Source organism: Streptomyces sp. NPDC098101, assembly GCF_044760185.1.
In the GTDB taxonomy this organism is placed as follows: domain Bacteria; phylum Actinomycetota; class Actinomycetes; order Streptomycetales; family Streptomycetaceae; genus Streptomyces.
In genome coordinates, this window is sequence record NZ_JBIWAS010000003.1 from 392855 (window position 1) to 506743 (window position 113889).

Annotated in this window: 98 protein-coding genes and 1 pseudogene (2 of these 99 only partly in view); 57 read left to right on the forward strand and 42 right to left on the reverse strand. The window is 73.3% G+C overall.

All coding sequences use genetic code 11. The features are described 5' to 3' along the window. From ACIQVI_RS14850 to groL, 4 genes are all read left to right on the forward strand, one after another. Positions 1 to 734, forward strand: the 3' portion of a protein-coding gene (locus ACIQVI_RS14850; protein WP_351969543.1) for a polysaccharide deacetylase family protein. The gene continues 196 nt to the left of window position 1, outside the view; only the last 734 of its 930 coding nucleotides appear in the window; its start codon lies off the left edge, out of view; its stop codon occupies positions 732 to 734. Next, positions 731 to 1099 (forward strand): hypothetical protein, encoded by a 369-nt coding sequence (locus ACIQVI_RS14855; protein WP_403595398.1) that lies wholly within the window; start codon positions 731 to 733, stop codon positions 1097 to 1099. The genes ACIQVI_RS14850 and ACIQVI_RS14855 overlap by 4 nt, the downstream gene beginning before the upstream one ends. 145 nt (positions 1100 to 1244) lie before the next feature. Next, positions 1245 to 1553 (forward strand): co-chaperone GroES, encoded by a 309-nt coding sequence (gene groES / locus ACIQVI_RS14860; RefSeq protein WP_015035628.1) that lies wholly within the window; start codon positions 1245 to 1247, stop codon positions 1551 to 1553. Positions 1554 to 1659: 106 nt separating this feature from the next. Then, on the forward strand, positions 1660 to 3285 hold the full coding sequence (gene groL, locus ACIQVI_RS14865; protein ID WP_351969541.1) for a chaperonin GroEL: 1626 nt from the start codon (positions 1660 to 1662) through the stop codon (positions 3283 to 3285). Positions 3286 to 3354: 69 nt separating this feature from the next. Here groL and ACIQVI_RS14870 read toward each other — a convergent pair whose 3' ends face one another. Next, positions 3355 to 4053, reverse strand: coding sequence for an ester cyclase (locus ACIQVI_RS14870; RefSeq protein WP_403595403.1), 699 nt, complete (start codon positions 4051 to 4053; stop codon positions 3355 to 3357). A 74-nt stretch (positions 4054 to 4127) separates the two neighbouring features. Here ACIQVI_RS14870 and ACIQVI_RS14875 point away from each other — a divergent pair, with 74 nt between their 5' ends. After that, on the forward strand, positions 4128 to 7511 hold the full coding sequence (locus ACIQVI_RS14875) for a hypothetical protein (protein WP_403595406.1): 3384 nt from the start codon (positions 4128 to 4130) through the stop codon (positions 7509 to 7511). Positions 7512 to 7526: 15 nt separating this feature from the next. Here ACIQVI_RS14875 and ACIQVI_RS14880 read toward each other — a convergent pair whose 3' ends face one another. The 5 genes from ACIQVI_RS14880 to ACIQVI_RS14900 form a co-directional block, all read right to left on the reverse strand. Next, the gene (locus ACIQVI_RS14880; RefSeq protein WP_403595409.1) at positions 7527 to 8540 is read right to left on the reverse strand and encodes a hydroxyacid dehydrogenase; all 1014 of its coding nucleotides are present in this window, start codon (positions 8538 to 8540) and stop codon (positions 7527 to 7529) included. Positions 8541 to 8558: 18 nt separating this feature from the next. Then, positions 8559 to 9428, reverse strand: a complete 870-nt coding sequence (locus ACIQVI_RS14885; protein WP_403595412.1) for a carbohydrate ABC transporter permease — start codon at positions 9426 to 9428, stop codon at positions 8559 to 8561. Next, positions 9425 to 10324, reverse strand: coding sequence for a sugar ABC transporter permease (locus tag ACIQVI_RS14890; RefSeq protein WP_351971748.1), 900 nt, complete (start codon positions 10322 to 10324; stop codon positions 9425 to 9427). Before ACIQVI_RS14890 ends, ACIQVI_RS14885 begins: the two co-directional genes overlap by 4 nt. Before the next feature lie 4 nt (positions 10325 to 10328). Continuing rightward, complete coding sequence (locus tag ACIQVI_RS14895; protein WP_403595415.1) at positions 10329 to 11645, reverse strand: ABC transporter substrate-binding protein; 1317 nt, start codon at positions 11643 to 11645, stop codon at positions 10329 to 10331. 124 nt (positions 11646 to 11769) lie between these two features. Beyond that, on the reverse strand, positions 11770 to 12870 hold the full coding sequence (locus ACIQVI_RS14900) for a substrate-binding domain-containing protein (RefSeq protein WP_403595418.1): 1101 nt from the start codon (positions 12868 to 12870) through the stop codon (positions 11770 to 11772). Positions 12871 to 13056: 186 nt separating this feature from the next. On the opposite strand from ACIQVI_RS14900, the gene ACIQVI_RS14905 reads away from it, so the two are divergent. Further along, positions 13057 to 14871, forward strand: a complete 1815-nt coding sequence (locus tag ACIQVI_RS14905) for a DUF2264 domain-containing protein (protein ID WP_403595421.1) — start codon at positions 13057 to 13059, stop codon at positions 14869 to 14871. Between the two features lie 18 nt (positions 14872 to 14889). Here ACIQVI_RS14905 and ACIQVI_RS14910 read toward each other — a convergent pair whose 3' ends face one another. Both ACIQVI_RS14910 and ACIQVI_RS14915 read right to left on the reverse strand, forming a co-directional pair. Beyond that, positions 14890 to 15663: an SDR family NAD(P)-dependent oxidoreductase gene (locus tag ACIQVI_RS14910; RefSeq protein ID WP_403595424.1), complete on the reverse strand. Its 774-nt coding sequence runs from the start codon at positions 15661 to 15663 to the stop codon at positions 14890 to 14892. A gap of 40 nt (positions 15664 to 15703) precedes the next feature. Next, the gene (locus tag ACIQVI_RS14915; protein WP_403595427.1) at positions 15704 to 16378 is read right to left on the reverse strand and encodes an MOSC domain-containing protein; all 675 of its coding nucleotides are present in this window, start codon (positions 16376 to 16378) and stop codon (positions 15704 to 15706) included. A gap of 80 nt (positions 16379 to 16458) precedes the next feature. Here ACIQVI_RS14915 and ACIQVI_RS14920 point away from each other — a divergent pair, with 80 nt between their 5' ends. After that, the gene (locus ACIQVI_RS14920; RefSeq protein ID WP_121831468.1) at positions 16459 to 17352 is read left to right on the forward strand and encodes a LysR family transcriptional regulator; all 894 of its coding nucleotides are present in this window, start codon (positions 16459 to 16461) and stop codon (positions 17350 to 17352) included. A gap of 192 nt (positions 17353 to 17544) precedes the next feature. Here the strand turns inward: ACIQVI_RS14920 and ACIQVI_RS14925 are convergent, their stop codons facing one another. After that, positions 17545 to 17877 (reverse strand): WhiB family transcriptional regulator, encoded by a 333-nt coding sequence (locus ACIQVI_RS14925; protein ID WP_121831469.1) that lies wholly within the window; start codon positions 17875 to 17877, stop codon positions 17545 to 17547. Positions 17878 to 18310: 433 nt separating this feature from the next. Here ACIQVI_RS14925 and ACIQVI_RS14930 point away from each other — a divergent pair, with 433 nt between their 5' ends. The 4 genes from ACIQVI_RS14930 to ACIQVI_RS14945 all read left to right on the forward strand — a co-directional run bounded on the left by ACIQVI_RS14930 (position 18311) and on the right by ACIQVI_RS14945 (position 22687). Continuing rightward, the gene (locus tag ACIQVI_RS14930; protein ID WP_003948568.1) at positions 18311 to 18922 is read left to right on the forward strand and encodes a response regulator transcription factor; all 612 of its coding nucleotides are present in this window, start codon (positions 18311 to 18313) and stop codon (positions 18920 to 18922) included. Positions 18923 to 19166: 244 nt separating this feature from the next. Continuing rightward, positions 19167 to 19769 carry a sigma-70 family RNA polymerase sigma factor gene (locus tag ACIQVI_RS14935; protein ID WP_030209129.1) on the forward strand — a complete coding sequence of 201 codons (603 nt, stop codon included), beginning with the start codon at positions 19167 to 19169 and terminating at the stop codon, positions 19767 to 19769. A 185-nt stretch (positions 19770 to 19954) separates the two neighbouring features. Then, on the forward strand, positions 19955 to 21457 hold the full coding sequence (gene guaB, locus ACIQVI_RS14940) for an IMP dehydrogenase (protein WP_161374772.1): 1503 nt from the start codon (positions 19955 to 19957) through the stop codon (positions 21455 to 21457). Positions 21458 to 21562: 105 nt separating this feature from the next. Further along, positions 21563 to 22687 carry a GuaB3 family IMP dehydrogenase-related protein gene (locus tag ACIQVI_RS14945; RefSeq protein WP_121831471.1) on the forward strand — a complete coding sequence of 375 codons (1125 nt, stop codon included), beginning with the start codon at positions 21563 to 21565 and terminating at the stop codon, positions 22685 to 22687. Between the two features lie 70 nt (positions 22688 to 22757). Here ACIQVI_RS14945 and ACIQVI_RS14950 read toward each other — a convergent pair whose 3' ends face one another. Next, positions 22758 to 23999, reverse strand: a complete 1242-nt coding sequence (locus tag ACIQVI_RS14950) for a nucleotide sugar dehydrogenase (RefSeq protein WP_403595432.1) — start codon at positions 23997 to 23999, stop codon at positions 22758 to 22760. A gap of 522 nt (positions 24000 to 24521) precedes the next feature. Between ACIQVI_RS14950 and ACIQVI_RS14955 the strand changes: the two genes are divergently transcribed. The 6 genes from ACIQVI_RS14955 to ACIQVI_RS14980 all read left to right on the forward strand — a co-directional run bounded on the left by ACIQVI_RS14955 (position 24522) and on the right by ACIQVI_RS14980 (position 38206). Then, a complete protein-coding gene (locus tag ACIQVI_RS14955) occupies positions 24522 to 26228 on the forward strand; it encodes a glycerol-3-phosphate dehydrogenase/oxidase (RefSeq protein ID WP_351970702.1) in 1707 nt (568 codons plus the stop codon). An 897-nt stretch (positions 26229 to 27125) separates the two neighbouring features. Further along, positions 27126 to 29012 carry a protein kinase gene (locus tag ACIQVI_RS14960; RefSeq protein WP_403596850.1) on the forward strand — a complete coding sequence of 629 codons (1887 nt, stop codon included), beginning with the start codon at positions 27126 to 27128 and terminating at the stop codon, positions 29010 to 29012. A 165-nt stretch (positions 29013 to 29177) separates the two neighbouring features. Next, positions 29178 to 32384: a serine/threonine protein kinase gene (locus ACIQVI_RS14965; protein ID WP_403595435.1), complete on the forward strand. Its 3207-nt coding sequence runs from the start codon at positions 29178 to 29180 to the stop codon at positions 32382 to 32384. 127 nt (positions 32385 to 32511) lie between these two features. Then, positions 32512 to 34332 (forward strand): serine/threonine-protein kinase, encoded by a 1821-nt coding sequence (locus tag ACIQVI_RS14970; protein WP_403595437.1) that lies wholly within the window; start codon positions 32512 to 32514, stop codon positions 34330 to 34332. A gap of 152 nt (positions 34333 to 34484) precedes the next feature. After that, positions 34485 to 36239, forward strand: a complete 1755-nt coding sequence (locus ACIQVI_RS14975) for a succinic semialdehyde dehydrogenase (RefSeq protein WP_403595440.1) — start codon at positions 34485 to 34487, stop codon at positions 36237 to 36239. Positions 36240 to 36322: 83 nt separating this feature from the next. Beyond that, positions 36323 to 38206, forward strand: coding sequence for a GMC oxidoreductase (locus ACIQVI_RS14980; RefSeq protein WP_403595443.1), 1884 nt, complete (start codon positions 36323 to 36325; stop codon positions 38204 to 38206). Between the two features lie 652 nt (positions 38207 to 38858). Here ACIQVI_RS14980 and ACIQVI_RS14985 read toward each other — a convergent pair. After that, positions 38859 to 39152, reverse strand: coding sequence for a chorismate mutase (locus ACIQVI_RS14985; protein ID WP_351970707.1), 294 nt, complete (start codon positions 39150 to 39152; stop codon positions 38859 to 38861). A 322-nt stretch (positions 39153 to 39474) separates the two neighbouring features. Between ACIQVI_RS14985 and guaA the strand changes: the two genes are divergently transcribed. From guaA to ACIQVI_RS15005, 4 genes are all read left to right on the forward strand, one after another. After that, entirely contained in the window at positions 39475 to 41067 is a 1593-nt protein-coding gene (guaA, locus tag ACIQVI_RS14990; RefSeq protein WP_351970708.1) for a glutamine-hydrolyzing GMP synthase, read from the forward strand. Positions 41068 to 41262: 195 nt separating this feature from the next. After that, complete coding sequence (locus ACIQVI_RS14995; protein ID WP_351970709.1) at positions 41263 to 42051, forward strand: class II aldolase/adducin family protein; 789 nt, start codon at positions 41263 to 41265, stop codon at positions 42049 to 42051. A gap of 198 nt (positions 42052 to 42249) precedes the next feature. Next, positions 42250 to 43509, forward strand: a complete 1260-nt coding sequence (locus ACIQVI_RS15000; protein ID WP_403595448.1) for a hypothetical protein — start codon at positions 42250 to 42252, stop codon at positions 43507 to 43509. A 393-nt stretch (positions 43510 to 43902) separates the two neighbouring features. After that, a complete protein-coding gene (locus tag ACIQVI_RS15005; RefSeq protein ID WP_403595451.1) occupies positions 43903 to 44325 on the forward strand; it encodes a DoxX family protein in 423 nt (140 codons plus the stop codon). On the opposite strand, the gene ACIQVI_RS15010 is transcribed toward ACIQVI_RS15005, so the two are convergent. Both ACIQVI_RS15010 and ACIQVI_RS15015 read right to left on the reverse strand, forming a co-directional pair. Then, positions 44235 to 44495 carry a hypothetical protein gene (locus ACIQVI_RS15010; RefSeq protein ID WP_121832917.1) on the reverse strand — a complete coding sequence of 87 codons (261 nt, stop codon included), beginning with the start codon at positions 44493 to 44495 and terminating at the stop codon, positions 44235 to 44237. The genes ACIQVI_RS15005 and ACIQVI_RS15010 overlap by 91 nt on opposite strands. Next, positions 44482 to 45825, reverse strand: a complete 1344-nt coding sequence (locus ACIQVI_RS15015) for a PspC domain-containing protein (protein WP_403595454.1) — start codon at positions 45823 to 45825, stop codon at positions 44482 to 44484. The genes ACIQVI_RS15010 and ACIQVI_RS15015 overlap by 14 nt, the downstream gene beginning before the upstream one ends. Positions 45826 to 45981: 156 nt before the next feature. Between ACIQVI_RS15015 and ACIQVI_RS15020 the strand changes: the two genes are divergently transcribed. Both ACIQVI_RS15020 and ACIQVI_RS15025 read left to right on the forward strand, forming a co-directional pair. Next, positions 45982 to 47244, forward strand: coding sequence for a PspC domain-containing protein (locus ACIQVI_RS15020; RefSeq protein ID WP_351970712.1), 1263 nt, complete (start codon positions 45982 to 45984; stop codon positions 47242 to 47244). Next, complete coding sequence (locus tag ACIQVI_RS15025) at positions 47241 to 47984, forward strand: response regulator transcription factor (protein WP_351970713.1); 744 nt, start codon at positions 47241 to 47243, stop codon at positions 47982 to 47984. The genes ACIQVI_RS15020 and ACIQVI_RS15025 overlap by 4 nt, the downstream gene beginning before the upstream one ends. A gap of 31 nt (positions 47985 to 48015) precedes the next feature. Here ACIQVI_RS15025 and ACIQVI_RS15030 read toward each other — a convergent pair whose 3' ends face one another. Further along, positions 48016 to 49122: an NlpC/P60 family protein gene (locus ACIQVI_RS15030; protein ID WP_403595458.1), complete on the reverse strand. Its 1107-nt coding sequence runs from the start codon at positions 49120 to 49122 to the stop codon at positions 48016 to 48018. Between the two features lie 438 nt (positions 49123 to 49560). Here ACIQVI_RS15030 and ACIQVI_RS15035 point away from each other — a divergent pair, with 438 nt between their 5' ends. Then, entirely contained in the window at positions 49561 to 49914 is a 354-nt protein-coding gene (locus tag ACIQVI_RS15035; RefSeq protein ID WP_351970715.1) for a hypothetical protein, read from the forward strand. A gap of 123 nt (positions 49915 to 50037) precedes the next feature. Beyond that, positions 50038 to 52482: a DNA helicase PcrA gene (pcrA, locus tag ACIQVI_RS15040; RefSeq protein ID WP_403595462.1), complete on the forward strand. Its 2445-nt coding sequence runs from the start codon at positions 50038 to 50040 to the stop codon at positions 52480 to 52482. Between the two features lie 71 nt (positions 52483 to 52553). On the opposite strand, the gene ACIQVI_RS15045 is transcribed toward pcrA, so the two are convergent. Next, complete coding sequence (locus tag ACIQVI_RS15045) at positions 52554 to 54116, reverse strand: M23 family metallopeptidase (RefSeq protein WP_403595465.1); 1563 nt, start codon at positions 54114 to 54116, stop codon at positions 52554 to 52556. A gap of 288 nt (positions 54117 to 54404) precedes the next feature. Then, complete coding sequence (locus ACIQVI_RS15050; protein WP_403595468.1) at positions 54405 to 55229, reverse strand: esterase/lipase family protein; 825 nt, start codon at positions 55227 to 55229, stop codon at positions 54405 to 54407. A 303-nt stretch (positions 55230 to 55532) separates the two neighbouring features. On the opposite strand from ACIQVI_RS15050, the gene ACIQVI_RS15055 reads away from it, so the two are divergent. Beyond that, positions 55533 to 55940 (forward strand): cobalamin B12-binding domain-containing protein, encoded by a 408-nt coding sequence (locus tag ACIQVI_RS15055; protein ID WP_030209190.1) that lies wholly within the window; start codon positions 55533 to 55535, stop codon positions 55938 to 55940. Between the two features lie 214 nt (positions 55941 to 56154). Here ACIQVI_RS15055 and ACIQVI_RS15060 read toward each other — a convergent pair whose 3' ends face one another. Together ACIQVI_RS15060 and ACIQVI_RS15065 are read right to left on the reverse strand one after the other, a co-directional pair. Further along, positions 56155 to 57783: a DUF5691 domain-containing protein gene (locus ACIQVI_RS15060; RefSeq protein ID WP_403595471.1), complete on the reverse strand. Its 1629-nt coding sequence runs from the start codon at positions 57781 to 57783 to the stop codon at positions 56155 to 56157. Between the two features lie 95 nt (positions 57784 to 57878). Beyond that, positions 57879 to 59396, reverse strand: a complete 1518-nt coding sequence (locus ACIQVI_RS15065) for an SWIM zinc finger family protein (protein ID WP_403595474.1) — start codon at positions 59394 to 59396, stop codon at positions 57879 to 57881. Between the two features lie 204 nt (positions 59397 to 59600). Here ACIQVI_RS15065 and ACIQVI_RS15070 point away from each other — a divergent pair, with 204 nt between their 5' ends. From ACIQVI_RS15070 to sucD, 6 genes are all read left to right on the forward strand, one after another. After that, positions 59601 to 60023 carry an MmpS family transport accessory protein gene (locus ACIQVI_RS15070; RefSeq protein WP_403595477.1) on the forward strand — a complete coding sequence of 141 codons (423 nt, stop codon included), beginning with the start codon at positions 59601 to 59603 and terminating at the stop codon, positions 60021 to 60023. Positions 60024 to 60146: 123 nt separating this feature from the next. Continuing rightward, a complete protein-coding gene (locus ACIQVI_RS15075) occupies positions 60147 to 61304 on the forward strand; it encodes an AAA family ATPase (protein ID WP_403595480.1) in 1158 nt (385 codons plus the stop codon). A 431-nt stretch (positions 61305 to 61735) separates the two neighbouring features. Then, positions 61736 to 63937, forward strand: coding sequence for a DUF5682 family protein (locus ACIQVI_RS15080; RefSeq protein ID WP_403595483.1), 2202 nt, complete (start codon positions 61736 to 61738; stop codon positions 63935 to 63937). Next, positions 63934 to 65172 (forward strand): VWA domain-containing protein, encoded by a 1239-nt coding sequence (locus ACIQVI_RS15085; RefSeq protein ID WP_403595486.1) that lies wholly within the window; start codon positions 63934 to 63936, stop codon positions 65170 to 65172. The genes ACIQVI_RS15080 and ACIQVI_RS15085 overlap by 4 nt, the downstream gene beginning before the upstream one ends. 409 nt (positions 65173 to 65581) lie before the next feature. Then, on the forward strand, positions 65582 to 66760 hold the full coding sequence (gene sucC / locus ACIQVI_RS15090; protein WP_351972157.1) for an ADP-forming succinate--CoA ligase subunit beta: 1179 nt from the start codon (positions 65582 to 65584) through the stop codon (positions 66758 to 66760). A 20-nt stretch (positions 66761 to 66780) separates the two neighbouring features. Next, positions 66781 to 67665, forward strand: coding sequence for a succinate--CoA ligase subunit alpha (gene sucD / locus ACIQVI_RS15095; RefSeq protein ID WP_121833822.1), 885 nt, complete (start codon positions 66781 to 66783; stop codon positions 67663 to 67665). Positions 67666 to 67745: 80 nt separating this feature from the next. On the opposite strand, the gene ACIQVI_RS15100 is transcribed toward sucD, so the two are convergent. Next, positions 67746 to 69044, reverse strand: a complete 1299-nt coding sequence (locus ACIQVI_RS15100) for a sigma factor-like helix-turn-helix DNA-binding protein (protein ID WP_403595490.1) — start codon at positions 69042 to 69044, stop codon at positions 67746 to 67748. A 119-nt stretch (positions 69045 to 69163) separates the two neighbouring features. Here ACIQVI_RS15100 and ACIQVI_RS15105 point away from each other — a divergent pair, with 119 nt between their 5' ends. Next, positions 69164 to 70732 (forward strand): DUF6350 family protein, encoded by a 1569-nt coding sequence (locus tag ACIQVI_RS15105; protein ID WP_403595493.1) that lies wholly within the window; start codon positions 69164 to 69166, stop codon positions 70730 to 70732. A gap of 7 nt (positions 70733 to 70739) precedes the next feature. On the opposite strand, the gene ACIQVI_RS15110 is transcribed toward ACIQVI_RS15105, so the two are convergent. Continuing rightward, positions 70740 to 71486: a hypothetical protein gene (locus tag ACIQVI_RS15110; protein ID WP_351972160.1), complete on the reverse strand. Its 747-nt coding sequence runs from the start codon at positions 71484 to 71486 to the stop codon at positions 70740 to 70742. A 275-nt stretch (positions 71487 to 71761) separates the two neighbouring features. On the opposite strand from ACIQVI_RS15110, the gene purN reads away from it, so the two are divergent. From purN to ACIQVI_RS15125, 3 genes are all read left to right on the forward strand, one after another. Further along, entirely contained in the window at positions 71762 to 72391 is a 630-nt protein-coding gene (gene purN, locus ACIQVI_RS15115) for a phosphoribosylglycinamide formyltransferase (RefSeq protein WP_365542447.1), read from the forward strand. Then, positions 72366 to 73931: a bifunctional phosphoribosylaminoimidazolecarboxamide formyltransferase/IMP cyclohydrolase gene (gene purH, locus ACIQVI_RS15120; protein WP_351974307.1), complete on the forward strand. Its 1566-nt coding sequence runs from the start codon at positions 72366 to 72368 to the stop codon at positions 73929 to 73931. Before purN ends, purH begins: the two co-directional genes overlap by 26 nt. Positions 73932 to 74046: 115 nt before the next feature. Further along, entirely contained in the window at positions 74047 to 75564 is a 1518-nt protein-coding gene (locus tag ACIQVI_RS15125) for a DUF2079 domain-containing protein (protein ID WP_403595498.1), read from the forward strand. Between the two features lie 73 nt (positions 75565 to 75637). On the opposite strand, the gene ACIQVI_RS15130 is transcribed toward ACIQVI_RS15125, so the two are convergent. Continuing rightward, complete coding sequence (locus ACIQVI_RS15130) at positions 75638 to 76288, reverse strand: RDD family protein (RefSeq protein ID WP_351970091.1); 651 nt, start codon at positions 76286 to 76288, stop codon at positions 75638 to 75640. 250 nt (positions 76289 to 76538) lie between these two features. Between ACIQVI_RS15130 and ACIQVI_RS15135 the strand changes: the two genes are divergently transcribed. From ACIQVI_RS15135 to ACIQVI_RS15165, 7 genes and pseudogenes are all read left to right on the forward strand, one after another. After that, positions 76539 to 77399: a bifunctional methylenetetrahydrofolate dehydrogenase/methenyltetrahydrofolate cyclohydrolase gene (locus ACIQVI_RS15135; protein ID WP_351970092.1), complete on the forward strand. Its 861-nt coding sequence runs from the start codon at positions 76539 to 76541 to the stop codon at positions 77397 to 77399. Between the two features lie 58 nt (positions 77400 to 77457). Next, positions 77458 to 77829 (forward strand): annotated as a pseudogene (locus ACIQVI_RS15140) (DUF3017 domain-containing protein); the annotation flags it as partial. Positions 77830 to 78113: 284 nt separating this feature from the next. Further along, a complete protein-coding gene (locus ACIQVI_RS15145; protein ID WP_403595502.1) occupies positions 78114 to 79211 on the forward strand; it encodes a DUF2690 domain-containing protein in 1098 nt (365 codons plus the stop codon). Positions 79212 to 79391: 180 nt separating this feature from the next. Beyond that, the gene (locus ACIQVI_RS15150; RefSeq protein ID WP_121832465.1) at positions 79392 to 80381 is read left to right on the forward strand and encodes a malate dehydrogenase; all 990 of its coding nucleotides are present in this window, start codon (positions 79392 to 79394) and stop codon (positions 80379 to 80381) included. A gap of 167 nt (positions 80382 to 80548) precedes the next feature. Next, a complete protein-coding gene (locus ACIQVI_RS15155; protein ID WP_403595505.1) occupies positions 80549 to 82306 on the forward strand; it encodes a hypothetical protein in 1758 nt (585 codons plus the stop codon). Then, positions 82299 to 82679, forward strand: coding sequence for a hypothetical protein (locus tag ACIQVI_RS15160; protein WP_351970095.1), 381 nt, complete (start codon positions 82299 to 82301; stop codon positions 82677 to 82679). Before ACIQVI_RS15155 ends, ACIQVI_RS15160 begins: the two co-directional genes overlap by 8 nt. Before the next feature lies 1 nt (position 82680). Further along, positions 82681 to 83661, forward strand: coding sequence for a serine/arginine repetitive matrix protein 2 (locus ACIQVI_RS15165; RefSeq protein ID WP_403595508.1), 981 nt, complete (start codon positions 82681 to 82683; stop codon positions 83659 to 83661). 10 nt (positions 83662 to 83671) lie between these two features. Here ACIQVI_RS15165 and ACIQVI_RS15170 read toward each other — a convergent pair whose 3' ends face one another. After that, entirely contained in the window at positions 83672 to 84190 is a 519-nt protein-coding gene (locus ACIQVI_RS15170) for a carboxymuconolactone decarboxylase family protein (RefSeq protein WP_403595511.1), read from the reverse strand. 89 nt (positions 84191 to 84279) lie between these two features. Then, a complete protein-coding gene (gene catA, locus ACIQVI_RS15175; RefSeq protein ID WP_403595514.1) occupies positions 84280 to 84948 on the reverse strand; it encodes a type A chloramphenicol O-acetyltransferase in 669 nt (222 codons plus the stop codon). 69 nt (positions 84949 to 85017) lie between these two features. Between catA and ACIQVI_RS15180 the strand changes: the two genes are divergently transcribed. Next, a complete protein-coding gene (locus tag ACIQVI_RS15180) occupies positions 85018 to 86424 on the forward strand; it encodes a PLP-dependent aminotransferase family protein (RefSeq protein ID WP_403595517.1) in 1407 nt (468 codons plus the stop codon). 105 nt (positions 86425 to 86529) lie between these two features. Next, entirely contained in the window at positions 86530 to 86901 is a 372-nt protein-coding gene (locus ACIQVI_RS15185) for a ClpX C4-type zinc finger protein (RefSeq protein WP_403595521.1), read from the forward strand. Positions 86902 to 86948: 47 nt separating this feature from the next. Here the strand turns inward: ACIQVI_RS15185 and ACIQVI_RS15190 are convergent, their stop codons facing one another. Genes ACIQVI_RS15190 through ACIQVI_RS15200 form a run of 3 tightly spaced genes read right to left on the reverse strand, consistent with a single transcriptional unit; the run spans position 86949 to position 87702 of the window. Continuing rightward, positions 86949 to 87206 (reverse strand): hypothetical protein, encoded by a 258-nt coding sequence (locus ACIQVI_RS15190; RefSeq protein ID WP_403595524.1) that lies wholly within the window; start codon positions 87204 to 87206, stop codon positions 86949 to 86951. Next, complete coding sequence (locus tag ACIQVI_RS15195; protein WP_403595527.1) at positions 87203 to 87475, reverse strand: hypothetical protein; 273 nt, start codon at positions 87473 to 87475, stop codon at positions 87203 to 87205. Before ACIQVI_RS15195 ends, ACIQVI_RS15190 begins: the two co-directional genes overlap by 4 nt. Then, positions 87472 to 87702, reverse strand: coding sequence for a hypothetical protein (locus tag ACIQVI_RS15200; protein WP_403595530.1), 231 nt, complete (start codon positions 87700 to 87702; stop codon positions 87472 to 87474). The genes ACIQVI_RS15195 and ACIQVI_RS15200 overlap by 4 nt, the downstream gene beginning before the upstream one ends. Positions 87703 to 87845: 143 nt before the next feature. On the opposite strand from ACIQVI_RS15200, the gene ACIQVI_RS15205 reads away from it, so the two are divergent. Continuing rightward, positions 87846 to 88952 carry a helix-turn-helix domain-containing protein gene (locus ACIQVI_RS15205; protein ID WP_403595533.1) on the forward strand — a complete coding sequence of 369 codons (1107 nt, stop codon included), beginning with the start codon at positions 87846 to 87848 and terminating at the stop codon, positions 88950 to 88952. Positions 88953 to 89193: 241 nt separating this feature from the next. Here the strand turns inward: ACIQVI_RS15205 and ACIQVI_RS15210 are convergent, their stop codons facing one another. The 4 genes from ACIQVI_RS15210 to ACIQVI_RS15225 all read right to left on the reverse strand — a co-directional run bounded on the left by ACIQVI_RS15210 (position 89194) and on the right by ACIQVI_RS15225 (position 91899). Next, on the reverse strand, positions 89194 to 89688 hold the full coding sequence (locus ACIQVI_RS15210) for an NUDIX hydrolase (RefSeq protein ID WP_403596853.1): 495 nt from the start codon (positions 89686 to 89688) through the stop codon (positions 89194 to 89196). Between the two features lie 14 nt (positions 89689 to 89702). Then, positions 89703 to 90140 (reverse strand): hypothetical protein, encoded by a 438-nt coding sequence (locus tag ACIQVI_RS15215; RefSeq protein WP_351970107.1) that lies wholly within the window; start codon positions 90138 to 90140, stop codon positions 89703 to 89705. Between the two features lie 154 nt (positions 90141 to 90294). Then, positions 90295 to 91002: a hypothetical protein gene (locus ACIQVI_RS15220; RefSeq protein ID WP_403595536.1), complete on the reverse strand. Its 708-nt coding sequence runs from the start codon at positions 91000 to 91002 to the stop codon at positions 90295 to 90297. A gap of 60 nt (positions 91003 to 91062) precedes the next feature. Continuing rightward, the gene (locus tag ACIQVI_RS15225; RefSeq protein ID WP_403595539.1) at positions 91063 to 91899 is read right to left on the reverse strand and encodes a hypothetical protein; all 837 of its coding nucleotides are present in this window, start codon (positions 91897 to 91899) and stop codon (positions 91063 to 91065) included. Between the two features lie 130 nt (positions 91900 to 92029). On the opposite strand from ACIQVI_RS15225, the gene ACIQVI_RS15230 reads away from it, so the two are divergent. Both ACIQVI_RS15230 and ACIQVI_RS15235 read left to right on the forward strand, forming a co-directional pair. After that, entirely contained in the window at positions 92030 to 92338 is a 309-nt protein-coding gene (locus ACIQVI_RS15230; protein ID WP_351970110.1) for a hypothetical protein, read from the forward strand. A 14-nt stretch (positions 92339 to 92352) separates the two neighbouring features. Continuing rightward, positions 92353 to 93537, forward strand: coding sequence for a glutathionylspermidine synthase family protein (locus tag ACIQVI_RS15235; protein ID WP_403595542.1), 1185 nt, complete (start codon positions 92353 to 92355; stop codon positions 93535 to 93537). 18 nt (positions 93538 to 93555) lie between these two features. Here ACIQVI_RS15235 and ACIQVI_RS15240 read toward each other — a convergent pair whose 3' ends face one another. After that, positions 93556 to 94251, reverse strand: coding sequence for a polysaccharide deacetylase family protein (locus ACIQVI_RS15240; protein ID WP_403595545.1), 696 nt, complete (start codon positions 94249 to 94251; stop codon positions 93556 to 93558). A 200-nt stretch (positions 94252 to 94451) separates the two neighbouring features. Beyond that, positions 94452 to 95657 carry an ornithine--oxo-acid transaminase gene (gene rocD / locus ACIQVI_RS15245; protein WP_351970113.1) on the reverse strand — a complete coding sequence of 402 codons (1206 nt, stop codon included), beginning with the start codon at positions 95655 to 95657 and terminating at the stop codon, positions 94452 to 94454. 276 nt (positions 95658 to 95933) lie between these two features. Here rocD and glyA point away from each other — a divergent pair, with 276 nt between their 5' ends. From glyA to ACIQVI_RS15260, 3 genes are all read left to right on the forward strand, one after another. After that, positions 95934 to 97292 (forward strand): serine hydroxymethyltransferase, encoded by a 1359-nt coding sequence (gene glyA, locus ACIQVI_RS15250; RefSeq protein ID WP_403595548.1) that lies wholly within the window; start codon positions 95934 to 95936, stop codon positions 97290 to 97292. A gap of 187 nt (positions 97293 to 97479) precedes the next feature. Next, positions 97480 to 98493: a tryptophan--tRNA ligase gene (gene trpS, locus ACIQVI_RS15255; RefSeq protein ID WP_403595551.1), complete on the forward strand. Its 1014-nt coding sequence runs from the start codon at positions 97480 to 97482 to the stop codon at positions 98491 to 98493. A gap of 116 nt (positions 98494 to 98609) precedes the next feature. Next, positions 98610 to 99200 (forward strand): 2'-5' RNA ligase family protein, encoded by a 591-nt coding sequence (locus ACIQVI_RS15260; RefSeq protein WP_351970124.1) that lies wholly within the window; start codon positions 98610 to 98612, stop codon positions 99198 to 99200. A 16-nt stretch (positions 99201 to 99216) separates the two neighbouring features. On the opposite strand, the gene ACIQVI_RS15265 is transcribed toward ACIQVI_RS15260, so the two are convergent. Together ACIQVI_RS15265 and ACIQVI_RS15270 are read right to left on the reverse strand one after the other, a co-directional pair. Next, positions 99217 to 99972 carry a decaprenylphospho-beta-D-erythro-pentofuranosid-2-ulose 2-reductase gene (locus ACIQVI_RS15265; RefSeq protein ID WP_403595553.1) on the reverse strand — a complete coding sequence of 252 codons (756 nt, stop codon included), beginning with the start codon at positions 99970 to 99972 and terminating at the stop codon, positions 99217 to 99219. A gap of 18 nt (positions 99973 to 99990) precedes the next feature. Further along, positions 99991 to 101376: an FAD-dependent oxidoreductase gene (locus ACIQVI_RS15270; RefSeq protein ID WP_403595556.1), complete on the reverse strand. Its 1386-nt coding sequence runs from the start codon at positions 101374 to 101376 to the stop codon at positions 99991 to 99993. Positions 101377 to 101589: 213 nt separating this feature from the next. On the opposite strand from ACIQVI_RS15270, the gene ACIQVI_RS15275 reads away from it, so the two are divergent. Then, a complete protein-coding gene (locus tag ACIQVI_RS15275; RefSeq protein WP_403595559.1) occupies positions 101590 to 102525 on the forward strand; it encodes a YihY/virulence factor BrkB family protein in 936 nt (311 codons plus the stop codon). Here ACIQVI_RS15275 and ACIQVI_RS15280 read toward each other — a convergent pair. Next, positions 102467 to 103717 carry a D-alanyl-D-alanine carboxypeptidase gene (locus tag ACIQVI_RS15280; RefSeq protein ID WP_351970119.1) on the reverse strand — a complete coding sequence of 417 codons (1251 nt, stop codon included), beginning with the start codon at positions 103715 to 103717 and terminating at the stop codon, positions 102467 to 102469. The genes ACIQVI_RS15275 and ACIQVI_RS15280 overlap by 59 nt on opposite strands. A gap of 109 nt (positions 103718 to 103826) precedes the next feature. On the opposite strand from ACIQVI_RS15280, the gene ACIQVI_RS15285 reads away from it, so the two are divergent. From ACIQVI_RS15285 to ACIQVI_RS15295, 3 genes are all read left to right on the forward strand, one after another. Then, complete coding sequence (locus ACIQVI_RS15285; protein WP_403595563.1) at positions 103827 to 104072, forward strand: SCO4848 family membrane protein; 246 nt, start codon at positions 103827 to 103829, stop codon at positions 104070 to 104072. Between the two features lie 21 nt (positions 104073 to 104093). Further along, positions 104094 to 105440 carry a metallophosphoesterase gene (locus tag ACIQVI_RS15290; protein WP_403595566.1) on the forward strand — a complete coding sequence of 449 codons (1347 nt, stop codon included), beginning with the start codon at positions 104094 to 104096 and terminating at the stop codon, positions 105438 to 105440. A gap of 194 nt (positions 105441 to 105634) precedes the next feature. Further along, positions 105635 to 107188: an ABC transporter substrate-binding protein gene (locus ACIQVI_RS15295; RefSeq protein WP_351970121.1), complete on the forward strand. Its 1554-nt coding sequence runs from the start codon at positions 105635 to 105637 to the stop codon at positions 107186 to 107188. Here the strand turns inward: ACIQVI_RS15295 and ACIQVI_RS15300 are convergent. The 3 genes from ACIQVI_RS15300 to ACIQVI_RS15310 all read right to left on the reverse strand — a co-directional run bounded on the left by ACIQVI_RS15300 (position 107185) and on the right by ACIQVI_RS15310 (position 108856). Continuing rightward, positions 107185 to 107901, reverse strand: coding sequence for a TetR/AcrR family transcriptional regulator (locus ACIQVI_RS15300; protein WP_403595569.1), 717 nt, complete (start codon positions 107899 to 107901; stop codon positions 107185 to 107187). The genes ACIQVI_RS15295 and ACIQVI_RS15300 overlap by 4 nt on opposite strands. Before the next feature lie 10 nt (positions 107902 to 107911). Then, positions 107912 to 108325 carry a DCC1-like thiol-disulfide oxidoreductase family protein gene (locus tag ACIQVI_RS15305; RefSeq protein WP_351969160.1) on the reverse strand — a complete coding sequence of 138 codons (414 nt, stop codon included), beginning with the start codon at positions 108323 to 108325 and terminating at the stop codon, positions 107912 to 107914. Between the two features lie 93 nt (positions 108326 to 108418). Next, the gene (locus tag ACIQVI_RS15310; RefSeq protein ID WP_121832346.1) at positions 108419 to 108856 is read right to left on the reverse strand and encodes a hypothetical protein; all 438 of its coding nucleotides are present in this window, start codon (positions 108854 to 108856) and stop codon (positions 108419 to 108421) included. 123 nt (positions 108857 to 108979) lie between these two features. Here ACIQVI_RS15310 and ACIQVI_RS15315 point away from each other — a divergent pair, with 123 nt between their 5' ends. Then, a complete protein-coding gene (locus tag ACIQVI_RS15315) occupies positions 108980 to 109771 on the forward strand; it encodes an alpha/beta fold hydrolase (RefSeq protein ID WP_403595574.1) in 792 nt (263 codons plus the stop codon). Here the strand turns inward: ACIQVI_RS15315 and ACIQVI_RS15320 are convergent. Continuing rightward, complete coding sequence (locus ACIQVI_RS15320; RefSeq protein ID WP_403595577.1) at positions 109768 to 110988, reverse strand: MFS transporter; 1221 nt, start codon at positions 110986 to 110988, stop codon at positions 109768 to 109770. The genes ACIQVI_RS15315 and ACIQVI_RS15320 overlap by 4 nt on opposite strands. 102 nt (positions 110989 to 111090) lie before the next feature. Here ACIQVI_RS15320 and ACIQVI_RS15325 point away from each other — a divergent pair, with 102 nt between their 5' ends. Beyond that, positions 111091 to 111636 carry a MarR family winged helix-turn-helix transcriptional regulator gene (locus tag ACIQVI_RS15325; RefSeq protein ID WP_403595580.1) on the forward strand — a complete coding sequence of 182 codons (546 nt, stop codon included), beginning with the start codon at positions 111091 to 111093 and terminating at the stop codon, positions 111634 to 111636. 18 nt (positions 111637 to 111654) lie between these two features. Here the strand turns inward: ACIQVI_RS15325 and ACIQVI_RS15330 are convergent, their stop codons facing one another. The 3 genes from ACIQVI_RS15330 to sdhA form a co-directional block, all read right to left on the reverse strand. Beyond that, positions 111655 to 112245 (reverse strand): hypothetical protein, encoded by a 591-nt coding sequence (locus tag ACIQVI_RS15330; RefSeq protein WP_351969164.1) that lies wholly within the window; start codon positions 112243 to 112245, stop codon positions 111655 to 111657. 101 nt (positions 112246 to 112346) lie between these two features. Further along, the gene (locus tag ACIQVI_RS15335; protein WP_015035718.1) at positions 112347 to 113105 is read right to left on the reverse strand and encodes a succinate dehydrogenase iron-sulfur subunit; all 759 of its coding nucleotides are present in this window, start codon (positions 113103 to 113105) and stop codon (positions 112347 to 112349) included. Next, positions 113105 to 113889 carry the final stretch of a succinate dehydrogenase flavoprotein subunit gene (sdhA, locus tag ACIQVI_RS15340; protein ID WP_121832351.1) on the reverse strand. The gene runs 970 nt beyond the window's last position, so only the last 785 of its 1755 coding nucleotides appear in the window; its start codon lies beyond the right edge, outside the window; it ends in the stop codon at positions 113105 to 113107. Before sdhA ends, ACIQVI_RS15335 begins: the two co-directional genes overlap by 1 nt.

Sequence of the window (113889 nt, forward strand, 5' to 3'; positions counted from 1 at the left end):
TCCGTCTCCAGAAGGCCGCCCGCGCGCTCGCCGCCAAGAAGTGGGGCCTGGCCAAGCCTCCGCTCGAAGCGCCCGCCCCGCCCGCCGTGAAGCCGAAGATCACCACCCGCAAGGGCTTCGAGACGAAGAGCGCGGGGATGCCGCCCGTCTTCACCACCGTGCCGACCAAGGAGAAGGTCGTCTTCCTGACGATCGACGACGGCTCGGAGAAGGACCCCGAGCTGCTGCGGATGATGGACGAGCTGAAGATCCCGTACAGCGCCTTCCTCAGCGACTACGTCGTCAGCGACGACTACGCCTACTTCGCCCGGATGCAGAAGTCGCAGAAGGGCGGGATCGCCCTCAACAACCACACCCTCAACCACCGCTACCTGCCCGGACTCTCCTACGCCCGGCAGGAGCGTGAGATCTGCGGGATGCAGGAGGTCATCGAGAAGAAGTTCGGCAAGCGGCCCAGGCTCTTCCGCCCGCCGTACGGCAACTACAACGACGACACCCTGCGGGCGGCCAAGTCCTGCGGCATCGAGGCCGTCCCGCTGTGGGCCGCCGAGGCCTTCCCCGACCGCATGGAGTGGCGCGAGTGGGACCGGGACCTGCACCCCGGCGACATCGTCCTCACCCACTTCCGGGGCAAGGAGGACTGGAAGGGCAGCATGGCCGACATGGTCCGCCGCGTGATGAACGTGATCACGGCCAAGGGGTACGCGGTCGCGAAGCTCGAGGACTACGTGTGAGGACCGGGAGGCGCGGGCGGCGCCGGGTCGCCGCCCTGGCCGTGACCGGAGCGCTGCTCGCCCTCCCGGCCCTCACCGCCTGCGCCGCCCCGGCCGGGCCGGTGGACTCGATCGAGCGGCTCGGCCGGAGGGCGGCGGAGGAGATGGGGCCCCGGCCCCCGGTGTCCCCGGTGTCCCCGGCGTCCCCGGGGGACCGGGAGCGGACCGGACGGGCCGCGGCGGAGGGAAAGCCGGTCGAACGCGCGGCCGTACGGACCGCGGACCGGGAGGGGAAGCGCTGCCTGAGGGCCCCGGAACCCCGTACAACCGCGCACCCGATCACGCCACGGAGCGATGAATTGGCACTCCGCTTGACCGAGTGCTAATCGCGGTCATAGTCTCGGCTCTGGCACTCCCCACCGGAGAGTGCCAACACAGCGACGGGCAGGTCCGGCACCCGCGACGACGGATCCACCTGGTTCGCCACCTCAGACAGTCAACCCCGTGATCTCCGAAGGGGGAGGTCGGATCGTGACGACCACCAGCTCCAAGGTTGCCATCAAGCCGCTCGAGGACCGCATCGTGGTCCAGCCGCTCGACGCCGAGCAGACCACCGCCTCTGGCCTGGTCATCCCGGACACCGCCAAGGAGAAGCCCCAGGAGGGCGTCGTCCTGGCCGTGGGCCCGGGCCGCTTCGAGAACGGCGAGCGCCTGCCGCTCGACGTCAAGACCGGCGATGTCGTGCTCTACAGCAAGTACGGCGGCACCGAGGTGAAGTACAACGGCGAGGAGTACCTCGTCCTCTCGGCCCGCGACGTGCTCGCGATCGTCGAGAAGTAAGTCATCCCGAGCCAGAGGCTTTGAGCTGCGCCCCGAGGCCCCTTCCCGGGCGCCCCGGGGCGCCGTTCGTTCCACCAGCAGATTCCGAGAGGGCTGAACCGCTCCCATGGCGAAGATCCTGAAGTTCGACGAGGACGCCCGTCGCGCCCTTGAGCGCGGCGTCAACAAGCTTGCCGACACGGTGAAGGTGACGATCGGCCCCAAGGGCCGCAACGTCGTCATCGACAAGAAGTTCGGCGCCCCCACCATCACCAACGACGGTGTCACGATCGCCCGCGAGGTCGAGATCGAGGACCCGTACGAGAACCTCGGCGCCCAGCTGGTGAAGGAGGTGGCGACCAAGACCAACGACATCGCGGGTGACGGCACCACCACCGCCACCGTGCTCGCCCAGGCCCTGGTCCGCGAGGGTCTGCGCAACGTCGCCGCCGGCGCCTCCCCGGCCGCCCTGAAGAAGGGCATCGACGCCGCCGTCAAGGCCGTGTCCGAGGAGCTCCTCGCCACCGCGCGCCCGATCGAGGACAAGTCCGACATCGCCGCCGTCGCCGCGCTCTCCGCGCAGGACCAGCAGGTCGGCGAGCTCATCGCCGAGGCGATGGACAAGGTCGGCAAGGACGGCGTCATCACCGTCGAGGAGTCCAACACCTTCGGCCTGGAGCTCGACTTCACCGAGGGCATGGCCTTCGACAAGGGCTACCTGTCCCCGTACATGGTCACCGACCAGGAGCGCATGGAGGCCGTCCTCGACGACCCCTACATCCTGATCAACCAGGGCAAGATCTCCTCGATCCAGGACCTGCTCCCGATCCTGGAGAAGGTCATCCAGGCCGGTGGCGGCAAGCCGCTCCTGATCATCGCCGAGGACGTCGAGGGCGAGGCCCTGTCGACCCTGGTCGTGAACAAGATCCGCGGCACCTTCAACGCCGTGGCCGTCAAGGCCCCCGGCTTCGGCGACCGCCGCAAGGCCATGCTCGGCGACATCGCCACCCTCACGGGTGCCACCGTCATCGCCGAGGAGGTCGGCCTCAAGCTCGACCAGGCCGGTCTGGACGTGCTCGGCACCGCCCGCCGCGTCACCATCACCAAGGACGACACCACCATCGTCGACGGTGGCGGCGACTCGTCCGAGGTGCAGGGCCGCGTCAACCAGATCAAGGCCGAGATCGAGGCCACGGACTCCGACTGGGACCGCGAGAAGCTCCAGGAGCGCCTCGCGAAGCTGGCCGGCGGCGTGTGCGTGATCAAGGTCGGCGCCGCCACCGAGGTGGAGCTGAAGGAGAAGAAGCACCGTCTGGAGGACGCCATCTCCGCGACCCGCGCCGCGGTCGAGGAGGGCATCGTCTCCGGTGGTGGCTCCGCGCTCGTCCACGCCGTCAAGGTCCTGGAGGGCAACCTCGACAAGACCGGCGACGAGGCCACGGGTGTCGCGGTCGTCCGCCGCGCCGCCGTCGAGCCGCTGCGCTGGATCGCCGAGAACGCCGGCCTCGAGGGCTACGTCATCACCTCCAAGGTGGCGGAGCTCGACAAGGGCCAGGGCTTCAACGCCGCGACCGGCGAGTACGGCGACCTGGTCAAGGCCGGCGTCATCGACCCGGTGAAGGTGACGCGCTCCGCCCTGGAGAACGCCGCCTCGATCGCCTCCCTCCTCCTCACCACCGAGACCCTCGTGGTGGAGAAGAAGGAAGAGGAGCCGGCGGACCACGGCCACGGCGGCCACGGCCACTCCCACTGAGGCCCGTAGCTGAACACCGAGGCCCGGTGCCCCCGTCGCGGGGGCACCGGGCCTCGGCGTTTCCGCCCCCTACTCCTCCACCGCGCCGAGCCGCTCCATCAGCCCGAGCATGTCGTACTGCCACCAGTCCTCGACGACCTTGCCGTCCTCCCGGAAGCGCTGGATCAGCGTGCCGGTGATCCGGACGTCGATGCCGGTGGGCTGGAGGCCCATGAAGTCGCCGGTGTGGGTGGCGTCGCAGGTCCAGCGGGTGCAGACGCGGTCGCCCTCGGCGATCTGGTCCTCGACGGCGAAGGCGAAGTCGAACCCCTGCCGCCACATCCCGATGCCGCGGCGGATCGCGTCCATGCCGAGGGAGTCCTGCACGTCGGAGGGGTCGTGGCTGTGGCACCCCTCGGCGATCACCTCGTCCAGCGGCGGAAGCTCCCCCGGCGTGCCGATCAGCTCCAGGAACCGGCGGGCGGCGTCCTTGTGCAGCTGGTCGTCCCGCACCACGTCCAGGTCCGTGAAGGTCGGCATCCCGTCACAGAGCGCGACCATCTCGTGGAAGAGCCGGTCGGTCTCGGGCAGGTGGGAGTTCCGCATCGCCTCGTCGTACGAGGGGAACTCGACGATCTCCACGAAGTGGGAGCCGTCGGACCGGTCCTTCCCGAGGAGGCTGTGGGTGGCCGTCCGCTTCCCCCTGGTCTGCTCGGCCCACTGGTCCATGAGCCGGTTCATCTCGTCGAAGCGGCTCGTCCTGCAGTCGATGATCTGCATGAAGGTCATGACGCCTCCCGGGGCGGCAGGGACGTTTCCAGTCTAGGTTCGGGAAGTCCGCGGCGCCCTGGCAGCATGGGGGCGTGGAGCGGGGGATCGACGTCGACAACGAGGCGGGCGTCGTCGTCATAGGCGACGGCAACGACGTCGTGCTCGGCGCGGGCGCGCCGGTCCGCTCGGCCTACCGGGAACAGGTCCGCCGGATCGCCCCGCCGGAACTCGTGGGACGCGAGGAGGAGTTGGCGGAGCTGGCGGAGTTCTGCCGCACGGGGACCGGATACCGCTGGTGGCGGGCGGACGCGTGGGCGGGCAAGACGGCCCTGATGGCCTCGTTCGCGCTCGCCCCGCCCCCGGGCGTGCGGATCGTGCCCTTCTTCGTCACCGCCCGGCTCGGCGCGCAGAACGACGTGGTCGCGTACGTGGACGTGGTCCTGGAGCAGCTCGCGGAACTGGCCGGCGAGGGCCTCCCCGCCCTGCTGACGGCCGCCACCCGGGAGGCCCACCTGCTGCGCCTGTACGCCTCCGCCGCCGAGGCCTGCGCGGCGCGCGGCGAGCGCCTGGTCCTGCTCGTGGACGGCCTGGACGAGGACCGGGGCGTGACGACGGGCCCGGAGGCCCGCTCGATCGCCGCCCTCCTCCCGTACGGCGTCCACGACCTCCCGGTCGTCGTCTCCGGCCGCCTCAACCCGCCCCTCCCGGCAGACGTCCCCGAGGACCACCCGCTCCGGGACCCGTCGATCGTCCGTCTCCTGTCCTCCTCCCCGAAGGCCCGTGCGATCCGGTCGGAGGCCGAACGGGAACTGAAGCACTTCGTGGCGGGCGGCGGCCTCCCGTACGAACTCCTCGGCCTGCTCACGGCGGCGGGCGGCGGCCTGACGGCGGACGACCTGGCGGAACTGACGGACGAGGTCCCCTACCGGGTCCGGGACGTGCTGCGGACGGGCCCGGGGCGGACGTTCGCGCTGCGGGGGGAGGCGTATCTGCTGGCGCACGAGGAACTGGTGGTCCAGGCGCGGGAGATGCTGGGTTCGCGCGAGCTGGGGCGGTGGCGGGCGGCGCTGTGCGACTGGGCGGAGGAGTGGCGCGCCCGGGGCTGGCCGGACGGCACCCCCGACTACCTGCTGCACGGCTGGTTCCCGATGCTGCGGGCGGCCGGCGACCCGGACGCGATGGCCGCGTGCGCCCTCGACGCCGTACGGCAGGACCGGATGCTCGCGGCGACGGGCGGCGACGGGGCGGCGCTCGGGGAGATCACGACGGCGGGCGAGGCGCTGCTGGAGCGGGGGGACCGGCCGGGACTGGTCGTCGACCTGCTGCGGCTCGCCCTGCGGCGGGCGGCGCTGCGGGACCGGAACGGGCGGGTGCCGGTGGAACTGCCTTTGGCCTGGGCGGAGTTGGGGGAGGTGGAGCGGGGAGTAGCGCTGGCGCGGGGGCTAGAACCGCCGAGTCGGGTCCGGGCGCTATGCGGAGTAGCGCGATTTTTGCACGCTGATGGTGCGCAGGGGCGAGCTCTGGCTTTGCTTGATGAGGTCGATGAACTGGCTCGCTCGATGCCCTATAGGGGTGGGAATTTCACCGCGTTCTGGGAGGTGGCGAACACCTGGCTCGAGTTGGGGGAGCCGGAGCGTGCGGAGAAGATTGCGCAGACCGTACCGGGTCGCCATTTGAGCGGTGGTTTCCTGTTGAACCTGGTGACGTTCTGGTGCAGTGAGGGGAAGTTTTCGCGTGCGCTGGATATGCTGCGCACCCGGTGGGACGAACGGGTGGGGAGCGAAGCCATCGCGATCGTCTGTAGCAGCCTTGTCGAGGCCGGGCAGGAGGCAGAGGCTCTCGCTCTGGCTCGGTCCATGAACGGATACCGGCGGACGCTTGCCCTGGTTCGGATGGCTGCCGTGACGCGTAGGAATAGCGCAGCCACGCTAGTTGACGAAGGGCTCGCTGTGTTCAGGTGGGAGGGGTTGTTTTACGAACGCGAACACGCTGCCGAACTGATCGAGTCTCTCGTTGCGGTTGGAGCTGTCGAACGTGCCGAGAGCCTGATCAGTGAGCGACGAGGTTCGCGGCATGCTGATCACATGCGCCTCGCCCTGGTTCGAAGCCTTTCGAAAAAGGGTGAGTGTGGTCGGGCCGAGACGATGGCTTACCAGATCGAGGCTGGCAACGACGGAGACCGTGCTCGCGCGGCGCTTGTCGAGGCTTGGGCTCGGATCGGCGATGTAGGGCGGGCTGGTCCCGCTCTGGCGGAGTTGACCGATCACTTTAGCCGTTTCAGCGCGCTACAGGCGGTGATAGGAGCCCTGGTGCGTGCGGAGCGTGTACAGGAAGCCGAGGCGTTGGTCTTCCGCGAGGCCGGCATTGCCGACTTGCGCAATCTCGCTCTGAAGGTCCACTTCGTTCGGTCTTTGACCAGGGCCGGACACCGCGTACGGGCTGCCACCCTTCTTGACCATGTCGAGACGACGAGTCGCTTGCCCCAGCGGAAGGAAAGCATTCCGGTCTTGGCTTCCGTGGCAGAGGCACTGGCTTTGGCCGGACATAGCCAACAAGCCTGGGACCTTACGGAAGGGTTGGAGACAGACGCGGATCAGGAGTCAAGAATTCTTGCAGTTGTGCGCGCCCTGCTGAGCGCGGGCCGCTTCGAGGAGGCTGAGCGGCAGTCACAGAAAGCGCATGCTGATCAGACGGAGTACCTGTTGGACTTGATCGGCCGGATCCGGAAGGCCCAGGGAGTCGACCAAATCTTGAAGGAGTTCGAGCGGCCGGACATAACACATGACAGCGTGCGCTGGATGGCTGGCGATGGTATGACGCGCAGTCTGTTGCCTGTTCCTGAGAATCAGGTTTCCGCATTGGAGGTGGAGCGGCGTGCGATGCGTGCCTTTTCCCTGCATGAGGAGGGCAGGAGTGGGGAAGCGCTCCGGGAGGTCACACGTGCCGTGGCTGCTACACGCGGAATCCTGGCATGTACGACGGCTCCACTTCCTGCTGTCGTAAGGGCACTGTCGACCTTGGGGCAGATGGCTGTGGCCGGAGAGCTTCTCGATGAGGCGGCCTCTTACGTGAAACGTTTGCAGGGGAGGCAGGAATGGTCTTATGTGGCTAGGGCGTTCGTTGCCGTAGGGCGATACGACGAGGCCATAGCCCTCGTACGGCCGCAGGGCAACGCTTCCACCATTACTATTGGCAGGCAGCTCGACCTTGTTACAGCGCTGGCCCGTGACGGGCAGCAAAAGCAGGCCGAGGACCTCCTCGACAGCCTCGCGCGTCTTGGGCTTGCCCGTGCCCGGGCCTACGCCGATCTCGCCCTCACCCACCCCGACCCCACCCGCGCCCGCGAGCTCACCGCCCTCGCCCTCCACACCGGCCCCTGGTACGAGGCGCTGCCCGCCGTCCTGCGGTACGAGCCCGGCGCCCTGCCGTTCGTCCTGGCCGAGGCCGATCGGCTGCACCGGGCGCTGGACGTCTGAGCGGAGGCCAGGTGGTCACGCCGACCGCGTCAGGTCGGACGCCCGTACCTCCTCCGCGAACGCCTCGCCCCGTACGTACCGCTCCACCTCCCCCACCGCCTGCTCCGCCATCCGGTGGAGTTCGTTGCCGAGGGAGCCCGCCACGTGGGGGGTGAGGAGGACGTTCGGGAGGGTCCACAGGGGGGAGGTGGGCGGGGGGAGTTCCGGGTCGGTGACGTCGAGGATCGCGTCGAGGCGGCCCGACAGGAGGTGGGGGAGGAGGGCCGGTTCGTCCACCAGGGAGCCGCGGGACGTGTTGATGAGGGTCGTCCCGTCCGGCATCGCCGCCAGCTGCGCCGCGCCGATCATGCGGTACGTGGAGGGGAGTTGCGGCGCGTGGACGGAGACGACCGTGCTGCGGGCGCAGAGTTCGTCCAGGGGCACCGACTCCACGCCCGGGACCTCGGTGTACGGGTCGTACAGCAGGACCTCGAAGTCGAGGGGGCGCAGGAGGTCGATCACCCGGCGGCCGATGCGGGAGGCGCCGACGACGCCGACCGTGCGGCGGTGGTTGCCCCAGTCGGCGGACTCCTCCAGCCAGGCGTGGTCGGTGCGCAGTTCGGCGTACCGCCGGGCCGAGCGCAGGACCCGCTTCCCGGCGAAGAGGATCGCGGCGAGCGTGTACTCGGCGACCGGCAGCGCGTTGGCGGCGGCGGCCGACGTGACCCGCAGGCCCCGCTCCCAGCAGGCGTCGGTGACGTGGTGCTTGACCGAGCCGGCCGCGTGGACGACGGCCCGCAGCCGGGGCGCCCGGTCCAGGACCTCCGCGGTGAGCGGGGTCGCGCCCCAGCAGGTGAGGAGGAGTTCGGCCTCGGCGAGGGCGGCGGCCGTCCGTGTGTCGGGGGCCGTCAGGTCGTGGGCGACCAGGTGCGGGTCGGTGCGGGTCAGGGCCGCGAGGCGGGCGCGGTGGGCCCCGGTGAACAGGCGGTCGTCGACGCCCGGGCCCATCGCGAGGAGCAGGGCGGGGCGGTTGTCAGTGGTGGGGTGCATCGTGGGTGACGGCCTTCCTCACTTGACGCTGCCGGCGGTGAGGCCGGCCTTCCAGTGGCGCTGGAGGGAGACGAACGCGATGACGAGGGGGACGACGGCGAGCAGGGAGCCGGTGACGACGAGGGGGTAGAAGTCGGGTTCGGCGTGGGCGTTGCTGTTCCACGCGTACAGGCCGAGGCTCAGCGGGTACAGCTTCTGGTCGGACAGCATCACCAGGGGGAGGAAGAAGTTGTTCCAGACGGCGGTGAACTGGAAGAGGAAGACGGTCACGAAGCCGGGCATGACCATCCGCAGACCGATCGACCAGAAGACGCGCAGCTCGCCCGCCCCGTCGATGCGGGCGGCCTCCAGGGCCTCGTCGGGGACGTAGCCGGCGCAGAAGACCCGGGAGAGGTAGACGCCGAAGGGGTTGACGAGGACGGGGATCAGGACGGCCCAGTAGGTGTTGACGATCCCGATCTCGCTGGCGAGCAGGTACATCGGCAGGGCGAGCGCGGTGGTGGGGACGAGCACGCCGAGCAGGACGACGCCGAAGAGCTTCTCCTTGCCCCGGAAGTCGTAGACGTGGAAGGCGTATCCGGCGGCGACGCTGACGAGCGAGCAGGCGAGGGCGCCGAGCCCGGCGTAGAGGAGGCTGTTCAGGTACCAGTGGAAGTAGACGCCGTCGTTGTACGCGGCGAGCCGGGAGAGGTTGCCGCCGAGGTCGAAGCCCTCGAAGGAGAAGGCGTTTCCGGCGAGGAGGCCGCCGGCGTCCTTGGTGGCGGCGGTCAGCAGCCAGACGAGCGGGAAGAGCATGTAGACGGTGGCGAGGACGAGGGCGCCGTTGACGGCCGTTCGCGACAGCCATCTGTTGGCGGGTCGGGCCCTTCCCGTACGGACGGCGCTCACGCGGTGCGCTCCTTCCGTGCGGTCCGGCGGCCGGTCAGGCGCGTCACCGCGAAGGAGAGCAGCGCGGCCGTCAGGGCGAGGAGGACGGAGGCCGCCGCGGCGAGCCCGTAGTCGTTGCGGTCGAAGGCCGCGGTGTAGGCGTACATGTTCGGCGTCCAGGTGGAGGTGACGGCGGAGCCGGTGCCCCTGCTGAGGATGAGCGGCTCGGTGAAGAGCTGGAGGGAGCCGATGACGGTGAAGAGGGCGACCATCGCGAGCGAGGCCCTGAGCAGCGGGACCTTGATGGAGAAGGCGATGCGCCAGGCTCCCGCCCCGTCGACGGTGGCCGCTTCCAGGACGGAGCGGTCGATGGCCTGGAGGGCCGCGTAGAAGATCACCATGTTGTAGCCGAGCCACTCCCACAGGGCGATGTTCACGACGGAGGGCAGGGCGCCCTCGGGGGAGAAGAAGTCGAAGCCGATCCCGCCCGCCTCCATGGCCTTCACGACCGGGCTGAGCTGGGGCGTGTAGAGGTAGACCCAGAGCAGGGCGGCGATGATGCCGGGGACGGCGTGCGGCAGGAAGAGCGCGAGCTGGAAGAAGCGGCGGGCGCGGGCGAGCGCCGAGTCGAGCAGGAGGGCGAGGCCGAGGGCCCCGGCGAGCAGCAGCGGGATGTAGAGCAGGCAGTAGCCGAGCAGGACGCCGAAGCCCTCGCGGAAGGCCCGGTCACCCAGGGCCGCCGTGTAGTTGTCGAGGCCGGTGAAGACGGTCTCGGTGCCGCCGAAGCCCAGTCCGGACTGCTTCTCGGTGAAGAGGCTGAGCCAGACCGCGTAGCCGATCGGCACCACCATCACCGCGGTGAACAGCAGGAAGAAGGGCGTCAGCAGGATCGTGGCGGCGCGGGTGCGGGCCTTCATCCGGTCAGCCCTCGACCTTCAGGCCGCGCTTGGTGAGTTCGGCGACGGTGGCGTCGTGGCCGGCCTCGACGGCGTCGGCGATGCCGGGGCCGCCGGGGGCGATCTTGCCGAAGTGGTCCTTGATGGTGGTGTTGGTGGTGCCGGTGGTGGGGCCCCAGGCCCAGTGGGGGGTGATGGAGGCGCCGGCGGTCTCGAAGAGGGCGTAGATGTCCTGGCCGCCGTAGTAGGAGGCGTCGAAGGCCTTCTTGGCGGCCGGGCGCAGGGCCGCGGCGGCGGGGAAGGCGGAGGAGGTGCCGGAGGCGATGCGGGCCTCGACGCCCTCCTCGGTGGTGGACATCCACTCGGCGAAGGCGACGGCCGCGGCCTTCCGCTCGCTGTCCTTGGTCACGGCGAAGGAGGTGCCGCCGAGCATCCCGGCGGCGGGCTTGCCGTCCCAGCTGGGGATCGGGGCGACGGCCCACTTGCCGCTCTGCTCGGGCAGGGTGCCCTTGAGGACGCCCGCGCCCCAGGAGGCGCCGAGGTAGCCGAGGGTGGTGCCGTTCTTGAGGGAGCCGACCCACTCGGGGGAGAACGAGGCGTTCTTGTGGACGAGTCCGGTGTCGAGGAGCTTCTGCCAGTAGGCGGTGACCTTGGTGGTGGCCGGGTCGGTGGTGTTCACCTTCCAGGTGTCGTCCTCGGCCTTGAACCACTGGGCGCCGGCCTGCCAGGCCATGGCCTCGAAGGTGGTCGGGTCGTCGGGGAAGAAGGTGGCGATGCGGGCCTTGGCGTCGGCCTTCCTCACCTGCGCGGCGGCCTTCTCGAACTCGGCCCAGGTGGTGGGGACCTGGACCTTGTACTTCTCGAAGAGGTCCTTGCGGTAGAAGAAGGCCTGCGGGGCGGCGTCGAAGGGGACGGCCCAGGACTTGCCGCCGAGGGTGGTGAGTTCGACGGTCTGCGGGAGCAGCTTCGCGCGGTCGGCCTCGGTGAACTCGCCGCCGATGTCCTGGAGGGCGCCGGAGCTGACGAACTCGGGGAGCGAGGCGTACTCGATGGAGACGAGGTCGGGGGCGTTGCCCGCCTTCACGGCGTTGGAGATCTTGGCGTAGCCGCCGGCGGTGCCGGAGGGGATCTCCTCGAACTTCACCTTCACGTCGGTGTGGGAGGCGTTGAAGGCGTCCACGACGTCCTTGGTGCCCTTGGCCCAGCCCCAGAAGGTGATGGTCACGGGCCCGTTCGGCTTGTTCGCGGTGTCGTCACCGCCACCGCCGCAGGCCGTGAGGACGGCGAGGGCGGTGGCGGTGCCGGCTATGACGCGGGTCGTTCTGCTCCGGAAGGGGGTCACGGCACGGCTCCTGGGGGCGGGGCGACTGGGAGGTTGTGGCCGTGATCCTGTGACCGTTCATGACCGAAGTCAAGAGCGAAAGATTGATTGATCGAAAAAAGAACAGATCGATCAGCGCGGTCCCCTACGGACGGGAGGCCGGGGCCGGGGCCCCGCACGAGGACCGCACCCGCAGCCACGGCAGCAGGCTCAGATGGCGCCGCGCCGCCGCCTCCCCGTCCTCCTCGGTGAGCCGCTCCACCAGCAGCTCCGTCGCGTGCCGCCCCACCTGCCGCTTGGGCGGGGCGACCGCCGTCAGCGGGGTGTCGGCGAGCGCCGCGACCTCGTCGTCGTACGCGATCAGGGCCAGGTCCCGCGGCACCCCGACGCCCAGCTCGGCGAGGCGCCGGGCGATCTCGATGGCGTCCACGTCGTTGTGGACCAGGGCCGCGCTCGCCAGACCCGACGCGACGGCCTCGTGCAGCGCCCGTACCGCCCGCTCGAACCCCTCCGGGTCCGCCTCCGCCGGTACGGAGTCGATGACCGGCAGCGGCTCCGTCAGGCCCAGGGTGCGCAGCGCCTCGGCGTATCCGGCGCGCACCGCGAGCGCGGTCGGGGAGTCCCGGCGGGCCACCAGCAGCGGCGTCGCGTGGCCCAGGGAGAGCAGGTGGCGCAGGGCGAGCAGGACGCCGTGGGCGTGGTCGGAGGCGACCCGGTCCAGGCCGTCGAGCGGGCTGCCGGGCTCGGCGCGCCGCTCCAGGAGCACGGCCGGCACGGGCAGTTCGGCCGGCCAGTCCCCGTACGCGGGCCGGTCCTCGGGGCCCCGCCAGCCGGGCGCGACCAGGACGCCCTCGGCGCCCGCCGCGAGCAGCCCCTCGACGCGGGCGCGGTCCTCCTCCGGGCGGTAGTCCGAGACGCGCAGCACGAGCCGCGCGCCGGCGCGGGCCGCCGCCTCGTGCGCGCCCCGGATGACCTCGGCGAAGTAGTACGTGGCGGAGGGCACGAGCAGGCCGAGGACCAGGCCCTCGCCGGGGCGTCCGGCCCCCGGGGCGCCCTGCCGCTCGGGCCAGGACACCTGGCCGTGCACCCGGTCGAGCAGGCCCCGGCCGGCCAGGAGTTCGACGTCCCGGCGGGCGGTGACGGGGGAGACCCCGAGCCGTTCGGCCAGCTCGGAGACGCGGGCGGTGCCGCGCTCGCGCACCAGGGCCAGCAGTCGGTCGTGTCGTTCGGCAGCACTCTCGCGCACGGCGCGGTTCCCCCTCGCGGTGGTGGTGGTCCTCCGAGTCTAGTTCAGAATGATCGAACGGAGGGAGTTTCGATCATTCGCTCGTGAAGTCTTGACGTTCGATCGCGTCCTGTCCAGGATTCCCGGCGACGCAGACGTCACCACCGGGCCCCGGGGCACCGCTGGAACCGTCCCAGGGAGCAGCCCATGTCCACGCCGCCCGAGAACCGCGCGCTCAGCCCGTACACCGGCTGGACCCGGGCCCACTGGGAGGGCGCCGCCGACCGGCTCCTGTTCGGCGTGCGGCCCTTCGCCTCGCCCCGGTACGGCCTCGTCGGCCTCCCCGGATTCCGCCCCAGCTGGTCGGGGCCCCGCTCCGACGCCCTGGAGGGCTGGGCCCGCACCTTCCTGCTCGCCGCCCTCCGCGTCGCGGGCGCGCGCGGCGAGGACCCCCACGGCCACCTCGACCGGTACGCCGAGGGCCTCGCCGCCGGGACCGAGGCGCCGGGCCGGGACGACGCCGAGTCCTGGCCCCTCATGGCGGACACCCGCCAGGCGGTGGTCGAGTCCGCCTCGGTCGCCCTCGGCCTCCGCCTCACCCGCCCCTGGCTCTGGGACCGCCTGGACGACCGCGTCCGCGCACGGGTCGCGGACTGGCTGCGGCCCGCCCTCGGCCCGTCCCCCGTCGACAACAACTGGTGGCTCTTCGGCCTCACCGTCGCCGGATTCCTCCGGGACGCCGGGATCGAGACCGACCGCGCCGCCGCCACGATCGACCGCTCCCTCGCCCGCGTCGAGGACTGGTACCTCGGCGACGGCTGGTACAGCGACGGCGACAACCGCGCCTTCGACCACTACAACGCCTGGGCCCTGCACTTCTACCCCGTGCTCCACGCCCACCTGTCCGGCGACCGCGCCCTCCTCGACCGCTACGGACCCCGGCTGCGCGCCCACCTCGACGACCACGTCCACCTCTTCGACGCGAACGGCGCCCCCGTCCCGTACGGGCGCTCCCTGATCTACCGCTTCGCCGCGGCCGCCGCCCCCTGGCTCGGCACCCTCACCGGCCACACCCCGCTCGCCCCCGGCGCCACCCGCCGCCTCGCCTCCGGGGCCCTGCGGTACTTCCTCGACCGGGGCGCCACCGACGGGCGCGGACTCCTCACCCCCGGCTGGCACGGCCCGTACCCGCCGTTCGTCCAGGAGTACTCGGGTCCGGGCTCCCCCTACTGGGCGTCCAAGGGCTTCCTCGGCCTCCTCCTGCCCCCGGACCACCCGGCCTGGACCGACCCCGAGGAGCCCCTGCCCGCCGAACGCGCCGACACCGTCCGGGCCTTCGCCCCCGCCGGGCTGCTCGTCCAGACCACCGTCGCCGACGGGCTCGTACGCCTCCACAACCACGGCAGCAACCACGTGCACAGCCGCGCGGGCGGCGAGGACGACCCCGGCTACGCCCGCCAGGCCTATTCGACCCGTACGGGACCCACCACCGGATCCGCCCCGGCCGACAACCACTTCGCGCTGCTCGACGCCGAAGGCCGGGCCACCACCCGGGGCCCCGCGGTCCCCGCCGGCACCGGCCCCGGCTGGGCCGCCTCCCTGCACGTCCCGCGCCCCGGCGTCCGGGTCCTCTCCGCGACCCTCGCCCACGGCGCCGCCGAACTCCGCGCCCACCTCGTCCTCGGCGCCCCGGAGGGGACACCCGTACGGCAGACCGGCTGGGCCACCACGCCCGGCGGGCCGCACGCCCGGCTCCACCCGGTCCACGGCCATCCGCCGCAGGACCCGGCGACCGTACTGCCCGCAGGGGAGACCCTTCAGGGGCCGGGCGCCCGCGTCCTCGCCCTGTACGGCACCACGCGCGGCCCGGCCGCCCTCTTCGCGTCCCTCGCCTCGCTCACCGCCGCACCCGACCCCGCCCCCGTCACCGACCTCGCGCGCGTGCGGATCGACGGGCACGCCCTCCACGTGACCTGGGAGGACGGCACCACCGCGCGCCTGGACCTCGACGCCCTGCCGTGAACGGGGGCCGGGAGGGGCCTACTTCGGGCCGTACTTGCGCCCCGCCCGGGAGGAGACCCCGCCGAGCAGACCGCGCGGCGCCAGCTTCACCACGCCCATCAGGGCCTTGTAGCGCGGGTCGGGGATCGACAGCGTCTTCCCCCGGTCCAGGTCGGACAGGGCCGCCGTCACCAGCTTGTCCGCGTCGAGCCACATCCAGCCCGGGATGTTGTCCGTGCCCATCCCGGCCCGCTCGTGGAACTCGGTCCGCACGAAGCCGGGGCAGAGCGCCATCAGACGCACCCCGGTGCCCGCCAGGTCCCGCGCCGCGCCCTGGGTGAACTGCACGACCCACGCCTTCGACGCGCCGTACGTGCCCCGGGGCACGAAGGCCGCCACCGAGGCGACGTTCACCACCCCGCCCCGGCGCCGCTCCCTCATCGAGGCGGCGGCCGCCGAGGTCAGCCGCAGCACGGCCTCGCAGTGCACCGTGAGCATCTTCAGTTCGTCGGCCATGGAGACTTCCAGGAACCGGCCCTTGTTGCCGAAACCGGCGTTGTTCACCAGCAGGTCCACCGGCCGCCTCGGGTCCGAGAGCCGCGCCTCGACGGCGGCGATCCCCTTCTCCTCGGAGAGGTCCGCCGCGAGCACCTCGGCCTCCACCCCGTGCCGGTCGTGCAGCTCGGTCGCCTGCTCCCGGAGCCGCTTCACGTCCCGGGCCACGAGCACGACGTCATGGCCGTCGGCCGCGAGTCTCCGGGCGAAGGCGGCGCCGATGCCCGCGGTGGCCCCCGTAATCAGTGCAGTCGTCATACGGGCACGGTAACGCCACGGCCGGACCGGGGAACCGGCCCTATGCCCCGGCGTACTTCTCCGTGTACTGGCGGGCGAGGTCGAGCAGGCCCGACTCCATCCACGCGGCGGCGGCCAGGGTGCCGGGCAGCAGGTCCCGTTCGACGGTCGCGGCCCGGTGGAGCAGCGCGACGGTGACGTCGTGGTCGGGCCGGTGCACGACGGTGACCGGATCGCCCGCCCGCACCTCGCCCGGCACGATCACCCGCAGCAGCGCCCCGGGGCCCGCCTCCGCGCGCGTGAACCGCTTGACCCACCCCTTCTCGCCCAGGAACCCGGCGAACGTACGGCACGGGATGCGGCCGCCGGTCACCTCCAGGACCACCTCGTCGCCGATCCGCCACCGCTCCCCGATCAGGGCGTTGTTGACGTCGACGCCCCGGGTGGTGAGGTTCTCGCCGAAGGAGCCGTTGGCGAGCTCGCGGCCCAGCTCCCGCTCCCACAGGTCCATGTCCTCACGGGCGAAGGCGTACGCGGCCCGGTCGGCGCCGCCGTGGAAGCGCAGGTCGCAGACGTCGTCCCCGGCGAGCCCGCTCGCCCCGACGCCGAGCGGCCCGGGCGCCTCGATCCGCACGGCCCCCTCGACGGGTCGCTTGTCGATGCCCGTACGGCCGGCCGGGGAGTCGGTGTAGTCCACGGCCCTGGCCCGGCCCACATTCACACTCAGCAAGGTCATGCGGGAACTTTACGGGCACCGGACTCAAAGCTTCTCAGTGATATTCGCGCTCTCTTCCAAGACTCGCTTATGCTGGTTCCATGATCGAGGCACGCCATCTCCGCGTCCTGCGCGCCGTCGCCGCCACCGGCTCCTTCTCGGCCGCCGCGCGCGAACTGGGCTGCACCCAGCCCGCCGTCAGCCAGCAGATGAAGGCGCTCGAAGCCTCCGCCGGCACGCCGCTGCTGATCCGCACGGGCCGCGAGATGCGCCTCACCCAGGCGGGCGAGGTCCTGGTGCGCCACGCCTCCGGCATCCTCGCCGGGCTCACCGCCGCCGAGGAGGAGGTCGCCGCCATCGCCGGGCTCCGCGCGGGCCGGGTCCGCCTGGTGTCCTTCCCGAGCGGCAGCTCCACCCTCGTCCCCACCGCCCTGGCCGCCCTGCGGGCCGCGCACCCCGGCACCCGGGTCTCCCTCGTCGAGGCCGAGCCGCCCCGCTCGATCGAGATGCTCCGCGAGGGCGACTGCGACATCGCCCTCGCCTTCCGCTACGGGGCCGGGCGGGCCGAGTGGGACGACCTGGTGGTCCGCCCGCTGCTCGCCGACCGGCTCGTGGGCCTGGTCCCCGAGGGGCACCGGCTCGCCGGGGCCGGTGCGGTCGGCATCGCGGAACTGGCGGACGAGTCCTGGATCGCGGGCTGCCCGCGCTGCCGCCGCCAGCTCGTGGACGTCTGCGAGGAGGCGGGCTTCACGCCCCGCATCGACTTCGCGACCGACGACTACCCGGCCGTGGTGGGCCTGGTGGGGGCGGGCCTGGGCGTGGCCGTCCTGCCGGCCCTCGCCATCGAGTCCGTACGGCCCAAGGGGGCGCGGACCGTGACCGTGGAGCCCGCCGTGGAGCGGGAGATCGTGGCCCTGACCCTGCCGGACCTCGCGCAGGTCCCGGCGGTCGCCGCCACGCTGGACGAGCTGACGCGCGCCGCCACGCGCGCGTAGGCACCTCTCCGGTGTCCTCACGCGCGTGGGCGCGGTGGGTGTCGCCGCTCTCGGCTCGTGGTGCTCGTGGGCTCGTAGTGCTCGCGATGCTTGTGGTGCTCGTGTGCTCGTGGTGTTCGGCGGGCCTCGGAACCGCTCGGGGCCGTTCTCAGTCGAAGAAACGTTCCTTCACGCGTTCCCTCGGGCGTTCCCTCACATGGACGCCGACGCGGCCGTCGGCGGCGTGGGGGCCGTCGTGATCAGACGGTTGCGGGCGCGTCCCATGAGCTCTTCGCGTTCGTCCTCGGTGAGGCCGCCCCAGACGCCGTAGGGCTCCCGCACGGCGAGTGCGTGGGCCGCGCACTCCGCGCGCACCGGGCACCTCATGCAGACCTCTTTCGCCGAGTTCTCACGCGCACTCCGTGCCGCGCCGCGCTCTCCCTCGGGGTGGAAGAACAAGGAGCTGTCGACCCCGCGGCAGGCCGCGAGCAGTTGCCAGTCCCACAGATCGGCGTTGGGTCCGGGAAGGCGGGAGAAATCTGCCATTGCGCTTGTCCCCTTGAAACCGTGTCGAACGGATAGGTCGGCGGGTGGATGGCTGATGGCCGGGGCTCCTCCGGTCCCCGACAGCTCGGGTTGTTACACCTACTGTCTAAGTAGATGTAAATATGACTCATTGCGAATCTAGGCACAGACACCGCGAAAAGGGAAGAAATCCCGCTAAATGGGGCATACCTTTTGATCTCGGGACGGAAGGGCCGCGTCGCTCTTCTCCGCGCACGGCCCCTCACGTAGAGTGCCGAAGCCTGCCGTCCGACCCGTAACTCTTTCGAGTGACCGTCGTTGAGAGTGCGGAGGCGGTTGGAGGAACAAGCGATCGGGCAGGTGTCCGAGAGCGTCAACCGCACAGGTGACGATACGTACAGCCCTGGAGGCTCAAGGTGACGCGCAACAGCTGCGAGAGCCGCGGAGGTCAGGCATGACATCCGTCCTCGTCTGCGACGACTCCCCGCTTGCCCGAGAGGCGCTCCGCCGCGCGGTCGCGACCGTGCCCGGCGTCGAGCGCGTGACCACCGCGGCCAACGGCGAGGAAGTCCTCCGCCGCTGGGGCGCGGACCGCTCGGACCTGATTCTGATGGACGTGCGGATGCCCGGCCTGGGCGGTGTGGAAACCGTCCGCCGGCTGCTCTCGGCCGATCCCGGCGCCCGCATCATCATGCTCACGGTCGCCGAGGACCTCGACGGCGTCGCGCTCGCGGTCGCCGCGGGTGCCCGTGGCTATCTGCACAAGGACGCCTCGCGCGCCGAGCTGCGGGCCACGGTCACCCAGGCGCTCGCCGACCCGACCTGGCGGCTCGCCCCGCGCCGCCTCCGCTCGGCCGAGATGGGCGCCGCGCCCACCCTCACCGCGCGCGAGATCCAGGTCCTCGAAGGCATGAGCCACGGCCGGTCCAACGCCGAGATCGGGCGCGAGCTCTTCCTCTCCGAGGACACGGTCAAGACCCACGCCCGGCGCCTCTTCAAGAAGCTGGGCGCCTCGGACCGCGCCCACGCCGTCGCGCTCGGCTTCCGCTGGGGCCTGGTCCGCTGACGTCGCAGGTCACCCGCCGCATCCCCGTCCCCGTCCGTGTCCTTCGCGGAGTGGACGGGGTGGGCTTGTGTCACTTCCCCGCCGGATGACGCATCCTTGAGATGTGGAGTTCCTCGGGGACGAGTCGATCGAGCGGGAGGGGAGGGCGCGGGAGATGAGTTCCGGCGCACCTGCTCATAACGCTTCGGTGCACAACTACGGACGCGGTGCCACGAACGCGGAAGCGTCGGGGCACCATGGAGCGATGCGCGACGACGAGACCGCAGGGTCCCCCATGCCCGCCGGGCAGGGGGAGATCGGCGCGCTCGTCCACCGTGCGGTCGACGGCGACGCGCAGGCCACGCACGACCTCCTCGCGCGCGTGCATCCGCTCGCCCTGCGGTACTGCCGCACCCGCCTCAACCGGCTGCCCGGCGACGCCCGGCACTTCGTCGAGGACCTGGCCCAGGAGGTCTGCGTCGCCGTCCTGATGGCGCTGCCGCGCTACAAGGACACGGGCAGGCCCTTCGAGGCCTTCGTCTTCGCCATCGCCGGACACAAGGTCGCCGACCTCCAGCGGGCCGCCATGCGGCACCCCGGGTCCACGGCCGTGCCCTCCGACGAGATGCCGGAGCGGCCTGACGACTCCCTCGGACCCGAGGAGCGGGCGCTGCTCAGCGACGACGCCGAGTGGGCCAAGAAGCTGCTCGCCAACCTCCCGGAGAACCAGCGCGAGCTGCTCGTCCTCCGGGTCGCCGTCGGGCTCACCGCCGAGGAGACCGGGCAGATGCTCGGCATGTCCCCCGGCGCCGTCCGGGTCGCCCAGCACCGCGCCCTCAGCCGGCTGCGCGCGCTGGCGGAGCAGTAACCCCTTCCGGCGTCCAGGTCGGGTCGGCCCCGGCCGGACCGGTAAGTCCCGACGGCTCCCGTCGTCCCTTTCGTCCACGTGTGAACGTCCAAAGCTGCTCGCTGATCTTGCTCGTGGAATGAGACACCGCTCAAGCCCGTTAGCATGGACATCCCGCACCGATCAAGGCCATTTGGGAAGGTGTCATGACTGCCAACGTCGACGGAGTGCCCGAGAAATTCGCGACACTCGGGCTGACCTACGACGACGTGCTGCTGTTGCCGGGCGCGTCCGACATGGCGCCCGACCAGATCGACACCGCCTCGTACGTCTCGAAGAACGTGCGGGTGAACATCCCGCTCCTCTCCGCCGCGATGGACAAGGTCACCGAGTCCCGCATGGCGATCGCCATGGCGCGGCAGGGCGGCGTCGGTGTCCTGCACCGCAACCTCTCCATCGCCGACCAGGCCAACCAGGTCGACCTGGTGAAGCGGTCCGAGTCCGGCATGGTCTCCGACCCGATCACGGTCCACCCGGACGCGACGCTCGGCGAGGCCGACGCGATCTGCGCCAAGTTCCGCATCAGCGGCGTCCCCGTCACCACCCCCGACGGCAAGCTCCTCGGCATCGTCACCAACCGCGACATGGCCTTCGAGACGGACCGCAGCCGCCAGGTGCGCGAGGTCATGACCCCGATGCCGCTCGTCACCGGCAAGGTCGGCATCTCCGGCGTCGACGCCATGGAGCTGCTGCGCCGCCACAAGATCGAGAAGCTGCCGCTGGTCGACGACGCGGGCGTCCTCAAGGGCCTCATCACGGTCAAGGACTTCGTCAAGGCCGAGAAGTACCCGAACGCCGCCAAGGACAAGGAGGGCCGCCTGCTCGTCGGCGCGGCCGTCGGCGTCGCCGGCGACGCGTACGAGCGCGCCCAGGCCCTGGTCGAGGCGGGCGTCGACTTCATCGTCGTCGACACCGCCCACGGCCACTCCCGGCTGGTCGGGGACATGGTCGCCAAGATCAAGTCGAACGCCTCGGTCGACGTCATCGGCGGCAACATCGCCACCCGCGACGGCGCCCAGGCGCTGATCGACGCCGGTGTCGACGGCATCAAGGTCGGCGTCGGTCCCGGCTCCATCTGCACCACCCGCGTCGTCGCCGGCATCGGCGTCCCGCAGGTCACCGCGATCTACGAGGCCTCGCTCGCCGCCAAGGCGGCCGGCGTCCCGGTCATCGGCGACGGCGGCCTCCAGTACTCCGGCGACATCGCCAAGGCGCTCGTCGCCGGCGCCGACACGGTGATGCTCGGCTCGCTGCTCGCGGGCTGCGAGGAGTCCCCGGGCGAGCTGCTCTTCATCAACGGCAAGCAGTTCAAGTCGTACCGCGGCATGGGCTCGCTCGGCGCCATGCAGTCCCGCGGCGAGCAGCGCTCCTTCTCCAAGGACCGCTACTTCCAGGAGGGCGTCGCCTCCGACGAGAAGCTGGTGCCCGAGGGCATCGAGGGCCAGGTGCCCTACCGCGGCCCGCTCTCGGCCGTCGTCCACCAGCTGGTGGGCGGCCTGCGCCAGTCGATGTTCTACGTCGGCGGCCGCACGGTGCCGGAGCTCCAGGCGAACGGCCGCTTCGTCCGGATCACCGCGGCCGGCCTCAAGGAGAGCCACCCGCACGACATCCAGATGACGGTCGAGGCGCCGAACTACAGCAGGAAGTAACGCGCACGCGGGTGAGGGGCGGTTCCGGGATGTGGCCGGAACCGCCCCTCCCACGTGTGTCGGGGATACTGGTAGGCGCAGACGTAGAGGGAAAGGCCACACATCGTGACTGAGATCGAGATCGGGCGCGGCAAGCGCGGCCGCAGGGCGTACGCGTTCGACGACATCGCCGTCGTGCCCAGCCGGCGCACCCGGGACCCGAAGGAGGTCTCGATCGCCTGGCAGATCGACGCCTACCGGTTCGAGCTGCCGTTCCTGGCCGCTCCGATGGACTCGGTCGTCTCGCCGCAGACCGCCATCCGCATCGGCGAGCTGGGCGGCCTGGGCGTCCTGAACCTCGAAGGCCTGTGGACCCGCTACGAGGACCCGCAGCCGCTCCTGGACGAGATCGCGGAGCTGGACGAGGCCACCGCGACCCGCCGCCTCCAGGAGATCTACTCCGCCCCCATCCAGGAGGAGCTGATCGGCAAGCGCATCAAGGAGGTGCGCGACGCCGGCGTCGTCACCGCCGCCGCGCTCTCCCCGCAGCGCACCGCGCAGTTCTCCAAGGCCGTCGTCGACGCCGGGGTGGACCTCTTCGTCATCCGCGGCACCACGGTCTCCGCCGAGCACGTCTCGGGCGCGGCCGAGCCGCTGAACCTGAAGCAGTTCATCTACGAGCTGGACGTCCCGGTCATCGTCGGCGGCTGCGCCACGTACACCGCGGCCCTGCACCTGATGCGCACCGGCGCGGCGGGCGTCCTGGTCGGCTTCGGCGGCGGCGCCGCGCACACCACGCGCAACGTCCTGGGCATCCAGGTCCCGATGGCGACCGCCGTCGCGGACGTGGCCGCCGCGCGCCGCGACTACATGGACGAGTCCGGCGGCCGGTACGTGCACGTCATCGCCGACGGCGGCGTGGGCTGGTCCGGCGACCTGCCGAAGGCGATCGCCTGCGGCGCCGACGCCGTGATGATCGGCTCCCCGCTGGCCCGTGCCACGGACGCGCCCGGCAAGGGCCACCACTGGGGCATGGAGGCCGTCCACGAGGACGTGCCGCGCGGCAAGCTGGTCGACCTGGGCATCGTCGGCACCACCGAGGAGATCCTCGCGGGTCCGTCGCACATCCCGGACGGCTCGATGAACTTCTTCGGCGCCCTGCGCCGCGCGATGGCCACCACGGGCTACAGCGAGCTCAAGGAGTTCCAGCGGGTCGAGGTCACGGTCGCGGACGCGCAGCACAAGCGCTGACCTTCCGTCCTTCCGCACGTACGCGAGGGGCCCCGCACCGACCGGTGCGGGGCCCCTCGCGCGCGTCCGGTCAGAGGCGGTGGGCCGCGCCCGCCGGGGTCGCGCCGCGCGTGTCGAGGAGGAGCTGGGCCTTCACCGACAGGCCCTGGAGGTCGTAGGTGCGGTGGTGCTGGAGGAGGACCGTCAGGTCGGCGTGGGCGGCGGCCTCGTAGAGGGAGTCCGCGCGGGGGACGGGCAGCTCGCGGACGCGCCAGTCGGGCACGTACGGGTCGTGGTAGCTGACGGCCGCGCCCAGGTCCATCAGACGGCGGGCGATCTCGTCGGCGGGCGAGCCCTGCCGGTCGGGCAGGTCGGGCTTGTACGTGATGCCGAGCAGCAGGATCCTGGCCCCGCGCGCCGACTTCCCGTGGTCGTTGAGGAGGGCGGCGGCGCGCCGCACCACGTACGCGGGCATCCGCTCGTTGACCTGGCCCGCGAGTTCGACGAGGCGGAGCGGGCGGTGGGCGCCGACGGTGTCGACGGGGGCGCCGTGGCCGCCGACGCCGGGTCCCGGGCGGAAGGCCTGGAAGCCGAAGGGCTTGGTCTCGGCGCAGCGGATGACGTCCCACAGGTCGACGCCGAGTTCGTGACAGAGGACCGCCATCTCGTTGACGAGGGCGATGTTGACGTGCCGGAAGTTGGTCTCCAGGAGCTTGACCGTCTCCGCCTCGCGGGGTCCACGCGCGCGTACCACCTTGTCGGTGAGGCGTCCGTAGAAGGCGGCGGCGGACTCGGTGCAGGCGGGGGTGAGGCCGCCGATGACCTTGGGGGTGCCGGCGTAGCCGTGGGTGCGGCTGCCGGGGTCGAGCCGGCCGGGCGAGTACGCGAGGTGGAAGTCGCGGCCCGCGCGCAGTCCGGAGCCCGTCTCCAGGACGTCGCGGAGCAGGCCCTCGGTGGTGCCCGGCGGGACCGGGGACTCCAGGACGACGGTGGTGTGGGGGCGCAGCCGGGCGGCGAGCGCGCGGGCGGCGTCGGTGACGGCGGTGAGGTCGAGGGCCCGGTCGGGGCCGAGGGGGGCCGGGGGGCAGAGGACGGCGGTGCGGACCCGGCCGAGTTCGGCGGGGTCGTGGGTCGGGCGGAAGCCCCCCGCGAGCATCCGGCGGATCTCCGGGACGGTGAGCGGGCCGTCGGCCGGGGAGCGGCCGGCGGCGAGTTCGGCGGCGGGCCGCGGGTCGGTGTCGTAGCCGACGGTGTCGATGCCCGCGGCGATGGCGGCCTGGGCGAGGGGGAGTCCGTGGTGGCCGAGGCCGATGACGGCGAGATCAGCGGGCATGGGGGGTGGGCCGTCCTTCCCAGTAGCCGGAGGGGGCGCGACGCGCAAGCCCGGTGGGCAGAACGGGTCGCACGCAATGTCAGACTAGGCGTAAATATGACCGACATGTCGCATTGTGGGGCTCGGGTCGCCGAGTGTTGTCCACAGGGCGTTGTCCACAGGTCGGGTGCGAGGCGGTGGCTGAAGTCGCCGCGGCGGGACAGAATCGAGCTGTGAGCCGGACCACACGGTCCCGGCTCGCTCGCGGGAGGGGTGCGTACCCGCCGGTGGCAAGGGCCTGGGCCCGCCGCCGGGAAGGACCGCACCCGCCTCGCGGAAGCGGCCCGCACCCGCTCGCGGGAAAGGTCGTGTACGGGCGCCGGGCGCGGGAAGCCGTGTGCGGGAAGGGCCTGTGCACGGAAGGCCGTGGACGGGAGGTCCTGTGCGCGGGAAGGTCGCGGACGGAAAGGACCGTGCGCGGGAAGGTCGTGGACGGGAAGGCCCGTGCGCGGGAAGGACCGGGGACGACGGGAGGCGGCAGACGTGAGGACAGCGACACTGGGACCGGCCGAGCGCACCGAGGCGCTCGTCGCCATGGCCGGGCGCGAGCTGGACGTGCTGGTCGTCGGCGCCGGAGTGGTCGGCGCGGGCACGGCCCTCGACGCCGTCACGAGAGGGCTCTCCACCGGCATCGTCGAGGCCCGCGACTGGGCCTCGGGCACCTCCAGCCGCTCCAGCAAGCTCATCCACGGCGGCCTGCGCTACCTGGAGATGCTGGACTTCGCCCTGGTGCGGGAGGCGCTCAAGGAGCGCGGACTCCTCCTGGAGCGGCTCGCCCCCCACTTGGTGAAGCCGGTCCCCTTCCTGTACCCCCTCCAGCACAAGGGCTGGGAGCGGTTCTACGCGGGCTCGGGCGTCGCCCTGTACGACGCGATGTCGCTCTCCTCCGGGCACGGCCGGGGCCTCCCCGTCCACCGGCACCTCTCCCGGCAGGGCGCCCTGCGCGTCGCCCCCTGCCTGAGGAAGGACGCCCTCGTCGGCGCCCTCCAGTACTACGACGCCCAGATGGACGACGCCCGCTTCGTCACCACCCTCGTGCGCACGGCCGCCTCCTACGGCGCGCTCGCCGCGAGCCGGGCCCGGGTCGTCGGCTTCCTGCGCGAGGGCGAGCGGGTCGTCGGCGCGCGCGTCCAGGACGTCGAGGCCGGGGCCGAGTACGAGATCCGGGCCAAGCAGGTCGTCAACGCCACCGGGGTGTGGACCGACGACACCCAGGCCCTCATCGGGGAGCGCGGCCAGTTCCACGTCCGCGCCTCCAAGGGCATCCACCTCGTCGTGCCCAAGGACCGCATCCACTCCACCACCGGCCTGATCCTGCGCACCGAGAAGTCCGTCCTCTTCGTGATCCCCTGGGGACGCCACTGGATCGTCGGCACCACCGACACCGACTGGGACCTCGACAAGGCGCACCCGGCCGCCTCCAGCGCCGACATCGACTACCTCCTGGAGCACGTGAACACCGTGCTCGCCACCCCGCTCACCCGCGACGACGTCGAGGGCGTCTACGCCGGCCTGCGCCCCCTGCTCGCCGGCGAGTCGGACGCCACCAGCAAGCTCTCGCGCGAGCACACCGTCGCCCACCCGGTCCCCGGCCTGGTCGTGGTGGCCGGCGGCAAGTACACGACGTACCGCGTGATGGCGAAGGACGCCGTCGACGAGGCGGTCCACGGCCTCGACCAGCGCGTCGCCCCCTGCGTCACCGAGGACACCCCGCTCCTCGGCGCCGAGGGCTACCGGGCCCTGTGGAACGCGCGGGCCGGGATCGCCGCCCGGCACGGGCTGCACGTCGTGCGGGTCGAGCACCTCCTCAACCGGTACGGCTCCCTGACGCAGCAGGTCCTCGACCTGATCGCCGAGGACCCGAGGCTCGGCGAACCCCTCCCGGCGGCCGACGACTACCTGCGCGCCGAGATCGTCTACGCCGCCTCCCACGAGGGCGCCCGCCACCTCGACGACGTCCTCACCCGGCGGACCCGGATCTCCATCGAGACCTTCGACCGGGGCACGCGCAGCGCCCGCGAGTGCGCGGAGCTGATGGCCCCGGTCCTCGGCTGGGACGCCCGCCAGATCGACAAGGAGGTCGAGCACTACGAGAAGCGGGTGGAGGCCGAGCGCGAGTCGCAGCGCCAGCCCGACGACCTGACGGCGGACGCCGCGCGGCTGGGGGCGCCGGACATCGTGCCCATCTGACCGCCCGGGACGCCGGTCCCCGTACGGCCGTGGACAACTGACGGGACGTCCGGTCCGGCGGGGCGTCCGGGTCGTCCGCATACCGGCGGGAACCTCGGAGGCGCCCGGCGGCGTCGTCATCCCGGAGTACGGACCCGGGGGCGTCACCGGTCCCGAGGTGAGGGACAATGGGCTCTCTTCCAGGGCGGGTTAACGCATCACGCGGGAAGCGGCAGACGCGGCGAAGACCAGGGATCGCAGAGGGGACGCATGTCGGAGGCGGAGCAGTCGCGGGACACGGCGAAGGACCCCGGGCGGGACGCCGCCGCGGGGGCCGCGACCGACAGCGACCGAGGAACGGTCCCGGCCGCGCGCGAGCCGGAGCGGGACGCGAAGGACGCGCAGGTCGGGCGGGGTGCGCAGACCCCGGAGGGCGACGCGGAACCGGAGCGGGGCAGCGCGGCCGCCGGGTCCGGTGGGCCCGCCGGACCGGTCGAGGACGCGAAGCCTGCGCCGGAGGGCGGGGCCGCTTCCGGCGCCGGGACGGCCGCGGAGGCCGGGTCCGGTGCGGGCGTCGGTGAGGTTTCGGATGCCGGGCCTGCTTCGGGCGCGGGAGCCGTTTCGGAGGCCGGGTCCGCTGCGGGCTCCGGGTCCGTTTCGGGTGGTGCGGGCGGGAAGTCCGGTTCGGGCGTCTCGGTCGTGAAGGGCGCCGGGGATCCGCGGTCTGACGGCGTGACGGGTTCCGGAGCGGCCGACGCCGCCGGTGCGGCCGGGCGGCTGCGGGGGACCGAGCCGTCGACCGGCCGGGCCGGGTTCGGCGCCGGGGACGGCGACGGCGGCAGCGGCCGGGGACCGGCCACGACCGGCACGGCGCGCGGCGGCGACAAGTTCCGCAAGGCGCCCGCCGGTGAGGGACGGCTGCTCGCGGGCCGCTACCGGCTCGGCGCGGTCCTCGGACGCGGCGGCATGGGCACCGTGTGGCGCGCCGTCGACGAGACCCTCGGCCGTACCGTCGCCGTCAAGGAGCTCCGCTTCCCCACCAGCATCGACGAGGACGAGAAGCGACGCCTCATCACCCGGACCCTGCGCGAGGCGAAGGCCATCGCCCGGATCCGCAACAACGGCGCCGTCACCGTGTACGACGTCGTCGACGAGGACGACCGCCCGTGGATCGTCATGGAGCTCATCGAGGGCAAGTCCCTCGCGGACGCCGTGCGCGAGGACGGCACGCTCACGCCCCGGCGCGCCGCCGAGGTCGGCCTCGCCATCCTCGACGTGCTGCGCTCGGCGCACCGCGAGGGCATCCTGCACCGCGACGTGAAGCCGTCCAACGTGCTGATCGCCGAGGACGGCCGGGTCGTCCTCACCGACTTCGGCATCGCCCAGGTGGAGGGCGACCCCTCGATCACCTCCACCGGAATGCTCGTCGGCGCCCCCTCGTACATCTCGCCGGAGCGCGCCCGCGGCCACAAGCCCGGCCCGGCCGCCGACATGTGGTCGCTGGGCGGCCTCATCTACGCGGCGGTCGAGGGCAGCCCGCCGTACGACAAGGGCTCCGCCATCGCCACCCTCACGGCGGTGATGACCGAGCCCGTCGACCCGCCGAAGAACGCGGGACCCGACCTGGAGAAGGTCATCTACGGCCTCCTCGCCAAGGATCCGGCGCAGCGGCTCGACGACGCCGGCGCCCGGGTCCTGCTGCGGGCCGTGCTCGACGCCCCGGAGGCGCCGCCCGCGCCTTCCCCCGAGGTCACCAGGGTCGTTCCGCTGCCGCCGCACCCCGAGCAGGCGCCGGCGGTCCCGGCGGCCGACCGGGGCACGGCCCCCGACGCGGCCGCCGACCGGGTGCGGGGCGCCCTCAAGTCCGTGCGCAACGCCGCGGCCTCCGCGAAGGCCGAGCCGAGGCCGAGGACCGCGCCGAAGCCGAGGCCCGCCCCGATCCAGGGCGGCGGCAGGCAGGCGTCGTCCCGCGCGTCGCTGACCGACGTCGTGCCGCGCCGCACCCTGGTCGTCATCGCCGCCGTCGTGGTCGTCGCCCTGCTCGGGACGATCCTGGCGGTCTCCCTCGGCGGCGGGGGAGACGAGGGCGAGCAGGGCAAGGGCAAGGAGGGCACCACGGCCTCGGCCGGCGCCTCCGCGGGCAGTGAAGGATCCGGCGGTTCGGGCGGCTCCGGCGGCAAGGGCGAGACCCCGGCCGACCCCGGCCAGCAGGGCGGCGCGCAGCCCGGCGGCGAAGGCGCCGACGGCTCGACGGGCACGGACGGCACGACGGGTTCGACCGGGACGACCGACGGCGGCACCGGCGCCACGCCGTCCGGCAAGCCCGACGGCGGCACCGGCGGCCGACTGCCCGCCGGATACGCCCTCGTCACCAGCGACCGGTTCCACTTCTCCATGGCGATGCCCTCGAACTTCAGGCTGAGCACCATCCCGGGGTACTCCCTCGGCGGGATCTTCAGCGCGGACGGCGGCTTCCCGCGCGTCCAGGTCGACTACAACAACAGCCCCAAGGACAACGCCGCGAGCGCCTGGGAGCTGGCGAAGATCGGCGTGGCCGCCACCAGCAAGGACTACAAGCACCTCGGCATACGGCCCGTCTCCTACAAGGGCTACCCGACCGTCGCCGACTGGGAGTTCGAGCGCACCCAGAAGGGCGTCCGCGTCCACGTGCTCAACCGCGGCTTCAAGGTGGACTCCAGGCGCGGCTACTCCATCATGGTCAGCTGTAAGGCGGACGAGTGGAACGGCGAGGAGTGCCGGACGCTGCGGGAGACGGCGTTCGCCACGTTCAGCCCCAAGGACTGACCGATGCCCCGTATCGTGGGGATCCGGGGGTCGTACGCAATCGAACAGAGCCGTTGACCGCACGGCCCCGGACCGGACCGACCGGACCCGGCGGACTCGCGTGATCCCGCACGATCCGGGGTAGCCGCAGGTCCACGGGGGACAGCGCGGGCGTGGGGAGGCGTCGTGGACGACTACGCGGGAAGGGTGCTCGCGGACCGCTACCGCCTGCCGCTGCCGCCGGAGGACGGGTCCGGGGACGGGCACGACCTGACGGAGACGCGGGCCTTCGACACGTACAGCGGCCAGGAGGTCCTGGTCCGTCAGGTCCCGCTGCCGGAGTTCGTCGACGCCGAGGTGGTCGACGCCGCCGGACTCGGCGGGCCCGCCGGCCCCCACGGCGGCGCGGGCCGGGCCGTCCGCCGGCCCGCCGAACCCGTCGTGCGCCGGGCGATCGAGGCGGCCCAGGCCGCCGCGCAGATCCCCGACCACCCCTTACTGGACCAGGTCTTCGACGTCTTCGCGGAGGCCGGTTCGCTGTGGATAGTCAGCGAACGCGTCGTGGCGGCCCGGCCGTTGGCCGCCCTCCTCGCCGAGCGGCCCCTCAACCCGTACCGGGCGGCCGAGATCGGCGCCGACGTCCTCACCGCCCTGCGCGCGCTCCACGCCCACGGCTGGGTGCACCGGAACATCACCTCCCGGACCGTCCTCGTCTGCGACGACGGCCGGGTGGTCCTCTCCGGCCTCGCGGTCGGCGCCGCAGAGGAGGCCCTCTGCGGCTACGCGCCGGTACCGGAACAGGACCTTCCCGACGAGTTCGCGTACCCGGCGCCGGTGCCGGAACAGTCCGCCCGGGATCCGTACGCGCCGGAGACGTACGAGCCGGAGCCGTACGCGTCGGAGACGTACGCGCCTGAGGTGTACGACCCCGACTCCTCCGAGCAGGAGACGTACGAGCCCGGGGTGTACGAGGCGGAGACGTACGAGCCGGAGGCGTACGAGCCGGAGGCGTACGAACCCGGGACGTACGAGCCGGACGCGTACGCGCCCGGGCGGTACGAGGCCGAAGGGCTCGCGCCCGCCGAGGAGTACGGGGTCGTCCCGTACGGGACCGGGGAGTACGGACCCGGAGCGTACGAGTCCCGGGAGTACGGCTCGGAGACGTACCCCCCCGAGGCCCGCAGCCCCGAGGCCCGCAGCCCCGAGACCTACCGCCCCGAGCTCCACCCCTCCGACCCCTACCGCCCCGAGGACCGGGAGTCCGAGCCGTACGCGGACGGGGTCCCGGAGACCCCCGAGCGGGCCGGGATCGACGCCGGAGCGGGTGACGGGGCGTCGGACGAGGGCTCCGGGGGCGGTTCCGCTCCGGGGACCCGGCCCGTCCCCGACGCCTACGGTGCCGACCCCTACGGGAAGTCGACGCCGGCCCCCGCCGAGGCACGGCCCCCGGCCACGCCGCCGACCGCCGACGTACGGGCCGCGCGGGCCGGGGCCATCGCCGCCTACCGGGCCGGTGCGCGGGCCGCCGCCCGGATCGGCGAGACGGGGGCGCTGTCCGATCGGCGCCCCGTGCCCCCGGAGACGCCGGGACCGCCGCCCCCGCCGACGGCACAGGCGGAGGGATCGCCCGAGCCGCAGTGGTGGGCGCGGGTGGCGGACGACGACGAGGACGACGAGGACGACGGCGACGAGCCGTACGGCGGCGGTCCCCGGAACGGCCCGCCGCCGCGCGCGATGCTGACCGGCAGCTGGAGCGACGGCCCGCACGCCGCGCGGGACGGCTCCGGGCCGATACCGGCCGGGGGCGGTTCGGGCCGGGGCCCGGTGCTGCCCGGTTCGGGGCGGCCCGCGCTGCCCGCCGGATACCGGGCGGCGGGCCCGGACCCCGAGCGCCTCCCGGTCCCGGCGGGCGTCCCGGAGCCCCGGCGGGAGGAGCCGGCGACGGCCTTGGCCGAGCCGTACCGGGGCCCGACCACGCGCCTCGCGGCGGAGCGGGCCCGGCAGACCCGGATCGCGGTCGTCGGCGCCGTCACCGAGCGCTGGGCGCCCGAACAGGCCGGTCCCGTCCACGAGAACTGGCGCCTCGCGGCGCCCATCGGCCCCGCCACCGACCTGTGGGCGCTCGGCGCGCTCCTCTACCGCGCCGTCCAGGGCCACGCCCCCTACCCGGAGGACAGCGCGGCCGAACTCGTCCAGCTGGTCTGCGCCGAGCCGCCCGCCTTCGCCGAGGAGAGCGGGCCCCTGCGCCCGGTCGTGGAGTCGCTGCTCCGTCAGGACCCGACCGAGCGGCCCGACTTCGAGGAGCTGCGCGGCTGGCTGCGCTCCCTCGTCCGCTCGGCGCCCGAGCCGGACGCCGGTGTCGGCGTCGTACCGCTGCCGTCCTTCGACGAGACGCGGCTGCCGATCGTGCGCCGGCGCGGCGAGCTGGTCCGCCGGCGGCGCAAGGGGGAGGGCGCCGGCCGCCGCCGTCACAAGCGCGGCAAGGACCCGCGCGCCGAGACCCGGCACGAGCACGTCCACGCGTCCGTCCGCGAGCCGGTCCGCGAGCACGCGCGCGTACGGGACGATTTCCGGGACGAGTCCGACGGCGGGTACCACGAGCAACTCCCGCAGCGCGCCCCGCGCGCGCCCCGGGCCCCGCGCGCCCCGCGCACCTCCTCCGGAACAGCCGGCTCTCCGCGCGCCCTGGGCTGCCTGCTCCTGGCCCTGGTCCTCCTCCTGCTCGTGGGGGCCGTCGGGTACGCCGTCCTCTTCATGTCCCGCGAGGGGGAGGAGCCCGCCGGGTCGGGCACGCCCACGGCCGGCGGCACCCCGGCCCCGACCGCGAGCGCCCCCGCCACGGGCGGCCCTTCCACCGGCGGCCCTTCCACGAGCGGTTCCCCGAAGGCCACCCGGCCGGCCACCACCCGGCCCCCGGCGACTCCGTCGGGCCCCGCACTCGCCGCCGGATACTCCCTGCGCCAGGACCCGGAGGGGTTCCGGATCGGGGTGCCGGACGGCTGGCGGCGCAGCCCGGTCAACGACGCCGGGCAAGTGCGGTACACCGGCGGCGGCTTCACGATGATCGTGGTCCCCGGCCGGGACAGCGTGCGCGACAACGGCTCCGACCCGCTGGCGTACCAGAACACCAGGGAGCGCGAGCTGGAGCCGTGGCGGGCGTCCAGCTGGTCGGGCGCGGAGCGCACGCTCCGGGTCGACATCGGCAGCACGGCGACGGCCACGGGAAGTTACTGGTGGCTGGACGGCACGGGACGTGAGGTGTTCGTCCGCAACCTCGCCCTGATCGACGGCGGCCGCTACCACGTCGTCCAGGTCATCGGCCCGTACACCGAGCGGGACAAGGTCTCCGAGATCTACGACGAGGCCACGAAGGCGTTCCGGCCGGGCCGCTGAACCCGGGCCGCCCGGCCCGTACCGCCCACCGGCCCCCGGTCACAGTGCTGTTCCTATGACCGCCCCGAGGTTTCGCGGTCCGCGCCCCCCTCCGTAACCTGGCGTCAGAAGGAACGGGCGGGGGCAAGTGGAACATTCACAGGGCACAGGGGCGGGGCTGCTGCTCGCCGGTCGCTACCGGCTGGGCGAGTCCATCGGACGCGGCGGCATGGGCAAGGTCTGGCGCGCACACGACGAGGTGCTGCACCGCGTGGTGGCGGTCAAGGAGCTGACGGCGGGCCGCTTCGTGGCCGAGGCCGACCGGCTCGTGCTGCACGCCCGTACGCAGAAGGAGGCGCGGGCGGCCGCGCGGATCACGCACCCGGGCGTGGTCACCGTCCACGACGTCCTCGAACACGACGCCCGCCCGTGGATCGTCATGCAGTACGTCGACGGGCCCTCGCTCGCCGACGCCGCCAAGGAGGCGGGCACCATCGAGCCCCGCGAGGCGGCCAGGATCGGGCTGCACGTCCTCGGCGCGCTGCGCGCCGCGCACGCGGCCGGGGTGCTGCACCGGGACGTCAAGCCGGGCAACATCCTGCTCGCGCGCGACGGACGCGTCCTCATCACCGACTTCGGGATCGCGGCGATCGAGGGGGACTCGACGATCACCCGGACCGGTGAAATCGTCGGCTCCATCGACTATCTGGCGCCCGAGCGGGTGAAGGGCGGCGATCCCGGCCCCGCCTCCGACCTCTGGTCGCTCGGGGCCACGCTCTACACGGCGGTGGAGGGCACCTCGCCGTTCCGCCGCACCTCCCCGATCAGCACCATGCAGGCCGTGGTGACCGAGGAGCCGCCGCACCCGGAGAAGGCGGGCGCGCTGGCCTCCGTCATCGTGGCCCTGCTGCGCAAGGACCCGGCGCAGCGGCCGCGCGCGGACGAGGCCGAGCGGATGCTGATCGAGGCGATGGAGGGACGCGCACCGGCGGCGGCGCAGGCGTACGTACCGACCCAGCGGGTGACCCGGGGGGACGTGGAGCCGACGGAGGGCACGGAGGGCACGGACGGCTGGAACGCACCGGGTGGCGGGGCGGGTACGGCGGACCAGACGGGTCAGGCCGATCAGGCGGGCCGGGCCGGCCAGGTGGGCCAGGCGGATCAGGCGGGCCGGTCCGCGTCGGGGGCCGCGGGCGCCGCCCCGCGCGGCTCCACCGCCCAGTGGCCCCAGCCGCCCCGGGAACTCCCGCAGCCCCGGAAGCCCCAGCCGCCCCAGGGCTCCCCGCCCACCCTGGCGTCGGGCTCCGCCCACGTCCCGTCCGGCCGGGGCCGCCGGCGCACCGTCGTCCTGGCGGCCCTGCTCGCCGGGCTCGTCGCGGGCGGCGCCGTCTTCGCCGCCATGAACTACGCGGGCGGCGACCGCGTCGCGGGCGGCACCGGGGGAACGGGCACCGTCACGGCCCCGACCGCGCCCCCCTCCGCCAAGAACGGGGCGAAGGACGGGATTCCGGAGGGCTGGCACCGCGTCGACGACCCGGAGGGCTTCAGCCTCCTCGTCCCGGACGGCTGGAAGCGCCAGACGGAGGGCGACCAGATCGACTACACCCCGGACAACGGCAACCACCGCATCCGGATCAGCATCGACCGCAGCCCCGACTTCGAGAACCCGTACGTGCACGCGCTCGACCTGGAGCGGCTCCTGACGAAGCGGATGGACTACACCCGGATCAAGCTCCTCCCGACCACCTACCGGGACCAGACCCTCTCCTGCCTGTGGGAGTTCAGCTGGACCGAGAAGAAGAACTTCCCGGGGCCCCGGCGCGCGATCGACCAGATGTACTACTCCGACGACGGCACCGAGTACGCCATCTACATGTCCTCGCCGGAGTCGAGCTGGGAGACCACCCGGGAGCAGTTCGACATAGTCCTCCGGCACTGGCGGGAATCGGGCGAGCAGGCGGGCGGGTAAAGGCCGGAAAAATCTGCGCGGGTGGCCTCCGGTGGCCGTAAGCCGCTGATCAGGGCTTATGTGCCAGTGATCGCTGGCGCGGTGTGCGCCCCTGGTGAAAACGCGTTACCGACGGGTACCCAAAGAACGTAAGGCGCCTTACGCTCGCCCTCATGACGGACTCGCAGGCCCCCGCCGCCCCTTCGGCTCCCGACGCCCCCGCCACCGGGACGGAGGCCACCGCCGCCGTGCCCGCAGCCGCGACCGGAGCCGCCGCCCCCGCAGCGCAGACCGAGACCGCGCAGACCGGGACCGCGCAGACCGGAGCCGCCGCCCCCGCCGGTGCGACCAACCCGGTCGCGCCCGCGCCCGCCGGTGCCCGGACCGCCGCCGACGTCGTGACGCCCGAGGTGGTCGCCCGGCTCGTCCGCGGCGTGGTCGGCTCCGGCCGGACCGCCAACCACACCCCCTTCACCGGGGAGAAGCTGGCGGACCTGCCCGAGTCCACCCCCGAGGACGTCGCCGAGGCCTTCGCCCGCGCCCGCGCCGCCCAGCCCGTCTGGGCCGCCACCCCGGTCCGGACCCGCGCCGCCGTGCTCCTGCGCTTCCACGACCTGGTCCTCCAGCGACAGGCCGAGGTCCTCGACCTCATCCAGCTGGAGACGGGCAAGGCGCGCCTGCACGCCCACGAGGAGGTCCTGGCGGTCGCCGTCGCCGCCCGCCACTACGGCCGCAAGGCCCCCTCGTACCTGCGTCCGCGCCACCACACCGGCGTCGTGCCGACCCTCACCAAGGTCACCGAACTGCGCCAGCCGCGCGGGGTCGTCGGTCAGATCGCCCCCTGGAACTACCCGCTCGAACTCTCCGTCGGCGACGCGCTGCCCGCCTTCGTCTCGGGCAACGCCGTCGTCATGAAGCCCGACACCGAGACCGCGCTCACCGCCCTGTGGGCCCGTGACCTGCTGATCGAGGCCGGTCTGCCCGCCGAGGTCTTCCAGGTCGTCCTCGGCGAGGGCCCGGTCGTCGGCCCCGAGGTCGTCCGGCACGCCGACTACGTCTCCTTCACCGGCTCCACCCGCACCGGCCGCGAGGTCGCGCAGGGCGCCGCCGCCCGCCTGGTCGGCGTCTCCCTCGAACTCGGCGGCAAGAACGCCATGCTCGTCCTCGCGGACGCCGACGTCGAGAAGGCCGCCGCCGGCGCCGTCCGCGCCTGCTTCTCCTCCGCCGGACAGCTCTGCATCTCCATCGAGCGCCTGTACGTGCACGAGTCCGTCGCCGACGACTTCGTCGCCCGCTTCGCCGCGCGCACCAAGGCGATGCGGCTCGGCACCTCCCTCGCGTACGGGGCCGACATGGGCTCCCTCGTCGGCGAGCGGCAGTTGGAGACCGTCAAGCAGCACGTCGAGGAGGCCGTCGCCAAGGGCGCCAAGCTGGTCGCGGGCGGCGTCGCCCGTCCCGACGTCGGCCCCCTCTTCTACGAGCCGACCATCCTCGACGGCGTCGAGGCCCCGATGGCCGTCTGCAGCGAGGAGACCTTCGGTCCGGTCGTCTCGATCTACCGCTTCACGGACGAGGACGAGGTGATCGAGCTGGCCAACGCCACCCCGTACGGCCTCAACTCCTCGGTCTGGACGAAGGACTCGCGGCGCGGCCACGCCGTCGCGGCCCGGCTGCGCACCGGCACCGTCAACATCAACGAGGGGTACGCTCCCGCCTACGGCAGCGTGCAGTCCCCGATGGGCGGCATGAAGGACTCCGGGCTCGGCCGCCGCCACGGCTCCGAGGGCATCCTCAAGTACACCGAGGCCCAGACCGTCGCCCAGCAGCGGCTGATCCCGCTCGCGCCCTCCTTCGGGATGGACGACGAGAAGTACGCGGCGTTCATGAGCCTGTCCCTGAAGGCGATGAAGGCCCTGCGCCTGCGCTGAGGCCCCGGGCCCCCGCCGTCGGCGGGGGCCCGCACCCCTTCCCCTTCCCACCCCTTTTTTCCGTACTTCGTACGAGGAGAGCCATGACCGCGGTACCCCCTACCCAAAATCAGGAGCAGGTGGAGGACGGCGCGTACGACTACGACGTCCTCGTCGTCGGCTCCGGCTTCGGCGGTTCGGTCACGGCCCTCCGCCTCACCGAGAAGGGCTACCGGGTCGGCGTCCTGGAGGCAGGGCGCCGCTTCACCCGCGAGACCCTGCCGAAGAACTCCTGGGACCTGAAGAACTTCCTGTGGGCCCCCGCCCTCGGCCTCTACGGCCTCCAGCGCATCCACCTGCTCGGCAACGTCATGGTGCTCGCGGGCGCCGGCGTGGGCGGCGGCTCCCTCAACTACGCCAACACCCTCTACGTACCGCTCAAGGCGTTCTTCGACGACCCGCAGTGGAAGGACATCACGGACTGGGAGGACGAGCTGCGGCCGTACTACGACCAGGCCAAGCGGATGCTGGGCGTCCGGCTCAACCCGACGATGACCCCCTCCGACGTGCACCTGAAGTCGGCCGCCGAGGCGATGGGCATCGGAGACACCTTCCACATGGCGCCGGTCGGCGTCTTCTTCGGGGACGGCGAGGACGCCGACGGCAAGGCGCGCGCCAAGCCGGGCGGCGAGGTCCCCGACCCGTACTTCGGCGGCGCGGGCCCCTCCCGGCGCGCCTGCGCCGAGTGCGGCGAGTGCATGACCGGCTGCCGCCACGGCGCCAAGAACACCCTCAACGAGAACTACCTCCACCTCGCCGAGAAGGCGGGCGCGACCGTCCACCCCATGACGACCGTCGTCACCGTCACCGAGGACTCGCGCGGCGGCTTCGCCGTGAAGACCCTGCCCACCGACCGGCGCAAGAAGGGCCGGGGCCGGACGTTCACCGCCCGCCGGGTCGTGATCGCGGCCGGCACGTACGGCACGCAGACCCTGCTCCACCGGATGAGGGACACCGGGCTGCTGCCCCGGATCTCCGACCGGCTCGGCGAGCTGACCCGCACCAACTCCGAGGGCCTGGTCGGCGCGCAGACCACCGACCGCCGCTACCGGAAGAAGCACGGCGCGGGGAAGGCCGACTTCACCCGGGGCGTCGCCATCACCTCCTCCGTCCACCCCGACGAGAACACCCACATCGAGCCGGTCCGGTACGGCAGGGGCTCCAACTCGATGGGCAGCCTCACCGTCCTCCAGGTGCCCTACGGCGCCCACCGGGTGCGCAACTGGGTCCTCAACATGCTCCGGCACCCCGCGCTCGCCGCCCGTTCGCTCTCCAACCGGAAGTGGTCGGAGCGGACCATCATCGGTCTGGTCATGCAGTCCCTCGACAACTCCCTGACGACCTACCGCAAGCCCGGCGGCATCGGAAAGGGCCTGCTCACGGCCCGCCAGGGGCACGGGGCGCCGAACCCGGTCCAGATCCCGGCGGCCACCCGGGTCGCCAGCCTCCTCGCCGAGGAGATCAACGGCTTCGCCGGCTCGAACGTCGGCGAGCTGATGGGCACCCCGCTCACCGCCCACTTCCTGGGCGGCTGCCCGATCGGCGCGGACGCCGCGTCCGGCGTCATCGACCCGTACCACCGGCTCTACGGCCACCCGGGGATCTCCGTCGTCGACGGGGCGGCCGTCTCCGCCAACCTCGGCGTGAACCCGTCCCTGACGATCACCGCCCAGGCGGAGCGGGCCATGTCCTTCTGGCCGAACAAGGGCGAGGAGGACACGCGCCCGGCGCAGGGCGAGCGGTACGTACGGCTCGCGGCGATCGAGCCGAAGGCCCCCGCGGTCCCGGCCGAGGCCTTCGGCGCGCTGCGGCTGCCGTTCCTGGGGATGCCGAGGATGCCGGCCCCGGACCTGTCCGAGGTCTCGCCCGAGGCCATGGCCGACTCCTCGCCCGAGGCCCCGTCGAAGGCCCCGTCGAAGCGGAAGTGACGCCGGTCCGGTCCGGGGCGGTGGCTTCCGGGCCGGAACGACAGAAAGGGCGCTGCATCCCCCTCCGAATGCAGCGCCCTTCCGGCTTTTGGTGTTGCTGCATGGTTGACCCGCCACCCCCGCGATTGGTTGTAGCGGTTGCACGAGATCTTGGTGTGACGCGCGTCACGTCATGGGGGCGGGCGTACGTGCGAGGGCCCCGTGGCGCGATTCCGGTCGCGCGACGGGGCCCTCGGGGCCGGCACCGGTGTCGGGGCAGCCGCGGTGCCGGGCTGAGCGGCGCCGGGGGGTCGCGCCGCTGGGGGAGGGGATGCGGAGTGGGGGACGGGGGACGGGGTCTTCGCGGGGAGTACGGGATGGGGCCGCGGGGGCACGGCCGGAGGAGCCGGTTGCGGTCGGCCCCGGGCGTCCCCGGGACCGACCGCCCCTTCTGGGTGACCGGACCGCTGTCCCCTGCTGCCCGGTCACGAGCGCTGGTGCGAGGTCCCACGGCACACCGGAGAGGTGCGCCACACGCCCCAGCGAAGCCACGCGTGGTTTCCTTCTGGCCCGCCCCTGGCTGGCACGGACAACCGGACCAACGAAGCCGGAGCCGGGCCGGTCACGCGCCGTACGGGTGAGAGCGGGTCCGAACTCGGGTGCGGGCACCCACTCAGACGCGTCCCCGGCACAGCTCCAGCACCGTCATCGCGATCGCCGTGCCCGGCTTGCCCAGCGCGTCCCTGTAGTGGCCGAGGACCTCCATCTCGCGGTTCAGGTTCACCCGGCGGCCGCCGGAGGAGATCCGCGCCTCCTGGATGACGGCCGAGACGGCCATCCGTTCCTGGACGAGACCGATGATCCGGTCGTCGAGGGCGTCGATGCGCTCGCGGGCGTCGCCGATCAGCGCCGCCGCCTCGTCGGTGCGGGCGCCGGTCTTCTCGGTGGTGGCGGTGTGCGTCGTCATGGTGGGGCTCCTGGGGTGTCGGATGCCCCGGGGCGGTCCGGCCCGGAAACGACAGAGCGCCCCGGGCCTTGTCGGCCCGGGGCGCCTGGGAAGTCGCTTGTCAGTTGCTCAAGCAGCACGACCATGGCAGCCGGTGGGCCGGTTGCCATAGGTAAAGACGAAGGTCGGGTGCTTGCGCATGGCGACAGTATGGACCCCGGCCCGGACCCGGGGCCAAACCGGGTTCGGATGGTGAGACGAAAAGTCCGACCGGCGCGCCGGTAGAATCGACAAATAGCACCCCTTTCGAGGGACCCTCTCCTACCGCCGGAAGGCCGCCGTAGTGTCATCAGCGACCCCCGCTGCCGCGCCCGACGTCACCAACCCGGACGTAGTCCTCGTTGTCGACTTCGGCGCCCAGTACGCCCAGCTCATCGCCCGCCGCGTCCGTGAGGCCCGGGTCTACAGCGAGATCGTCCCGTCCACCATGCCGGTGGCCGAGATGCTGGCCAAGAACCCGAAGGCGATCATCCTCTCCGGCGGCCCGTCCTCCGTGTACGCGGAGAACGCCCCCCGTCTCGACCGCGCGCTCTTCGAGGCGGGCGTCCCCGTCTTCGGCATGTGCTACGGCTTCCAGCTGATGGCGACGACCCTCGGCGGCACCGTCGACAACACCGGCGCCCGCGAGTACGGTCGCACCCCGCTGCACGTCTCCAAGGCCGGCTCCACCCTCTTCGAGGGCACCCCGGTCGAGCAGTCGGTGTGGATGTCGCACGGCGACGCCTGCTCCGCCGCCCCCGAGGGCTTCACCGTCACCGCCTCCACGGACGTCGTGCCGGTCGCCGCCTTCGAGAACGACGAGAAGAAGCTGTACGGCGTCCAGTACCACCCCGAGGTGCTGCACTCCACGCACGGCCAGCAGATCCTGGAGCACTTCCTCTACCGGGGCGCCGGCATCGAGCCGAGCTGGACCACCGGCAACGTGATCGAGGAGCAGGTCGCGGCCATCCGCGCCCAGGTCGGCGACAAGCGCGCGATCTGCGGCCTCTCCGGCGGCGTCGACTCCGCCGTGGCCGCCGCCCTCGTGCAGAAGGCCATCGGCTCGCAGCTCACCTGCGTCTACGTCGACCACGGCCTGATGCGCAAGAACGAGACCGAGCAGGTCGAGAAGGACTTCGTGGCCGCCACCGGCGTCCAGCTGAAGGTCGTCGACGCGCAGGAGCGCTTCCTCACCGCCCTCGCGGGCGTCTCCGACCCGGAGACCAAGCGGAAGATCATCGGCCGCGAGTTCATCCGCGTCTTCGAGCAGGCGCAGCTGGAGATCCTCCAGGAGGAGGGCCCCGAGGTCGCGTTCCTCGTCCAGGGCACGCTCTACCCGGACATCGTCGAGTCCGGCGGCGGCACCGGCACCGCCAACATCAAGTCCCACCACAACGTCGGCGGTCTGCCCGACGACATCGAGTTCGAGCTCGTCGAGCCGCTGCGCCAGCTCTTCAAGGACGAGGTCCGCATGGTCGGGCAGGAGCTCGGCCTGCCCGAGGAGATCGTCCAGCGCCAGCCCTTCCCCGGCCCCGGCCTCGGCATCCGCATCGTCGGCGAGGTCACCAAGGAGCGCTTGGACCTGCTGCGCGAGGCCGACGCCATCGCCCGCGAGGAGTTGACGGCCGCCGGTCTCGACCGCGACATCTGGCAGTGCCCGGTCGTGCTGCTCGCCGACGTGCGCTCCGTGGGCGTCCAGGGCGACGGCCGCACCTACGGCCACCCGATCGTGCTGCGTCCCGTCTCCTCCGAGGACGCCATGACGGCCGACTGGTCGCGCCTGCCCTACGAGGTGCTCGCCAAGATCTCGACCCGCATCACCAACGAGGTCGCCGACGTGAACCGCGTCGTCCTCGACGTCACCAGCAAGCCGCCGGGCACCATCGAGTGGGAGTGACCCCTCCCGCCCGCGCCTGAGACCGCCGCCCCGCACGACCGGGGCGGCGGTTTCGTCGTGTGGGGACGCCGGCCGGGCGGTTTCGTCACGCCGGAGCGCCCGTTCGGCGGTTTCGTCACGCCGGGGCACCGGTTCGGCGGTTTCGTCGTGTCCGGGCTCTGGTGACCCGACCGGCCGGGCACTACCTTCCGGCGCATGAGCGTGATACCGGACCCCGTCCCCCTCGACCGGCTCCACTTCGCCATGCCGCCCGTCCACGCGACGGCCGAGGAGGAACGCGTCCACCGCAAACAGCGGCTCGCGGGCGCCCTCCGGCTCTTCGGACGGTTCGGATACGAGGAGGGCGTCTCGGGCCACATCACCGCCCGCGACCCGGAGCTCCCCGACTGCTTCTGGGTGAACCCCTTCGGGGCGCCGTTCGCCGAGACGACCGCCAGCGACCTCATCCTGGTCAACGGCGACGGACAGGTCCTCCACGGCGGCCGCCACGTCAACCAGGCCGCCTTCACCGTCCACGCCCAGGTCCACCGGGCCCGGCCCGACGCCGTCGCCGTCGTCCACACCCACTCCCTCCACGGCCGGGCGCTCGCCGCCCTCGGCGAACTCCTCGACCCGCTCACCCAGGAGGCCTGCGCCTTCTACCAGGACCACGTCCTCTACGACGCCTACACCGGCGTCACCGTGGACGCGGAGGAGGGACGCCGGATCGCCGTCGCCCTCGGCGCCTCCAAGGCGATCGTGCTCCGCAACCACGGACCGCTCACCGTCGGCACCTCCGTCGACGCGGCCGCCTGGTGGTTCATCGCCCTGGAACGCTGCGCCCGCATCCAGCTGACCGCCCGCGCGGCCGGAAAGCCGGTCCTGATCGACCACCACGACGCCGTCGCCACCCGCGAACAGCTCGGCAACGACCTCGTCGCCTGGATCAACTACCAGCCCCTCTGGCGCAGGATCAGCCGAGCGGAGCCCGAACTCCTGTCGTAACACCATCGCTTCACCCTTCTGTACGTCAATCCGACGACACGGCAATCACTCCTGGGCGGGGTGCACGCGGCCTTCACGAGAACCCCCGGTACGGCACAATTCCGTGGAACCAACGGCACGTTGGCCCTCCACGGCACACCGGAACGCACCCGAACGCACCGGACGCGCGTCGTGGAGCGAGCGCGGGAAGTGAGCACCGTGGCGGTTCAAGAGGCGAGACAGCACGGCGAGCACGCGACGGCCCGCGCCGACTGCGCCCACTGCGGGCAGACCGGCCACCGGCGCGCGGTCGCCGCCTTCCTCGCCCGGCGCGACGAACTCGCCGCCGGACACGGCGTCCCCGCCGCCGTCGCCCACTCCCCGGTCGCCGCCCGCCAGTGGGTCTCCGACGAACTCGCCCAGTCCGCCCGCGCGGTCACCGCACACGGCCGGGAGGCCGGACCCGCCCGGCTCGACCGGCTCCGGCGCGGCACCCTCCGCGCCATCTGGGGCGCCGTCCTCGTCCTCCTCCTCGGCCAGGCCCTCACCGCCGTCGGAACCGGCTGGACCGCCGCCCGCACGGCCGGCCTCTGCACCGCCCTGGTCCTCGCCGCCCTCCTCAGTGCCGCCGCCCACACCCACCGGGAGCGCGGCGGCCTCCTCGCGCCCCTGACCGGCGAGGACAACCGGCTCTCCACCACCCGCGCCGTCGCCGCCGCCTGGCTCCTGCTCCTCTCCTTCTCCCTCCTCCTCCTGACCGTCCGGCTCCTCGTCCTCCGCCCACCCGCCACGGCCGACTCCACGACCGCCTTCGGCCTGTCCCGGGCCGCCGGCCTGCTCACCGCCCTGGCCCTGGTGGCGACCGTCACCGTCGTCGCCCGCCTCCTCGTCACCTCCGGGATCGCGGCGGGCCGCCTCCAGAAGGTGCCCGCCGACCGTCCCCGCGCCGCCGACCTCCTCTGCGACGACGACGGCCGCGCCTGCCTCGCCGACGTCCAGTACCTCCTGGTCTCCGGCGCCGTCCTCGCCCTCGCGGCCGCCGGACTCGCCCACGACCCCGCCCGGCTCCCCGAGGTCCCCCGGTCCCTCGTGCTCCTCCTCGCCGTCTCGGCGGCCTGGCACCTCGCCGCGAAGCGCGCCGAGGGCGTCCGCCCCACGATCCACTCCGTGGTCCGGTCCCGGGAGGCGGGCGACCTCGACGCCCCGATCCGCACGGGCGACGACATCGAGATCCGCGGCCGCGGCTTCGTCCCGCCGGGCGCGGGCGCCCCCGACCCGCTGACCCGCCTCGTCGTCCGCATCGGCCCCGTCCACGCCCACGTCCCCCTGGTCCCGGTCCCGGGCGGCTTCGCCAACCCCACCGACACCGCCCTGACCGTCCCCCTCCCGGCCGACGTGGAACCGGGCCGGGCGGAGATCTCGGTCGTGACGGCGGCGGGCGTGGAGACCAACCGGGTCACGATCGACGTCGTGGACTGACCGTCCGGCCCTCTCCCCGCGCCCCCGGGCCCCCACCCGGAGGAGAATCGTTCAGCGAGCAGCCGTACGGGGCGTGAGAGGTGACCGGCGATGACGGAACAGACGAACCGGGGCGACGACAGGGCCCCCGACGACGGCACCGACAGCACGAGGAGCGGCCCCGGTGGCTCCACAGGTCCCGGTGCTTCTGGAGGCCCCGGCGGCTACACGGGCTCCGGTGGCTCCGCGGACTCCAGTGGCTCCAGCAGCCCCGTAGGCCCCAGCAGCCCCGTAGGCCCCGGTGGCTCCGCAGGCTCTGGCGGCCCCGGGCGTCCCGTCGGCTCCGATGGTCCCGGCGGTGGCGACGGGTCCGGTGCCTGGAAGGCCCTCGCCTCCCGTTACGCCCTCCTTCCCTTGCGGATCTTCCTCGGGGTCACGTTCGTCTACGCCGGGCTCGACAAGCTCACCGACTCCGCCTTCTTCGCCGACACCGGCAGCGGATCCATCGGCGAGACGATGAGCGGCGTCCGGGACGGCTCCGCGATCCCCGCCCTCGTCGACCTCGCCCTCAAGAACCCCGCCGGCTTCGGCTACGCCATCGCCTTCGGAGAACTCGCCGTCGGCCTCGGGACCCTCTTCGGCCTCTTCGCCCGGGTGGCGGCGCTCGGCGGCGCGCTGATCTCGCTGAGCCTCTGGCTGACCGTGAGCTGGCAGGTGTCGCCGTACTACCTCGGCAACGACCTCGTCTATCTGATGGCCTGGCTGCCGCTGCTGCTCGCCGGGGCCCCGGTGCTCTCGCTGGACCGGCTCCTCGCCGAACGGCGCCGTATTCGATAGGCGACCCAGGTCACCAGGGCGGCCGTGCCCAGGCCGCCGCAGAGGACCGGGACCATCGCGTACCAGGGGGTCGTCCAGGCCCCGGTGGCGTCGCCCGCGTACAGGGCGGTCAGGGCGAGGGCGGTGAGGCCGACGAGCAGCCGGCCGGGACGGAACTCATGAAGCAGCACGGATGACCTCCACCTGTCCGAGTGCGACCTCCAGGGAGAGGTCCAGGGTGCCCGCCGGGACGGTTCCGGCCGGCGGCGCGAGCGTGTGGGTCTCCTGGCGGTCCGGCGCGATGTCGATGTCGTTGGGCGGCTGCCCCGGCAGTCGCAGATCGCCCAGCGACACCTTGGCGCGCAGCTTCACGACCGCGTCCTTCGGGACGATCACCTTGAGCTGCCCGGCGCCCACCTCCGCGCCGGTGGTGACCGTCGTGCCCGCGGGAACCGGGAGCCGCGACAGATCGAGCGTGCCGACCCCGGTACCCAGCTCGTAGCGCGGCTGCACGGCGGAGACCGACGCCGGCGCCCACGTCTCGCGGGCCCAGTCCGTGGTGATCCGGTCGGGCATCGCCGTCGCCAGGGCGAGCAGGCCCGCCGTGACCACGGTCATGAAGACCGTGCCGAACCCGGTCCGCCCCAGGAAGCTGCTGACGACGAGGCCCAGGCCGAACACCCCGAGCGCGGCGGCCAGACCGATCTGCAGGCTGGTGCCGAGCGGCTCCGTCTCCCAGGTCAGGGCCGTGCCGAGGCCGGCCGCCACCATCGCGAGCAGTTGGACGAGACCGCTGATGGAGAGCGGACTCTTCCGGACCGAGGGCGTCGGACGCCCGGGCGCCGGGTCCGGGGGACCCCACTGGCTGCCGGGCTTGGGCACCTTGCCGTTCACCCTGCCGTCCTCGTCGAGGACGCCGTGCGGTCCCCACAGATAGCCGACGGCCACCCTGCCGGTCGAGCCGTCCTTCACGATCGGGTCCTTCCACCAGGAGGTGTACTCGATCAGCGGCGGGGCCTTCGTCTCGGGCGGGGCCTCGGCGACCGCGAGCGCCGCCGCCGTGTCCGTCCTGCCCTCGGTCTCGACCGCCCCGGACCGTCTCCGCCGGGACCAGACCGCCGCCCCGCAGGCCGCGAACGCCACCAGCAGCGAGGAGCCCAGCATCGATCCGCTGCGCAGCATCGACAGGAAGACCCCGCAGCCGATCAGCGCCATCAGCAGGGCCGCGAGGGAGGAGCCGGAGACGCGGCCGGTCAGCAGCCTGCGCCCCTCGTTGTCCTCCTCGCCCGCGAGCGGGATCAGCAGCCACGCGAAGCCGTAGAAGATCAGCCCGAAGCCCCCCGTCACCGCCAGCACGCCGATCACGACGCGGAGGATCACCGGGTCGAGGTCGAAGTACCGGCCGAGACCGCCGCAGACCCCGCCCACGACCTTGCTTCCGCGCGAGCGCCGCAACGGCGTGGCGGGAGCGGCCTCCGCCGCCGGCGGGGCCTCGTGCTGCGAAGGCGTCGAACTCGTCATGCCTCCATGGTGACGGCCCGTGACGCCGTGCGGCACCGGGGACGACCCTGGCCCGACCCTGATATTCGAGGGGCCCTTCTCCCCGATGCCTTACCGGGGGAGATCTCAGGGCCGACCCTGATGTCCCGGGCGGGCCGGACGTGTGACGATCGGTGCATGTCCGTATCCGCTCGTGTCACCGAGACCGACGAACCGCCCCTGCGCAGGCTCTACCGGAGCGCCGACGGGCGGTGGCTCGGCGGTGTCGCGCGCGGTCTCGCGGGACATCTCGGACTGCCGGTCGTCTGGGTGCGCACGGCGTTCGCGGTCCTCGCCATGGCGGACGGCCTCGGTGCCGTGCTCTACGCGGTCTTCTGGATCGTCGTCCCGCTCGGCGTCGGCGGGCGGACCGCCCCGCGTCCCGTCTTCGAGACCACCCCGGACGGGCGCCGCAGGCTGCGCAAGCCCGACCGGGGCCAGGTCTTCGCCCTGGCCGCGCTCGCCGTGAGCCTCGCGGTCGTCGCCGGGAACGCCAGCTTCGACGGCCAGATGGGACGGTACGTCTGGCCCACCATCCTCACCGGCATCGGCCTGGCCGTCTTCTGGCGCCAGTCGGACAACGCCCGCCGGGCCAGCTGGACCGACCCCGGGCGCCACAGACGCGCCTTCCAGCTCGCCCGCGGTCTCGTCGGCGTCGCCCTGGTCGGCACGGGCCTCGCGGTCTTCGTGGTGGTCCGCGGCTCCGTCGCCCAGCTCGGTACGGCCCTCACCGCGGCCGTCGCCGTCCTCACCGGCATAGCACTGCTGGCCGGCCCTTGGCTGGTCCGCATGTCGCAGGACCTGACGGAGGAGCGGACCATGCGCATCCGCGCCCAGGAACGCGCCGAGGTCGCGGCCCACGTCCACGACTCCGTGCTGCACACCCTCACCCTGATCCAGCGCAACGCCGACGACCCCGGCGAGGTGCGGCGGCTCGCCCGCGCCCAGGAACGGGAGCTGCGGAACTGGCTGTACAAGCCGGAGGGCACCGGCAGGGACGAGGAGCCCGAGACCCTCGCGGAGGCGGTGAAGCGGGCCGCGGCCGAGGTCGAGGACAAGCACGGCGTCCCGCTGGAGGTGGTCGTCGTCGGCGACTGCCCCCTCGACGAAGGACTGGTCGCACAGATACAGGCCGCACGCGAGGCGATGGTCAACGCCGCCAAGTACGGTGGCGAGGGAGGGGCGGTGCAGGTGTTCGCGGAGGTGGACGGCCGCACGGTCTTCGTCTCGGTGCGGGACCGGGGGCCGGGCTTCGACCTGGACGACGTGCCCGAGGACCGGATGGGCGTACGAGAATCGATCATCGGCCGGATGCAGCGCAACGGCGGTACGGCCCGGCTGCGGTCACCCCAGGGCGGCGGCACCGAAGTGGAGCTCGAGATGGAGAGGGCGGACGGATGAGCGACGGGACCGGAGCAGGGACCGGAAGCGGGGCGGGCGCGGACGCGGGGACGGACCCGGAGGCGGCGGCGGGTGCCGGGCGCCGGGTGCGGGTGGTGCTCGTCGACGACCACCGCATGTTCCGCACCGGGGTGCAGGCCGAGATCGGCCGGACCGAGGTCACCGGCGTCGAGGTGGTCGGCGAGGCCGCCGACGTCGACCAGGCGGTCACGGTCATCACCGCGACCCGTCCCGAGGTCGTCCTGCTCGACGTGCACCTTCCGGGCGGCGGCGGGGTCGAGGTGCTGCGGCGCTGCGCGAGCCTGCTCGGCGCGCCCGAGGACCCGGTGCGCTTCCTGGCGCTCTCGGTGTCGGACGCGGCCGAGGACGTGATCGGGGTGATCCGGGGCGGTGCCCGGGGCTACGTCACCAAGACGATCACCGGCACCGACCTGGTCGACTCCATCTTCCGGGTCCAGGAGGGCGACGCGGTCTTCTCCCCCCGGCTCGCCGGCTTCGTCCTGGACGCCTTCGCCTCGACGGACGCGCCCCCGGTGGACGAGGACCTGGACCGGCTCACCCAGCGGGAGCGGGAGGTGCTGCGGCTGATCGCCCGTGGCTACGCGTACAAGGAGATCGCCAAGCAGCTCTACATCTCGGTGAAGACGGTCGAGTCGCACGTCTCGGCGGTGCTGCGGAAGCTCCAGCTCTCCAACCGCCACGAGCTGACCCGCTGGGCCACCGCCCGCCGCCTGGTCTGAACCCGCGGTGCGGCCCCGGCGGCCGGGTTCGTCAGGCCACGCGGGTCGCTCCGGCGAAGGGCATCTCGTCGATCGGGGCGATCCGGATCGGGGCGCCGGGGCGGGGGGCGTGGATCATCTGGCCGCCGCCGACGTAGAGCCCGACGTGACTGATCCCGGAGTAGAAGAAGACCAGGTCACCGGGGGCGAGCTGGGAGCGGGAGACGCGCTTTCCGGCGTTGATCTGGGTGTACGTGGTGCGGGGCAGGGAGACGCCGGCCGCGCGCCAGGCCGCCTGGGTGAGGCCCGAGCAGTCGTATCCGGAAGGGCCCGTCGCGCCCCAGATGTACGGCTTGCCGAGCTGGGCGCGGGCGAAGGAGATGGCCTGGGCGGCCCGGGAGCTCGGGGCGCTCACCGGTCCGCGTGCACTGCCCGAGGAGCGGTCGGCCCGTACGGGGGTGGAGGTGCCGGGCGTGTTCGGCCCGCCGGTCCGCGCCGGGACGGCGGAGGTGGTCCGGGCGGTGACGGCGGCCTCGTACCGGGCGCGTTCCTCCGCGGTCAGCCGGGCGAGCAGGACCCTGGCCGCCTCCAGTTTGCCGAGGACGGCCGCCTTCTGCCGCCGCAGCTCGGCCTCGTGGCCGCGCAGGGCGGTCAGGCGGTTCGCGGATTCGCCGCGCAGCTGCCCGATCGCGCCGAGTTCGCGCCGTACGGCCCGGATCGCGGTCGCCTGCCGGTCGCCGGCCTGCTCGGCGAACGCGGCCCGTGCCAGGTACTGGTCCGGGTCGGAGGTGAGGACGAGCCGCACCGTCGGGTCGAGTCCTCCGGAGCGGTACTGGGCGGCGGCCGCGGCCCCGAGGGCGTCCCGCGCGTCGTTGAGGCGCTGGGTCCTGCGGGCGGCCTCGTCGCGCAGCCGGTCGAAGGCGGCGCGGGCCTCGTCCGCCTTCTCCTTCGCTCCGTTGTACCGCTCGGTCGCGGCCCCGGCCTCCTCGTAGAGCCGGTCCACCTGGGCCCTGACCTGGGCAGCGGTGGGGCGGGGGTCCGCGTGTCCGGACCCTTCGAAGAGCGTCGTCGTCGCCGCGGAGGCGAGGGCGAGGGTGGCGGCGGTGCGGACCGCCTGACCACCGAGGAGGGACGGTGCGGTCTTTCGGTGCGATGCCACGAGGGCGGGTCACATCCTCTTCCCTGGGGGACGGGGTCCGCCGGGCCGGCGGCGGCCCGCACAGGGGGACGGACCGCCGCCGGTTTTCTCGGCGGGGGTGACCGACGACCGCCGACCTGCCGGCGGTGGTGGGGAGCCGGTCACCTGGTGGAGGACGCTAGGCCCGGGGTCACGCCCGGATGACGGGATGACCGTTATTGGCGTCAGTTGACAGATGGAGGGTCGAACTCTTTCGCCGGGTGATGGGGTGGGGCCGTTCCGGCGGCCGGACGGACGTAGGGACGCAGGGACGCACGGGTGCGCGGACGCGCGGAGCTTTCGCGAAACGCTTCCGTGGGCGGGCGTCCGGCCGGCCGAACGAAGCGTTGGGAGCGGGGCGTCGGGAGCGGGTGTACCCGCCCGCAGGGGGCCGCCGGAGGCCCGGTTAGGCTCCGCCCCATGGACGTACTCATCAATGTCTTCGTCGCCCTGCACGTCATCGGGATCGCCTCCCTCCTCGGCGGCTTCCTCACCCAGATGAAGGCGATGGGCGCCGGTACGGCCCGCTTCAGCCCCGCGATGCTGCACGGCGCGCTGACCATGCTGGTCACGGGCGTCGCGCTCGTCGGCCTCAACCAGGCCGACGACCAGACCGTGAACAACCTCAAGATCGGCATCAAGCTGGCGATCCTCGTCGTGATCCTCGGCCTCGTCTACGTCAAGCGGGACGACGAGAAGGTCGACAAGGGCCTCTTCGCCGCCGTCGGCGGCCTGACCACGGCGAACATCTTCATCGCGACCGTCTGGACCTGAGCCGCGCGCCCGGGGCCCGGCCCGGCGGCGACCCCGGTGTGACCCGTTCCGCACCCCGGCCGCACGGACCGCCCCCCAAAGACGGACCCGGATGTCAGCGCGGCGTCCTAGACTCGTGAGGCGATGAGCAGCCTCTTTGACGACAGCTTCCTGGCCGGTCTCCAGAACTCCTCGGAGGAGCCCCCGCCCCATCCCGAGGACGACGAGCAGGGCTCCCCGGCCCCGGAGGAGGTCCCGCACGACCTCTTCGGGGAGCACTTCGACGCGCCCCCGCCCCGGGACGCGCACTACCGCGACGGCGCCCCGCGCCCCGTCGTGGACCCCGCCGCGCTCCTGGAGGGGCTGAACGAGCAGCAGCGCGCCGCCGTCGTGCACACCGGCACCCCGCTGCTCATCGTCGCGGGCGCCGGCTCCGGCAAGACCCGGGTGCTCACCCACCGCATCGCCCACCTCCTGGGCACGCGCCACGTCCACCCCGGCCAGATACTGGCGATCACCTTCACCAACAAGGCCGCGGGCGAGATGAAGGAGCGCGTCGAGCAGCTCGTCGGCCCGCGCGCCAACGCCATGTGGGTCATGACCTTCCACAGCGCGTGCGTCCGGATCCTGCGTCGCGAGTCGAAGAGGCTCGGCTTCACCTCCTCCTTCTCGATCTACGACGCCGCCGACTCCAAGCGCCTGATGGCCCTGGTCTGCCGCGACCTGGACCTCGACCCGAAGAAGTTCCCGCCGAAGTCGTTCAGCGCCAAGATCTCGAACCTCAAGAACGAGCTGATCGACGAGGAGACCTTCGCCGACCAGGCGCAGGACGGCTTCGAGAAGACGCTCGCCGAGGCGTACCGGATGTACCAGGCGCGGCTGCGCGAGGCCAACGCCCTGGACTTCGACGACATCATCATGACGACGGTCCACCTGCTCCAGGCGTTCCCGGACGTCGCCGAGCACTACCGCCGCCGCTTCCGCCACGTCCTCGTCGACGAGTACCAGGACACCAACCACGCCCAGTACACCCTGGTGCGCGAGCTGGTCGGCACCGGCTACGAGGACCTCGGCCCGGCCGAGCTGTGCGTGGTGGGCGACGCCGACCAGTCGATCTACGCCTTCCGGGGCGCCACCATCCGCAACATCCTCCAGTTCGAGGAGGACTACCCGGACGCGACCACGATCCTCCTGGAGCAGAACTACCGCTCCACGCAGACGATCCTCTCGGCCGCCAACGCCGTCATCGAGCGCAACGAATCCCGCCGCCCCAAGAACCTGTGGACCAACGCGGGCGAGGGCGCGCGGATCACCGGCTACGTCGCGGACACCGAGCACGACGAGGCGCAGTTCGTCGCCGACGAGATCGACCGGCTCGCCGACGCGGGCGAGGCCAAGGCCGGGGACGTCGCCGTCTTCTACCGGACCAACGCGCAGTCCCGCGTCTTCGAGGAGATCTTCATCCGCGTCGGCCTGCCCTACAAGGTCGTCGGCGGCGTGCGCTTCTACGAGCGCAAGGAGGTCCGGGACGTCCTCGCGTACCTGCGCGTCCTCGCCAACCCCGAGGACAACGTCCCGCTGCGCCGCATCCTCAACGTCCCCAAGCGGGGCATCGGCGAGCGCGCCGAGGCGATGATCGACGCCCTCTCGCTCCGCGAGAAGATCACCTTCCCGCAGGCGCTCAAGCGGGTCGACGAGGCGTACGGCATGGCCGCGCGCTCCGCGAACGCCGTCAAGCGCTTCAACGCGCTCATGGACGAGCTGCGCACCGTCGTCGAGTCCGGCGCCGGACCCGCCGTCGTCCTGGAAGCGGTCCTGGAGCGGACCGGCTACCTGGCCGAGCTCCAGGCCTCGACCGACCCGCAGGACGAGACCCGGATCGAGAACCTCCAGGAACTCGCCGCCGTGGCCCTGGAGTTCGAGCAGGAGCGGGGAGAGGAGCCCGCGACCCTCGCCGAGTTCCTGGAGAAGGTCGCGCTCGTCGCCGACTCCGACCAGATCCCTGACGAGGACGAGGAGGGCCGGGGCGTCATCACCCTGATGACGCTGCACACCGCCAAGGGCCTCGAATTCCCCGTGGTGTTCCTGACGGGCATGGAGGACGGCGTCTTCCCGCACATGCGCGCCCTCGGCCAGGCGAAGGAGCTGGAGGAGGAGCGGCGCCTCGCGTACGTGGGCATCACGCGCGCGCGTGAGCGGCTCTACCTGACCCGCTCGGCGATGCGCAGCGCCTGGGGCCAGCCCTCGTACAACCCGGCCTCGCGCTTCCTGGAGGAGATCCCGGCCACGCACCTGGAGTGGAAGCGGACCGGTCCGATGGCGAAGCCCGCCGGGCCGACCTCGGGCATCACCTCCTCGCTCTCCTCCTCCCGCGCGCGCTCCGGCCCCTCGGGCTTCGCCACGCGGCGGGCCGGCGAGAAGCCGGTGATCTCGCTCCAGGTGGGCGACCGGGTCACGCACGACCAGTTCGGCCTCGGCACGGTCACGGCGGTGACCGGCACGGGTGCTGACGCCCAGGCGACGATCGACTTCGGCGACGACAAGCCGAAGCGGCTGCTGCTGCGGTACGCGCCGGTCGAGAAGCTGTAAGGGACGTACGCGGACACGGAAGAGGGCCCCGACCGAAAAGCCGGGGCCCTCTTCCGTGCGTAAGCGGCGGGTCAGCTCGTCGGGTCCAGGCCGTGGCTGCGCAGCCAGGCCAGCGGGTCGATCGCGTAGCCGCCGCCCGGCCTGACCTCGAAGTGGAGGTGCGGGCCGGTGGAGTTGCCGGAGTCGCCGGAGTACGCGATGACCTCGCCGGCCTTCACGGAACCGGAGCGGATCTTGGCGCTGCTGAGGTGGCAGTACCAGGTCTCGGTGCCGTCCGGGGCGGTCACGATCACCATGTTGCCGTACGCGCTGTTCAGCTGGGTGCGGACGGTGCCGTCCGTCGCGGCCATCACGGGCGTGCCGCTGAACACGGGGAAGTCGATGCCGGTGTGCACGGACATCCAGTTGACGCCCGACTGGCCGAAGCGCGCGCTGAGCCGGTGGAGCTTCACCGGCAGCGCGAACTTGGGGCGCATCGCCTCCTTGCGGATCGCCTCCTCCTCGCGCTTCTTCTTCTCGGCCGCCTGGCGGACCTTGAGGTCGATGCGCTCCTGGGTGCGGCTGACGCGGCTGCCGAAGTCGCGGGCGTCGGTGTCGAGCGCGTCGAGCTGGGTGTTGAAGGCGTTGTTGGCGACGACCGGCTTCACGGCGTCCGGGGCGGCGGCGAGCGCGGTCGTGTTGTCCTTCTTCTCGCCCCCGGTGCCGGCGCCGGGGAGCCCGCCGACGGACGCGGCGGCGATGCCGGCGACGCCCATGACGCAGGCGGAGGGGACGGCGACGGTCAGCAGCGCGGACCGCTTGGCGGGCGTACGGCGACGGCCGCGACCGCCGCCGGAGGAACGGCGTACGGGGCGGCCGGCGGGGGAGTCGGTACGGAGCTCGACGGCGGGCTCGCCGTGGGGTTCCTCGTCGGCCGCGTACAGCTCGTCGGTTCCGTGGGTCTCGTCGGCCGCGTAGGCCTCACCGGTCCCGTAGGCCTCGTCGTCCTCGTGGACCGCGTCGCCCTCGGGGGTTTCGGCGTCCTCGTAGGAGAACTCGGCCGGGTGCTCGGCGAGTTGCTCGCTCTGTGGGGTGTACTGGTGGGGGACGACCGGCTCGGGCTCCGGAGCCGCGTGGTTCCACGCGGTCGCGTCGTAGGCGCCGGTCTCGGTGTCGGTCGCGAAGGCGGGGGCGGCCCACTGGCCGGTGGCGTCGTAGGCCTCGTAGCCGTACGCGCCCTGGGCGGCGTACGCGCCGGAGTGGGCGGTCTCGTACGGGCCGGTGTGCTGGGCCTCGGTCCAGGCGGAGGCGTCCCACTGGCCGGTCGTGTCGTACTGCCCCGTGGTGTCGTACTGCGCCGCGCCGGTCTCGTAGGTCTCGTGGATCTCGTAGGAACCGGTGGTCCCGTAGGCGGGGGTCCCGACGTTCCACTGGCCGGTGGTGTCCCACTGGCCGGTCGTGTCGTACTGCCCCGTGGTCTCGTACTGCCCGGTGGTGCCGTACTGCGCGCCGGTGTCGTACGTGCCGAGGTCCCACTGGCCGCTGTGCTCGGCCTGACCACCGGGGTACGTGCCGAAGAGCGGGTCTGCGGCGAAGCTGCCAGTGGTGTGGGCGTCGTCTCCGACGTACCCGGCGTGGGGGTGCTGGTCGTTCACCAACGTCTCTCTCGCCTCGGCAGCAGGACCAGTCCGGGGAGGGCCCGACGAGGGGTGTCCCGGGGGGAAGCAGTGGCGCGACTGTACCCGGCGGTATGCGCGGCGGACAATCTTCGGAGGGGTCGACGGCCGCAGGAAACGGGCAATCGGTCGCGTTTCACCAGCTCGCGGAGAGAGCTTTGGCCTTGTGTTCGAGAAAAGTTCGAACGGGGGTGTCGCGCGGTCGGGCGACCACCGTGTTGACGGCGGTGATGTCGTGTGATCGGGCGGTCGCGGGGCGTCGCGCGGTCAGGCCACGGAGGACGCGCCCGGCTCCTCTCCCCGCCGGGCCGGGAGGCCGGGCGCGTCGGCGTCGAGCGCCTCGCGGACCCCGGCGGCCACCGTCGGGTGCACGGGCAGCGCGAGATGGCCGATGCCGCTGACCCGCACGTTGTGCACGAGCAGGTCGGGGTGGTCGAGCCGGGCCGTCTCCACCGGCACCATCACCTGGTCGAGGTCGCTCCAGAAGCTCACGAACCGGGTCCGGCAGCCGGGCGCGGGCCCGGCCAGCTCCCGCAGCACCCCGGAACCGGGCCGCATCTGCCGCACCAGCGGATGGGCGGCGGCGAGCCGGGCCACGGTCGTCCCCGCGTGCGGGGTGCCGAGCATGACCAGGGTCCGCACCCGCGCGTCACCCCCGAGGCACTGCACGTAATAACGGGCGATCAGGCCGCCGAGGCTGTGCCCGACGATGTCGACCTCGGCGTGTCCCGTACGGGCGCGGATCTCCTCCACCCGGCGGCCCAGGAGCTCGGCGGCGGCCCGCAGGTCGCAGGTGAGCGGGGAGTAGTTGAGCGACTCGATCCCGTCACGGCCGTGCCGGGCGAGGGAGCGGCGCAGCAGGACGAAGACGGAGCGGTTGTCGACGAAACCGTGCAGGAGCAGCACGGGGCGCCTGCCCCGGGCGGGTCCCTGGCCCGGCCGCCCGTCCGGCCCTCCGTCCGGGGCGTCGGACGGGGCGGGGGCGAGGCGCTCGGCCACGATCCCGGTGGGGTAGAGGACGAGATGGCCGGTGAGGATCGCGATCTCGAGGGCGGTGGCCTTCATCAGGGTGGTGACCTTGGCGAACTCCATGGCCGGCCTCCCGAACGGCATGGGGGGCCGGACGGCGTGGCCGGTGCGCCGCGCCTCCGTGCCGCACGGACGGCGGCACGGAGGCGCGGCGACCTCGTCGCGGCTCCCTTCGCGACCGGCCCCGCCTGCGGCTGGTGGGCCCAGGAGGAGGGCCCGGAAGCGGGGGACGGCGCGGAGCGAACATGTCCCACGTGTGATTTCCCCCTCGCTGCCTGCCGCGAAACAGCCGCTTGCGGGATGCTGGGGATAACGTTCGTTCACCTCCCCGGCAAAGAGGCGCGGGGGTCGCATGTGGAGGCAGTGATGGGTGTGACCGGTCCGATCCGCGTGGTGGTCGCCAAGCCGGGTCTCGACGGCCACGATCGCGGGGCCAAGGTGATCGCGCGAGCGCTCCGGGACGCCGGCATGGAGGTCATCTACACGGGGCTCCACCAGACGCCCGAGCAGATCGTCGACACCGCGATCCAGGAGGACGCCGACGCGATCGGCCTCTCGATCCTCTCGGGCGCGCACAACACGCTCTTCGTGAAGGTCCTGGAGCTCCTCAAGGACCGCGACGCGGAGGACATCAAGGTCTTCGGCGGCGGCATCATCCCGGAGGCGGACATCGCGCCGCTGAAGGAGAAGGGCGTGGCGGAGATCTTCACGCCGGGCGCGACGACGGCGTCCATCGTCGACTGGGTGAACGCGAACGTCCGCGTGGCCGCGTAGGACGCGGTCCGCGCGCCCGTGGTCCGGTCCGTCCGCGCGCCCGGGACCCGGTCCGTCCAAAAGGCCGTGGGTAGTGGCCGGTCCGCACGCCCGGACGCCTGGCGCTCAGCCCGTTTGCGTGGCCGCGCAATACCCGGTCCGTGCGCGTCGTGCCCCCTCGCTGTCCAGGGCCCTCCCCCCGCGGGAGGGCCCTTCGTCGTCTCCGTACGGATCCTCAGGCGGGCGGCGCGAGTTCGGCGCGGATCGACGCGCGCAGGCGGAGCGTGGAGACCAGGCGCTGGAAGGCCTCCGACCAGTAGCCGCCCGCGCCGGGGACGGTGTCCTCGCCCTCGTCCGGACGGGCCGTCAGGGGTTCGAGCCGCCGGGCCGCCTCCGGGGCGAGGCAGCGCTCCGCGAGGCCCATCACCCCGCTGAAGCTCCACGGGTAACCGCCCGCCTCCCGCGCGATGTCCAGCGCGTCGATCACCGCACCGCCGAGTGGTTCCGCCCACGGCACGGCGCAGACGCCGAGGAGCTGGAACGCCTCCGACAGGCCGTGGGCCGCGACGAACCGGGCGACCCACAGCGCCCGTTCCTCCGGATCCAGCATCGACAGGAGCTGGGCCCGCTCGGCGAGCGAGGAGGTGCCGGGCCCCGTCGCGGGCGGGATCGCGGGCGAACCGAGCAGCGCGCGCGACCAGGCCGCGTCCCGCTGCCGCACGGCCGCCCGGCACCAGGCCGCGTGCAGCTCGTCCCGCCACCCGTCGGCGACCGGCAGGGCCACGATCTCCTCCGGGCCGCGCCCCCCGAACCTGGCCGGCCAGCAGGACAGCGGCGCGGACTCGACGATCCTGCCCAGCCACCAGGAGCGCTCGCCCCGGCCCGCCGGGGGGACCGCCACGACGCCGTCCCGCCGCATCGCCGCGTCGCACTCGTGCGGGGCCTCCACGCCGATCGTCGGCACGTCGGCCGTCCGGTCGAAGCCGACGCAGGTCAGGGCCCGGGCCGCCATCCGTTCCGCGAGGGCGGAGGAGGGCAGGGCGGAGAGCAGTTCGGCGGCGGTGGCGCGGACGTTGCGGCTGCGGTCGCCGAGGGCCTCCTCCAGGAACTTCTCGTCCGCGTCGGAGAGTCCGGCCCGCAGCGAGTCGAGGAACATCAGCCGGTCCTCCGCGCGCTCGGCGGACCAGGTGGAGGCGAGGAGGGCGAGCCCGGCGGCCGGGTCCGCCTTTCGTACGGCGGAGAGCAGGGCGACCCGCTCGGCGAACAGGCCCTCGTCCCACAGGATCCGCACCCCCTCCGCGTCCCGGGGGGACGGGAGGGAGCCGGCCGCGCCCGCGCCCCGGAGGGCGAACCGCCACTCGGGGTTGAGCCGGGCCAGCCACAGGCCGCGCGGCCCCGCGAACCGGAGGACCGGGGCCCGCAGATCGGTGCGGGCTCGGGCCGCGTCGAGCAGGGCGGGCAGTGAGGCGGGCGGCGCCTTGTACCCGTTCCCGTCGGCGAGGGCCAGCCACTGGGGGAGCAGTTCGGTGAGGTCGGGCGCGGTTCCGCGCCGCCCGTCGGGCGAGGGCGCGGTCCGCCCGGCGAGCAGCTGGTCGAGGCGCCGCCGGGCCGCCTCGGGCAGCGGTGCGCGCGGGTCCTCGGGCGCGGGCTCCGGCGGGGGCACGGCGGGCCCGGGGCGCAGCCCCGCCCTGCGCCGTACGGTGTGCAGCGCGGCGGCGTCGAGCAGCGCGACCGCCGCGTCGCCGTCGGCCGCCGTGTGGGTGGGTCCGGTGGGCGTCCGCCGGTCCGTCCCCAGCAGCGCCGAGGTGACGAGCTCCTCCCAGAGGCGGTCGGACGCGGGCTCGGCGGTCGTGGTGGTGTCCATCGGGCTCCTCCGGGCGGTCGGGTGGAGTCGTACGAAGAGGCGTACGGGGGCGTGTGGTTACGCGATCTGCGGTCACACGGTCACGCGGTCTGCGGTCACAGAAGAGGGACCGTCTCGGTCGGGGCGTCCGGCGACCAGGCGGCGAGCGGGGTGAACCCCCGGTGCCCGCACTCCCCGAAGACGGTCACCGGAGCGCCGCCGGACAGGGCGACCAGCCGCCAGAGGCCCGGGCGGGTCTGGGCGGCGGGCGTCAGGGGCACCGCCTCGTGGCCGTCCGCGTCGGCGAGCTGCCAGCCGTACTCCGCCCGTGCCGGTACGACCCCGCTCAGCGTCACGGGCCACGCCTCCAGCCACGGGTCCCCGCCCAGCGCGCGCCCGTACGCGTCGAGGGCCTCGCCGACCGGGCCGCCCGGCGGCGGGGCCGCGGGTCCCGCGACCGGGACGAAGCGCTCGCCCGGCTCCGCCCGCAGCTGCCCGGAGCCGGTGTGCGGGGTCAGTTCGCCGTCGAGCACCGCGCCCACCGGAAGCGACAGCCGGGGCGCCCGGCCCGCCGCCCCGTACGAGAGCACGAGCGCCGTGCGCCCGCCGGTCGTCCCGTACAGCCAGACGCGCCGGGTGGTCAGCCGGGTGTCGCCCGTGTCGTACTGCGCGAGGACGAGCCAGTGGTCCCGCACCGGGGCCCCGGCGACCGGTGAGGGGAGGCCGACCCGGGTCCGTACCGTCGTCGCGAAGGGGACGGGCAGCCGGTCGGCGGCCAGCCAGGCCCGGTCGAGGAGGTGGGTCAGCGCGCACTCCTCCAGGAGCCGCACGGGCCAGCCGGGCCCCGATCCCGGTATCGCGCCCAACTCCCGTACCCGGCCCGCCAGTCCCGGCGCCTGGGCGTCGACCATGCGGGCCGCCGTCTCCTCCCACAGGCCGTATCCGGTCTGCCCGGCCGCCGCCAGGCCGCCGCGCAGCAGATCGGTGAGCCGCCGCTCCAACTCCCGTGTCCCCGAGGTGATCCGGGCCGCCCTCCGCTCGGCCCGGCGGCGAGCCGCGACGGGATCCGCCGGGCTCCTGTCGGCCGACTCCCCACCGATCGATTTCCTGCCGGTCGACTCCCCGTCCGCCGACCCTCCATCGACCGACTCCCTCTCCGCCGGGCCCCCGCCGGTCGGCCCCCCGCCGATCGACTTCCCGCCGGTCAACTCCCCATCGGCCGTCCCCCCATCAGCCGTCCCCTCGCCGGCCGTTCCCCCATCAGCCGTTCCCTCCCCGGCCCTTCCTGCCCCGGCCCGGCCCTCCGCGAGCAGCCGACCGGCCCAGTCGGGCGCGGCGGACTCCCCGATCGCGGCCCCGCCCGACGCCCGGAGCAGCAGCAGGCCCAGTACGTGCCCGCACGGGAGCGCGCGGCCGGGACAGTCGCACGCGTACACGGGCCCCGTGGTGTCGACGACCGTCCGGTACGACCTGTCGTCGCCGTCCCGGCACAGCCCCCAGACGGCGCCGTCGCCGCACCCCGTGCCCGACCACGACCCGGCCGTGCCGAGCCTGCTCCCCGCTCTGCGCGACACCTCGTCAGGAGCCAGTGCCAGCACCTGCTCGACCGTCGGACGCACCCCCATGCCCTTCATGCCCACGACGTTAGAGGGCGCCACTGACAACGCCGCCGACCTGCGACTTCGCGCGATCGCGGGAGAGTTGAGGGGGAGTCGGGGAGGGCCGGGGAGCCGGTCGCGCGGCGGCCGGGAGAGGGCCGAAGAGATTTGACTTTACTCTCCCTTTACGATTCCCTGCGCGGGATCCACGCTCGCATCCACACACCCGGGGGGACCCTAGTGAAGCGCACCACCCGCACCGTCCGCACCGCCGTCTCCGCCCTCGCCGTCACCGGGCTCGCCCTCGGCCTCGGCGCCTGTTCGGAGGCCGCCGAGAAGGCCGTCGACCAGGTCGACAAGTCCGTGAACGAGACCTATGAGGTCACGTACGAGGTCACCGGCAGCACGGTCGAGTCCGTCGGATACCACGCGGGCGGCGGCACCGCGATGGAGCCGAAGATCGAGTCGGAGGAGAAGCCCACCACCCCGTGGAAGAAGACGGTGACCCTGAAGGGGATCATGCCGCCGGCCGTCATGCCCGTCTCGCTCAACCCCTCGGACCTCACCTGCAAGATCACCTACAACGGCAAGGTCATCAAGGAGGCCAAGGCCGAGCAGGCGGTGGCGGGCGGCTGCGTCGCCGTCTCCCCGGTCGTCGGCTGACCCCCGCCCGGATCGGGGGGCGCCACCCCCTCCAACCGCCCCTGACCGGCGGTGACATCGGATTGTCAGTGGCATGGTGCACGGTGGATCGCACAGCAGGTCGAACGATCTGGAGGGGGATCCATGCCCGTGCCCGAAACCATCGCGAAGCCCGGTGGCGGTGCCGAGACGGACACCGCGCCGGGGCGGCCACAGGCCTCCACCGAGGTCCTGCGACCGCACGCCGAGCACGCCTTCGCCGCCGAACTCGCGGCGCTCGCCGCGTCCGACGACCGGCCGCGGCCCGCCCGCTGGCGCCTCTCGCCCCGGGCCGTCGCCACCTACCTCCTCGGCGGCACGCTCCCCGACGGGACCGTGATCACGCCCAAGTACGTCGGCCCGCGCCGCATCGTGGAAGTCGCCGTCACCACCCTCGCCACCGACCGGGCGCTGCTCCTCCTCGGCGTCCCCGGCACCGCCAAGACCTGGGTCTCCGAGCACTTGGCCGCCGCCGTCAGCGGCGACTCCACCCTCCTCGTCCAGGGCACCGCAGGCACCCCCGAGGAGGCCGTCCGGTACGGCTGGAACTACGCCCGGCTCCTCGCCCACGGCCCCGACCGGGACGCGCTCGTGCCGAGCCCCGTCATGCGGGCCATGTCCCTGGGCATGACGGCCCGCGTCGAGGAGCTCACCCGCATCCCGGCCGACGTGCAGGACGGCCTCATCACGATCCTGTCCGAGAAGACCCTGCCCGTCCCCGAGCTGGGGGAGGAGGTGCAGGCCGTCCCCGGCTTCAACCTCATCGCCACGGCCAACGACCGCGACCGGGGGGTCAACGAGCTCTCCGGCGCGCTGCGCCGCCGCTTCAACACGGTCGTGCTGCCGCTGCCCGCGACCGCCGAGGACGAAGTCGACATCGTCGCCCGGCGCGTCGAGCAGCTCGGACGCTCCCTGGAGCTGCCGGCCCTGCCGGACGGGGCCGCCGAGATCCGCCGGGTCGTCACCGTCTTCCGCGAACTGCGGGACGGGGTCACCGCCGACGGGCGCACGAAGGTCAAGTCCCCCTCGGGGACGCTCTCCACGGCCGAGGCCATCTCCGTCGTCACGGGCGGCCTCGCCCTCGCCGCCCACTTCGGCGACGGCGTCCTGCGCCCGGCGGACGTCGCCGCCGGCCTCCTCGGCGCCGTCGTCCGCGACCCCGCCGCCGACCGGGTCGTCTGGCAGGAGTACCTGGAGACGGTCGTCCGGGAGCGGGACGGCTGGAAGGACTTCTACCGCGCCTGCCGCGAGGTGAGCACATGACGCGGCCCGCCGCCGAGACGCCTTCCGCTGTCGCGGCCCCGGCCGAGAGTCCTTCCGTCGTCGCGGCCCCGGCCGAGAGTCCTTCCGCTGTCGCGAGCCCGGCCGAGAGTCCTTCCGTCGTCGCGAGCCCGGCCGAGAGTCCCTCCGCCGTCGCGGCCCTGCCTGCCCCTGCGGCCCTTGCCGGGACTTCGTCCGGCGCCGGGGTCTCTCCCGCTGTCGCGGTCCACGCCGAGGCTTCTCCCGTCGTCGCGGTCTCGCCCGCCCCCGGGACCCCCGCCGAGACCTCTGCGGCCGCCGGGACCCCTTCCGCCGTCGCGGCCCGGCCCGCGACCCCCGCCACGCCCCCGCCCGGCACCCGCTCCCCCCGTACGGGACCCCGTGGGCCCCTGTTGCTCGGGGTGCGGCATCACGGGCCCGGGTCCGCGCGGGGGGTGCGGGCCGTGCTGGAGGCGGAGCGGCCCGACGCGGTGCTGATCGAGGGGCCCGCCGAGGCCGACGCGCTGGTGGAGCTCGCGGGCGACCCGGACATGCGGCCGCCCGTCGCGCTGCTCGCCCACGCCGTGGACGACCCCGGACGGGCCGCGTTCTGGCCGATGGCCGAGTTCTCGCCCGAGTGGGTCGCGATCCGCTGGGCCCTGGACCGGGGCGCCGCCGTCCGGTTCGTCGACCTGCCCGCCGCGCACACCCTCGCCGCCGACCCCACCTGGGGCGACGGCGAGGGCGACGAGGAGGCCGCCGGGGACGGGGCGCGGATCGACCCCGTCGCGGAACTGGCCGGGGCCGCCGGATACGAGGACGCCGAGCGCTGGTGGGAGGACGTCGTCGAGCTGCGCGGCGACGGCGACCCCGCCGCCCCCTTCCGGGCCCTCGCCGAGGCCATGGGCGCCCTGCGCGAGGCGTACGGACACGGCGGCCACCCCCGCGACCTCGTCCGCGAGGCGCACATGCGGCTCAAACTGCGCGCGGCGCGCAAGGAGTTCGGGGACTCCGTCGCCGTCGTCTGCGGCGCCTGGCACGTCCCCGCCCTCGCCCTGCGCACCACCGTCGCCGCCGACCGGGCCCTCCTCAAGGGCCTGCCCAAGGTGAAGACCGGGACGACCTGGGTCCCCTGGACCCACCGCAGGCTCGCCCGCCGCTCCGGCTACGGCGCGGGCATCGACGCCCCCGGCTGGTACGCGCACCTCTTCACCGCCCCCGACCGGCCCGTCGAGCGCTGGATGACCCGGGTCGCCGGGCTCCTCAGGGCCGAGGACCACCCCGTCTCCTCCGCCCACGTCATCGAGGCCGTCCGGCTCGCCGAGGCCCTCGCCGCCCTGCGCGGCCGCCCGCGCCCCGGCCTCGACGAGACGACCGACGCCGTCCGCGCCGTCCTCTGCGAGGGCTCCGACGTACCGCTCGACCTCGTCCGGGACCGTCTCGTCGTCGGGGACGTCCTCGGGGAGGTGCCCGAGGGCGCCCCCGCCGTCCCCCTCCAGCGCGACCTGACCCGGCACCAGCGCACCCTGCGCCTCAAGCCCGAGGCGGAGGAGCGCGAACTCGCGCTCGACCTGCGCAAGGAGACGGACGGCGATCGCAGCCGCCTGCTGCACCGGCTGCGGCTCCTCGGCGTCCCCTGGGGCGAGCCGGCCGCCGGCCGGACCGGCACCGGCACCTTCCGCGAGACCTGGCGGCTGCGCTGGGAGCCCGAGCTGCACGTCCGGGTCGCCGAGGCCGGCGTCTGGGGCACCACCGTCGAGGCCGCCGCCACCGCCCGGGCCGAGGCCCGCGCCCGGGACGCCACCGCCCTCGCCGACGTCACCGCCCTCGCCGAGGACTGCCTCCTCGCCGGGCTCGCCGACGCGCTCCCCGCCGTCATGCGGGCCCTCGCGGACCGGGCCGCGCTCGACACCGACGTCACCCACCTCGCCCGGGCCCTCCCGGCCCTCGCCCGCTCCCTGCGCTACGGCGACGTCCGGGGCACCGACACCGCCGCCCTCGGCGAGGTCGCCGCCGGACTCGCCGAGCGGATCCGCGTCGGCCTGCCGCCCGCCTGCGCCGGACTCGACCCCGACGCCGCCGCCTCCCTGCGCGAGCGGATCGACGAGGTCCACCGGGCCCTCGGCCTGCTGCCCGGCGCCGAGGGGATCCGCGAGCGCTGGACCGGCGCCCTGCACCGGATCGCCGGGCACGACCGGGTGCCCGGCCTCCTCCGGGGCCGGGCCGCCCGGCTCCTCCTCGACGAGGGGCGGATCCCCGACGACGGGGCCGCCCTCCTCATGGGCCGCGCCCTCTCGCCCGGCGCCCCGCCGCCCGACGCCGCCGCCTGGATCGAGGGCTTCGCCGGCGCCGCCTCCGGCGGCGGGCTGCTCCTCGTCCACGACGAGCGCCTCCGCGGCCTCGTCGACGCCTGGCTCACCTCCGTACCGGCCGGGGCGTTCACCGACGTGCTGCCCCTGCTGCGCCGCACCTTCTCCGCGTACGAGCCGGGCGTGCGCCGCACCCTCGGCGAGCTGGCCGCCCGGGGGCCGGGCGCGGGCGGCCCCGGCGCCTCCGCGCCCGGCGCGCCCGGCTTCGACCCCGTCCCCGACCGGGAGCGCGCGGACGCCGTCCTCCCCCTCCTCCACCTCGTCCTCGGCACGGAGGCCCCCGCATGAACCCCACGACGCCCGCGCCTCCCACGAACCCCACGACGCCCGCGCTCCCCGACCCCGCCGACGAGCGGCTGCGCCGCTGGCGGCTCGTCCTCGGCGGGGACGACGCCGACGGCACCGGACGCGCGCTCACCGGGACCGACGCCGCCGTGGACAAGGCCCTCACCGCCCTCTACGGCCGGAGCCCGGACGACCGCGACCGCGACCATGACCGCGATCGTGACCGGGGCCGGGACGCCGCCGGGCGGGGCCGCACGGCCGGGCTCGGCGCCTCCGCGCCCTCCGTCGCCCGCTGGCTCGGCGACATCCGCACGTACTTCCCCGCCTCCGTCGTCCAGGTCATGCAGCGCGACGCCATCGACCGGCTCGGCCTCGCCACCCTCCTCTTGGAGCCCGAGATGCTGGCGGCCGTCGAGCCCGACGTGCACCTCGTCGGCACCCTCCTCTCCCTCCGCGAGGCCATGCCCGAGACCACCCGGGAGACCGCCCGCGCCGTCGTGCGCAAGGTCGTCGACGACCTGGAGGGGCGCCTCGCCGCCCGCACCCGCGCCACCCTCACCGGTGCGCTCGACCGCTCCGCCCGGACCGCCCGGCCCCGCCACCGGGACATCGACTGGGACCGCACCATCCGCGCCAACCTCAAGAACCACCTGCCCGAGCACCGCACGGTCGTCCCCGAGCGGCTCGTCGGCCACGCCCGCGCCGCCCGGGGCGTGCGCAAGGAGGTCGTGCTCTGCGTCGACCAGTCCGGCTCCATGGCGGCCTCCGTCGTCCACGCCTCCGTCTTCGCCGCGGTGCTCGCCTCGATGCGGACGATCGCCACCCGCCTCGTCGTCTTCGACACCTCCGTCGTCGACCTGACCGACCGGCTCGACGACCCGGTCGACGTCCTCTTCGGCACCCGCCTCGGCGGCGGCACCGACATCAACCGCGCCCTCGCCCACTGCCAGGCGCGGATCACCCGCCCCGCCGACACCGTCGTCGTCCTCGTCAGCGACCTGTACGAGGGCGGCATCCGCGACGAGATGCTCGGGCGGGTCGCGGCGATGAAGGCCTCCGGCACGCAGTTCGTGGCCCTGCTCGCGCTCTCCGACGAGGGCACCCCCGCCTACGACCGCGACCACGCGGCGGCCCTCGCCGCGCTCGGCGTCCCCGCCTTCGCCTGCACCCCCGACCTCTTCCCGGAGGTCATGGCGGCCGCCCTGGAGAAGCGTCCCCTGCCGATACCGGCCGCCTGATCCCGGAGGCACCCGGGAGTGCGGAATCCGTCGTCGCGGACCACCCGCACGAGTGGACGGAGAGCGACTGAGTTCCATATCACAGCGGCCCCCGGACGCCCCTCACTCCGCCGCCCCGCGCGCCGTGAGCGGCCGGAACCCCAAGCCCCGCCTGCCACGACCGCCGCGGACGGCCCTCCCCGGCCTCCAGCGGACCGTCCCGCCGCCCCTACGGCCTGTGACCCGTATCACCGCTCTCCTGTGATCTGCGATTTAGGGACCCACGGCACACGGCGATAACCTGCGAGACGGACATGCCGCGTCCACGGTCACCGTGTACGCCTCCCTTGTGACAGAGCAGTCACGTTGCCCTTCGCGGCACGCCCACGCAGACAACGAACCGCGATCATCAGAAAAGGGACGGACGCGCGTGGACCTGTTCGAGTACCAGGCGAGGGACCTCTTCGCCAAGCACGGTGTACCGGTGCTGGCCGGTGAAGTCATCGACACGCCTGAGGCGGCGCGCGAGGCCACCGAGCGTCTTGGCGGCAAGTCGGTCGTCAAGGCGCAGGTGAAGGTCGGCGGCCGCGGCAAGGCCGGCGGCGTGAAGCTGGCCGCCACCCCGGACGAGGCCGTCGCCCGCGCGACGGACATCCTCGGGATGGACATCAAGGGCCACACGGTCCACAAGGTGATGATCGCCGAGCTGTCCCCGGAGATCGAGGCCGAGTACTACGTCTCGTACCTCCTCGACCGCACCAACCGCACCTTCCTGGCCATGGCCTCGGTGCAGGGCGGCATGGACATCGAGGAGGTCGCGGAGAAGACCCCCGAGGCCCTCGCGAAGGTCCCCGTCAACGCCAACGACGGCGTCACCCTGGAGAAGGCCCGCGAGATCGTCGCCCAGGCGAAGTTCCCGGCCGACGTCGCCGAGGGCGTCGCCGAGGTCCTGGTCACCCTGTGGGACACCTTCGTCGCCGAGGACGCCCTCCTCGTCGAGGTCAACCCGCTGGTGAAGACCAAGGACGGCCGCATCCTGGCCCTCGACGGCAAGGTCTCGCTCGACGAGAACGCCGACTTCCGCCAGCCGGAGCACGAGGCCCTGGAGGACAAGGCGGCGGCCAACCCGCTCGAGGCCGCGGCCAAGGCCAAGGGCCTCAACTACGTCAAGCTCGACGGCGAGGTCGGCATCATCGGCAACGGCGCCGGCCTGGTCATGTCGACCCTGGACGTCGTCGCGTACGCCGGTGAGAACCATGGCGGCGTGAAGCCGGCCAACTTCCTCGACATCGGCGGCGGCGCCTCCGCCGAGGTCATGGCGAACGGCCTGGAGATCATCCTGGGCGACCCGGACGTCAAGTCCGTGTTCGTCAACGTCTTCGGCGGCATCACCGCCTGTGACGAGGTCGCCAACGGCATCGTCCAGGCCCTGGAGCTGCTCGCCTCCAAGGGCGAAGAGGTCACCAAGCCGCTGGTCGTGCGCCTCGACGGCAACAACGCCGAGCTGGGTCGCAAGATCCTGTCGGACGCCAACCACCCGCTGGTGCAGCGCGTGGACACCATGGACGGAGCGGCCGACAAGGCCGCCGAGCTCGCGGCTGCGAAGTAAGGGACGAGGGAACCAGAGCCATGGCTATCTTCCTCAACAAGGACAGCAAGGTCATCGTCCAGGGCATGACCGGTGCCACGGGCATGAAGCACACCAAGCTCATGCTGGGTGACGGCACCAACATCGTCGGCGGCGTGAACCCGCGCAAGGCCGGCACCAAGGTCGACTTCGACGGCACCGAGGTACCGGTCTTCGGCACCGTCGCCGAGGCCATCAAGGAGACCGGCGCCAACGTCTCGGTCCTCTTCGTGCCGCCGGCCTTCGCGAAGGCCGCCGTCGTCGAGGCCATCGACGCCGAGATCCCCCTCGCGGTCGTCATCACCGAGGGCATCGCCGTCCACGACTCCGCCGCGTTCTACGCGTACGCCGTGGAGAAGGGCAACAAGACCCGCCTCATCGGCCCGAACTGCCCCGGTCTCATCACCCCAGGCCAGTCCAACGCCGGCATCATCCCGGGCGACATCACGAAGCCGGGCCGCATCGGCCTGGTCTCGAAGTCCGGCACGCTGACCTACCAGATGATGTACGAGCTCCGTGACATCGGCTTCTCGTCCGCCGTCGGCATCGGTGGCGACCCGGTCATCGGCACCACGCACATCGACGCCCTGGCGGCCTTCGAGGCCGACCCGGAGACCGACCTGATCGTGATGATCGGCGAGATCGGCGGCGACGCCGAGGAGCGTGCGGCCGACTTCATCAAGGCCAACGTCACCAAGCCGGTCGTCGGCTACGTCGCGGGCTTCACCGCGCCCGAGGGCAAGACCATGGGCCACGCCGGCGCCATCGTCTCCGGCTCCTCCGGCACCGCCCAGGCGAAGAAGGAGGCCCTGGAGGCCGCGGGCGTCAAGGTCGGCAAGACGCCGACCGAGACGGCCAAGCTGGCGCGCGCGATCCTCGCGGGCTGACGCCGCCACCGCGCAGCGAGCGGGCCCCGCCCCTCCCGGGAAACCGGGCGGGGGCGGGGCCCGCTCGCGTACGAGGGCGGCTATCCGGCCAGCGGGACCAGGCGCTCGGGGCCCGGGTTCGGCTCGGAGCGCAGGCGGTCGCGGAGCTTCACGTCCTCGGGCCTGAGCTTCTCCGGGCCGCCGCGCACCGGCACCCCGTTGACGGTCTCGCCCGGGGCGTTCACCGGGATGTACCGGGTCGGCGCGGTCACCGCCGTGACGCCGGTCATCACGACGAGGACGGCCGTCACGCCGACCACCGCCCGCGTCCAGGCGCGGATCCGGTGGTCGCTGCCGGTCCGGACCGCGCGGGCCGCCGGGAGCGCCGCCGTCGGCGCCTCCGTGACCAGCGCGTTCAGCCGCCGGTGCAGCTCCTCGGGCTCGGCCAGGTCGGGGTCCCGCTTCCCGAGGACCGTGCGCGCGTGCAGCAGCCGGTTGGCGGCGGCGGGGGTGCTCGCCTCCGTCTCGGCCGCCGTGTCCGGCAGGTCGAGGCCGAGCCCGTCGTAGAGCAGCACGGTGCGGCGGTACGCCGGTGGCAGTTCGAGCAGCGCGGAGAGCAGCTCCCGCTCCCCGCGGCCCGCCCCGGCGGGCGGGGCGTCGGGGTGCTTGTGGGCGCGGCGCAGCCGGTGCCAGGGCGAGAGGGCGTACTCGTACGCCGCCGCCCGCACCCAGCCCACCGGGTCCGCGTCGACCGCGACCTCGGGCCAGCGCTGCCACGCCTGCTGGAAGGCGCGCTCGACGGCCTCGCGGGAGAGCGCCCGGCGCCCGGTGAGCAGGTACGTCTGGTGGACGAGACCGGGAGCGGCGTGCGCGTAGAGCGCGTCGAACGCCTCCTCGGGGGTGAGCCCGCCGGACTCGACGGGACCCTCGCCCGATGCCGATGCCGATGCCGATGCCGCTGGTGCGGTCGGTGCGGTCGGTGCTGTCGATGCGGCCGGCTCCACCACCTCGGCCTTCTCCGGCGTCTCCGGTTTCAGGCGTTCCGCCGGCAGGGAGACCCCGTCGCCGGCCCGGTCGGCGGGCGGCCGGGAGGAAACCGGGGAGGAGGGGGCCGAAGGAGTGAGGGCGGGCCCGGAAGCCGCTTCCGCCTGCCCGGTGGGGGCCGCGGACGGAGACGGGCCCGAGGGCCCGCCCGCGCCGAGCAGCCTCGCGTACGCCTCGCGCTTGCGGCCCCGGGGCGCCGAGCGCCCGGTCTCCCACGCCTTGACCGTGGCTTTCGTGACGCCCATGGCCTCGGCGACCTGCTCCTCGCTCAGGGCGAGGGCCTCGCGCAACCTGCGCCGCTCCTTGGGGCCCGGCAGGGTGACGGAGGGAGTGGAATCCGCGGTGCTCCGGCTCATCGGCGTCGACCTCCCGCAGAGCTTCTCTGGGCGGAAAAGTACATAAACGTATCTTGAGCGACACAACGGATGTTTGCCTGTTACGCGGCGAAAGCGCGTGTCGTTGGGAGCATGGCCCCGTGACCCACGTGACCCAGCAACCCCTGGTCCAGGGCGGGCGCTCCGCCGCCCTCGCCGCCGCCTGCGTCCGGGGCGGGGTCGCCGCCGGCCTCGGCCTCGGCGTCCTCGCGGTCCTGGTGATCGCGGCCTGGGTCAGTTCCCCGTTCCCCGACGGCGGCCCCGGCGACGTCCTCCACGCCGCCGCCGGGCTCTGGCTGCTCGCCCACGGCGTGGAGCTGATCCGCACGGACACCCTCTCCGGACTGCCCGCGCCCCTCGGCGTCGTCCCGCTCCTCCTGACCGCCCTGCCCGTCTGGCTCGTCCACCGGGCCGCCCGCGACACCCTCGACCCGGGCGCCGGAGCCCGGGACCGGCCGCGCCCCTCGCCGAGCGGCGCGGCCGCCTCGGTGGCCGGGGGATATCTGCTGGTCACGGCGGTGGTCGTGCTCTACAGCGAGAGCGGTCCGCTGCCCGCAGACCTGGTCACGGCCGGGCTCTGGCCGCCCCTCGTCGTCGCCGGAGCGGCCGGGACGGGGGTCTGGACGGCGCTCGGCCGCTCCTTCCCCGGGCCGCGCCGGGCGGTCCTCGCACGGGCGGCGGGGCTCGGGCTCGGGACGCTGCTCGTCGGCGGCGCGGTCGCCGCCGCGGCCTCGACGGTCTGGCACGCGGGCCGGGCGCAGACCGTGTTCCTGGGCCTGGCGGGGGAGTGGTCGGGACGGGCGGTGGTCCTGCTGCTCGTCCTGGCGCTGCTGCCGAACGCGGCCGTGTGGGGAGCGGCGTACGGGCTCGGGCCCGGCTTCGCCCTCGGCACGGGCGCCCTCGCCACCCCGCTGGGCCTCGCCGGGGACCCGGCCGTGCCGCCCTTCCCGCTCCTGGCGGCGGTGCCCGCCGAGGGGCGCGGGACCTGGCTCCACTGGGCGGTCACGGCGGTCCCGCTGGTCGCGGCCGTGCTCCTGGGGCACCGGGTGGGCCGCTCGGCGCGGACCTGGACGGCCCGCGACACGGCGCTGACGGTCCTGGGCGCGGCGGGGGCGTGCGGCGCGGCCGTCGCCGTCCTCGCGACGGCGGCGGGCGGCCCGCTGGGCTCCGGCCGGCTGTCCGCGTTCGGCCCGGTGGGCTGGCAGGCGGGCGCGGCGGCGGTGCTGTGGGGGGCCTGCGCGGGCCTTCCGGCCGCGCTGGGGGTACGGGCCTGGGGCCGCCGCTCGCCGCGACCGAAGCGCGTACCGGCTCCGGCGCCCGCGCCGGACGCGCCGGACCTCAAGAGGACGGAGGCCTCCGGCGAACAGGAGCCCGCCCGGAAGGGGTGGTGGCGCCCGGCATGGATCCCGGCCCCGAAGTGGGGCCGCCTCCGGCGGACCGGAGCGGCGACCACCGGGATCCCGGCCCCCGGCGGCGCCCCGCACGAGGACCCGTACGACGACGAGCTGTACGGCGGCTCGTACGGGAAGCCGTACGGGAGCGCGTACGGCGACCCCTTCGGGGACACCGGCTACGAGCCGTACGACTTCCTCCCGGCGGCCTGGGAGCCCTCCCCGGAGCCACGACCGAAGCCGGACCCGGACCCGGACTCCAAAAACCCGGACGCCTAGGACCCCGCTACTCCCGGACCCCGAAGCCCGCCCGCAGCGGCTTCGGCAGGAGGTCGTTGCAGGCCAGCCGGCCCGCCTGGGTGAGGGCGTCGTCGCGGCACTCGTAGAAGTCGCGGTAGACGATCTGCATGGTGAAGCCGCCCGCCACGATCGCCAGGGCCACGCTCGACGCGACCAGACCGCTGATCGCGGCCGTCCGCATCGCCCGCAGCGGGGCGGCCGCCGGGGAGGCGCCCTGTCCCGAGGGCTGGGACGCCGGCTGTGACGTCGGCGACACTCCGGCCGCCCCGCCGGTCCCGTCCGCCGCCCGCTGCCCGTCCCGCTTCGGCTTCGCGCGCAGCGAGCTGATCGCCCAGTAGAGGCCGAGGGCGCCGAGGAGCAGCGCCAGCTCCGGGATCTCGAAGAGGGCGAAGAAGAAGCCCCACATGCCGGCGAGGATCGCGTACCGCGCCCGCCGCTGTGCCGGGTCCTTCGGGTCCCAGCGGAGCCCCGGGCCGCGCCCGGATCCGCCCTGCCCCGGCCCGCCCTGGCCGCCCTGACCGCCCTGGCGCTCGGGTCCGCGCCCGAAGCCGTCCCCGGAGGGGCCCGGCTGGCGCGGGCTCCAGCGGCCGTCGGACGGGCCCGACGGGTCCGGGGTCCCGGACGCGTCGTCGTCCGGGCCCTCCGGTCGCCGCGGCTGCCACGGCTGGTCCGGCCGGCCCTCGGGCGGCGGCGCGAACGGGTTGTTGTCGTCCGTGGACTGGCGTTCCGGCATCTGCTGAACGTCTTCCCTCTGTCGTCTCGACCACGGCCGCACCCGTGGTCTCCGCTGCTGTCTCGTGCTGACTCGTGCTGTGCGTGCGCCGCCCGGTCCCCCGACCGGGTCCGGCGTCGGTCCCTGACGCTACCGCCCTGCTCCGCCCCCGTCCCGTGGGGGCCGTCCGGTGTGCCGGTATCGTTGCTGACGGTCGAGCCATTCGTAGGGTTCCCCGTATCGAGCGGCACGATTCGTTCGTACGACCGCACAAACACCACGGAAAGAGTGACCCAGTGGCTGCCGCCCGCCTCGTCGTCCTGGTCTCCGGTTCCGGTACCAACCTGCAGGCCCTCCTCGACGGCATCGCCGCCGACCCCGAGGGGTACGGCGCGGAGGTCGTCGCGGTCGGCGCCGACCGCGATGGGATCGCCGGTCTGGAGCGCGCCGAGCGCGCCGGGCTGCCGACCTTCGTGTGCCGGGTGAAGGACCACGCGAGCCGCGAGGAGTGGGACCGCGCCCTGACGGAGGCGACGGCCGCGTACGAGCCCGACCTCGTCGTCTCGGCCGGCTTCATGAAGATCGTCGGCAAGGAGTTCCTCGCCCGCTTCGACGGCCGGGTCGTCAACACCCACCCGGCCCTGCTGCCCAGTTTTCCCGGTGCCCACGGGGTGCGCGACGCCCTCGCCTACGGCGCGAAGGTCACCGGGTGCACCGTCCACTTCGTCGACGACGGCGTCGACACCGGCCCGATCATCGCCCAGGGCGTGGTCGAGGTGCGGGAGACGGACGATGAAGCCGCTCTGCACGAGCGCATCAAGGAAGTCGAGCGCTCGCTGCTCGTCGACGTCGTGGGGCGTCTCGCCCGGCACGGCTACCGCATTGAGGGACGAAAGGTTCATGTCGGTGAACACGGACACCGTTAAGCCCATCCGCCGCGCGCTGGTCAGCGTCTACGACAAGACGGGGCTCGAAGAGCTGGCCCGCGGTCTGCACGAGGCCGGTGTCGAGCTCGTCTCCACCGGTTCCACCGCCGGGAAGATCGCCGCCGCCGGGGTTCCCGTCACCAAGGTCGAGGAGCTGACCGGCTTCCCCGAGTGTCTGGACGGGCGCGTCAAGACCCTGCACCCGCGCGTGCACGCCGGCATCCTCGCCGACCTGCGCCTGGAGTCGCACCGCGAGCAGCTCGCGGAGCTGGGCGTGGAGCCGTTCGACCTGGTCGTCGTGAACCTCTACCCGTTCCGCGAGACGGTCGCCTCCGGCGCCACCCCGGACGAGTGCGTCGAGCAGATCGACATCGGCGGCCCGTCCATGGTCCGCGCCGCCGCGAAGAACCACCCGTCCGTGGCCATCGTCACCAGCCCGGAGCGGTACGGCGACGTGCTCGCCGCCGTCCGGTCCGGCGGCTTCGACCTGACCGCCCGCAAGCGGCTCGCGGGCGAGGCCTTCCGGCACACCGCCGCGTACGACGTGGCCGTGGCCTCCTGGTTCGCCGATGACTACGCCGCCGCCGACGACAGCGGCTTCCCGGACTTCCTGGGCGCCACGTACGAGCGGAACAACGTCCTGCGGTACGGCGAGAACCCGCACCAGGGCGCCGCGCTCTACGTCGACGGCACCGGCGGCCTGGCCGAGGCGGAGCAGCTGCACGGCAAGGAGATGTCGTACAACAACTACACGGACACCGACGCCGCGCGCCGGGCCGCGTACGACCACGACGAGCCCTGCGTCGCGATCATCAAGCACGCCAACCCGTGCGGCATCGCGATCGGCGCCGACGTCGCCGAGGCCCACCGCAAGGCGCACGCCTGCGACCCGCTGTCCGCGTTCGGCGGCGTCATCGCCGTCAACCGCCCGGTGACGGTCGAGCTGGCCGAGCAGGTCGCGGAGATCTTCACCGAGGTCATCGTCGCCCCGGCCTATGAGGACGGCGCGGTCGAGGTCCTGGCCAAGAAGAAGAACATCCGCGTGCTGCGCGCCGAGGGCGCCCCGGCCAACCCGGTCGAGGTCAAGCCCATCGACGGCGGCGCCCTCCTCCAGGTCACCGACCGCCTCCAGGCCGACGGCGACGACCCGGCGAACTGGACCCTCGCCACCGGCGACGCCCTCTCCGGCGAGGAGCTGGCCGAGCTGTCCTTCGCCTGGAAGGCCTGCCGCGCGGTCAAGTCCAACGCGATCCTGCTCGCCAAGGACGGCGCCTCGGTCGGCGTCGGCATGGGCCAGGTCAACCGCGTCGACTCCGCGAAGCTGGCCGTCGAGCGGGCGGGCGAGGAGCGGGCGCGCGGCTCGTACGCCGCCTCCGACGCCTTCTTCCCCTTCCCCGACGGCCTGGAGATCCTCACCGCGGCCGGCGTGAAGGCGGTCGTGCAGCCCGGCGGCTCGGTCCGTGACGAGCTGGTCGTCGAGGCGGCGCGGAAGGCCGGCGTGACGATGTACTTCACCGGGACCCGGCACTTCTTCCACTGAGTCGCGGACGGACCAGCGGACCACCCGATCGGCCGGTCGGTCGATCGACCAGCCGATCGGGTGGTCTCTGGTCTAATGGGTTGCTCTTCTGTCGGCCGCCGGTAATGGGGACGTGATGTTGGACGTAGGGAACAAGTCCCCCGAGGAGGCCGTCGCGGGCACCCCCGCCACCGGCGTCCCCGCTCCCGCCGTCTCCCCCGAAACGGGCGACCACGAAGCGGGCGGCCCCGAGGCGGGCGGCTCCGGAGCGCCGGACGGCCTCGCCCCCGCGCCCCTCCGCCCGTACCTGATCGTCGCGGGCGTCCTGTGCGTCCTCTACTTCCTGTACTCCTGGGTGCAGTACGCGCACTTCCGGACCCCCTCCTGGGACCTCGGGATCTTCGGGCAGTCCGTCCGCGCGTACGCCGAGTTCCGGGCGCCGCTCGTCGACATAAAGGGGCCCGGCTTCCCGATCCTCGGGGACCACTTCAGTCCGGTCACCGCCCTCCTCGCGCCGCTGTACTGGATCTGGCCCTCGCCGGTCGCCCTGCTCTTCGCGCAGGCCGCGCTCTTCGCCGCCTCGTCCGTCGTCGTCGGCCGCACCGCGCAGCAGGTCCTCGGCAGCCGGGCCGTGGGCCTCGGGCTCACGGTCGCGTACGGCCTCTCCTGGGGGCTCCAGGAGGCGGTGAAGTCCGACTTCCACGAGATCGCCTTCGCCGTCCCGCTGCTCGCCCTGACCTGCCGGGCCCTGATCCTCGGCCGCTGGTCCCTGGCCGCCTCCTGGGCGATCCCGCTGATCCTCGTCAAGGAGGACATGGGGCTCACCGTCGCCATGGTCGGCGCGGTCCTCTTCCTCAAGGGGAGCAGACAGCTCGGCGCCGCCCTGGCCGCCTTCGGCGTCTCCGCCTTCGCCCTCACGGTCCTGGTCCTCATCCCGGCGGCGAGCAGCCTCGGCCAGTACGACTACTGGTCGAAGCTGGAGAAGACGGGCGAGGGGACCGACACCTCCTTCGGGCAGGTCGTCGCCGACGCCCTCGGCTCGGGCGAGCGCTGGGAGATGGTCCTCTACCTGCTCGCGATCACCGGCTTCCTCGCCCTGCGCTCCCCGCTGGTCCTGCTCGTCCTGCCGACCCTGGGCTGGCGCTTCCTCTCCCAGGACCCCAACCACTGGGGAATGCTCTGGCACTACAGCGCGGTCCTCATGCCGGTCGTCTTCCTGGCCCTCGTGGACGGCGCCCGCGCGGTGCGCACCTCGCCGCGCGCCTGGCTCGTCTCGTACGGGAAGGTCGTCGTCCCGGTGGCGACGGCGGTCGCGCTCGTCCTCGCCGCGAACCTGCCGCTGAGCGAGCTGCTGAAGCCGGAGACGTACCGGGAGGACGCGCGGGTCGCGCAGGCGCGGGCCGCCGTGGCCGCGGTGCCGGAGGGGGCGAGCGTGGAGACGGACGTCTCGCTCCTCGCCCACCTCACGGCGGACCACCGGGTCTACTGGGCGGGGTCCTCCCAGGACGTCGACCCCGACTACCTCCTCTACGACCTGCGCGGCTGGTCGCAGCAGGCCTCGGACCCGGTGCAGCTGGCTTCGCGACTGCATCCGGGGGCCCGGTACGAACTCACGCACCGCTCGGACGGATTCGCGGTCCTGAAGCGCCGGTGACCCGCCGAAACGCGGAGGGCCCCGGACACCGATCGGTGTCCGGGGCCCTCCGCGTTTCGGTGCCGGCCCGGTGTCAGCCGTTCTCCTTGACGACGAGGGTGCTGCAGACCTTGTCCGCGAAGGTCTGCTTCTTGGAGTCCCAGATCGGCCACAGGTAGCCGATGTAGCAGGCGATGCCGTCGAGGAAGTGCGCCAGCTGGCGCAGGAACGCCTTGCCGAAGCCGAGCGGGCGGCCGTCCTCCTCGCGCAGCGTCCGGGTGCCGACGATCTTCTTGCCGATCGTCTGGCCCGTCGCGCCCTCCTTGTAGATCTGGAAGAAGAACATGAAGACCAGGTAGACGAAGCCGATCAGGGTGAGGATCACCGCGAGGCCGTCCTCGCCGCTGCTGCTGCTGTTGCCGCCCATCGCGGCGCCGACGCCGGCGAGGATGTAGTACGGCACCAGCATGATGGCGCTGTCGATCAGGCGGGACAGGACGCGCCAGCCCCAGTGCGCCAGCGGCGGGACGTTTCCGTAGCCGCCCGCGCCCGGGTAACCGCCACCGGCGTACGGGGAGACCGGCGGGGCGGCCGGGTAGCCGTAACCCTGCTGCGGCGGCACGCCCTGCGGGGCCTGCTGGGGGTAGCCGTAACCGGGCTGCTGGCCCTGCGGGTAGCCGTACCCGGGCTGCTGGCCCTGTCCCTGGGGCTGGCCGTAGGGGTTGTTCGGGTCGCCGAAGCTCATCGCGGGATTCCTCCGTGAATTTCTCTGTGCGGGGACGACGCGGCCCGCGCGGAGGACTTTCACGGCGTTTGAGCGGATTTCCCCCCGGCACTTTCCGCGGTGCTGCGCGGATCATCGTCGTCGCAACGTCGACTTTTTGTCCAGTCGAAAGGTCCCGGAGTTGTGCAAGTGCAACCTTCCGTTCCGGGTCCGGAGCCCCTCGGTGCGAGCGAATTGGAACAAGGCGGGGGGCATCCGGGAAGATGGCTCCATGAGCGCCCAGATTCTCGATGGCAAGGCCACCGCAGCCGCGATCAAGTCCGATCTGACCGTCCGTGTGGCGGCCCTCAAGGAAAAGGGCGTCACGCCCGGCCTCGGCACCCTCCTCGTCGGCGACGACCCGGCCAGCCAGAAGTACGTGGCCGGAAAGCACCGGGACTGCGCGGAGGTCGGCATCGCCTCCCTCCAGCGCACGCTGCCCGGCACCGCCACCCAGGAGGAGATCGAGGCGGTCGTACGGGAGCTCAACGAGGACCCGGAGTGCACCGGCTACATCGTCCAGCTCCCGCTGCCCAAGGGCATCGACGAGAACCGCGTCCTGGAGCTGATGGACCCGGAGAAGGACGCGGACGGGCTGCACCCCACCAACCTCGGCCGCCTGGTGCTCAACGAGCCCGCCCCGCTGCCCTGCACGCCCAACGGCGTCATCACCCTGCTGCGCCGCCACGGCGTCGAGATCAACGGCGCCGAGGTCGTGGTCGTCGGGCGCGGCGTCACCATCGGGCGCTCGATGCCGCTGCTGCTCACCCGCCGCTCCGAGAACGCGACCGTGACCCAGTGCCACACCGGCACCCGGGACCTCGCGGCGCACCTGCGGAACGCCGACATCGTCGTCGCGGCGGCCGGCGTGCCGCACCTGATCAAGCCGGAGGACGTGAAGCCGGGCGCGGCCGTCCTCGACGTCGGCGTCTCGCGCAATGCCGAGGGGAAGATCGTCGGCGACGTGCACCCGGGCGTCGCCGAGGTCGCCGGCTGGATCTCCCCGAACCCGGGCGGCGTGGGCCCGATGACCCGCGCGCAGCTCCTCGTCAACGTCGTCGAGGCCGCCGAGCGCGCGGCCGCGGCGCTCTGACGTGGCGTCCGGGAGCCTCCGGATGCGCCGCGGACCGCGCCGACGGCCGCCCACCGTCACCACCGACACCGCGCGCCCCGAGGGCGGCGGGCGCGCCGCGCCCGGCGCCGCCCCGGCGCCCGCGCGCCAGTGGCCGCTGCTCACGGTCCTCTGCGTCGCCGGGGCCGGACTGCTCGTGGTGGGCACGGACGCGTTCGCGCAGTCCTTCCGGGTGGGGACGATCCTGGTCGGGGTCGCCCTCCTGCTCGGCGCCGTGATGCGGCGGACGGTGCCGTCCGTGGGCATGTTGGCGGTCCGGTCCCGCTTCACGGACATGATCACGTACGGGGTGATGGGCGGCCTGATCGTGCTGCTCGCGCTCATGGTGCAGCCGTCGCCCTGGCTGCGGATCCCGTTCCTGGAGGACATCCTCCACCTGACGGTGACGTGAGCGCCCGGTGACGGGTGCCCCTGGTGGCGGGTGCCTCTGGTGACGGGTGCCTCTGGTGACGGGTGCGGCGCCCGCCCTCTCCCCCGTGGGAGGGCGGGCGCCGACGTGATCAAGGGTCATGTACGTGCCAACGCCGGTTCAAGGCCCGTCAACGCGCTGTGGCACGGAAGTGACCATTCCGGTACCTCGTCCTCCTCATGGGGGCGCGCATCGCCCCCGGAGCTGCCATCCTTCGACGTGGCGGACGGGACAGGGGACGAGAGCAGGGACGAGGGGGGCCGCACATGCCCGGCTGGAAGGCGCTTCCGGAGGAACTCGACCCGGAGGTGCGCGCGTTCACCGAGCGGATCCGCCGCCTTGTCGACCGCAGCGGTCTCGGCGTGGTGGCCGTCGCCGAACGCACCGGTCACGAACGCGCCCTGTGGGACGCGTACCTGAATGCCCGTCGTCCGGTTCCGCGCGGGGCCGTGACCGCCCTCGCGGAGGTCACCGGCGCCGACCCGGCCGACCTCACGGCCCGCTGGGAACGCGCGCGGAGCCGCTTCGCGGCCGGAGTGCCGGGCGGCGGCGTCCCCGGGGCCCCGGCCCCCGAAGGCCCCCGCGCGGAGGACCCGCGGAACGGGGAGCCGTACGGCGGTACTTCCGGCGGCCCGGGGGACGGAGGCCCCGAAGGCCCCGGCGACGACCGCACCATCCAGATCCGCCGCCTCGACCCGGCGGGCCCGGCGGGCCCGGCCGGTCGGGTCGGTCCGGCCCGTCCCGCCGCTCCGGCCCCGCCGGAAGCCGTACCCCCGTCGACCCCCGCACCCCCGCCGACCGGCGGCGAAGGCGATCGCCGCGCCCCCCGGCGCCGCACCACCGTCCTCCTCTACGCCGCCGGGATCCTCGGCGCCCTGCTCGTCGTCACCGCCGCCCTGCTCCTCGTCGACCTCGGCGGCGGCGACGGGCCGGACGGCGGGGACGACGGGCGCGCCGCCGCGCCGTCCACCACCCCCGCCCCGAGCCCCACGTCCCGTACCGACCTCCCCGCAGGGGTGAAGTGCTCCGGGGACGGCTGCGCCGGACGGGACCCCGAGGCCATGGGATGCGGCGGCCCCCTCGCCGTCACCGTCGACCGCGTCCGCGTCGGCACCGCCCGCGTCGAGGTCCGCCACAGCGCCACCTGCGCGGCCTCCTGGGCCCGGATCACCGGCGCCGCCCCCGGCGACACCGTGTCCGTCGAGGTCGCGGGCGCGACCGAGCGCGCCACCGTCCCCGAGGGCGCCGACCCGGCGGCGGAGACCGACGCCTACACCCCGATGCTCGCCGTCGCCCCGCGAGCGGCCGCGCGGGCCTGCGGCACCCTCGCGGACGGCACCGAGGGCTGCACGGCGGGCCGCTGACGCCACCCGCGCGGACGGGTGGCAGTGAGCCGGACCACAAGGGGGTGGGGGTTCAGGGGTGCCCGGGTCGGATAGCCTGACCGCTGGATATCTCTTCACGTCGAGACACCGATCGATCAAGAGGGGTATCCCGCACCAGGGGCAGGGACCCCCACCGCCAGCTGTCTTACGGAGATCGCCATGACCCGCACTCCCGTGAATGTCACCGTGACCGGCGCGGCCGGCCAGATCGGCTACGCGCTGCTCTTCCGCATCGCCTCCGGCCACCTGCTCGGCGCGGACGTGCCGGTCAAGCTGCGCCTCCTCGAGATCCCGCAGGGCGTCAAGGCCGCCGAGGGCACCGCCATGGAGCTCGACGACTGCGCCTTCCCGCTGCTCAAGGGCATCGACATCTTCGACGACCCGAACCAGGGCTTCGAGGGCGCCAACGTCGCGCTGCTCGTCGGCGCCCGCCCCCGCACCAAGGGCATGGAGCGCGGCGACCTGCTCGCGGCCAACGGCGGCATCTTCAAGCCGCAGGGCAAGGCCATCAACGACCACGCCGCGGACGACATCAAGGTCCTCGTCGTCGGCAACCCGGCCAACACCAACGCCCTGATCGCCCAGGCCGCCGCCCCGGACGTGCCGGCCGAGCGCTTCACCGCGATGACCCGCCTGGACCACAACCGCGCGCTGTCGCAGCTCGCGGCCAAGACCGGCGCCTCGGTCGAGGACATCAAGCGCCTCACCATCTGGGGCAACCACTCCGCGACCCAGTACCCGGACGTCTTCCACGCGGAGATCGCCGGCAAGAACGCCGCCGAGGTCGTCGACGACCAGGCGTGGCTGGCCGACACCTTCATCCCGACCGTCGCCAAGCGCGGCGCCGCGATCATCGAGGCCCGTGGCGCGTCCTCCGCCGCCTCCGCCGCGAACGCCGCCATCGACCACGTCCACACCTGGGTCAACGGCACCGCCGAGGGCGACTGGACCTCCATGGGCATCCCGTCGGACGGCTCCTACGGCGTCCCCGAGGGCCTCATCTCCTCGTTCCCCGTCACCACCAAGAACGGCACGTACGAGATCGTCCAGGGCCTGGAGATCAACGACTTCTCCCGCGCCCGCATCGACGCCTCCGTGCAGGAGCTCGCCGAGGAGCGCGACGCGGTCCGCGAGCTCGGCCTCATCTGAGCCGTACCGCCCGACACCCCGGCGCCCCCGGCCCGTACGACCGACCGTACGGACCGGGGGCGCCGTTTTTTCCGCCGACAGGGCACCCCCGCCTCGCCTATGCTGTGCCACCGGCTCCCGGTCAACTCCACGGGAGCGACGGACAGTTCCACACCATCGGGGGAGTTTTGGCGCAGTCGTTCGTACCCCAGCAGCCCGGAGAACCACCCCGTACCCCGCCGCACGGCACCCCGCCGCCGGGCGTCCACCCGGCCACCAGCGAGGCGACCCGGCTGCTCTGCGCCGGGACGTACCTCGACGACGGCTTCCGCGACGCGGTCATCGACGAGCTGTACGTCCACGAGGAGCGCTTCGCCGCCCCCTCCCTCGGCTACGACGCGAGCCGCGTCCTCGCCCACGCGCTGCGCGCCCGCCGCGTCGAACTCGGCTGGGCCGCAGGCGTCCTGGCCCTCTGGATCATCGCGTTCCCGCTCACCAAGGGCCTGGTCGTCCTCCTCGTCGTGCCCTTCCTGCTGCTCGGGATCGCCCGCTGGGTCCGCGGCCGGGCCACCACCGCCGCCACCCCGGTCTACCGCCTCGTCCCCGCCTTCTTCCTGCGCTGGTACGGACGGATCCTGCTGTTCCAGGGCGCCCTGTTCCTCTTCTTCCTCGCCCTCGGCGACCAGGAGGACCGCTGGGAGATCCTCGGCGACCTCTCCGAGGCGGGCGAGTTCCTCGGCGCCCTGTCCCTGCTCGCCGCCGAGGAGGTCTGGGGCGTCGGCAGGCTGGAGGCATGGATCACCGTCGCCGTGCCGCTGCTCGTCGCCTGGGCGGTGGCCGTCCAGCGCGGCCAGTTCGCCCGCGCGCTCACCCAGGAGCTCTCCAAGGAGCGCTTCCCCGACCAGCGCGCCGACCCGGCCGAGCAGGCCGAGGGCGCCCGCTCCCGCCGGCTGCGCGACCGCATCCGGATCGAGCAGCACGCCCGGCTCGTCATGTACGGCGCCGACGACCCGTTCTGCGGCGCCGGCGAACCGTACGAGCCCTGGTCGCTCTCCATCGAGCTGCGCCCCCGCAAGAACCTCGACGGCAAGGCGCCCGAACCGCTCGACAACAGCGCCATCATGCGGCACGTCGTCCCGCTGGTGGAGGCGCTGCGCGTGCCCTCCCCGCACGGCTCGCCGCAGATCCAGGCGGCCGTACGGGACCGGCTGCGCGAGCTGGAGATCGACGAGGTGGTCTTCCTGCCCGTCGACGGCCTCCCGGCCCGCACCGCCGCCCCGTACACCCCGGAGGGCTTCGAGGCGCACCGCTCGGGCTCCATCGAGGAGGGCGGCGAGACCCGCCGCCACTTCCTCCGGATCCGGGTCGGCGGCTGGGGCGAGGAGATCGTCACCACCGTCTTCGTCCGCGTCCACACGCAGGGCGGCATGTTGATGCTGGAGGTCGCCCCGCACGTCCTGCGGCCGGTGAAGCCGCTGTACCGGTACGCCGACCGGATCGCCCACCGCTACCGGCACAACCACCACTTCGGCAAGGCCGTCTGGGCCCTCGGCCAGACCCCGCGCTCCGCCGGGCAGGCCGTCGTCACCCTCTGGCGCGCGCTCGGCCACGCCTGGCGGCTGCTCACCGCCGGTCACGCCCACGCGCTGCCCGAGGGACCCGCCGTCTCGGTCCGCGAGCTCGGCTCCGACGACGACGCCTCCCTGTTCCAGGAGATGGACGTCAGCCGCTACCTGAAGAGCGTCCAGGACCGGGTCGCGAACGGCGTGACGGTCGCGCTCCGCGAAGCCGGCTACGAGACGGCCGAGTTCGAGCAGAAGATCATCCACGTCGCCGAGGGCGGCACCTTCATCGAGAACACCAAGGGCAACGTGACCCTCGGCAACCACAACACCGTCACCAACAAGTCCTTCACCACCTCGACGCCCGGAGGCACCCGTGGCTGACACCGACCGCACCCCGCGCCGCGACGGCATCCAGGTCTCCAACACCGGCGGCAACGTCACCATCGGCGACCACAACACCGTCACCAACACCGTGACCGGCGCCCAGCCGGCCCGCGACCCCCTCCAGGAGGAGCTGCTCCAGGCGATCCGACGCCTGCGCACCGACCTGGGAGGCGTCGTCGCCTCCGAGCAGACGGCCGCCCTGGACGCCGAACTCTCCGACGCCGAGGACGAGATCGAGGGCACCGGCCGCGCGGACGCCGGCCGCCTCACCCGCCTGCGCCGCGCCCTCGCGGACGCGGGCGCCGTGACCGGCATCCTCGCCTCGGGCGTGGCCGTGGGGCAGGCCGTCGGCGCCCTCCTCGGAGGATGAGATGAGCGGGTACGGGGGAGGCGGGGGCGGCGGGGCCCGCTGGAACGACGCGACGCAGAGCTGGGAGACGGGCGCTCCGGGGGCCGGGCCCGCGCCGGAATCCGTCGGCGGGAGCGGCCCGCTCCTCCCGCCGCTGCCGCCGCCCCCGCCACCGTCCGTGCCGGAGCACGGGCCGGAGCACGGGGGGCCGGAGCACACCCTCGCGTACGAGACGCAGTACGGACCGGGGCACGGAGCCCAGTACGTACCGGAGCACGGCCCCCGCTACGTACCGGAGACCGGGGAATGGCAGTACGCGCCGCCCCCGCCGCCCCGCTCCTCCGCGCGGACGGCGGTCGTGGCCGGGGTGGTCGCGGCCGCCGTGGCGGCGGGTTCCGTCGCGGGCTGGCTGCTCTGGGGCGGGGACGACGGGAAGGCCCCGGCGGCGGGCCCGCCCGCCTCGGTGTCGGCCTCGGACCCGGCCCCGGAGGAGACGCCTCCCGATACTCCGGCCCCGTCGCCCTCCACCACCGCCACCCCCGCGGACGACGTGCCCCCGCCCGGCTACCGGACGGTGAAGGACCTCAAGAGCTTCACGATCGGGATCCCCGAGGACTGGCACCGCACCGAGTCCGACCAGGGCGTCTTCTACAACGCCCCGGACGGCCGGAGCCTCCTCCAGGTCTTCGTGGTCACCGAGGACGGCCTGACGCCGTACGACGCCCTGCGCGGAACCTCCCGGGACGGCCGGGCGAACAAGCCCGGCTACGAGGAGATCAGCCTCGAACGGATCACCGGCGAGCCGGACGCCCCGGCCGACACCGCCGAGCTGGTGTACGCGTACGACCGCGACGGGAGCCGCCGCAAGGTGGTCGACCGGGCGTTCACGGCGGCGGACGGCAACCACTACGCGATCCTGGCCGCGGGCCCGGAGGAGGACTGGCCGAAGCAGCGCGAAGTGCTCCGGGTGGCCCTGGAGTTCTTCGAACCGGGACCGTACTGATCCCGGCGTCTCAGGAGGCGGGCGGGGTGTAGTGGCCGGGCGTCATCCGGGTGGTGACGCCGATCCGGTTCCAGGCGTTGATGGCGATGATCCCGGCGATGACCCGGGCCAGCTCGGTCTCGTCGAAGTGCGCGGCGGCGTGCGCGTACACCTCGTCGGGGACGAAGCCGTCGGTGAGGACGGTGACGGCCTCGGTCAGGGCGAGCGCCGCGAGCTCCCGCTCGGTGTAGAAGTGCCGGGACTCCTCCCAGGCGGAGAGCTGCACGATCCGCTCGACGCTCTCGCCCTCCGCGAGGGCGTCCTTGCTGTGCATGTCGACGCAGAACGCGCAGTGGTTGATCTGCGAGGCCCGGATCTTGATCAGGTGGTAGAGGACGGGGTCGACGTCCTTGGCGGCGGCCGTCTCCAGGCGGATCATCGCCCGGTAGAACTCGGGGACCCGTTCGGCGAAGGGCATCCGGGGCGCGTGCTCGTGGGCGCGCCCGGCGAGGTCGGCGGACCGGGGGACGGAAGTGCTCGTACTGGTCATGCCGTCCACCGTAGGAGCCGGATGGCGCAGGGACCTGGTCCATTTCCGTGTCGTACGACTGGGCCACTTAGGGGCCCGGAACCCCGGCGTCAGGACGCCGGACCTCCCTCCACCCAGGACGGGTCCGCGAGGAGCGCCCGCAGCTCGTTCACCAGCCGGGCCGTGTGGAACCCGTCGGCGGCGGCGTGGTGCACCTGGACGGCGAGGGGGAGCAGGACCCGGCCCTCCCGCTCGGTGTACCGGCCGAGCGTGAAGATCGGCGCGAGGTGGTCCCAGCCGCCGCGGATGTTCAGGTTGAACCCGGTGAAGGACGTCCACGGCAGGCTCGACACGTCGAACGCGTTGGGCGGCGGGTCCCCCTGCGGGAAGAGGTCGGTGGCGCGGGCGTGCTCCGCGAGCAGCGGGGCGGCCGCGTCGTGGAACGCGCCGAAGTCGGGGTCGTGGGGCGTCCACACGCACGCGAACGTCTCGCGCGCGGGGTTGAGGACCGTGAAGGCCGGGTGCACGACGGGCCAGACGGCCGGATCGCCCGACGCGGTGAGGCACATCCGGAACTCCTCGTGGCGGTTGACGACCGTGGAGAGCGCCCAGACCTGCGCGAGGTAGGTCTTGCGCGGCGACCGGCGCAGCGCGGCGGCGAACGCGGTGGCGTCGAGCTCCACCGTCATCGAGTACGTGCACGGGACGGCCCGGCGGTAGTGCGCGAAGTGCTGCCGGCGCGGCCAGCTGCCGAGGTCGATCGGGGCGGGGACGTCCATCCGCCCATCCTGACAGCCGCCGGAAAACGGCGGAGGGGCTTTTCCGGCGCGGGGGTATGGTCCGTTTCCATGGCGAACGACTGGGCCGCTTTCGGGGCCGACCTCCATCTGGAACTGCGGGGGACGCGCCTGCGCGCGGGGCTCATGGACGCCCTGCGGGAGGCGGTGCGCAGCGGGCGCCTGGCGGCGGGGACCCGGCTGCCGTCCTCCCGTTCGCTCGCCGCCGACCTCGGCACGGCCCGCAACACGGTCGCCGACGCGTACGCCGAGCTGGTCGCGGAGGGCTGGCTGACCGCCCGGCAGGGCTCGGGCACGCGGGTCGCCGACCGGGCGGAGCCCCGGGACCGTCCGCGCCACCGGCCCCGGGGCTCCGCGCGGCCGGCCACGGCCACCCCCGTCCACAACCTCAGGGCGGGCACCCCCGACCTCGCCTCCTTCCCGCGCGCCGACTGGCTCAAGGCGTACCGGCGGGCGCTCACCGCCGCCCCCGACGAGGCCTTCGGGTACGGGGACCCGCGCGGCCGCCCCGAACTGCGCACCGCCCTCGCCGAGTATCTGGCCCGCGCGCGGGGCGTGCACGCCAGGCCCGGACGGATCGTGGTCTGCGCCGGGTTCGTGCACGGCCTGACGCTGATCGGCCGGGTGCTGCGGGACCGGGGGGCGCGGGCCGCGGCCGTGGAGTCGTACGGGCTGGGGGTCCACGCCGACGTCCTGGCCCGCGCGGGCCTGGACACCCCGCCCCTCCCCTTCGACGAACGGGGCACGAGGGTCGACGGGTTGGCGTCCCTGAACGGCTGCGGGGCGGTCCTGATGACGGCGGCCCACCAGTTCCCGCTCGGCGGGGCGCTGCCCCCGGACCGTCGGGCGGCCGTGGTCGACTGGGCGCGGGCGTCGGGCGGGCTCGTCCTGGAGGACGACTACGACGGCGAGTTCCGCTACGACCGGCAGCCCGTGGGGGCCCTCCAGGGCCTCGACCCCGAGCGGGTCGTCTACCTCGGCACCGCGAGCAAGTCCCTCGCCCCCGGCCTGCGCCTCGCGTGGATGGTCCTGCCGGAGGGCCTGGTGGACGAGGTGGCGGCGGCGAAGGGGGCCGTGGACTGGGTCTCCAGCGCGACGGACCAGCTGGCGTTCGCGGAGTTCCTGCGCTCGGGGGCGTACGACCGGCACGTCCGCGCGATGCGGCTGCGCTACCGGCGCCGCCGCGACCAGCTCGTGACGGCGGTGGCCACGCACGCGCCGGAGACCCGGGTCGGCGGCATCGCGGCGGGCCTGCACGCCGTCCTCACCCTCCCCCCGGACACCGAACGCCCGACCCTGCGGGCCGCCGCCCGCCACGGCCTCGCCGTCCACACCGTCTCCCAGTACCGCCGCCCCACCGCCCTCCCGGCCCCATCCGCCCTGGTCGTCGGCTACGCCACCCCGTCGGACAGCGCGTGGCCGGGGGCGCTGGAGGCGTTGTGCGGGGTGTTGCCCTGAGGAGCACCCCCGCACGGCCCCTCCTTGTCAGGCTGCCCCTGACACACCTACCCTGCGTGTCAGGATCGGCCTGACGGACGGGTCGCCGGTGGAAGAGGATTCGCGATGCTCTCCGAAACGAAGGACCGCGACGGCCGGGCGTGCTCGTTCTGCGCCAAGCCCGAGGCCGAGGTGACCAAGCTGGTCGCCGGTCCCGGGGTGAACATCTGCACCGACTGCGTGGACCTGGCCGCCTCGATCGTCGCCGAGTACCGCCCCGGTCCGACCGAACTGCGGATGCCGATGTGGGGCGAACTGACCGATGCCGAGATGCTGGAGCGACTGCCCCGCGTCGCGGCACTCGCCGACCAGATCGAGGCCGACCTGCGCCTGTGGGTCACGGAACTCCGACGCCGTGGCGTGACCTGGACCAGGATCGGCCAGTCGCTGGGCATCACCCGCCAGTCGGCCTGGGAACGCTTCTCCGGCGAGGAGTGACCGGGGGACCGCCCACGGCGGTTGCGACTCCACGCTTCCGTGGATGGTCACGCCCGGGAACCCCGCCACATCACCCAAGGCCGCTCGACGATCTCGGCGTAACCGGTGTGCTCGGGATGCCCGCGCAGATGCTCGAACGGCCACGTCTGCGCTTCCCCGGGGTCGGTGACCGGCCCGCTCTCGGCGCCGCACTCGGTGTCGTCGTCGCGGAGCGCCAGGCACCGGAACCGGTGCGTGGTCGGCGGGGCGTCGGCGTCCCGGTCGGGCCGCAGGGTCCAGTCGACCAGGGCGAAGACCCGGCTCACGGCGCCGCACCCCGACTCCGTCCGCCGACCGGGGCGGGCCCCTTGAGGGTCATCTTCGGAGGATCGTGCGGATGGTTCCGGATCTCCACCGCGCAGTCCACGGCGGCGGATTCGTCGTGCTGCGGGCCCCTGCGCATGGAGTGGTCGAACCAGCTCGCCAGGTAGGCGCACGGGGTGCATCCGGGGGCCGGTTCGGGGCGGGGGCGCAACTCGTGGTCTGCGGAGAGGACGAGCGTCACGGCGCCGGGGAGGGGCTGTGCTCCGATCACGATCCCACCGCCCGTACGGGAGTGGTGACGACCCGGATGCGCGCCCACTCGGCGTCGGTGGGCCGACGGACCTTCTCGGGCGACGCGGCCCATTCGGCACCGCCGCCCGGAGGCCGCAGGAAGACGCTTCCCCCGTGGCAGCGCGTCACCTCACCGAGCCGGGGCGGGCTCGAACCGGTATCGACCGCATAGCGCTTCGCGGTCGGCGTCCATGCGTCGTCCGACACGTCTCACCGTCCCTCACGTCGTCGTGGTGGAACAGAGCGTGTCGGTTCGCACACAGAGCGACTAGGGGCATCCCTAGGGGCAAGTGGCCCCCGGATACAGACTGTTCACACCCTGAAGGTGAAAGTAGGGGCAAGATGTCCGCATGAGCGTCGGAACCTTGATCCGAGACCTGCGTACGGCCCGAGGATGGTCACAGGGGCGGCTCGCGCAGCAGATCAACGAGGCGTTCCGGACGAATGTCGATCGGGAGTACGTCAGTCGGTGGGAGCGTTCGAAGGTGCGGCCGGGTGGGTTCTACCTTCGATGTCTGTCCGCCGTCCTGGACGTACCCCTGGCTGTCCTCGAGGGCGAGATGAAGCGTCGTACGTTCCTGTCGGACGTGGCCGCCACGGCCATAGCCCCGATCGTGGCATCGGACCTGCTGGCGGCCGGGTTCGGAGCCCGGCTGCACGGTGGACCGACGATCGACGGCTGGGAGGAGAAGCTCGCCACGTACGGCACCGAGTACATGAGCCTGGGGGCGGCGGACATCCAGCGTCGCGTGTCCGGTGAACTCGTCATCGTGCAGCAGCAGCTCGAACATCCGCGGCTGTGGTCGGTCGGAGCCAGGCTGATGACGCTGTACGCGAAGACGTTCCCCGGATCCGACGGCAGCCGCGCGGTCAACTGGTACCGACTCGCGGCGGAGGCCGCCGACCGGTCGGGCGACGATCAGGCCCGTGTGTGGGTCCGGGGGCGTGCCGCGATCGCGCTCGGGTACGAGGGGGCGGCCCTCGGGATGGCGGACCTGTTCGCCGACCAGGCCATGGAGATCAGCGACAAGCCCTCGCTCGGGCTCCTGAACGCGACCATGGGCAAGGCTCACGCGGCGGCTCTTCGCGGGGACCGCGACACCGCCCGGCACCTCATGGACCAGGGGCGGCGCATCTTCGACTCCGCGGGGTCGCACGAGCAGACCTCGGACTACGCGGTGCCGTGGTGGCGCATGAACGTCTTCATGTCCCTCCTCGCGGCACGCCTGGGAGACGAGGCCACAGCCGTTGACGCGCAGGAAGCCGCTCGCCGGGAGCTGCCCGAATCCCTTCCGAGGTTCGCCACCCACCTCGAAATGCACCGGGGGCTGATGATCGCCCGCTCCGGCGACCGGGCCGGCGGAGTCGCGTACGCCCGCGCGGCGCTCGACGCCCTGCCCCCGGAGAAGCACTCGCTGACCCTGCGCCTGTTGATGTCCGAAGTGCGGTCCGCGTAGCGACGCCGTACTCGCCCGGAGGTGGTACAGGGCGGGTGCCTGGAAGGAGTGTGTTCGACGAGGGGGGCTTCCTCGCCGCGCACCTCACCCGTGGTCCGCGACCTGCGCGACCGCGTCCGTACGGTGGCGGAGCTGAAGGCGGCGTAGGGCGGCCCGAGCGTGTTCGGAGCGTCTCCCGCCACCGCCGGCCCGGCCGGCCGTGTCCGGACAGCCCGTGGCCGGGGCGCGAGGGCCCGATCGATCAGGCGGGGCCCCGACCCGCGGCGGCGAAGTAGTGGCGCAGGGTGTCACGGGTGTCCGGAGTGAACAGGTTCTCCCTCGTCGACCGGAGGAGTTCGGACTCCGACAGCCAGCCGTGCCACATCACTTCGTCCGGGTCGGGATCCGGAGCGTCGAACAGGACGGCCTCGTGCACGGCGAGCCAATGGGGGCTGAGTCCGCCGCGGTTCAGGAACTTCACGAGGAAGCGGACCGGGGCTCGAACGCCCAGTTCCTCGGCCAGTTCGCGCGACGCGGCCTCCTCGTAGGACTCGCCCACGGCGACGGCACCGCCGGACGCCACCTCGTAGTGCCCCGGGAACCGGGCGAGGTGCCCGGAACGACGGTGCACGAGGATCCGGCCCTCCCGGTCCCGGCACACCGTCACGGCGATCCGGTGCAGCCAGCCACGGCGAACGGCCTCGCCCCGGCCGACCACCGCCAGGACCCGGTCCTGCTCGTCGACGCGCTCGACCATCTCGGCCACTTCGCCTACGAGCCCCACGGGCGGCTGCCGAGGTACGGCCCCGAGGCGGATGCCCGCTGCCGGTCGAGCTTCTCCAGGACCCGGTCGCGGAGGAGCTCGTACTCCTCGCGGAGCCTGCGCCACTCGGTCACGGGCGGGCGGGGAACGACGATGCCGCCGGTGACCACCTCCTCCGGCCCGAACTGCTCGCGGGTGAGGTCGATCTCGACGCCCGCGCCCAGACGGTTCCACCAGTGGTAGTCCACGCGCTCTCCGCCGACGTGGACCTCTCCGCGGATCAGCTCGCCTCCCAGCAGGTCGTTGAGCACCATGGCGGTCACCCCGCACTGGTCCCGGGCGGGGTTGTCCTCGGTCCAGCGCGACCGGAACTCGGGAGTGCACGTCTCGGCACTCCAACTGCCGCGAACGGCCCGTTCGATGTCGGAAAGGAGCAGTGGCGTCATGCCCGTGATCCTGCCCGCGACCACTGACAACGGCCCGGGGCCGAGTCCTGTCCGTGCGGGCGGGATTGAGGCGGTGGGGGCGCAGACCCGTGCCCCGTGGGCCGTGGGTCCGCGCGCTCGTGCACCCGTAGGTCCGCGGGCTCGCACCCCCGGCTCAGTGCGCGCGGTCCCTGCAATCCGTCGGTCGCAGGACCGCCCCCGGCGGCAGTTCGCTCGGCCGCCGGGCGGGTATCCGCAGGCACGCCCCGGGGGAGTCGGCCTCGGGTGCGTACTCCAGGGTGAGGCCGTTCAGCGCGGTGACATCCCCGCCGTGGTGCAGCTCCGCCGACCGCGCGCCCTCCGGGAAGCGGCCGGTCAGGGTGCCGAAGGCGACCGTGTCGGGGTCGTCGGCTGCGCACTCGTGGATCTCGAAGCGCCAGTGCGCGGCCGCGTCGGCCAGGAGTGACCTGCCCGTTCCGCCCAGGCCGGTGAGGAAGTCGGTGTGGGCGCGCAGGTGGTGGGCGAGGGCGCAGCAGAGGGGGACCGTGGTCCCGTCGGGCGTCGCGACCCGCTCGTACCCGGCGTGCGGGCGGAAGCACAGGGCCTCGTCGAGCAGGGCGAGCGCGGTGTCCCTCGCCGCCGGATGGCCCCGCCGGGCGATCTCCAGGAGCAGGGGCGCGGCGAGCACGGCCGCCGGGAACACCGTGCCGCTGTGGTCGTGGACGATCCCGCCGCAGCCGAGCAGCGACCCGGCCTCCGCCGCCCGCACCAGGTTCGACGCCCCGGAGAGGACCCGCAGGCCGGGGGCGACGCGCTCCGGCTCGTACCACCCGGGAGGGCCCGGCACCGTGCCCCAGTCCACCGCTTCGATCTGCTCCAGCACGGCCGGATCATCGCACGCGGCCGCTCCCTGTCCGGGCCGGTTCATCGCACGCGCCGCTCCCTATCCGGGCCGGTGCGCGCGCCCGGTCTCCCGCTCCGGTGCCTCCCCGAACCGCGCCAGTGTCAAAGAGCCCGCCACCGCCACCGCGAAGCCGGTGATCGCGAGCCAGCCGAGGCCGGGGCGGGTCGTGTCGCCGAGCCAGGCCACGCCGACCGCCGCCGGGCCGAGGGTCTCGCCGAGGACCATGCCGGCCGTCGCCGTGGTCACCGAGCCCCGCTGGAACGCCGAGGTCAGGAGCAGGAACGCGGCCCCGCCGCCCGCCAGGAGGGCGTACAGGGCCGGGTCCGCCAAGTCGAGGCCGTCGATCAGGCGGACCGCCACCTCCACCACCCCGAAGCCGAAGCCCGCGCCCAGGCCGAGGGCGAGCGCGCGCGGGCGGTCCGGGAGCCGGCCGGCCGCCGCGCCGAGCAGCAGGATCCCGAACACGACGGCCAGGAGCGCCCAGTCCAGGGCCTCCGGGCCCGCCCGGTGCCCCTCCTTCCCCGAGGCGAGGGCCAGCATCGCGAGCCCCGCGCAGACCACCGCCACGGCCGTCCGCTCCACCCGGCTCAGCCGCACCCGGAGCACCCGCGAGGCGACGACCGCCGTCACCGCCAGGCTCGCCGCGAGGGCCGCGCCGACCACGTAGATGGGCAGCGTCCGCAGCGCCACGACCTGGAGGACGAACCCCAGCCCGTCCAGGCAGAGACCGGCGAGATATCGCCACTGCCGCACCGCCCGCCACAGCAGCGCGACGTCGACGCCGCCGCCCGTGCCGGGCTCCGAGGCGCGGGCCGCCACCGCCTGGAGGACGGAGGCCGTGCCGTAACAGATGGCTGAAGCAAACGCACAAATCATCCCGAGGAGCACGAAACGACTTTAGGGCTTGCGACCGGAAAGCGCCGGACTGGACTGGCGGTCGCGGCATGTGTGACCGTGAGGGGCGCGGCCGTGAGGATCGCGACCGCGAAGGGGGAGGGTGACAGACATGCGGAGGCTGAGGTCGAGCACGGTGGTGCTCGGCGGGATGGGCGTGCTCGCGGCCACGATCACGGCGTGCGGGTCCGAACCGGACAAGCGGTGCGTGGACCGGCTGAGCCGGGAGCAGCTGCCCCGTTACGAGTGCGAGAGCGGCAGCGGCGGCAGCGGAAGCAGCAGCGGCACCGCCGGCACCACCCCCCGCGGCTCCTACTACTACGGCGGCTCCGTCAGCGACCGGAAGGTGAGCGGCGGCAGCTTCGACAAGACCGCCGTCGACAGCGGCGGCTTCGGCTGCTCCCGCACCGGCGGCGGCTGAGGCGGGCCGGACGCGTGGAACGCCACACCATCGAACCCCGCCCGGACTGGCAGCGGACGGTCGAGGAGCAGGGGCTCGTCTATCCGCTGACCCGCCACCCCGACGGCTCGCTGCGCCCGTACTGGGACGAGAGCGCGTACTACTCCTTCTCGCTGCCCGAGGTCGAGGCGCTGGAGGAGGTCGTCGAGGAGCTGCACGCGATGTCCCTCGCCGCCGCCGCGCACATCGTCGAGAAGGGGCGTTTCGCCGAGCTCGGCATCACCGACCCGCGGCTGGCCGGGCTCGTCGCCGAGTCCTGGCGGCGCAGGGACGAACTCCCCTCGATCTACGGGCGGTTCGATCTGCGGTACGACGGCACCGGCCCGGCCAAGATGCTGGAGTACAACGCCGACACCCCGACCTCCCTCGTGGAGGCCGCAAGCCCGCAGTGGTTCTGGATGGAGGAGCGGTTCCCCGGCGCCGACCAGTGGAACTCCCTCCACGAGCGGCTCGTCGACGCCTGGAAGCGGCAGGCCCGCCTGCTGCCGCCCGGCCCCGTCCACTTCGCCCACTCGGACGGCGACGAGCTCGGCGAGGACCTGATGACGGTCGCGTACCTGCGCGAGACCGCCCAGCAGGCCGGTCTGGAGACCGAGGCGCTCTCCGTCGAGCAGATCGGCTGGGACCGGCTCTCGGGCCGCTTCGTCGACGACCGGCTCCGCTTCCTCCGCAGCTGCTTCAAGCTCTACCCGTGGGAGTGGCTGACCACCGACCGCTTCGGTCCGCACGTCCTGGACACCCTCGACAACGGCGGCGGCACCGGCACCACCTGCTGGATCGAGCCCGCCTGGAAGATGCTGCTCTCCAACAAGGCGCTGCTCGCGATCCTGTGGGAGCTGTACCCGGACCACCCCAACCTGCTGCCCGCCTACCTCGACGGGCCGCGCGAACTCGCCGCCACCACCGGCTGGGTCGCCAAGCCGCTGCTCGGCCGCGAGGGCGAGGGCGTCACCCTGCACGAGGCCGGCACGGAGCCCCTCGTACGGGACGGGGAGCCCCACTGCTACCAGGGCCTCGCCCCGCTGCCCGACTTCGACGGCAACCGGGTCGTCCTCGGCGCGTGGGTCGTGGAGGACGAGGCGGCGGGCCTCGGCATCCGGGAGTCGGCGGGCCCCGTCACCGACGAGTACGCCCGCTTCCTCCCGCACGTGATCCTCTGACGGCGGTCCCGGACCGGCCTACTCGGGGACGTACTCCCTGAGCGGCGCGGGCCTCAGGCCCGCCTTCCCGGCCAGGGCCAGGGCCCGCTCCAGGTCCTGCTCCAGGGTCTCGTTGAAGTGCAGCAGGATGATGTCGCCGGCCTTGAGCTCCGGGGTCGGCGGGGTCCACTGGCCCCAGGTGGTGAGGTCGTGCGTCCAGGTCACCACGGCCTTCGCCCCGCAGGCGCGGGCGGCGGTCAGGGTGGTCGCGTCGTACGTGCCGTACGGCGGGCGCAGCAGCCGGGGCCCGTCGCCGAACCGGGCGAGGTGCTGGTCCCGGGCCCCGCAGAACTCCGCCTTCTGCCCGGCCGCGTCCAGCGTGGTCAGGTCCGGGTGGTTGACGGTGTGGTTCTCGACCCGGGACGGGCCGTGGTCGAGCAGGGCGCGGAAGTACTCGGGGTCGTACGAGTACGCGCCGGGCAGCAGGAAGAGCGAGGCGGGCACCCGTCGGTCGAGCAGCAGCTTCGCGGCGGCGGGGTCGTGGTACCAGCCGTCGTCGATGGTGATGAAGACGACCGGGTCGGTGGTCTCGACGTGCGAGACCACCGGGACGGGGGCGGGCCAGGCCGTCTCGGGGACGGCCTGTGCGGGTCCCGTGACCGCGCCGACGAGCGCGAGCGGGACGAGGGCGGCGAGCGCGGCACGCACGGCGTGGCGCGAGCGGGGTCTCGGCATGGCCGCATCATTGGCCTAGACCAACTGTCGTGTCAATGGTCCGCGTTGACCCGGATGGGCCCGTCGCCCCCCGCCGCCCCTTTCGAACCGGACCCGCCCCGCACCGGACCTGCCCCGAACCGGACCCGCCCGAACCGGACCCTCTCGGTCCGACAGCGCCCCCGCCCCTTTCGCGACGGACCCGCCCCGCACCGGACCCCTCAGCCCGACAGCACCCCCCTCAACTGCTCGAGGCCCCAGTCCAGGTCCTCCTTCGAGATCACCAGCGGCGGGGCGATCCGGATCGTCGAGCCGTGGGTGTCCTTCACCAGGACCCCCCGGTCGAGCAGCCGCTCCGAGATCTCCCGGCCCGTGCCCTTCGACGGGGCGATGTCCACGCCCGCCCACAGCCCGCGCCCCCGCACCGCCTCCACCGCGCCGTCGCCCACCAGCAGCCCCAGCTCCGCGTGGAGGTGCTCGCCCAGCTCCGCCGCCCGCTCCTGGTACTCGCCCGTCCGCAGCATCGCGACCACCTCCAGGGCCACCGCGCAGGCCAGCGGGTTCCCGCCGAAGGTCGACCCGTGCTCGCCCGGCCGGAAGACCCCGAGCACGTCCCGGTCGGCCACCACCGCCGACACCGGCACCACCCCGCCGCCCAGCGCCTTCCCCAGGAGGTACACGTCCGGCACCACGCCCTCGTGGTCGCACGCGAACGTCTTCCCCGTACGGCCCAGGCCCGACTGGATCTCGTCCGCCACGAACAGCACGTTCCGCCGCCGGGTCAGCTCCCGCACCCCCGGCAGATAGCCGGCCGGCGGCACCAGGACCCCCGCCTCGCCCTGGATCGGCTCCAGGAGCACCGCCACCGTGTTCTCGGTGACCGCCGCCTCCAGGGCCGTCAGGTCCCCGTACGGCACGATCTCGAACCCCGGCGTGTACGGCCCGAAGTGGTCCCGGGCCTCGTGGTCCGTGGAGAAGCTCACGACCGTCGTCGTCCGGCCGTGGAAGTTGTTCGCCGCCACCACGATCTTCGCGTGCCCGTCCGGCACGCCCTTCACCTCGTACCCCCACTTCCGGGCCGTCTTCACGGCCGTCTCCACCGCCTCCGCCCCGGTGTTCATCGGCAGCACCGCCTCCTTGCCGCACAGCTCCGCGAGCCGCGTACAGAAGTCGGCGAACCGGTCGTGGTGGAAGGCCCGCGAGGTCAGCGTCACCCGGTCCAGCTGGGCCTTCGCCGCGTCGATCAGGCGCCGGTTGCCGTGCCCGAAGTTGAGGGCCGAGTACCCGGCGAGCAGATCGAGGTACCGGCGGCCCTCGACGTCGGTCATCCAGGCGCCGTCCGCCGAGGCGACGACGACCGGGAGGGGGTGGTAGTTGTGGGCGCTGTGCGCCTCCGCCGAAGCGATGGCGTCTTCTGTCCTCGACACGGGATCTCCGTTCGTCCTGCGGCCCGGGGCGGGTGCGGCCCCTTTTCCTATCGTCGCTCGCGCACCGGACGGGGAAACCTCCGACACGGCCCGCCGTCCGGCTACGCTGACGGCACGCACGGCGACTGGCGCACGGGGAAGCGACCCCGGGGGAGCCGTGCGCGGCAGACCACACGAGGCGCCGCCCGCCTGGGCGTCCCGGGACCGACGTCCCGCGTGGTGCCGCGACCTCCTCGCCGTGCCCCGGGACACCGACCACGCCCGGAGGACACCACCGTGACCACCACCGAAGCCGTCACCACCGCAGGCACCACGGACACCGCAGGCACCACGGACACCGCACGTGCCACAGACACCGCACGCACCACGGACACCACCGCCACCCACCCCGCCCTCGCCGCCGCCGACCCCGAGCTCGCCGCCCTCGTCGGCGCCGAGGAGCGGCTCCAGGCCGACACCCTGCGCCTCATCCCCAGCGAGAACTACGTCTCCGCCGCCGTCCTCGAAGCCTCCGGCACCGTCCTCCAGAACAAGTACAGCGAGGGCTACCCCGGCCGCCGCTACTACGAGGGCCAGCAGAACGTCGACCGGGTCGAGACCCTCGCCGTCGAGCGCGCCAAGGCCCTCTTCGGCGTCGACCACGCCAACGTCCAGCCCTATTCCGGCTCCCCGGCCAACCTCGCCGTCTACCTGGCCTTCGCCGAGCCCGGCGACACCGTCATGGGCATGGCCCTGCCCATGGGCGGCCACCTCACCCACGGCTGGGGCGTCTCCGCCACCGGCGCGTGGTTCCGGGGCGTCCAGTACGGCGTGCGCCGGGACACCGGGCTCGTCGACCTCGACGAGGTCCGCGACCTGGCCCTGAAGGAACGCCCGAAGGTCATCTTCTGCGGCGGCACCGCCCTGCCCCGGACCGTCGACTTCGCCGCCTTCGGGGAGATCGCCCGCGAGGCCGGCGCCGTCCTCGTCGCCGACGTCGCCCACGTCGCGGGCCTGATCGCGGGCGGCGCCCACCCCTCCCCGGCCGGGCACGCCGACGTGATCTCCACGACCACCCACAAGACCCTGCGCGGCCCGCGCGGCGCCATGCTGCTGTCCCGCGAGGAGCACGCCAGGGCCCTCGACAAGGCCGTCTTCCCCGGCCTCCAGGGCGGCCCGCACAACCAGACCACCGCCGCCATCGCGGTCGCCCTGCGCGAGGCCGCCCAGCCCTCCTTCCGCACCTACGCCCACGCCGTCGTCGCCAACGCGAAGGCCCTCGCCGAAGCCCTCCTCGCCCGGGGCCTCGACCTGGTCTCCGGCGGCACCGACAACCACCTGATCCTGATCGACCTCACCCCCGGGCGGGTGCCGGGCAAGACCGCCGCCAAGGCCCTCGACCGGGCCGGGATCGTCGTGAACCACAACACCGTCCCCTACGACCCCCGGAAGCCCTTCGACCCCTCCGGCATCCGCATCGGCACCCCCGCCCTCACCTCCCGGGGCCTCGGCACCGAGCACATGCCGCTGGTCGCGGACTGGATCGACCGGGGCGTCAGGGCCGCCGGCACGGGCGACGAGGACGCCCTCGCCGCGATCCGCGCCGAGGTCGCCGGTCTGATGGCCGCCTTCCCGGCCCCCGGCCTCCCCGTCTGACCCGACCGCCGCCGGAAGGGGGCGCGGACCGTCGCGCGCACTGTGTTCCTGGTCTCATCCGCCCGGGGGCACGGCCGCCGCGAGCCGGAACCGCGCCCCCGCGCGCGTACCACTGACGGGCCGGCCGGGCGGGACCCGTCCCACCGGTCGGGCGGGGACCGGTCCCGCACCTGAGAGAATGATGTGCATGGCCTTTGACAGTCCCCGTGTGCTCTCCGGAATCCAGCCCACCGCCGGCTCGTTCCACCTCGGCAACTACCTCGGCGCCGTCCGCCAGTGGGTCGCCCTCCAGGAGACCCACGACGCCTTCTACATGGTCGTGGACCTGCACGCGATCACGATCCCGCAGGACCCGGCCGAGCTGCGCGCCAACACCCGGCTCGCCGCCGCCCAGCTGCTCGCCGCCGGCCTCGACCCGGAGCGCTGCACCCTCTTCGTCCAGAGCCACGTGCCCGAGCACGCCCAGCTCGGCTGGGTCATGAACTGCCTCACCGGCTTCGGCGAGGCCTCCCGCATGACCCAGTTCAAGGACAAGTCCGCCAAGCAGGGCGCCGACCGCGCCACCGTCGGCCTCTTCACGTACCCGATCCTCCAGGTCGCGGACATCCTGCTCTACCAGGCGAACGAGGTCCCGGTCGGCGAGGACCAGCGCCAGCACATCGAGCTGACCCGCGACCTCGCGGAGCGGTTCAACGGGCGCTTCGGCGAGACCTTCACGATCCCCTCGCCGTACATCCTGAAGGAGACGGCGAAGATCTACGACCTCCAGGACCCGTCGGTCAAGATGAGCAAGTCGGCGTCCACGCCGAAGGGCCTCATCAACCTCCTGGACGACCCGAAGGTCACCGCGAAGAAGGTCAAGAGCGCCGTCACCGACACCGACACGGTGATCCGCTTCGACCCGGAGAACAAGGCCGGCGTCTCCAACCTCCTCGGCATCCTCTCCACCCTCACCGGGAAGAGCGTCCCCGAGCTGGAGAAGGACTACGAGGGCAAGATGTACGGCGCGCTCAAGACGGACCTCGCCGAGGTGATGGTGGACTTCGTCACGCCGTTCCGGACCCGCACCCAGGAATACCTGGACGACCCGGAGACGTTGGACTCCGTCCTGGCCAAGGGCGCGGAGAAGGCCCGCGCGGTCGCCGCCGAGACCCTCGCGCAGACGTACGAGCGGATGGGCTTCCTGCCCGCCAAGCACTGAGTCCGAGGACCCTGGTCACGAGGGTGGTGCAGGCCGCACACTGGCGGCTGCACCACCCGCACGCCACCCGCACGCGCGACAACACCGATACGCACCGGACGACGGAGGAGAACGACGTGGGGACCGTAACGCTCGGCGTTTCGATCGCGGTCCCGGAGCCCTACGGCAGCCTGCTCCAGGAGCGGCGCGCCGGCTTCGGGGACCAGGCCGCGCACGGCATCCCCACCCACGTCACCCTCGTCCCGCCGACCGAGGTCCCCCGGGAACTGCTGCCGGAGATCGAGGCGCACCTCGCGCGCGTGGCCACCGGGTACCAGCCCTTCCCGGTGCGCCTCAAGGGCACCGGGACCTTCCGGCCGCTCTCCCCGGTGGTCTACGTCAAGCTGGCCGAGGGCGTCGCCCCCTGCGACCGGCTCCAGCAGCGGATCAGGGACGCGGCGGGCCCGCTGGTGCGCGAGCTCCAGTTCCCGTACCACCCGCACGTCACCGTGGCGCACGGCATCTCCGAAGAGGGGATGGACCGGGCCTACGAGGAGCTCGCCGGCTACGAGGCGGCCTGGACCTGCCGCTCCTTCGCGCTGTACGAGCAGGGCGCGGACCAGGTGTGGCGGAAGCTGTACGACTACGAGTTCGGCAGCGGCCACCCGACCCCCGCCGTCCCGGCGCAGGGCGGCAGCCCGGTCGACACGCCGACGCCGAGCGCCTGAGCGGCCGCCGGAGGGCTCACACCGGCAGCCGCCGGTACAGCGGCCTCGGCACGTGCCGCACCGCCGCCGTCACCAGCCGCAGCGCCCCCGGCACCCACACCGTCTCCGAGCGGCGCCGCAGCCCCCGCTCGATCGCGGCCGCGACCTCCTCCGGGGTGGTCGCGAACGGCTCCTCCGGGCGCCCCGCCGTCATCCGCGAGCGCACGAACCCGGGCCGCACCACCATCACGTGCGCCCCGGTGCCGTGCAGGGCGTCCCCGAGCCCCTGGGCGAAGGCGTCGAGGCCGGCCTTCGAGGAGCCGTAGATGAAGTCGGCGCGGCGGGCCCGCTCGGCCGCCGTCGAGGAGAGCACCACGAGCGAGCCGTGCCCCTGCGCCTGGAGCGCGCCCGCGCACACCAGGCCCGCCGAGACGGCGCCGGTGTAGTTGGTCCCGGCGACCCGGGCGGCGGCCACCGGGTCGGACTCGTCGCGCGCCTGGTCGCCCAGGACCCCGAAGGCGAGCAGCACCAGGTCGACGTCGCCCGCCGCGAAGACCGCGCCGAGCCGCTCCTCGTGCGACCCGGGGTCGAGCGCGTCGAAGGGGACGGTCCGCACCTCGGCCCCCAGGGCCCGCAGCGACGCGGCGGAGGCGTCGAGGGCGGGGGAGGGGCGGCCGGCCAGGTGGACGGTACGGGTGCGCCGGGCGATCATCCGGCGGGCCGTGGCGAGCCCGATCGCGGAGGTGCCGCCGAGGACGAGCAGGGACTGCGGTGCGCCGAAGGCGTCCTTCACGATCAGCTCCTGGGGGTTCTAGAGACCGAGGCGGCGGGAGAGGTCCGAGACGAGGACGGACCGGGGGTCGAGCGCGGCCCGCAGCGCCCGGAACTCGCCGAGCCGCGGGTACGTCGCGGCCGGCACCTCCGGCCGCGTCCGCGCGTCCCCGGCCAGGCACACCCGGCCGCCCGCGTCCGCGACCTCCTCGTCGAGCGCGTCGAGGAAGGCGCCGAGCCCGGGGAGCCCGGTGGGCAGGTCGAGGGCCAGGCACCAGCCGGGCAGCGGGAAGGAGAGGAGGCCGGGACCGCCCGGACCGAACCGCTTGAGGGCGGCGGGCAGGAGCGGCCAGCGCCGGTCCGCGATCCGCCGCACGATCCCCCGGAGCGTCTCCTCCCGCCCGTACGGGAGGACGAACCGGTACGGGACGGAGCCCTCGGGCCCGTACAGCCGGTTCCAGTGGGGGACGGCGTCGAGCGGGTGGAAGACGCCCGACAGCGGCCGGAGCCGGCCGGTGGCGGCGCGGGGCGCGGCCCGGTGCCAGAGCGCGTGGAAGAGCCCGGCACAGGCGCCGGGCAGCCCGCCGGGGACGTACGGCGGCGGGGCGGGCAGCCGGGCGGGCCGGAAGGCGAGCGGCGCGCGGCGGGCCGGGTGCCGGCGGGGCAGCGCGTCGTACGGGGTGGGGTTCCCGCGCGTGAGGACGGCGCGGCCGGTGGCGGCGCCCCGGGCGAGCAGGTCGACCCGGGCGGTGGAGTGCTCGTACCGGTGGTCGCCGTCGGCGAGCAGGGCGAGGAGCGCGTCGAGGTCGCGGGCGCGCCCGGTGTCCACCGTCATCAGGGAGGTCTCGACGGCCGGCAGCCGCAGGACGGCGGAGAGGATCACGCCGGTCAGGCCCAGGCCGCCGGTGGTGGCGTCGAAGAGCGGGGTGCCGGGCAGGACGGTCCTGGTCTCCCCGTCGGCGGTGAGGAGTTCGAGCGAGACCACGTGCCGGCCGAAGGACCCGGCGACGTGCTGGTTCCCGCCGTGGACGTCGGCGGCGATCGCGCCGCCGACCGTCACGTACCGGGTGGCGGGCACGACCGGGACGAACCGGCCGAGCGGCAGCAGGACCTCCATCAGCCGGTGCAGGCTGACGCCCGCCTCGCAGTCGACGAGCCCCGCGCGCGCGTCCACGGCGCGGATCCGGTCGAGGCCGGTCATGTCGAGGACGGTGCCGCCCGCGTTCCGGGCGGCGTCGCCGGGGGCGCGCCCGAGGCCGCGGGCGATCACGCCCCGGGCGCCGGGGGAGCGGAGGGCGGCGGTCACCCCGGCGGCCGCCTCGGCGGGGCTGCGCGGCCGGTGCACGCGCGCGAGGGTGGGGGCGGTGCGGCCCCAGCCGGTGAGGGCTTCGCAGTCGTCGTCCGGGACGCGGGTCTCGACAGCCATGGGCAGACCGTATAGGCGTCAATGCCCCCTATGTCGTTATTGCACCGCGCGACGTGACGGTTCGTCGAAAGGGCTGATGATCCGACCGGGGACGGCCGGAGGGGAAAACCCGGCGCCCGACGCCATGTCGATCGCGCATGGACCGCCCCGATGGGGGGATTCTCGTACTCCGGTCACCCGCGCAGCGCACGGATCGAGGGGTACACGCACGACATGGACTGGCTGACCAAGCTCCCCGTCATCGGCCCCTGGGTCGCCCGTTTCATGCGCACCCACGCCTGGCACGCGTACGAGACCCTGGACCGGGCCCACTGGACCCGGCTCGCCGCCGCCATCACCTTCCTCTCCTTCCTCGCCCTCTTCCCGCTGATCACCGTCGCCGCCGCGGTTGGCGCCGCGCTCCTCAGCGACGATCAGCTCGACCGGATCGAGGACAAGATCGGCGAGCAGGTCCCCGGCATCTCCGACCAGCTGAACATCGGCGCGCTCGTCGACAACGCCGGCACCGTCGGCCTCGTCGCCGGCGCCCTGCTCCTCTTCACCGGCATCAGCTGGATCGGCTCCATGCGGGAGTGCCTGCGCGCGGTGTGGGGCCTCGACGACATCGAGGGCAACCCGGTCCTGCTCAAGGGCAAGGACGCGCTGATCCTGATCGGCCTCGGCGGCGTCGCCCTCGCCTCGCTCGCCGCCTCCTGGCTCGGCTCCACCGCCGTCGGCTGGAGCGCCGAGCGGATCGGCGTCTCCGAGGGCGGGGCGGGCGGCGTCCTGCTCCAGACCGCCGCCGTCCTCGTCGGCGTCGTCGCCGACTTCCTGATCCTGCTGTACGTCCTGTCCCTGCTGCCCGGCGTCGAGCCGCCCCGCCGGGCGCTCGTGGTGGCCGCGCTCATGGGCGCGGTCGGCTTCGAGCTCCTCAAGCTGCTGCTCGGCGGCTACATGAAGGGGGTCGCGGCGAAGTCGATGTACGGGGCATTCGGCGTCCCCGTCGCCCTGCTGCTCTGGATCAACCTCACCGCGAAGCTGCTGCTGTTCTGCGCGGCCTGGACGGCCACGGCCGAACCCCGCAAGGAGCCGGACCCCGACTTCGGGGAGGCTAGCGATCCCCGTCCCGGTCCCGGCGGCGGGCCGCGGCCTGCGGCCAGCGGCGGTTGACCAGGAACCCGGCGCCCGCCAGGAGCACCAGGACCCCGCCCGTCACGGCCAGCGCGGTCCCGACCCCGCCGGACCTCCCGGCCGCGACCGCCTGGACGGGCCGCGCCGGGTCGCTCCCGCCGGACGCGGGCTCCTTCGCGCCGACCGGCGCGGACGTCTCCGTACGGGCCGAGCGCGGCGGCACCAGCTCGCCCACCGGCCGCACCTTCCCGAGCGCGGCGAAGCCCCAGTCGAACAGCCGGGCGGTCTCCCGGTAGACCGCGTGCTGCTCCTTCGAGGACGGGTTCATGACGGTGACGAGCAGCACCCTGCCGTTCCGCTCCGCGACCCCCGTGAAGGTCGCGCCCGCGTGCGTGGTGTTGCCGTTCTTGACCCCGGCGATGCCCTGGTACGGCGGGACGCCGAAGTCGCCCGTGAGCAGCCGGTTGGTGTTCTGGATCTCGAAGGTCTCGCGCTTCTTGTCGCCCGGCTTCTTTATGCCGGGGAAGGCGGCGCGGGGGGTGGCGGCGTACTCGCGGAAGTCCGGCTTCGTCATGCCGTTGCGGGCGATGAGGGTGAGGTCGTACGCGGAGGAGACCTGGCCCGGGGCGTCGTAGCCGTCCGGGGTGACCACCTTGGTGTCGAGCGCCTGGAGCTCGGCGGCGTGGTCGTTCATGTCCTTCACGGTCCGCTCCAGGCCGTGGTTCATGTTCGTCAGGACGTGCACGGCGTCGTTGCCGGAGCGCAGGAAGACGCCGAGCCACAGGTCGTGGACGCTGTAGGTCTGCTTCTCCTTGACGCCGACCAGGCTGGAGCCCTCCCCTATGCCCGCCAGGTCCTGGGTGGTGACCAGGTGGTTCCGCGTCTTGGGGAACTTGGGCAGCAGGGCGTCCGCGAAGAGCATCTTCAGGGTGGAGGCGGGGGCGAGCGGCCAGTGCGCGTTGTGCGCGGCGAGGACCTCCCCGTTCTCCGCGTCCGCCACGATCCAGGACCGGGCCGACAGCTCCTTGGGCAGCACCGGCGCCCCGGCCCCGAGCCGCACCTGCGTACCGGGCACGCCGAGCAGCTCGCCGCCGACCTTGGACATGGAGAGGGGCGGCTTGGGCTGCGTGTCCTGGGCGTCCTTCCCGTCCGCGTGGGCGGGCGCGGCGAGGACGAACGGAAGGAACACAGCAGCGGCGACCGCCCAAGCGGTCTTCTTCGAAGCAGACACGGTCGTGAACGTACAGGTACGGAACAGAGATCCGAACTCCGGCAGGCGGTTCGAACCCACCCGTCCACCCGGACGCGGGGCTCGGGAGGCCGACGGCGATACTGGGGACATGAAGCTCAGCCGTCGCGTCTCCTGGTTCCTGCTCGCGTTCGGGGTGTGGAGCTGGTTCATCTGGATCACCTTCGTCAAGAACCTCTGGAACGACGGGAGCGGCCTCGCCTTCGACGAGGCGGGCGACCCGACGGCCTACTTCTGGGTTCATCTGCTGCTTGCCGTCACGTCCTTTGTCCTGGGGACGGTGATCGGCGTCCTCGGGTTGCGCGGGGTGCGCGCCGCGCGCCGCACGGGCGCCTAGAAGAAGAAGGAGTTCCGGGGCGTGGTCGTCTTCCTGCTGGTCCTGGTCGTGGTCCTCGCGCTGCTCGGCGGCGTCCACTGGTACGTGTGGCGGCGGCTCGTCCGGGACGTGACGGCGCCCGGCGGCCTGCCGCGCCGCCTGGGCACGGCCGCCGTCGTGGTCCTGCCGCTGCTCTCGCTCGCGGCCCTGGTCTCCGCCCGGGCTGGCGTGCCCTTCCCGGTCCAGCAGGTGATCGCCTGGCCGGGGCAGATGTGGCTCGCCGTGCTCCTGTACCTGGTCCTGGCCCTGGTGGCGGGCGAGACGGTCCGCCCGCTCCTGCGCGCCTGGCTCGCCCGCCGGGCACCGGCCGCCGCCGCCCCCGCGCCCGCTCCGGTGGTCCCCGAGCCCGCGCCCGTACCGGTGCCGGCCGCGCAGACCGCCCCGGACTCCGCGCCCGCCGAGACCGTCCCGGCGGACCCGGCCCCCGTGCCGGACGCCACGCCCGACCCGGCCCCCGCGACGGACGCCACGACCGGCCCGGCAGGTCGGGGCCCCGCCGACCCCTCCCGCCGTCTCTTCGTCTCCCGGGTCGTCGGCGGCACCGCCGCCGCCGTCGCGCTCGGGACCGTCGGGTACGGCACGTACGGCGTGCTGCGCGGACCCCGCGTCAAGCGGGTCACCGTGCCGCTCGCCAAGATCCCGCGCGCCGCGCACGGCTACCGGATCGCCGTCGTCTCCGACGTCCACCTGGGCCCGATCCTGGGCCGCGCCCACACTCAGCGCATCGTGGACACGGTCAACTCCACCCAGCCCGACCTGATCGCGATCGTCGGCGACCTCGTCGACGGCACCGTCGAGGACCTCGGCCCCGCCGCCGAGCCGCTCGCACGGCTCCGTGCCCGCCACGGCTCCTTCTTCGTGACCGGCAACCACGAGTACTTCTCGGGCGCCGACGCCTGGGTCGACCACGTCCGCGAACTCGGCCTGCGCCCGCTGCGCAACGAGCGCCTGGAGATCGCCGCAGGCTTCGACCTCGCGGGCGTCGACGACGTCGCGGGCGAGAGCGAGGGGCAGGGCCCCGACTTCGGCCGGGCCCTCGGCGACCGCGACCGGGCCCGCGCCGCCGTCCTCCTCGCGCACCAGCCGATCGTCGTCCACGACGCCGTGCGCCACGGCGTGGACCTCCAGCTCTCCGGCCACACCCACGGCGGCCAGCTCTGGCCCGGCGAGTACCTCGCCGATCTGGCCAACCCGACCGTCGCCGGGCTCGAACGGTACGGCGACACCCAGCTGTACGTCTCGCGGGGCGCGGGCGCCTGGGGACCCCCCGTCCGGGTCGGCGCGCCCTCCGACATCACCGTCGTCGAACTCGCCTCGAAACAGGCGTAATCGGGGCCGGTCACTCCCCGCACCGAGAGTGATACGTGCTGCTCATCGGCTTAAATTCTCATATCCCGGACATATACCTGTCGTGTGAAAGTTTCCTCTTCCACTTGTGAAAACCGTGTGATGGGATGACGCCATCGCGACGTTGCCGGGGGGTCGTCGCATCTGGGGTGGCACCAAAAAAAGGAAGCACGGCAATGCGGTCGACGGTCCGTCTGCGGATCCTCATCACTTGTGGAGTACTGGTGGCGGCCGGGGTGGGGGGCTGGCAACTCCTCCCCTCCGACGGCGACAGGACCGATCCGATCGCCGTCGGCACCACCGACGAGATCACCTCGCTCGACCCGGCCGGCGCGTACGACGCCGGCTCCTGGGCGATCTACAGCAACGTCTACCAGTCCCTCCTGACGTTCAAGCCGGGCTTCACCGAGCCGGTCCCGGACGCCGCCGAGAGCTGCGGCTTCGCGGGCACCGGCCTCACCACGTACCGCTGCACGCTCCGCGACGACCTCACCTTCTCCAACGGGCGCAAGGTGACCGCCGAGGACGTCGAGTACTCCTTCGAGCGGATGCTGGGGATGAAGACGGACGTCGGCCCGCAGCCGCTCTTCCCGACCCTGAAGAGCGTCGACTCCGAGGGCCGCACCGTCACCTTCCACCTCAGCGCCAAGGACGTCACGTTCCCGCTGAAGCTGGCCACCGGCGCCGGGTCGATCGTGGACCGCGACCACTACCCGGAGAAGAAGCTGCGCGCCGACCAGGCGGTCGACGGCTCGGGGCCGTACGTCCTCAAGGAGTACAAGCCGGGCGAGTCCGCCCTCCTGGAGCCCAACCCGCGCTACAAGGGCGCCATCACCAAGGCCGGCCGCCCGGTCCTCGTGAAGTACTACGCCAAGTCCGAGGAGCTGGCCGGCGCCTGGAAGGCGAAGGACGTCCAGGTGACGCACCGGCAGCTCCCGCCGGAGTTCGTCTCCACGCTGGAGACCGCCGACGGCACCCGGGTCACCGAGGCGGAGAGCGCCGAGATCCGCAACATCAACTTCAACGTCCGGCCCGGCACGCCCATGGCGGACAAGGCCGTGCGCCAGGCCGTCGCGGCGGTCCTCGACCGCCCGGCGATCACCACCGGCGCCTACAAGGGCACGGTCGAGCCGCTGTACTCCCTCATCCCGCAGGGCTTCGTCGGCCACAGCACCGCGTTCTACGACCTCTACCCGGAGCCCAGCGGCGCGAAGGCGAAGAAGATCCTGAAGGAGGCCGGGGTCACGACCCCGGTGAAGTTCACCTTCGGCTTCCGCAAGGACGACACCTACGCCGCCGAGACCACCGAGATCAAGCGGCAGCTGGAGGAGACCGGCCTCTTCGAGGTCGAGACCGTCGAGGTCAAGTGGGAGGACTTCCAGAAGCAGTACGCGAAGGGCGCCTTCGACGCGTACACCGTCGGCTGGCTCCCCGACTTCCCCGACTCCGACAGCTTCACCGCGCCGCTCGTCGGCACCGGGAACACCCTGCACAACGGGTTCTCCAGCAAGCGGATCGACACCCTGATCGCCTCGACGCAGCAGCTCAGCGACCGTTCGCGGGCGACCGGCGACTTCAAGGAGATCCAGAGCGAGGTCGCCGCCGACGTCCCGCTCGTGCCGCTGTGGCAGAAGAAGGACTACGTCCTGTCCACGGAGGCGGTCGCGGGCTCCCAGTACCTGACGGACGGCACCGGCATCTGGCGCCTGTGGGAACTGAGCTGGATCTAGGGCCTGCCCGAGGCCGCCATTCCGGCCGCCGTCGGCATGAAGTCGGCGAGCAGCTCGTGGGTCTCCTTGACCAGCGGGCGCAGGATCCGGAAGCGGGAGAGCGAGATCGCGCGGGCGGTGACCGGCGCGAGCCGCTCCACGAGCCGCCGGCTGTTGGCGGCCCCCTCCGACCGGTCGTACACCCAGAAGAGCACCAGGCCCATCTGCTGGAGCCACAGCAGCTGCGGCAGCGCCTCGGTCAGCTCCGGGTCGGGCTTCACCGAGGCGCCGGAGATGACGCGCCGGTGCACCTCGATCGCCGCCTCGCGCGGCCCCTCCGACTCGGGCGAGAACGGGCTGAGCGGGCTGTCCGGGTCGGCGGCGTTCTTGAAGAACTGGGCCGCGAACTCGTGGTACGGCTCCGCGATGTCCAGCCAGCCGAGGTAGACCCCGCGGATCCGGGCCGTCAGGTCCTTCTCGCCCCCGGCCAGGAGGGGCTCCACGGCCGCCTGGTGCTCCTCGGCGATCCGGTCGTAGAAGCCCTGGACCAGGTGCTCCTTGGAAGAGAAGTAGTAGTACGCGTTGCCGACGGAGACCCCGGCCTCCTGGGCGATGGCCCGCATCGTCGTCTTGTCGTAGCCGCGGTCCCTGAACAGCCGGAGCGCGGTTTCGAGGATGAGCGTGCGGGTCTGCTCGCTCTTGGGGGCCTTCTTCTCTTCCTTCACGTCCTTCACGGAGCCGAGCCTAACCGGGCGGACCGGGCACCTCGCAGCGCCCGTCCGCGCAGCCGTCCGGTCCGGTGCCGTTCCCGGGCCCCTTGAGGGCCTCGCGCCACTTCGCCGCGGCCAGGACGGTCATCCGGGCGAAGGGCTGCCCGGCGGGGGTGGCCAGCCAGTGGGCCCTGGGCCGGTGCTCGGCCAGCGCCCAGAGGCAGACGATCCAGGCGGCGGTCTCGCGGTAGACCTGGCCCCGGTCCCCGACCACGGTGATCTCCCGCAGAGTGGCGGCGTGGTCGAGGGCCGGGAAGCGGCGCCGGGCCTCCTGGGACCCGGCCGGAACCAGGTCGAGCGGGACGAGCTGCCGCTGCCGCAGCAGCCAGTGCCGCAGGTGCACGCAGAGCGGGCAGTCGGCGTCGTACAGCACGGTCAGGCGCTTCACGGGCGTCCGTACGACGGGGGCCGGCGGTACGGGAGCCGGCGCCGGGGCGCTCCGCTCGGGAGCGCCCCCTCCGGGTGCGGTCGGCACGGCGGTTCAGCCCTGCTGCGGCGCGGGCGGGGCCCAGGGGCCGCCCTTGGGGGGCGCGGTCCAGCCCTGCGGGCCGACCGGCGGCACCTGCTCGCGCTCCATGACCCCGCGCCGGCGGATCTTGTTGAGCACGTAGACGTTCCCGAGGTGCATCACGCCGAGGACGAGCAGCACGACCCCGAGCTTGACCGAGAGGGCCTCGAAGAGGGCCCGGGCGTCGAGGACGGCGGCGTCCTGGCTCAGGTAGAGGGCGACGAAGCCGAAGTTGACGAGGTAGAAGCCGACCACCAGGAGGTGGTTGACGGCCTCCGCGAGCTTCTCGTTCCCGTGCAGGACGTCGGCCAGGAAGATCCTTCCGTTGCGGCTGAGGGTGCGGGCGACCCAGACGGTGAGGGCCACGCTGATCAGCAGGTAGACGATGTACGCGACGACAGTGAGGTCCATGCCCCACCCTCCCTTGAACGCGTTCAAAAGCTGGCGGTCATGACTGTAGACCTCTTCTTGAACGTGTTCAAGTCCCAGGGGAAAGGGGTGGCCGCCCCCACCCCGGGCGTCTAGGGTCGCAGGGTGACGCTCTTTCATGACCTGGCCGGAACCGGCCCCTCGACCGTCGTCCTGCTGCACTCCGGGGTCTGCGACCGCCGGATGTGGGACGCGCAGTTCTCCGCGCTCGCCGAGGCGGGGCACCGTGTCGTCCGCTGCGACCTGCGCGGCTTCGGCGAGACCCCGGTCGACGCCCCGCACACCCACGCGGAGGACGTCCGGGACCTCCTCGACCACCTCGGCGCCGACCGCGCCGCCGTCGTCGGCTCCTCCTTCGGCGGCGAGGTCGCCCTGGAGTTCGCCGCCCGCCACCCCGGACGCGTCTCGGCCCTCGCCCTGCTCGGCTCCGGCATCCCGGGCATGGAGCCGAGCGCGGAGCTGGAGGCCTGGGGCGACCGCGAGGACGCACTCCTCGACGCGGGCGACGTCGACGCCGCCGTCGAGCTGAACGTCGACACCTGGCTCGGCCCCGAGGCCGGGGACGAGGCCCGCGCCCTCGTCCGGGAGATGCAGCGCCGCGCCTTCGCCGTGCAGCTCGCCGCCCCCGAGGAGTACGACCCGGTCGACCCCGAGGTCACCCGGGACGAGATCGCCCGCATCCCGGCCCCCGCCCTGGTGGCCGTCGGCGCCCACGACCTCCCCGACTTCCGGGCCGTCGCCGACGAACTGACCCGTCTGCTGCCCGCCGCCCGCCGCGTCGACCTCGACTGGGCCGGCCACCTCCCCGCCCTGGAGCGCCCGGAGGAGACCGCCCGCCTCCTCACCGCCTTCCTCGCGGAGGCCCTGGCGCCGACCGCGCCCCGAGACGCCCCCTAGGTGAACTTCCGTACGCCCGGCACCAGCGCCGTCCCCAGGCAGCAGCCGCCCACCACCACCGCGGCGGCGAGCAGGGGCACTTCGGGGCCCCAGGCCGAGGCCGCGAGCGGGGCCAGGGCGTAGCCGAGCGGCATCGCGGCCAGCGAGAGCAGCCAGTCGTACGAGGTGACGCGGGCGAGCGCGTGGGCGGGCACCGCGCGCTGGACGGCGGTCTGCCAGACCGGCGACAGGAAGCCGAGGCCCGCCTGCGCGAGCCCGTAGGCCGCGATCGTCACCGGCGCGGGCGCGGCCGCGGCGAGCAGGACCAGCGGCAGCGCGTACGTGGCGAGCCCGAGGTTCGCGGTCAGGACCGGGCGCCGGGGGGTGAAGCGGTCGGCGAGCAGCGCCCCGGCGAGGAAGCCGACGGCGCCGACCTGGAGGAGGACGACCCAGGTGGTGCCGCCGCCGAGCCGCTGCACGGCGATCGCGGGCCCGAGGGTCATCAGGACGGCCGCGGCGCCGTTCCAGGCGCTGTGGCCGACCAGGCTGGTCCAGTACCAGTCCCGGGAGCGGACCTCCCGCCAGCCCTCGGCGAGGTCGGCGCGGAGCGAACGGCGGGGGATCGGCACCCGCTCCACCCGGACGGCGAGCAGGAGCAGGGCGCTGAGCCCGAAGGTCGCCGCGTCCAGGACGAACGCCCAGCCCGCGCCCACCGTCAGGACCAGCGTGCCCGCGAGTGCCGGGCCCGCGAGCCGGGCGGCGCTCTGGGCCGCGCTCATCGCCGCGTTGGCCCGGTGCAGCGCCCCGGCCTCCACCGTGCCCTTCACCAGGGGCGCCCCGGTCGGCATGGCGAAGGCCCCGGCGGCCCCGCCGAAGGCCTCCGCGACCGCGAGCACGGCGAGGCCGGGGGAGCCGCCGAGGAGCTGGACGCCGACGAGCAGCTGGGTGGCGCAGCGCACGAGGTCGGTGGTCAGCGCGACCGTCCGCGCGTCGAACCGGTCGCCGACGACACCGCCCAGCGGCAGCAGGAGCAGCTTGGGGACCATCGCGCAGCCCAGGACCAGGGCGAGCGCCGCGGTGGAGCCGGTGGCCTCCAGGACGGCGAGGGCCAGGGCGGCGGGGATGGCGGCGTCGCCGAGGAGGGAGAGGGCGCGGCCGGTGAAGAGGAGCCGGAAGGAGCGGGTGCGCAGGGGGTGGGGGGCGGGTGCGGGCGCCGTGGCGGCGGGGGCGGCGGGCATGGCCCGAAGAGTATTTCGGTACCTAATGATTCGTCAACGAAATATTAGGTACCGAAACACTTGGAGGGGTGGAGGTGCTCCGACCCGACGTACGATCGCCCCATGGACCCCACCCCCGCGCCCCCCGCCCCCTCGGAACGGCGCGACTGGACCGACGGGCACGTCGCCCGCTGGCAGCCCGTCCTCCCCGGACTCGACCCCGTCGTCGAGGGCGCGGTCACCCGGATGAAGAAGCTCTCGGTCCATCTGCGCCGGGTCAGGGAGCAGTCGCTCGTCGACTTCGACCTGGAGCGCCACGAGTTCGACACGCTCCACAAGCTGGCCGGGCGCGGCGGCAGCGCCGCCCCCTCCGAGCTCGCGCAGGACCTCGACCTGGCCCCCGCCTCCGTCTCGGGCCGCCTCGACGCCCTGGAGAAGCGCGGCTTCGTCCGCCGCACCCAGTCGACCACCGACCGGCGCCGGGTCGTCGTCGAGCTGACCGCCGCCGGCCGCGAGACCTGGCTCGGCGCGATGGACGTCCTCGGCCACGAGGAGTACCGGCTCCTGGGCGTCCTCACCCCCGAGGAGCGCACCCTGCTCAACGACATGCTGCGCAGGGTCATGGTCGCGGCGGAGTCGGGGGACGCCCCCGACTCCTGGCGCGGCTGACCCCGGCGGGACGGCCCGTCAGACGCTCAGCGAGCGCGCGAAGTTGAGCTGCCCCATCACCCAGTGGATGGTGTCCGGGCCCGTTGCCGGGATCATCGTCGCGTGGTGGCGGCCCCCGCTGGTCACGGTGACCTGGATGAAGCCCGTGGTCTTCTTCTCCTTCATCAGGAGGAACAGCAGGCCCACCAGGCACAGCAGCGCGAAGACGATCGCGAGCACGATCGCGGCCGTCGGGATCTTCTCCTCGGTCCGCGACATGTCCATCGCGTTCCACACCGCGCCCTTCAGGGGCATCGCCCCCGCCGGGGTGATGATCTGGTCCCCGACGACCGTGATGTCGCCGAGCGCGAGCACCGGCGCGGCCCCGGCCGGCGCCTGCGGGAACGGGTGCGGCACGGGCGGCAGGGCCACGCCCTCGGCCAGCGTCGGCTGGTAGCCCGGGGCCTGCGGATGCCCGTACGCCGGGGTCGCGCCGTGCGGATACCCGTAGCCGGGGGCCGCGCCCTGCGGGTACCCGTACCCCGGCGTCCCGGGCGCGCCGCCCTGCCCCGGGGGCTGCCCCGGGCCCCACTTGTACTCGCCCTCCGCGTAAGGGTTCGGCTCGCTCATCAGTCCCCGCTCTCCACAACGACACACGTGCGCGTGCGGACGGAAAAGCCCGCCTCCGCACGCCGAGCGTACAGAAGCGGGCTCAACCGCCGTACCGTGGTTCAGAAGCGACGCGTGATCAGCGCGCGCTTCACTTCCTGGATCGCCTTGGTGACCTCGATGCCACGCGGGCAGGCGTCCGTGCAGTTGAACGTGGTGCGGCAGCGCCACACTCCGTCCTTGTCGTTCAGGATCTCCAGGCGCTGCTCACCGGCCTCGTCGCGCGAGTCGAAGATGAAGCGGTGCGCGTTGACGATCGCGGCCGGACCGAAGTACTGGCCGTCGTTCCAGAAGACCGGGCAGGACGACGTGCACGCGGCGCACAGGATGCACTTGGTGGTGTCGTCGAAGCGCTCGCGGTCCTCGGCGGACTGCAGGCGCTCGCGGGTCGGCTCGTTCCCCTTGGTGACCAGGAACGGCATGACGTCCCGGTACGCCTGGAAGAACGGCTCCATGTCCACGACCAGGTCCTTCAGGACCGTCAGGCCCTTGATGGCCTCGACCGTGATCGGCTTCTCGGGGTTGATGTCCTTGATCAGCGTCTTGCAGGCGAGCCTGTTCTTGCCGTTGATCCGCATCGCGTCCGAGCCGCAGATGCCGTGCGCGCACGACCGGCGGAAGGTCAGCGTGCCGTCGACGTCCCACTTGATCTTGTGGAGGGCGTCGAGCACGCGCTCCTTGGGGTCGATCTCGATCTGGAAGTCCTCCCAGACCGACGCGTCCGACACCTCGGGGTTGAAGCGGCGGATCCGCATCGTGACCGTGATGTACGGGGAGGCGGCGGAGTCCTTCTCGACCTTGTCCAGTACGGGAGTAGCCATCAGTACTTACGCTCCATCGGCTGGTAGCGGGTCGTGACGACCGGCTTGTAGTCGAGACGCACGGTCTCGGAGCCGTCCTTGCCGACCTCGCGGTACGCCATCGTGTGACGCATGAAGTTGACGTCGTCGCGGTTCGGGTAGTCCTCGCGGTAGTGACCGCCGCGGGACTCCTTGCGCGCCAGGGCCGAGACGGCCATGACCTCGGCCAGTTCGAGCAGGTTGCCCAGCTCGATGGCCTCCAGGAGGTCGGTGTTGAAGCGCTTGCCCTTGTCCTGGATGGACACGTTCTCGTAGCGCTCGCGCAGCTCGGCGATCTTCTCGACGGCCGTCTTGATGGTCTGCTCCGTGCGGAACACCATCACGTTGGCGTCCATCGTCTCCTGGAGCTCGCGGCGCAGGTCGGCGACCCGCTCGCTGCCCGTGGAGTTGCGCAGCTTCTCGATCTGCGAGACGACGAGGGACTCCGGGTTCTCCGGCAGCTCGACGAAGTCGGCCTTGGCGGAGTACTCGGCCGCGGCGATGCCGGACCGCTTGCCGAAGACGTTGATGTCGAGCAGCGAGTTGGTGCCGAGGCGGTTGGCGCCGTGCACCGACACGCAGGCGACCTCGCCGGCCGCGTACAGGCCCGGGACGACGGTGGTGTTGTCCGAGAGGACCTCGCCCTCGACGTTGGTCGGGATGCCGCCCATGGCGTAGTGCGCGGTGGGCTGGATCGGGATCGGGTCCGTGTACGGCTCGATGCCGAGGTACGTACGGGCGAACTCGGTGATGTCCGGGAGCTTGG

Excerpts from the sequence above, each read along its gene's own strand:
- groL (WP_351969541.1), top strand. The coding sequence starts at position 1,660 with ATGGCGAAGATCCTGAAGTTCGACGAGGACGCCCGTCGCGCCCTTGAG.
- ACIQVI_RS14870 (WP_403595403.1), bottom strand. The coding sequence starts at position 4,053 with ATGACCTTCATGCAGATCATCGACTGCAGGACGAGCCGCTTCGACGAG.
- ACIQVI_RS14880 (WP_403595409.1), bottom strand. The coding sequence starts at position 8,540 with ATGCACCCCACCACTGACAACCGCCCCGCCCTGCTCCTCGCGATGGGC.
- ACIQVI_RS14890 (WP_351971748.1), bottom strand. The coding sequence starts at position 10,324 with ATGAAGGCCCGCACCCGCGCCGCCACGATCCTGCTGACGCCCTTCTTC.
- ACIQVI_RS14905 (WP_403595421.1), top strand. The coding sequence starts at position 13,057 with ATGTCCACGCCGCCCGAGAACCGCGCGCTCAGCCCGTACACCGGCTGG.
- ACIQVI_RS14910 (WP_403595424.1), bottom strand. The coding sequence starts at position 15,663 with ATGACGACTGCACTGATTACGGGGGCCACCGCGGGCATCGGCGCCGCC.
- ACIQVI_RS14915 (WP_403595427.1), bottom strand. The coding sequence starts at position 16,378 with ATGACCTTGCTGAGTGTGAATGTGGGCCGGGCCAGGGCCGTGGACTAC.
- ACIQVI_RS14920 (WP_121831468.1), top strand. The coding sequence starts at position 16,459 with ATGATCGAGGCACGCCATCTCCGCGTCCTGCGCGCCGTCGCCGCCACC.
- ACIQVI_RS14925 (WP_121831469.1), bottom strand. The coding sequence starts at position 17,877 with ATGGCAGATTTCTCCCGCCTTCCCGGACCCAACGCCGATCTGTGGGAC.
- ACIQVI_RS14930 (WP_003948568.1), top strand. The coding sequence starts at position 18,311 with ATGACATCCGTCCTCGTCTGCGACGACTCCCCGCTTGCCCGAGAGGCG.
- ACIQVI_RS14935 (WP_030209129.1), top strand. The coding sequence starts at position 19,167 with ATGCGCGACGACGAGACCGCAGGGTCCCCCATGCCCGCCGGGCAGGGG.
- guaB (WP_161374772.1), top strand. The coding sequence starts at position 19,955 with ATGACTGCCAACGTCGACGGAGTGCCCGAGAAATTCGCGACACTCGGG.
- ACIQVI_RS14950 (WP_403595432.1), bottom strand. The coding sequence starts at position 23,999 with ATGCCCGCTGATCTCGCCGTCATCGGCCTCGGCCACCACGGACTCCCC.
- ACIQVI_RS14975 (WP_403595440.1), top strand. The coding sequence starts at position 34,485 with ATGACGGACTCGCAGGCCCCCGCCGCCCCTTCGGCTCCCGACGCCCCC.
- ACIQVI_RS14980 (WP_403595443.1), top strand. The coding sequence starts at position 36,323 with ATGACCGCGGTACCCCCTACCCAAAATCAGGAGCAGGTGGAGGACGGC.
- ACIQVI_RS14985 (WP_351970707.1), bottom strand. The coding sequence starts at position 39,152 with ATGACGACGCACACCGCCACCACCGAGAAGACCGGCGCCCGCACCGAC.
- ACIQVI_RS14995 (WP_351970709.1), top strand. The coding sequence starts at position 41,263 with ATGAGCGTGATACCGGACCCCGTCCCCCTCGACCGGCTCCACTTCGCC.
- ACIQVI_RS15015 (WP_403595454.1), bottom strand. The coding sequence starts at position 45,825 with ATGACGAGTTCGACGCCTTCGCAGCACGAGGCCCCGCCGGCGGCGGAG.
- ACIQVI_RS15020 (WP_351970712.1), top strand. The coding sequence starts at position 45,982 with ATGTCCGTATCCGCTCGTGTCACCGAGACCGACGAACCGCCCCTGCGC.
- ACIQVI_RS15025 (WP_351970713.1), top strand. The coding sequence starts at position 47,241 with ATGAGCGACGGGACCGGAGCAGGGACCGGAAGCGGGGCGGGCGCGGAC.
- ACIQVI_RS15035 (WP_351970715.1), top strand. The coding sequence starts at position 49,561 with ATGGACGTACTCATCAATGTCTTCGTCGCCCTGCACGTCATCGGGATC.
- pcrA (WP_403595462.1), top strand. The coding sequence starts at position 50,038 with ATGAGCAGCCTCTTTGACGACAGCTTCCTGGCCGGTCTCCAGAACTCC.
- ACIQVI_RS15050 (WP_403595468.1), bottom strand. The coding sequence starts at position 55,229 with ATGGAGTTCGCCAAGGTCACCACCCTGATGAAGGCCACCGCCCTCGAG.
- ACIQVI_RS15055 (WP_030209190.1), top strand. The coding sequence starts at position 55,533 with ATGGGTGTGACCGGTCCGATCCGCGTGGTGGTCGCCAAGCCGGGTCTC.
- ACIQVI_RS15060 (WP_403595471.1), bottom strand. The coding sequence starts at position 57,783 with ATGGACACCACCACGACCGCCGAGCCCGCGTCCGACCGCCTCTGGGAG.
- ACIQVI_RS15065 (WP_403595474.1), bottom strand. The coding sequence starts at position 59,396 with ATGAAGGGCATGGGGGTGCGTCCGACGGTCGAGCAGGTGCTGGCACTG.
- ACIQVI_RS15075 (WP_403595480.1), top strand. The coding sequence starts at position 60,147 with ATGCCCGTGCCCGAAACCATCGCGAAGCCCGGTGGCGGTGCCGAGACG.
- ACIQVI_RS15085 (WP_403595486.1), top strand. The coding sequence starts at position 63,934 with ATGAACCCCACGACGCCCGCGCCTCCCACGAACCCCACGACGCCCGCG.
- sucD (WP_121833822.1), top strand. The coding sequence starts at position 66,781 with ATGGCTATCTTCCTCAACAAGGACAGCAAGGTCATCGTCCAGGGCATG.
- ACIQVI_RS15100 (WP_403595490.1), bottom strand. The coding sequence starts at position 69,044 with ATGAGCCGGAGCACCGCGGATTCCACTCCCTCCGTCACCCTGCCGGGC.
- ACIQVI_RS15110 (WP_351972160.1), bottom strand. The coding sequence starts at position 71,486 with ATGCCGGAACGCCAGTCCACGGACGACAACAACCCGTTCGCGCCGCCG.
- purH (WP_351974307.1), top strand. The coding sequence starts at position 72,366 with ATGTCGGTGAACACGGACACCGTTAAGCCCATCCGCCGCGCGCTGGTC.
- ACIQVI_RS15125 (WP_403595498.1), top strand. The coding sequence starts at position 74,047 with ATGTTGGACGTAGGGAACAAGTCCCCCGAGGAGGCCGTCGCGGGCACC.
- ACIQVI_RS15130 (WP_351970091.1), bottom strand. The coding sequence starts at position 76,288 with ATGAGCTTCGGCGACCCGAACAACCCCTACGGCCAGCCCCAGGGACAG.
- ACIQVI_RS15135 (WP_351970092.1), top strand. The coding sequence starts at position 76,539 with ATGAGCGCCCAGATTCTCGATGGCAAGGCCACCGCAGCCGCGATCAAG.
- ACIQVI_RS15145 (WP_403595502.1), top strand. The coding sequence starts at position 78,114 with ATGCCCGGCTGGAAGGCGCTTCCGGAGGAACTCGACCCGGAGGTGCGC.
- ACIQVI_RS15150 (WP_121832465.1), top strand. The coding sequence starts at position 79,392 with ATGACCCGCACTCCCGTGAATGTCACCGTGACCGGCGCGGCCGGCCAG.
- ACIQVI_RS15165 (WP_403595508.1), top strand. The coding sequence starts at position 82,681 with ATGAGCGGGTACGGGGGAGGCGGGGGCGGCGGGGCCCGCTGGAACGAC.
- ACIQVI_RS15170 (WP_403595511.1), bottom strand. The coding sequence starts at position 84,190 with ATGACCAGTACGAGCACTTCCGTCCCCCGGTCCGCCGACCTCGCCGGG.
- catA (WP_403595514.1), bottom strand. The coding sequence starts at position 84,948 with ATGGACGTCCCCGCCCCGATCGACCTCGGCAGCTGGCCGCGCCGGCAG.
- ACIQVI_RS15180 (WP_403595517.1), top strand. The coding sequence starts at position 85,018 with ATGGCGAACGACTGGGCCGCTTTCGGGGCCGACCTCCATCTGGAACTG.
- ACIQVI_RS15185 (WP_403595521.1), top strand. The coding sequence starts at position 86,530 with ATGCTCTCCGAAACGAAGGACCGCGACGGCCGGGCGTGCTCGTTCTGC.
- ACIQVI_RS15205 (WP_403595533.1), top strand. The coding sequence starts at position 87,846 with ATGAGCGTCGGAACCTTGATCCGAGACCTGCGTACGGCCCGAGGATGG.
- ACIQVI_RS15210 (WP_403596853.1), bottom strand. The coding sequence starts at position 89,688 with ATGGTCGAGCGCGTCGACGAGCAGGACCGGGTCCTGGCGGTGGTCGGC.
- ACIQVI_RS15215 (WP_351970107.1), bottom strand. The coding sequence starts at position 90,140 with ATGACGCCACTGCTCCTTTCCGACATCGAACGGGCCGTTCGCGGCAGT.
- ACIQVI_RS15225 (WP_403595539.1), bottom strand. The coding sequence starts at position 91,899 with ATGATTTGTGCGTTTGCTTCAGCCATCTGTTACGGCACGGCCTCCGTC.
- ACIQVI_RS15230 (WP_351970110.1), top strand. The coding sequence starts at position 92,030 with ATGCGGAGGCTGAGGTCGAGCACGGTGGTGCTCGGCGGGATGGGCGTG.
- ACIQVI_RS15240 (WP_403595545.1), bottom strand. The coding sequence starts at position 94,251 with ATGCCGAGACCCCGCTCGCGCCACGCCGTGCGTGCCGCGCTCGCCGCC.
- trpS (WP_403595551.1), top strand. The coding sequence starts at position 97,480 with ATGGCCTTTGACAGTCCCCGTGTGCTCTCCGGAATCCAGCCCACCGCC.
- ACIQVI_RS15270 (WP_403595556.1), bottom strand. The coding sequence starts at position 101,376 with ATGGCTGTCGAGACCCGCGTCCCGGACGACGACTGCGAAGCCCTCACC.
- ACIQVI_RS15275 (WP_403595559.1), top strand. The coding sequence starts at position 101,590 with ATGGACTGGCTGACCAAGCTCCCCGTCATCGGCCCCTGGGTCGCCCGT.
- ACIQVI_RS15285 (WP_403595563.1), top strand. The coding sequence starts at position 103,827 with ATGAAGCTCAGCCGTCGCGTCTCCTGGTTCCTGCTCGCGTTCGGGGTG.
- ACIQVI_RS15295 (WP_351970121.1), top strand. The coding sequence starts at position 105,635 with ATGCGGTCGACGGTCCGTCTGCGGATCCTCATCACTTGTGGAGTACTG.
- ACIQVI_RS15310 (WP_121832346.1), bottom strand. The coding sequence starts at position 108,856 with ATGGACCTCACTGTCGTCGCGTACATCGTCTACCTGCTGATCAGCGTG.
- ACIQVI_RS15320 (WP_403595577.1), bottom strand. The coding sequence starts at position 110,988 with ATGCCCGCCGCCCCCGCCGCCACGGCGCCCGCACCCGCCCCCCACCCC.
- ACIQVI_RS15325 (WP_403595580.1), top strand. The coding sequence starts at position 111,091 with ATGGACCCCACCCCCGCGCCCCCCGCCCCCTCGGAACGGCGCGACTGG.
- ACIQVI_RS15330 (WP_351969164.1), bottom strand. The coding sequence starts at position 112,245 with ATGAGCGAGCCGAACCCTTACGCGGAGGGCGAGTACAAGTGGGGCCCG.
- ACIQVI_RS15335 (WP_015035718.1), bottom strand. The coding sequence starts at position 113,105 with ATGGCTACTCCCGTACTGGACAAGGTCGAGAAGGACTCCGCCGCCTCC.